Genomic DNA, 103,804 nt, shown 5'->3' with positions numbered 1-103,804 from the left:
CCGCCCAGGTTCTTGTAGTAGCCGAAGAACTGGGCGAGATGATCTGTCGTCCGCGCCACCTTCGCCAGCGCGAGCTTGGCGGCCTGGCGGGTGTCCGGGTCGCCCTTCGCATAGCAGGCGGCAAGAGCGAACAGAGCGGGCCGCTGCTTCGGAGCCCGCGGCGGGTGGGCGGTCGACATGTCGGTGAGCATGGCCACGACGCGCGGGCCGTCCTCAGCGATGGCCTGGAAGAGGACGCCAGCGTTGTCGGCGGTGAGCTTCTCCTCGCTCACGTAGTAGGTACCGCCCGTGGTGCCCAGGATGAGGAAGTCCTCCAGGCGGTTCCACAGGTCCTTGTCGAAGACGAAGCCGCCCGCGCTATTGCGGACCTGGTCGGTACGGCCGGGGATCGGCCGTGTCTGCGGAGTTTCGGTTGCGGAAATGCTGGCGAGAGGATCGCGGGCCATGAGGCACCTCCTGAGGGGATCGACCCGCCCCGACAGGGGCGGATGTGAGGGAGGGGAGGGCGGATGTGGGGTGCGGACCGGCCGTGGAAGCGTGCTGCCGTTACACCACGAGCGGCCTGGGCCGCTCGCCGGGACTCGAACCCGAACTACTCGCTCCAGAGGCGATAACCGATCATGCTTCGACCCGCCCTCCCCGAGGTTTCGTCAGCCCGGCCGGGCGCATGGATGTGGTGCTCCGAGCCGGGCGCCCAGCCGACCTGGGCCGGACAGCCTGAACGGGCTGTCGCAGGAGTCGAACCTGTATCTGCTTTCGATAACCGACTGGATTCGACCCATGCGCCCGGCCGGGCTGACGAACTGATCACATGGGGTGTGATGGGGGCACGGATGTGGGGATGCCCACCGGCCGTTTAGGCGCTCTGCCAACTGAGCTACCGGAGCCGGAGCTCCGAGCAGGACTTGAACCTGCGACCACCCGCATACAAGGCGATAACCGACAGGACTTCGACCCGTGCCCTCATCACACCCCACCGGCCACACGAAGCTGTAGAAGCGCGGATGTAGGAATGAACACCGGGGTGTCATCTTTGCAAGGTGATAACCGATGTTCGTTCGACCCGCGCCCCCGCAACCCCGTCTGAACCGACCGGGGAACTACAGTCACGACCGTACATTCTCGGATGCGCTTTCGCATCCGGGAATTCGGTGAGGGACATCACACCTTGGTGGTGGAGTCCCGTAGCGCGTACACCAGCGCTTCGAGCCGCTTCAGGAACATCTCGATGTCGGCGCGGCTGCTCGCGCTCACCCACACCAGGCGGATCAGCTGGAAGGCAGCGTGCCGGTCGTCGCCGGTCAGGCCGGTGATGCCAAGCTTGTGCCACAGGGCGGAGCGGCCGTAGATGCTGCGCTCGTACGCGGCGCGTTCGTCGTCGTCGGCGTCTTCGGCGGGCAGCGGCGGATGAAGACGCTGCTCGACCTCGGACGCGGTGATGCCGAGCCGGGCCGCGTGCGCGGCCAGACCGTCGGCGTAGCGGATGCGCAGGGCCTCGTGCAGCACGTGCCCCATCGCGGTCAGCGCCCGGGTGCGCCGCTGCATCTGGGCGCCGGTGCTGCGGTCGGCCAGGTCGGCGAGCTCCACGAGGGCGTCGCCGTACTGCCGGTGGTAGCCGAGCAGCGTCGGGAACACCTCGCCGGCGGCCAGGAGGGCGCAGGCCAGGGTGCGCGCCTGCGCGGCCATCCTCCGGCAGTGAGTCTCGTTCACATGTTCGACAATAGCGGGCAGCCGAAACCGCGCCAGGGGAACGTCAGAACGGCGAGCCGCTCACGGTGTTCCGAAGGTGGGCATCGAAGCGGTGGGATGAGGCGATGTAGCTGGCCAGTTCCTCGGGCGGAAGATCCTCGGCGTAGGTGTCGCCGACGATGTCGGGGTCGCCGGCGCCGCAGTTTTGGCAGTTGCGGATGTGGTGAGCCATGTCGGCGACCTCCTGGGCGGTGTAGGCCATCACCGCGCTCCCATTCCGTCGCGTTCGAGGGCGGCGATGATCGGGTTGAGGACGTCGTTGAGCTGGTCGATGACGATCTCCAGGGCGCGCATGGCGTGCAGTTCGATCTCGTCGTCGGGCCCGGCGGGCAGCGGCAGCTCGGCGGCGGTCAGGGCGAAGTGGGCGGTGGTGGAGGTCAGCAGGTAGGAGCGCTCGGCGATGTCGTCGCTGTCGGGCAGGTAGGAGTGGGCGCCGAACGCGCTGGCGCTGGTGGGCCAGCCGTACCAGCGTGACTCGCCGCGGAAGGCCGGGGCCCGCAACGCGTCTGGACGGCCGGTGACCAGCTCGACGCGGGCGATCAGGTGCTCGGAGAAGGGTGCCAGGCGGGTGGTGATGATGCGCCGGTGCTCCTGCGCGTAGGCGGGCGTCATGATCGGCGCGGTGGCGACCTCGAAGGCGACGGCGGCGAAGTCGGCTGCGTTGGCGTACTCGAAAGCCGCGGCGAACTTGTGGGCGTTCAGCCGTAGGTAGGCGCCGTAGCGGGAGATTCCGTCGGAGGCGCTGGTGCTGTCCTGGTCGTGGTTGAGGCGGTAGGCGACGTTGCTGGTCATGCGGAGCCCTTCGGCGACGGCGGGTTGGTGGGGTCGGGGTGGTTGGTGCGCAGCGCGGCCAGCAGCTCGCCGGCGCGGGCATGTTCGAGGGCCAGCGCGCTCCGTTACGCGTACCAGGAGCCCCGGCGGACAGTACACCCATCGATGACGATCGGCTGGCCGTTGATGACGCTGTAGTTCGTGAAGTCGATTTCGTCCCCGGCGTCCTTGAACATCCGGGCCAGAGCGTCCGGATCGGCGTCCGTGCCGTCGCTCACGATGTACGGCATGGCCATCACGTGTTGGACGCCGAACTCTGTAGTGATCTCGAAGAGGCAGGAGGGGGGCGCCCACGGCTTCCCGGCCCGGCGGGCGGCTTCGAGCGTTTGGTGGTCGTAGGCGTTGGCGGACGCCCGGGAGCCCAGCTTGTACACGATGCTGTTGACGAGAAACGCGGTGCGGTCCTCGCCCTGGCCGATCTTCTGGACCTCCTCGTCCCATTCGACATCGGCCCAGCGGAAATAGGCACGGAGGGCATCGTCGGCGTTTGCGCGGCGGTGGAAGTCGTCGTTGTCGAAGAGGCGGTTCGCCACGGGGCGCGGGTTTGGGTCGGGGGTGGTGTGTTCCATTGTGGCTCTCCGTTCTCAGGTGGGGTCGATCTCTCGTAGGACGGTGTCGCGCTGGGCGCGATCTTGGTGGTTGCGCCAGGAATGATGCACGTCGGAGATCAGGTTGGTGACCGCTTTGTCGCGGGTGGCGGCCCGGGTGCCGCCACCCTTGACGCCGGTACCGAGGTGCCAGGCCAGGCTGCCACCGCGGTGACGGGCATCCCAACCGGAGCGGCGGCCGCTGGCACTGAGGTGCGGCTCGACCGTGCCCAGCAGGTATCCGGCGACGATCACGAAGTGCGAGCCGTCGTCGCGGCCGGTCGCCACCACCTGGACGTCGGCGAGCTGGGCGGCGGTGAACCAGCGGCGGCGCCGTACCGGATCGGCGTCCTTCTTGTACGGCAGCGCCAGGTCCTGGTCCGAGGCATCCAGCTCGATGCCTGGCTCTACGTCCAGGGGTGTAGTGCTCACCTCGGCGACGGGTGCAGCGGCGGGCCGCTTGCCGGGACGGCGGACTGCTTCCGGGATGGCGTCGGGCCAGCGGGTGCGGGCGCTCTGCCGCTTGATGCCGATCGCCTGGCCTAGCTGCGTGTAGGTGACCTCTCCGGTCCGGGCGGCGGCCAATGCGGCGCCGTCGACGAGCTCGGTGGCGAGTTCGCGCACGAGGTCCGCGGCCCGCATGAGCGCAAGCTGGCCCGCGGCGTCGTCGCGCACAGAGGAGCCGCGGTGGCTCAGCTGTCCCGCCAGCTCCAGCGCTAGCGCCCGCACCCGCTCGGCCGTCGTCTGGCGGTTGAGGTCGTCCTGGGCTCGGCTCACGAGGTGACAGGCTAGCCTGTCAAGTCGACTTTCGACAGGTGCGGCTGTCATATGCTGCGCCTGATTACGACTTGGGCATCCCGGACCGCCGCCGCGACATCCACGGTGCAATGAGGGCATGAGGCCCTTTCGCCGCTCCCCCCGACCGCCGTCACGACCGCCCGAGTTGCGTCCTCCACGCTCGATGCTGTGGTGGGTCCTGCCCGGCGCGCTGCTCATCGGCGCCGCCGCCTGGGGCACCGCGCAATGGCTACTTCAAGGGCTTCCTCACCTGCCGATCCCTCAGCAGGTCTCCACCCGGATCGAGGCCCTGCGCACCGCGCTCGCGGCCGCGGCAGGGGTCGGTGCCGGTGTGACCCTGCTACTGGCGGTACGGCGGCAGCGTCACCAGGAGGTGGCAACCTGGCACGTCACCCATGACGCGGCGGAACGCCGCGTCACCGAGCTGTATGCGAAGGCGGTCGAGCAACTCGGAAACGCCCAGGCCCCGGTACGGCTCGGAGGCCTCTACGCACTGGAGCGCCTGGGCAAAGATAATCCCACCCTGCGCCAGACCATCGTGGACGTGATCTGCGCATATCTCAGGATGCCCTACCAGCTTCCGGACGAGGAGAAGTCCGAAACTGAGCCGGCCGTCCCACGGGCTGCGGTCGGCGGTGTCACCAAGCCCGCGCCCACGCCCACCCGCGACCCACACGAAGAACGTCAGGTCCGGCTGACCGCCCAGCGCATCCTGGCCGACCATCTGCGCTACCGGGCCCTGGACACACACCGCTGGTGGCAGCCACGCCCCGCCGACCCCAACCTTCGCTACTGGGCGGACATCCGCCTCGACCTCACTGGCGCTATCCTGGTCGACCTCGACCTCGGCAACTGCCGCATCAGCGACGCCCGGTTTGGCGGCACGACCTTCTCCGGCAACACCCGGTTCAACGACGTGACCTTCACCCGCGACGCCGGGTTCGACGGCGTGACCTTCACCCGCGACGCCGGGTTCAACGACGCGACCTTCACCCGCGACGCCGGGTTCGACGGCGTGACCTTCACCGGTGCCGTCCAGTTCGACGGCGCGACCTTCACCCGCGACGCCCGGTTCGACGGCGCGACCTTCTGCGGCGATGTCCGGTTCGACGACGCGATGGGGGTGGAGAACGTTGACCTAAGCGACGTGCGAGTAGCGCCGGTCGCCGCAAAGGTCAAACGGCGATGGCCGTCAGCCTGGCGGGAGGAGGATGGTGCGGATGGGTGGCAGACGTTGCGGCTCGCCACTCCCGAGGAACTAGCGCAGGCTGATGGTGAGGGGAACATGGCCGAGGGCGGCTAATGCAAAGCCGCTCCTCGCCTGCGGCAACGCTGCCGCAGCGGACCGAAGACACCACTATGGGTACGTGCAAGACGGCCTCCGGAAAGCTGCGCTACCCCTAGCGCCCGGAGGCCGTCGAATTACCCGAAACCAAGCCAACACGAGGCCCGAAGACCACCATGAAAAGCCGGTTGCGTCCATGATGGCATCCCGGCGCGGGTGGCGTCAGCGACCAGACCCCATCAGCAGATACAAGGTATAGGCGGCCAGCGTGGAGTCGTCGGTGATGCCGCCCGAGCGGATGAGGTCCTCGACCTGCGTACGGGGCAGCCAGCGGTGGGTGAGGTCCTGCTCCTCGACCTCCAGGTCCGGTATGCCCGGGGTGAGGTCTGTGGCGAGGAACACGTTGAAGCCCTGGCTGGACATGCCCTTGGCGCAGTTGAGCCGGCCGAGGTGGCGCATGGTGGCCGCGGTGAAGCCGGTCTCCTGCTGCAGCTCATCGTGGGCCAGCTGGAAGGGGTCGCCGTCGGCGCCGTTGGGGAAGGTGCCCTGGACGAACTCCAGGCTGCGGTCCCGGACGGGGTAGCGGTACTGCTCGACCATGTGGAAGCCGTCGTTTTCGGCGGCGATGACCAGCGCGAAGTCGGGCTTCTCGATGTAGGAGTAGATGCCGGTGGTGCCGTCGAGCCGCTGGATGTTGTCCTCGATGACCCGCATGTACGGGTTGTCGTAGACGACGCGGGTGCCGGTGCGGACGATGGGGTGCTCGGCGTTCGGGGTCAACAACGGTCACGCTCCGGGTCCATAGCGGTAGACGAGCGGGCTGCGGCGGGTCACGACGACGCGCCGCGTCACGTCAATGATCTTGTGATGGTGGGTGTAGGAGGTGCGCCACACGACGACGACCGGCTCGTCGACGTCGATCTGCAGCAGCTCCCGCTCGCGGTCGTCGGCGTGCGCCGCGACGAGCCGGTCCTCGCACAGGAGTAGCGGGAACTCGATTTCCTCCAGGCGGGAGTACATGCCGCCCGGCCCGGTGTCGACCTGCAGCAGGCGCGGCACCAGTTCCACCCACTCCCACGCGAGGTACGTGGTGGACAGCTGGATGGGCGGCTCGCCCGCGACGCCCTGGACGCGGGCCCGCTCCAGTACGCGGGTGCCGATCGGCACGGCGAGGCGCAGCGCCACGTCCTCGACGGCGTCGAGCTCGGTGATCGTGGTGTCGGTGAACGGTTCCTTGCCTTTGGCCAGGACAGAGACGGCGAACCCCCGCCACTGACCCACCTGGGTGCTGATGTCGGACGTCTCGCGGGACAGGCCGGCGCCACGGTCCAGGACGCGGCCGCCCTGGCCCTTGAAGAGCTCCACCAGGCCGTCGGCGGCCAGGAGCTTCATGGCGTTGCGGATGGTGGACAGGTCGCACTGGTGCAGGCGCGCGAGTTCGGCCATCGGAGGTAGCCAGGAGCTGGGGGCGTACTCGCCGCTGTCGATCTTCGCTCTGACGCTGTCGGCGATCGCCTGGGCCTTCATCGGCGCCCTAGGCATGCACGTTCTCCAATCCGACCCTCCCCGCCGCTGGGATGGAGTTTCCCAGGTTGGCCCTACCTTAGCCCCCCGCTGTGGGCGATTCAGTAGCGGCCGTAGGGCTATGTGTTTTGAAAAGCCTCTTGCCGTAGGTCTAACGTAGCCCTACGTTAGACCTACGAATGTCCGGAAGTGCTTGGTGTCGAACCTCTTGGCCGGATCTCCGGTTCGGTTCTTGACCTGCACAATCCCCCTCCCGGAAGGGCGAACCCTCCATGACGGCGACCGCCGAGCCTCCTGGCCTCCCCGAGCCGAGCTACTGGCCGGGCGAGGTGGCCGCGTTCTTCCGCGTCGACGCGCGCACGGTGCGCCGATGGGCCAACGACGGCAAGCTCCGCTGCATCTTCACCCCCGGCGGCCACCGCCGCTTCCCGGAGTCGGCGGTGCGCGCGTACCTGGGCGAGCAGTGGGTGCTGCCCGAGGAGCGGCAGTGAGCGCGCCTCCGCTGTACGGCAAGGCCGCCCGCGACGTCGCGGCCGGTCTGCGCGAGAAGTCGGCGGCCGAAGCTGAGCAGGTCCGCGCCAACGGCGCGCTCGAGCGCCGGGCACGCGCCCTCAGCTTGGAGGACGACCAGGCCCGTCGCGCGGAAGAGCGGAAAGCTGCTCGTCGCGCGGCCAAGCTGAAGCTGAAGGCCGACAGGCGGCAGGCCCGCGTCAAGGCGTCGGCCGCGCGCTGGATCAGGAGCCGGCGTGGCGTCGCCGCGGCGGCCGCGGGCGTTCGCGACGCGGTGCCGTACCTGTTGGGCGTGATCGCGATGGGCGCCCCGATCGTCATCGCGTGGCGCGGCCAGTCGGAGTACGGCGAGCACCAGCTCGGCCTCGGCGGGTGGTCGTGGGTGCTGCCCGTGGCGCTGGAGGGGGCGGCCTGGTACCAGGCGTTCCTGGCGCACCGGGCGATCACGCATGGGCTGCCGAGTCTGCGCTACCGGATGGCGACGTGGCTGCTGGCCGGGGCGGCGGCCGTGATGAACCTGTGGCACGGGGCGGAGTCCGGGTCGCTGTCGCGGGGTGTGGTGCTGGCGCTGTGCTCGCTGCTGGGCGTGCTCCAGTGGGAGCTGACCGCGATGCAGAACGCGCAGGTCGCGGGCGGCCGGTCGATAGCCGAGCTGCGCATCCAGCTGTGGCGGTGGATTCGCTACCCCCGCCTGCACTGGGCGGCGCACTCGACCCGGACGGCGCTTGGCCCGGCCTGCTCGACGGAGCAGGCGTGGCATCTGGCGTGGCGAGACCGGTACGGCGTGGGCCCCACCTCGACCCGGGCCGAGCGGACGGTCGCGGCGGCGGTCTTGGCCCGGCAGGTGGCCGAGGACCTGGAGCTCGCCGCCGACGGGGAGCTGCTGCTCGGCGCTGACGGCCGGCTGGTGCGGCCGAAGCGGCTCGCGCCGGAGTCGATCCGGATGGCCGAGCTGCAGGACCTGGTAGGCGAGAACGCGGTGGCCAGCATCACCGACTGGCTCGCTGACCGGTTCCCGGCGCAGGCGTACGCGACCCGCGGGGGTGTGGGGAGCGGCTCCTCTTCCCTGGTGCCGCTCCCCCGGCCCGCCGCTCCCCCGGCGGGCGGTCGTCAGGGGGCTGGGGTGGGCGCTGGCCGGGTGAACGGTGGCCAGGTCAACGGCCACCCCAAGCCCACCCTTACGGGCCGCCCCTCCCCCACCCCAGACGCCCACCCCAAGCCCACCCCAGCGACCCGCCCCTCCCCCACCCCGAAGACCCGCCCCAGGGCCCGCTCCGTCCGGCTGAAGGGTGGCCACCCCATCGTGCGTCGCCGCACCTTCGAGCAGGTCGAAGCCGACTTCTACGCGGCGATCCGTGCGGGTCGTCTTGACCCGTCCCACCTCACCGCCGACGGCATCAAGGCCGTCGTCGGCACCAAGCGCGAGATCGCCGTGCGGCTGCGTGACGAGTACCCGAACCCCGCCCACACCCACCCTTCGGGGGAGCCCTCATGAGAGACCACCTCAACCTCGTCCTCCGCCTCGACGACGACCCGACAACCATCCGGAGCCTGTGGGCCACCTACGACGACACCGCCCCCGACCGGATCACCCTCACCGAGATGCGCGAGGACGCCGGCGAGGTGGTCATCGCCGTCTGCCCGCGCGTGACGCTGTCGCGCATCCACCGAGGCTACGCCGAGCACGCCGGCTTGAAGCTGCAGGCGTCGGCATCACACCTGGGGCGGCTCCTGGTCGTCCTGCCCGACGACGACCGGCTGTGGTGGACCGACCAGGCCGCTCTGGGCGGCTTCGTGGACGGCACCTTCGATCGGGTGCCATCGGGCGGCGAGTCCGAGCATCTGCTGCGGCGCGCTCGTCAGGTGTTCTTCGGCGAGGAGCGGGTGTGAATGCCACGCTGCGTAGCCGCTGCGGGAGGGGGCGGCGCCGGGATGGAACCGCTGGTGGGAGCCGGATTGGGGGGCTACGCGCCGGTGCACGCACGTGCGCGCACGTGCACGCGAAGGACGGTAGCACACCGCCCCGACAGTCACCGTGTGTAGCCACTGGAGGAGAGAGGTTCATGCCGGACGCCCGGTCGAAGGCCCAGGCGCGCACGGCCCGCTGGGAGGCGCGGCTGAAGGCCGCTCCCACGCCGGAGGAGGAGTTCGCGACCGCGCACCGGTACCTGATGAACGTCCTGGCGAATGTGTCGTCTGCCCGGCAGCGGGCCAAGCTTCTGCGGCATTACGCGGACGAGTTCGCGACTGCTGCCCGTGACGTCACCAGGTCGGAGTACGGCGGGGAGGGGGGATGAGCGCCGTGCGTCAGTTCAAGTCGCCCTACCCCGACTCCGAGCCTGCGGCTGACGAGCTCGCGCAGGTCGTCAACCTGCCGGGCACCGCCGGTCCCGCGCCTGCGTCGGCCGGCGACGAGCCCGGTACGGACCTGGAGGTTACGCAGCCACGCACCCGGCTGCTGGCCAAGGCCACCAGCCGGGTGCGGTCGCTGGTGGTCGACGAGCGCGGCGAGTCGGTGCTCACCGACCGCCGGCCGTCGATCGCTGAGGTGTGGATGCAGTACCGCACGTGCGAGGCACACCGCGGGGAGGCGTGGCCCATCCGCGTGGGCTACGTGCTGTACGGGGTGCTGTTCGCGGTGCCGGTACACGTGCTGCTCGCCGCGGCCTCGGCGCTCACCCGGTACCCGATCTACCTGATCGTGTTCCTGCTCATCTGGCGGCTGCTGGTGGCCACCACGCCGATCGAGACCGCCGCGCAGTGGGCGCTCGGCCTGCTGTCGTTTCTCCTCACCTGAAAAGGGGTCGTCCCATGCTGGAAACGATCATCGGCGCTCTGGTCGCGGGCGTCCCGTTCCTCTGCCTTGGCGTCATCTTCCTCAAGCGACGCAAGGCCTCGCGGTTCACGTTCCTGCTGATGACGACCGCAGGCGTGGGCGCTGTCCCGTTGACGCTGTGGCTGGCCGAAGCGCTGGTGGACCTGATCCCGTCGCCTGACGCGAAGGGGTGGGTGGGGGTGTTCTTCCTGACGGCCTGCGTCTGCCTGGTGTTCGCGATCATCATCGACTGGAAGGACGGCCGCATCGACTACCCGCTGGTCGGGCTGCTGGCCGCATCGGTGATCGCGGGCGCGGTCGCGCACGGCGGCGCCGGGTGGGCGTACGTCACCAAGCACCACGAGAGCAGCGCGAAGCCCATCACCCAGGTGGTGGAGTAGCGGTGGGGCTGGAGATCGCGCTGCTGCTGGCGCTGCTCGCGGCGGGCGGCCTCTGCGGCGGGGTCGTGTGGTGGCGCCGTCCTGACCTGCGTGCCCCGGCCGGTGACGCGTTCAAGCAGGGCTGCCTGGCGGCGGGCCAACAGCTGAAGACGGAGTTCAACCGAGGCCGCGCCGACGTCGCGGGCGGGTGGGCACGCGTCCGCAAGAGCCTGGACCGCAGCGACAACCCGCTCGCGCCCGCGCTGATCGGGTTCGGCGACACCCTCGGCGTCGCCCTGATCGCAGGCGGCGCCCTGGCCTGGGGCACCGCCCGCACCGTCATCGCCGCCAAGCGGGCCCTCGGCGCGTTCATCGACGGCTGGAAGGCGGGCTGGGGCCGCCACCAGGACGATCCCGACGTCGAGGTCGAGCCCATGCCCCCTGCCGATGAGCCCGACGACGTCCACGAGGCCGTCGTCGTCGAGGACCTCCCAGAAGACGACCACGAAGACGATGACCCGCCGCTTCCGCAGGCCGGGCCCGATGACCCCGACCTGGCCGTCTACGACCAGGTCACGCCACCACCTGAAGGAGAAGTCATGTCCAACCAGCCAGCCCTGCGCGGCGAAGTCGCCGGCGGCCTGCAGCACCTGAAGCAGGCCTTTGACGGCGGCGCCGTCTCGGTTCAGGCGATGGTCTCCCGCATCGATGGGATCGGCGCGGAACTGGCCGCTCACCTCGCGGCCCAGGGCGACATCCTGCCGAAGGTTCGCCAGACGAGGGAGACCGCGAGCGTCCTGTCCAGGCAGTTGAAGGAGGTGGCTGCCTCCCTGCAGAAGCTGATCGGGGGCTGACGGCCCGGATCGTGGCCCGCTTCGGCGCGGAAGCGGGCCACGGCCCAGGGCGCCAGCCCCGCACTTCTCCTCTCTCGGCGATGGGAACCTCATGGACCACCTCGGCGTGCAGTTCGGTGAGCCCGCCCCGACTACCCGGCTTGACCCCGGCCCGGGGCGAGGCAAACCGCTTGATGAGTCCCCTCGGCATGCGCGTCGCAGCGACGGCGAACGCGACCCGAAGCCGGAGACGGTTGCGGCGGCTGAGCAGGCCAAACGCGTCGTCCGCAGGACGACGTGGCGCTACCGGCGCAACCTGGCCATGCTCACGCCGTTCGCGTTGATGCTTGGCCTGCACGCCGCGGCGAAGGGCCTCGACGGGTTCGAGGTCGAGGTGCGATGGCTGTTCGTGCACGAGGTGCTGCGCTGGCAGGGGCCGTCGTCGTGGTGGCTGAAGGTCGCCCTCATCGTGCTCGGCGTCGGCCTGGTCCTCGGCGTGCTCGCCATGCGTAGCGTCGCCATCCCCGGGATCGCGCTCACCGCCGCGGCGCTGTGGCTGCTGGCAGCCGGCACCCTCGGCGCGTCTGAGCTGCTGCTCCTTCTCATGTGGCTGGTCGGGACGCTGCTGTCGCTGCGATACCTGCGCGCACACTGGCGGCGGCCGCGGCCCGAGCCGTTCCCGATTGAACAGCCACCGGTCGAGCCCGAGCCGGACCCGGAGCCGGGCGAGGCCTCCGTTCAGCAGTGGTGGGCGGACGAGGTCGTGCCGCTGTACTCGGGGTTCGCGACGACCCGGCTCGGCCGGGCGGTCGACGTGCCGGGCGGATTCTCTGCGCCGATCATCGGTACGCCGGGGCGGACGCTGCCGTCGCACCTGTTCGGGACGACGCCACGCGAGGTGATCGCCTCGCTGAAGGGGATCGGCGTCGAGCAGGTCCAGATCGAGCCGACCCGGCCGGTTGACGCCTCCCGCGCGGTCCTCACCGTCGTGGAGAACGACGCCAGCCTGGCCCGCAGGCGCACCCTGGAGGACGACGGCGCCCGCATCGACCCGCGCACCGGGAGGGCGCGCGTCGGCTACTTCTTCGACTCGCGGCCCGCTCACGTGCAGTTCTGGACCAGGTCGGGCGGCATGCAGATGCATCTGACGTTCGGCCGGGTCGAGTCCGGCAAGACGAGGTTCGCCGAGACGAAGGTGGCGCTCGCGCTGCGCTGCGCCCAGCTCGTGACCGGCGTCCTCGACCCGCAGGAGGGGCAGTGCATGCCCGACCTCCTGAAGGCCGTCACCCTGCAGGCGACCGGAGTGCCGGGATGCGCCGCGCAGCTGCGTCGGCTCGCGTACGTGTTCCGGCGCCGCTCGGCCTACCTCGGACAGGCCATCTGGATGGACGAGCGCGGCCGCGAACGGCGCGGCAAGGCGCAGCTGGTGCCCGGCGAGCAGCTGATCGACCCCGTCACCGGCCGCACGTTCCATATGCCGGGTTTCTACGGCGTGCTGGACGAGTTGCCGCTGCTGCTCGGGGACGACACCTACGGCCGGGAGGCGGTCGAGCTCCTGACGACGTCGGCGATGACGATCCGCAAGGCCGGGGGTGGTCTCGACGGCATCAGCCAGAACGCCGGCTTGGACTACCTGCACGAGATGGGGCTGCGTTCCAACCTGGCCGGGCAGGTCGCCGGATTCCGCACGAAGGCATCCGATGATCATCACATGGTCGGGTTGGCCGCTGACCCGTCCACGCTCGAAGAGGCGTTCGTCTCCACCGGGGAGCCGACCAGCGGCCTGTGCTACTTGTCCGGCCCGGACGCCCGGCCGCGCGCGAAGGCCCGCACCCTCATCGTTGACGACCCGTTCGGGTGGGCGCAGAGGCGCGCCGCGGGCATGTGGGATGAGGTGACGCTCGGCTTCTTCGCCGACTACGACGAGCTCCTCGCTCGCGGACGCCAGCCGGGACTGACACTCGTGGCCGGCGACGCGCAGGCCTCGCCGGCCGGGGGTGACGTGCAGGCGGCCATCGAAGCTGTCCTCGGGGCTGCGCCCGGCTGGATGGAGCTCGACCAGGTGATCGCGGCAATCGGCGGCAGGATCGCGGCGTGCACGCTCGGCGACATCGACGCCGCGGTGGAGGCGCTGGTGGTCGAGGAGCGGGTGTGGCGGCGCGGCAGCGCGCTGATGGCGGTCTCGCGGGCGGGGGGTGCGTGATGGGCCGCCTCGCGGTTGTCGTCTGGTGCCCGGTCAAGAGCCGGGACGTGGAGGTGGAGCTGGCGCCGTACCGGCTGGCGTGCTGCCCAGAGTGCCGGGCGCCGCTGCAGTCGGAGCGCGAGTCGTGGCGTACTGCCGCACACCCCACGAAGGTCGTCCGCTCGCGGTAATCGCTGGCGGCTGCTCACGGGTGTCGGGCCGGTCGAACCTCCCGGCCCGACACCCCCTCCCCGAGAGGTTCGCGACCCGAGAAAGGGGATCTGGATGGAACCGAACCTGTGGGCCACGGTCGACGACCTGATCAAACAGGCAGCCAGTTGGGATGACTGCGGGCTGACCGCTAAGGCGCAGGCGTACCGTCAGAACGCGGCGGCTGCGGCGGCCGCCGCCCGGATGCAGTCGGCTCAGGGCCTGAGCGAGGAGATCGAGAAGCTGAAGGAGCGCGTCAGCGCCCTGGAGGGCCGCATCTGATGGGCGAGCGGATGGCAGCCTTGCGCGCTGTCTTGTCCAACGTCGGCGCTCTCATCACCGGGACCGAGGCGGTAGGCGAGGCGGTAGGCAAGACGGAGGCGGTGCGTCTGCTGTGGCGGGGCGCACACGCGGATGGGACGGTGCGGCTGTGCTCCCGGCGGGGGCCGCGGCGTAGCGCTGATGTGGGCGAGATCGAGTCGATCGTTGCCGCGGGCACGACGGTGATGGTGCGGGCGCATCGCCTGCACCACGACGTCGTCATCCAGCGCCCTGGCCAGGAGTGCGTCTTCTGGGTGCGTCGGGGGCCGCAGTGAAGGCCGGCGACACGCCGCGGCCGCGGTGGCTGAAGGTGTTCAGCCGTGACACGGACACCCGCGGCGTCCTCCACGACGCCGGCGAGGTGGGTGGGGACGTGCAGGCGACGCCGTCGTACAGCGTCCGGTACACGGCGCGGGAGCGGCCGGGGGCCGTGGTGACGGTCTACTTCTACGGCCAGCGGACGGGTGCCCGCACGTACGAGGTTGGATGGCAGGTCGAGAAGATCATCTGCCGGGATGTGCGGGATCCGGGGGGCACTGAGGAATGGTCCGCGGCCGAGTACGGGCCGTCTGCGGAGGAGGCCGCGCGTAGTCGCCCGTTCAGGCAGGCGGCCCATGCGGAGGTGGCTGCGCAGAGGCTGGCGCGGGAGCATCGCCCGGAGATGATCACCTGGAACGGGATTCGTCCGGAGAGCAGATGATCGGATGATTGGTTCTATCGGGTTCTGCGGTTTCATGGGTTGAGGACTGGCCGAATTTCCGCAGGACCCGATAGAGTTCCGGTCATCTCTGACGTGATGGATCATCTGGGACGGAGGGCATGGATCGTGACGCTGTCGTCCGTAGTGGACCCTTTGGCCAGTCCGGGGGTGGTGCGCATGCGCAGAGACGGGCACCTGTGATGATCGAAGTCGCTGAAAGTGCTCGCGCGACACGCCGCAAAGGTGCTGGAATCATGAATCACAGTTGCGCCAGGATAGGCGACCATGAGCGTAAGCAAGCCTGGGCCGGAGCGCACGATCCTGCGTCGGCGTCTCTCGCTGTCCTTCACGCGTCCCGAGGTCGAGGAAGCCATCCGGGAGCTCCACGCGGGCACCGGCATGTCACAGGCCCGTGTCGCCGAGGAGCTCATTGCGATGGCACTCGGTCTCGGCAGCTCGCTGTCTCCCGAGGAGTCTCAGCAGGAACTCCCCCTCGACGATGCCATGGACGATGCCATGGCAGCCGCCTAGCTGTACGGCTGGCGCGAAAGGAGAACAGCCCCCAGACATGAGAAGAGCCCCGCAGAGCGGGGCCCCTCGCGAACGTCGCGACAGACGACCAGATCGTTCAGCTCCCACTTGGCGGCCAACCTCGTGAGCTGAGCGGCAAAGTCGCCGGTCCGGCTTCCTGATTCATTCAATTGTTCGACCACGCCCGAGGAGGCGGCCCTTTGCTCTGAGCACGACCCCTAACTGCATAGCCACGCGCGTCTTTGGCGTTCACAGGCATCGGCTCCGGCCGGATGCCGGGGCTTTCTGCGCGCAAAATCCAACTCACGCTTGGAGCCGACAATAACACGGAGCCAGGCGGCCATCCCAGCATGCCCGGACTCCGAAATTCCGGCGTGTCGGTCAGCCGCGCCCAAAACACCCTCCGAACCCGCCCCCCGCGGGCCCGTCGAGGAGTCTCCCGTCCCGGACGGGCACCAGGTCGCGCCCTCCCTCGCGGTGTGGCTCGACCTCGGATTTCACCTGGTCGACGGCGAATGCCGCCGCGCCCACTGGACGGCCAACACCCGCCGCTTCCTGTGGCAGCTCGCCCTCAACCTCGGCGCCGACCGCGTCACCCTGCCCGGCTTCACCTGGGAGAAATTCGCGGCCGAGGTCGGCGTGTCGCTCCGCACCATCAGCGATCGCTTCACCTGGGCGCGCCGCGCCGGCCTGATCGGCGTCGTCACGCCGGGGTCGACGCCGGAGTCCCGCAACCGCACGAAGGAGGAGCGCGAGGCCGACACGCTGGGCCATCTCGCGGGCGAGTACGTGGCCATCGTCCCCGACGACCTCCTGGCGGCGCTGTACGAGGCCGACGCCCTCGACGCCGTCGCTGTCCGCGAGGCCGAGCTCGACGCCCAGGCCCTCGATGAGGAGCACCCGTGGCCCTGCGAGACGCTTTCCGAACGTCCCACGTTCTACCTGGTCAAAGCCCCTGTGGATGAAACTTGCGTTCCCGCCGTTGATCTTAAGGTTTTCACGGATCTTGGCCGTCACGCAGGCCCGCGCGAGGCCTCCGTCATCACGGAACCGACTCCGTCGTGGCCCTCCACGGTCTCCGCGACAACCAGGGCCGACGCGCTGCGGTTGTGTGAACGGCTCAAGACCGACAACGGGCTCTTCAAAGACCTGTCGGTGCGGGATCTGCGGTCCCTGACCCGCCACGAGGTGACCACCGGCGCGACGGTGCGCGACATCGAGCACGCCCTGAACGTCCGTCCCGGCGGCGACCGGTGGGGGTCGATCACCGACGGACTCGGCTCGCTGCCGAAGTCCGCCCGCATCCGGATCCTACGTTCCCGGTTCCGCGCCCGGCTCAACCTCTGGTGTGACGACGACGGCCAGCTGACGCAGCCGTGGCCCTCTCAGATCGCGGCGGCGGCCGCCGCGCGACGCCGCGCTGACCAGGCAGCATGGCGTGCGAGTCAGGAGGTCATGAGGCGGGCCGCCGCTGGCGGGCCGATCCCTCTGGAGCCGCAGATGAGCAGAGCAGAGGCGCTGGCGCCCTGTCCCCCGGAGGCGACGGTGCCGGTGACACCGAACGAGGCGTTCCGCCAGGCCGTCGAGGCTCAGCGCGCGCGAGTACGCGCCGAGCAAGCCGAACGACGCGCCTATCTGAGCCGCTACGGAGGAACGACATGAACGACGTCCCTCGATGGGCGCAGGACGCTGCCCAGCCGTTCCTTCGAGCGGGGTGGACCGTCGCGGACGTGCTACATGCCCTGAACACGAGGCCCGACGGCAGCCCATGGCTGAACAGCGCGTTCGCGCACGGCACCCACGACTGGGCCACGCACCGGCTGTCGGCCTGGGTAGACGGGCACGGACAACCGCGGGCTCCTCGTACAGCGGTGGTGACGCAGCAGTCAGCCCAGATGCGTCAGCAGCAGGCCAAGCGCGCGGCCGAGGTGGACGCGATGCGGGCGACGAGAAGCGGCAGACAGGCCCAGCATGCTCAACGGGCACGCCAGATGCTGGCCGCCGCGTCGCCGGCGGCCGCGCGGAGCATGCAGGCCCCGCAGCCACAGGAGGTCGAACGTAAGCCCGCCGACCGGTGGGAGCGGGAGCGCCGGGATCAGCAGGCTGCTGCTGCTATCGCGGACGGTGTGATCGCGGAGAAGGACTGGGAACCGCCGGTCGAGGATGAACCGGTGTCTCCGCAGACGGTGGCTCTGGCTCGGGCGAGGACTCGTGCGCGGCTGGAGCGTGAGCGCGCGCAATCTCGCGAATCTACTTTGTAAGGGTGCAGTGAGCGCACACCTACCGGAGTCCGGTCCCGCCGCAGGCGGTACTCGTCCCTCCCTATGACGGCATCACCGCAGGTCAGAGCTCTGATCGTCGTCGAACGGTTGGTTTTTGGACGGAGACAACAAGCATGTCCAGATGCCCTTTACGACGTAGATTCCGCGATTCTGCGGAACTGAGTTGGCGGTCGGCAGATACGTTGTTCGTATGGCTGATGAGCGCACGGGGGACGAGCCCTTAGAGCAGCTCCGCACGCATGATGAAGGGCCGCCGTGGGTGTTGACTGCGGCGATGCTATTGGCCGGCGTCGTGGTAGTTGCGTTCATCATCTTCGTCACGTTCAGGCTCTCCGACGTGTTCGGCGGATCTTCACCGTCTATGACGGCGCAGGCCAATCCAGCGGACTTCACCGCAATCGTCGTCTTCATCATCGGTGTGGTCGCGCTGGGCGTCTTCCTCGTGGTCGTCTTCGTCCTGGTCGAGCAGGTACGCGAGCGCCGCCGCGCAGAAAGGTCAGTTCGTCTCTTGCGCGCAGCAGAAGCCTCGCTCGCGCGTGAGGAAGCCCTGTCGCTCCGAACGCTCTGGGACGTCACCCACAAGCGGCTGGACTACTACCACGAGATCGCCACCTCGCAGGCCCGCCGCAGCTTCCGGAACGCTCAGTTCGCCATGGTCACCGGGTTCCTCCTACTGGCCGTGTTCGCCTACCTGGCGATAACGGCCACGACCACGTCGACCGCGATCGTTACTGGCGCCCTCGGCGCGACCGCCGCGGCGTTCGGCGCGTACGTGGGCCGGACGTTCGTCCGCTCTCAGGAGTCGACAGCGAGCCACTTGCGGGCGTATTTCAACCAGCCACTGGAGTTCTCGCGGTACCTAGCAACCGAGCGGTTCTATACGGCGGCACTGAAGGAGCTGCCCGACGAGCACCGGGCAGAGCTGGCGGGCCAGGTGCTCCGCGCGATGATGACGCCGCCGGCCGCGGAGGCGGCAGCGGCGGCGGACGACAAGGCTTCGTAGATCCGCTGTTCTGTTCGATTCCGTCGTGCTCTTCCGCGCGAAAGTGTCGCTCTGTGCTGGTCGCTGCGGGAGTTTCAGAGGGTGTCTGGGGTGATGGGGTCAGTGGTGCGGGTGGTCGCGTCAGGGACGCTCTGAGACGCGTACAAGCATCCTTCCAAGAGTCATTGCGAAAATGCATTGACCCATGTAAGGATCAGTCGCGTTACTCCCCGACCTACACGCGGACACCCCCGAATGGAGCGGCAATGATCGCCCGGCTCTACACCCGCAACACCGAATCAGCTCTCGGGATCGAGATCCAGCACCTAGACATAGCGACCCCTGGAACCCTCGACGCCTGGGGCGACGTCACCCAGGACGGAACGGTCGCGGCGATCGAGTTCACAGGCACCCGCGCTGACACAGACTTCTGCGCCGCTGGCGCACTGGAGCACTACGACGAGAACGACTTGTGGTGGGGCGACCTCTACCTCGGAGGATCTGACGGCACCCTGGAGGATTTCCTCGACAGCCACCACAAGCAGATGCTGGAGGAAGGCTGGGTGCTGCTGCCAGGCAGGTACGACTGCAATCAGGCGCAGGCTCGAATCCTCGCGAAGTCCCACGAGCTGTACCACGCTCAAAGCCTATAAATCACGGAAGCAAAACCGCAATCAAAAAATCTTCCCGGGGCGCAAGTCCATCGCGTCCCGGGACAGTCACCACGGAGCCACCGCCATGACTACCCGATACCTCGCCGTCGCCTACGACGACGGCGCGATCGCAATCGACCTCAACAACGCCGCCATCCCCGCCACCCACCACGTCGTCGCCGTCGCTGTCGCGGATGTCGCGGACGCAGAGCTGTTCCCCGAGCCGCGCCTGGTCGCCGTCATCGACACCGGCGTCCCCACCGACGAGCCCACTCCGCATCTCGCCGACATTCTCCAGGCGCACGGCTGGACCGTCGTCGTCAACGGTGACGCCGCCCCGGACGCCACTCAGCGCGAGGTCACTCCCGCCGACCCGGCCGCCGTACTCAGCCCCGTCACCTACCTCAACGGGAAGCCGGAGCCGTGCTATCTGACCGGCCGGTCCGCGCTCATGGACGGCCAGGGCTTCGCCGAAGCCCTGGACCGCGCCATCGTCAGCGCCTGCAGCATGATCGGCGACCCCAGCGTGTACAACGTCAGCGCGTACGACGTCCACGAGCAGGTCAGCATCGCCGCACAAACCGCCGCCCGCAACCGCGCCGAGGCCAGCGGCGTGACCGACCTCAACCAGCTGGCGGAGCCGCTGGCCCAGCACGTGCTCGCAGCCGCGTGCGACGCCATCGAGGACGCAGCCGACGACATCGCCCGGCGGACGTTCTGCCGCACCTGCGACGCCCACGCCACCGGCCGCAGCGACAACAAGCCCACCTGCTCCACCACCGGCCACTAGAAGGGCACCCCACCGATGTCCACCCAAACCCCAGCCGCCGCACCCACAACCGAGCAGCTCGGCGACGCCATGCTCGCCCTGCTGCGCGACCTCAACCGCGCCAACGACCAGCGCCTCGCCTGCGACCCCGGCCCGCACGGCCACGTCCGCCAGGCGCTCCTCACACTCATTCAGACCCTCCCGCTGTGGGGGCCGAACCTCGCGGCCGAAGCCGTCGCCCGCGCCCTCCAAGAAGGACTGAGCCTGCGCGAAGCGATGACGGCCGTACAGAACGACGTCACCCCCGGCCGCTGACGACGCCCACCCACTCCGCACCCGCTCACCCCAGCGGGCGCGGCCCCACCCGAAACCAAGCCCACGCCCAGGAGGCCAGCATGACCACCTACCAGCGGTACACCGCCGCACACACCGGCACCCGCTTCGTCATCACCGAGATCGAGCCCACCAACCGCGACCCGAAATCCTGGTGGATGGAGTCGCCGTACGCCCTCACGTACGAAGCCGCCCTCACCCAAGCCGCAACGCAAGACCAGCCGGTTCGCGTCCACCACCGCGACGGCATCACCGAACTGCTCGGCGACCTCTTCGAACCGGCCGCCTTCGAGCAGGCCGCCTACAGCGGCTACGTCGCCTACGGCCTGTCGATGTCGGACGGCTACTACGCCCCCATCTCGTTCGACGCCTGGGTTCACACCTTCCGGAGCGGCCCCGAGCTGACATTCAACAACTGCGACCCGTACGTGAAGGCGTCCCTGGCCACCTACCAACGCCACCTGGCAGCCCAGGCCGCCAAGTCCTGCGCCGCCTGACGGCATGGACGTCAACGACTTCGCCGACGAGCTCGAAAAGTTGCTGCCCGACGGCTGGACCACCGACGGCGACACCGTCACCTGCCCGCACGCCCACACGATCGAGCTTGACGGCAGCTGCCCGCAGGGGTGTATGTCGCCGCTGCTGCGGATGGGCCTCATCTGATTACGCCGTAATCACCGGTGCGGGCCCAGCCTCTGCGCCCGCACCCCTACCTCGAACGCCAGCCCGACCCGAAGAGGGGGCCTCACTCCCGTGACCATCGCACAGACGTCACTCACTCCCGGCGTCTACAAACTCGACGGCCGCCTGTACGCCGTCAAGCCCAGCCGCTACTACGCCGGCCGCCAGAACATCAAGCGCCTCGAAGTCCGCCGCGGCAAGCTCTACCGCCGCATGGTCACCTTCGATGTGATCGACCGGCTCCGGCAGGACATGCACATCACGCTGGAGGACGCTGTCGCGTTCGGCGAGCAACACCACTTTTGCTGTATGTGCGGCAGATCCCTCACCCGCGAAGACTCGATTGCCAAGGCGATCGGGCCTGTGTGTGAGAAGCGCATCAAGCAGGCAACGGCCACCAACCACAGCGTCCCCCTGACGGCAGCCGACCGTGATCACTAACCCGCGTCCAGGCGGCTTCGCCCGCTACACCACCAACACCGCGGGCGGCCACCGCGTCACCGCCGAAATCGTCGACGTCAGCCACCCCCACGCCTACCGCGGCGGCGAACGTCTCCTCACGCTCGTCCTGCTGGGCGACTGCCCGAACCGCAACTTCCGGCGCGGCCACGAGATCCACGTGTGGGAACGCGACGACGACGTCACCGGCGCGGCCACGCCAGCGCGGCGGCTGCACGTGGCCACGACCACCGTGTACGGCTGCATGCGCAACGGCAAGCTGTGGCGCTGGTACAGCGACGGCATCCCGTGGCTGCCCGAGAGCATCGACGACGCCATCGCCCACGTCGGCTCACCCCTCGGTGCCCGCCTGTTCACCCGCAAGGTCGAGGCGTACGAGTACCTGCAGCAGGCCGTCGACGCCGAGCCCAGCGACACCATCGGCCACGTCCTGGTGAAGACGTGGACACACATGCCGTCCTCCGACAGCCAGCTGAAGCGCAGCCGGTACACCCTGGCCCGCATCCTGCCCACCTGAACCCCTCCGCTCCGAAAGGTTGTCATGACAACAACTGTGGCTTGCCCGTCCTACCCAGACCTGTCCCATCTGCAAGGCGGCCACCTGGCCTGGGCCGTCATCACCTTCATGCGCACCCTCCCGGACCCCGGCTCCCTCAACCCCGGCGAGATCACCCACCACCAGTGCGACTGGCGCTGCTCCACGAGCATGTGCCTGGCCGGCTGGGTGTGCCAGCTGACCGGAGGCCACTGGGCCGGGCAGCCAGGCACCTCGGTCGGTGCGTTCGTGGTCGCCGTCGAGGACGACCCTGCCGACGCCGTCCGGCTGCTCAGCGATCTCGACCGTTCGGTGTCCTCGGCGCAGCCTGTGGTGCACGCCGCCGTCCGCGCCGCCCGCCTGCTTGGCCTGCCCACCGACGATGCGACCGAGCTTGACCTGTTCGCGGGCGACCTTGACCTCGACGGCGTCGCCGAAGTTGCCGAGGGCCTGTTCGGCCCCAACCCCTACGCGTAACCCCCTGCTGGGCCCGTCCCGACCCCGGGCGGGCCCAGCAGCCCCCCTTTCACCCGAAACCAAGACCAGAAAGAGGTGCGGCTTCATGCTGCGCATCCCCCTGAACAAGCCCGACACCGGCCGAGGCGCTGACCTGACCGACGAGGAGTGGGCCGCCTGGCGCGAGCGGACCATGCTCGGCGACGCCACCAGCATCGCCGCCGGGAAAGTGGCCGCGGCCGCGATCCGCGACAATCCGGCCCTGCTCGACGAGTTCCGCCTGTACGCCGCCCAGTTTCCGCACTACAACATCGCCAACAGCATGCGGCTGTGGGTGCAGGACCCGGACGCCACCCGCGTCCAGGGCGCCCGCTGGTGGAGCGGCGAAGGCCGCGAGGTGGTCGACGGCGCGCGCCCGCTGTACGTGATGGCGCTGCACGAGCGGCGCAAGCGCGCCAACAAGAACCCCGAGCAGGAACCTGCACCCGACAGCGGCGATGACCAGAAGGGGCGGAGCGCCTACGTGGGCAAACCCGTCTTCGACGTGTCCCAGACGGTGCCGAAGCCCGACGCTTCCTGCATCCTGTGCCGCTCCGACCCGGGCCAGCCATGCCATGCGAAGTGCCCGGTGTTCGCGCCGAACTCCGGGCAGATCCCGTCCCGGTTCGACGTCCTCGTCGAAGCCAACCTGCAACTGCGCAAAGTCGGCGGCCTCGACGCCGAAGCCATCCTGGCCGCACTCGGCCCCGACCCCTACCGCGACGGCGACCGCGTCGAAGGCAGCGACACCTTCAAAATCCGCATCCCCAAGCCGGGCGGCAAAGGCGCACGCCTGCTGACGGTCCACGTCTCCCAGGACCTCGACAGCGGCCGCACCCGCTACGCCATCGTGAAAATCGGCGTGTTCTGGCTCGGCCTCGACGCGCTCGAATACGACCGATCCACCCACGGCGGTCAACGCCAGCGCAACCAGCTGCGCGTCCAGTACGGCGACGCCGCCCCCGGCCACGAAACCCACCGGCATCAAGAAGGCAGCGCGCTACGACGCGGCGCCCCCGTCATCAACGGCATCTCCCTGGCAGGCGACGGCACCTACAACGCCGACACCATCACCGAGGACGGCCGCCACGGCCCGTGGGTCGGCAGGCTCGGCCGCTACTCCTCCATCAGCGTCCCCGCCAAGACCGAACAGACCGTGCGTGCCATCGTGTACTCCCTCACGCAGCACTGGCTCGCTCAACCCGCCGTCGAGCAGCTGAGGGCGGCCCACGACCGCTTCCACGCCCCCGGCCGCCAAGCCCGCCACGAACACCGCGCCGCCCAGCTGCGCGAACAGGTGGCCGAGCTCGCGGCCGAGCTGGCCGCGCAGGAGGACGCCGCCGCCCGGCAGGAATCCCTCACCGGCGACGATGAGCTGGGCGGGGCGCAGGCATGAACGAGACCCCGATCCCTCGCCAGCTGCGGCATCTGCCCCACTGGAACGGCCTCCTCATCCCGGCGATCACCATCCGGCACCGCGACAACACCCCGATCCTCGGCGAAGTCGACTTCGACAAGGTGGCCACGTTCCTGCGCGCCGGGCTGTGCCAGCTGTGCGGCGAACCCCTGGGCAAGCCCACCAACACCGCGGTGGCCATGGTGCGGCCCGCCGACATGATGCGCGGCTGGATCAACGAACCTGCCCAGCATCGCTGGTGCGCCGACTACAGCCGCCAGTCCTGCCCGATGCTCGCCGGCCGGCTCGACCGCTACCGGCAGACACCGCGCTCTGCCCGCCGCTGCGGCGACCCTTTGTGCCTGTGCGACGGCTGGACTGCCGACAACGTCGACGGCGTCATCCGGTCGGGGCAGGCAGCCGACCCCTGGTACGCAGTGTCGTTCCCGGCATCCTCCTACCGGCTCGCCTACACCGCCCGCGGCGAACTACGCGGCGTCCTCCTCAAGCACCTGAAGCAGCCGAAGATCGAGCTTGTCACCCGAGGCAACCCCGGCGCCGACGACCTGGCCCTCATCGTCGCCCTCGGCCTGCCCTGGTGATGACGTCGTAATCACCAGCTGCCCCTACCGGGTCCTGGCCCGCCTGCACGGGCCAGGACCCCGTTTCCTTCTGACCTCGACCTCGCCGGAGAAACGCTCGCCTTGACGACGCCACGCATCACCCCAGACCGGCTGCTCGACGACCTGGACGTCCTCTGTGCCACCCCACCCGGCGACGAACAGGGCGGCATCGTCGCCGAGCTGCTCGCCCTCCATGGCATCACCCGCGAGCAGCTACCCACCGGCCGCATCACCGACCTCCCGGCCACGACCAAGCGGCGCTTCACCCGGCCTGCGCTCCGGCTGCTGCGCCAGGTTCAACAGTTCACCGACTGGGGATACGCGCGCGCCGATATCGCCGGCCACGCCCGCCGCTTCCACTCCCTGCACTGGTGAGAGTTTTCCGGCAGCGGTTACGCTTCCAAGAACAAGCCCGCCGTCCTTGGGAGATGACCGTGACGCGTGACGAGCTGATCGCCGACATCGCCGCAGACCTGAACCAAGACCATGACGACGCCACGCGCACGCTCAGGATCGTCCTGCGGAGCATCCTGCGCGCCGTCGCCAACGGTCACCGCGTGTCGCTCGGCGAATGGGGAACCTTCCTCCACCGGCACGTGCCCGCCCACAACGTCAAGAGCCCGAACGGCACCACGTTCCGCATCGACGACCAGTGGAAAGCCGTCTTCCTGCCCGGCCCGGACCTTGCACGGGCCGTGCAAGCCAACGGCATGCTCCGGCACGCGAAAGCCAAGGAGGAGAAGCACAAGGCGGCCTCGTGATGGCGTGGCAACCCGCCACCATGTGGGTATGATCCGAGTATGACTCAGCATGATCCGGTAGCGGGCGGCGGCGACGAGACCGCTTCCCGCAAGCCGAAGGTGACCATCACCATAGATCCCGAAGTGAAGACGTTCGTCGAGCGCCAGGTCGACGGAGGCCAGGCCGACTCGGCCTCAGCTGTCTTCAACGAGGCGATGCAGGAGTACATGCACACCCGTCGCCGCCGCCGCCAGCTCTTCCACGCCCGCGCCGCCCAGGCCGACCAGGCCAAGGTCGCGCGCATGATCGCCCACGTGGAGAGCCAGCGCGACCAGTGATCCCCTTCAAGCCAACCCCCTACATCTTCGACACCGGCGTCCTGTCCGAGATCGCCCGCGGCAACGCCGAACTCATCGGCCTCGTCCAGGCCTTCGACGCCCAGGGACAGCCGATGATCGTGTCCGCGCTGGCCATCACCGGCGCCTCCCTGGACGCCCGCACCGACGAAGGCGACGACCTGCTGGCCAGCCTCGACCTGCTGCCACAGGTCACCGTCGCCCCGCTGAAGGGAGCCGATCAGGCGACCGCTCTCGCGGACATGATCTCCCGCACCGGCCTGACCCCATGGGACGCCCACGTCGCCGCCATCGCCGACGTATCGATCTGCCCCATCCTCACCCTTCAAGCCACCTACTGGCACGCCCCGTCCGACGCCCTGGACGAGCCCCTGCACGTCCGTGAAATCGCCGACCCCGAGGAGTACGAGTAGCCCCGTGGACGACGAAGAGCGCCGCCGCCGACAAGCCGAGTACGACGAGTGGTTCGTCCGCGCCATGGACCTGTACGCCAACGACACCCGGCCGACCAGCGTCCTGGCCGAGGAACTCGAAACCACCGTGGCCGCCCTTCACGCGCTGGCATCCAGATCCGCGGTACGGCGGGCGGAGGGCGTCGAACGGCGGCCGCCCAGGCCGCGCCGTCCCAAGAAGTGATTACGGCGTAATCACCCGGGGCGGCTTCCTGGACAGGGCTGCATATTGTCGGCCGGCTGATGTACCGTCACCTGTGGCGGTTGCGCCCGCCATCCCGAGCCTCGGAAGCCGCCCACGCGGCCGGGGCGTCGACGGTGAAGACCCCGCCCCCGGGCGGGCGGCCCTGCTGGGCCGGTCGCAGACTCCGCGCAGCAGATGATCCTTTCCGCTGGCGGTCCCCTTTTCCTGTCGGCGGGGCCAGACGTGGGCCGCGCCCTGCCGGGAGAAGAGACCCGATGCCGAAGGACAACCGCAAGCTGACCCGCGACACCCGCGCCCTGGCCGCCCAGGAAGGCGTGTCCTACCAGCAGGCCCGCGCCACCCTGCTGGCCCGCACCACCACCGCGGACCCCTCCGCGCCCACCCCCGCGCGGTCCGCCGCCGTGCTCACCATCGGCGACCTCGACGAGCTCGTGCGCCTGGTCCAGGCCGACAAGCAGGCCGCGGGCATCACCGTGACCGAGGACAACGCCCGCGAGCACGTCGCCTTCACCATCGCCATGCTCAAGCGCTACCTGACCAGCGAGCCGCTGCCACCCGCCCCGGCCACCGAAGACCAGCCCCGCATCTACGGGCCGCACTGCCCGCACGACGACGACTGCGCCACCGACGTCTGCCAGGACGGCTACGCCTGGCACGCCTGCCACACACCCGGTTGCCCGATCTGCGGCGCCCCGCCAGTGTCCACGCCCGAGCACTGGGCCGGCGACGTCGTCGCGCACGCCATCATGAGCCCGGCCGACGTCGCCCGCGCCGAAGCGCACCTGCGGGCCTTCCCGCAGCTGCGCCGCCCCCACGACCCGCCGACCATCTCCAACGAGCGCTACTACCAGGCCACCGGCGGCGAAGCCGGATACCCGTGCGGCGAATGTGGCGGCTGGGTCCCGGACGGCTACAGCTGCGACTGCTACGGAATCGACGGCGAGGACTGAGCGTGTACCCCGATCCGCTTGCGGCCGCCGCCCGCGGCCTGGCCGTCTTCGCCCTGCAGCCCGGCAGCAAACTCGTCTACGCGCCGGGCTGGCAGCAGGCCGCTATCACCGACCCCGACGTCCTGGCCAAGACGTGGCGGCCGGGCGACAACGTCGGCGTCGGCTGCTGGAAGAGCACCGTGCTCGGCATCGACCTCGATACCAAAGAACCCGGCGTCAACGGCATCGCCCGCTTCGCCGCCTGGTGCGAGCGGTACGGCCAGCCGTGGCCGGACACGCTGACCGTCCGCACCCCGTCGCAGGGCCTGCACCTGTATCTGAAAGTGCCGCCTGGCGTGCTCATCGGCTCCACCGCCGGCCGCCACCCGCGCTCACCGCTGGGGCCCGGCATCGACACCCGCGGCCCGGGTCGCGGCGGCCGCGGCGGCTACCTCGTCGGCCCCGGGAGCATCGTCGACGGCAGGCCGTACGTAATCGAGTACGACGCTCCGATGGCCGCTTGCCCCACCTGGCTGGCTAACCTCCTGGCCCTCCCCGCCACCCCGAACCCCCCTCACCGTAGGAGCACCGTGTGAAGATTCGCCTGGTCGGTACCCCGGAGGAGGCAGAGCAGGGCGCTGCGCTCATCGCTGCCGTGATGACCATCGTCGAGGACTCGGGCGACCGCGCCCGCCGTGGCGGCGGCTTGCAGGTCCAGCGCTACCTCGACGTCCGCCTCCCGCCCGCCCCCGAGTCTGCACCCGCGCGTCCGCGTCGCGCCCGCCCCAGCGGACCAGACGCTCCAGGGCCCGAGGTCGACCTCAGCCCGTGGGCCTGACCAAACGCCGCTCGCAACCTGCTGGTCTCGAAGTGGGCAAACCGCTCGCGGGGCCGGGCGGAAGCGGCTGAAATCACGGTATGCCACGCCATCAGATGGGCGGCCACGTCCCCGCGCGGGAGGTGGTCGCCGCGGCGACCAGCGCCAAGGCCCGACGCATCGCACGCGCCGACCCGCCGGCGAACCCGGAAGCCGGCGAACCGCCGAAGCGAGGCCCGCGCGTCAACCCGCCCACCCAGACCGAGTACGACGCCCTCCCGGTCGACAAGCGCATGGAACTGTTCCAGGCACGGCAGCAACGCCCCTGGCAGCACTTCACCGCGGTCGGCGTGTTCGTCGGCCTGCTCTTCACCGCTGGCGGTCTGATCTACACCGCCAGCACCTGGGAGACCGGGCAGGAGGCCCTGCGTTCCACCCAGCAGCAGCAGATCACTGACCGGTATGCGAAGGCCGTCGAACAGCTCGGCTCCACCAAGGTCGAGGTCCGTATCGGCGGCCTGTACGCCCTGGCACGCATCGCTAAGGACTCACCAGCCGATGCCACCACCATCGAGGACGTCGTCGTGGCGTTCATCCTCGAACACGACTACCAGCCGACCAGGGAAGCGCCCGAGCCGCCGAAGTCCGGCTGGCAGCCTGGCCCTGACGAAGCCCACGCAGTGCGCGTCCTCGGCATGGTCATCAACGATCCCTCGCATAGGCGATCACTTCGTTCGGCTCAGCTCGCCTGGGTGGACTGGCCTGGGGTCGATCTCACCGGCTGCCATCTGATGGGCGCGGACCTGCGCGCCGCGAACTTATCCGGCGCGACCCTGGTGGGCGCGGACCTGCGCTCTGCGCTTTTGACCCGCGCAACCCTGTACGACGCGAACCTGTACGACGCGAACCTGTACGACGCTTACCTGGGCGGCGCGACCCTGACCGAGGCGGACCTTAGGGGCGCGGATCTGCGCGGCACGGTCCTGGGCGCCGCGGATCTGGGCGACGCGGATCTGCGCGACGCGGACCTTAGTCGCGCGCATCTGCGCGGCGCGTATCTGCGCGACGCCGACCTTAGGGGCGCGGATCTGCGCGGCACGGAACTGGGCGACGCGGATCTGCGCGGCGCGGACCTGCGGAGGATACAGGGCAAGACAGAGCAGCAGATCAGGGCGGTGGCCAAGGTGGATGCCACCACCAAGTTCTGACGTCTCCGCTCCCCTCGACCTGCGGAGGGCGCGCAGCCACACGCTGCGCCGCCCTCCAGGCACTACGCACGAGGCAATCTCGTCTATCGCTCGCGGGGTGGAGTCCGTCGCGTAGCGGCCTGCTGATCGAGGTCGTCCCAGAGGGGCTCATTCCCGTCGGCACACGAGAGGCCGGCATGGGGGTCGCAGGGAGGTTCGGGGACGACCTCTATGCCGAGGACGTTCTCTATGCGCATGGGGCTAGATCCCTTCAGGTCCCGAATGGTCGCCGTTCCTGTTCAAGCAGCGCGGTCACTCCGCCGGAGCCTCGCGACGCTCAAGGAGCCCGGCGCCCTCCAGGTCCGTGCGCATCTCCTCCAGGACATCCTGCAGCGTCCGGTAGATGGCCAGCGCCTTGTCCGGCTGGTGCTGCACCACACGCCGGGCCACCCGCAGGTTGGCGATCGTGTTCGCGGCCGCTTCCAACCGGAGGGCCTCGTCGAGGCCGTCGTCATCGTGGGGCGGCTGCGGGTTCTTCCCGTTCGGCCGGGGCGCGGCGGGGTTTGCCTCCGCACGCGGCTCCGGCACCGGAGCCGGCGACGGCGCAGGCTCCGGTGCCGGAGCGGGAGCCGTACGGTCGGCCGCGAGCTGCTCGGCCTCGGGCAGCTTCGCGATCTCCCGCGCGACCGCCAGCTCCAGACCGCCGTCAACAAGGAGCTGCTGCAGCTCCGGCAGCAGCTTGGCGACCTCGCGCGCGTCCTCGATCTTCAGCTCGCCGTCGTCGACGGCCACCTGCAGGGCCGGAATGAGGCTGAGGAGCGAGATCCGCTGCGACACCCACCCCTGGCTCTTGCCCAGAGTGGTGGCCGCCTGACGCTGGGACATCTCGTCCTCGCGCATCATCTTGTCGAGTTCGCGCGCCTCCTCCATGACAGTGAGGTCGTCCCGCTGGAGGTTCTCGATCAGCGCGTTGCGGCGTGACTGCTCGGCGACGTCCTCCTTGACGTCGACCGGCACCTCCTCCAGCCCGGCCATCTCGGAGGCGTGCCGTCGGCGGTGCCCGATCAGGATCACGTATGGCTTGTCGCCGATACCGCCCTGCGTCTCTGGCTTGTCGTGGTGCGGCTTGGCCCGCAGCCAGATCTCGCGCGGGATGACCACAAGCCGCTGCAGAACCCCGACCTCTTCGATCGTTCGTGCCAGCTCACCCAGGCGGCGCAGCTTCTCACGCGGGTTGTCGGGGTTGTCGGCCAGGTCCGAGATCTTGACCTTGGTCGGCCACCGCGGCGCCTCGACCATTTCCACGCCGGCCGCCTGGTCCCCTGCCTTAACCGTTTCAGGGTTCGCCTTCAGCGTGCCCGCGCCCGTGCCCGCGCGACCGCGGGTCTTCTGAACTGCCATCTCATCCAACCTCGGCGGGCAGCTTGAGCCCGATCCGCTTCGCAAGTTCCTTGGAAACAGCCTTGAAGGCGTCGGCGACCTCCGGACCTCGGCCGCCCATGAGCCGGACCGGCACCGGCGGGGCGTTGTCGGCGGCGTCCTTGATGACGGCCCGCTCGTTGATGTACGGCAGGATGAGCGCGTCGCCGAACTCGTCCGGGATGCCTTCCTCGGCCTGGAAGGAGTGCGCGCCGACGCGCATGTCGAGCCGGTTGACGATGTACCCGGCCACGGCCAGGTTCGGGTTGTGCAGCAGACGCCGCTTCTCAGTGACGAAGCCGCCTAGCTTGAGCGCGCCGCTGATGCCGTCCAGCTCGGGGTCCATGACCGCCACGGCGTAGTCGGCGGCCGACAGCGCCATCTGCGTCAGGTGCCCAAGGTTGGGCGGGCAGTCGATGAGCACCAAGTCGAAGTCGTCATCGGCGCCGTCGAGAGCGTTGCCGAGCCGGAGCACCGAGCCGAGTTCGGCGGCCTCGAGGACGCGGTTCTCCACGTCGTCGCGGGACGGCAGCAACGTGATTCGGTCGGAGTACGGTTCCGGCCAGCCGATGTCAGCGAAGGCATCACCGGCGCACCCCTGCTGATCAGCCTTGATGGCTTCCGAGATGGTGGGGCGGGCAGGGTCTGGCTGGTGGGCGAGGCGACGTCCGGCATTCGTTTGCGGGTCCATCTCGGCCACCAGGACGTCGAGCCCTTGCTCGGCGTAGGCCGCGGCGAGGTTGACGGTAATGGCGGTCTTGCCGCTGCCGCCCTTGTTGTTGGCGATCGCGATCCGCTTGGATCGGCGGTGGCCGGGGGTGGACATGGTTCGGGTACCTCCTGCGAAGAGTCGCGGCCCGGCAGGCGGCTGGGACGCACTGGCCATCCTAGAGAGGGTGGCGGGGGATTCCACGGACATCGCTGTCGGGAAACACGAGAAGGCCGCCACTTCGTCGCCGTGACGGCCCTCTCGCGGACTCTTCGCAAAAGTCGTGGCCCAGCATAGCCGCCCGGTGCGGCAGATCCGCGTGATCGACACGGCGGTGATTACGCCGTAATCACCGCAGGCGCTGCGCGGTTACGGCCGCGGGATCTGGTGCCGCATGAAGAACACCTTGAGGACGTTGTCGACGAGGTCCTTGGGGCCCATCGGCAGGTTGAGGCAGGCGTAGGTGAGGCGAGCGTCGGTGAGCGGCAGCAGTCGCACGGTGATGCTGGGCTCCTCGGTTTCGTCCTTGCCCTCGCCCTTCCTGTATGTGCGAGGCTTCAGGGTGCGAGGGCGGGCCGGCCGTTTGCCGGGCGGGGCGAGCCGGAGGTCGTCCGGGATGCCGTTCTTGTCGAACCATTCGGTCAGGGCTTGTTCGAGGGCCCCTTGTGGGCCGATGCCGAGCTTCTGGCAGGCGAGGGTCAGGCGGTCGTTGACCTCGGGGGCCAGGCGGACGGTGAAGGGGTAGCGGGTCGTGACGCCCTTGAGACGGCGTGGTGGGATGGGCTTCTTGTCGCGTGGTGATGATGGCGCTTTCGCTGGCGGGGAGTCGGGGACGCCAGGTTCTTGGAAGAGGACGGCTTTGGCCGGGTCTTGTGCCGGTTTTTTGCTGGCAGACATCGGGTTGTGGGCCTCCGCCGTGGGTGCTGGTGGGACAACAGATGCCACGTTTCTCGGTTTTCCGCAACCTCACGAGAGCGATTTCGCGATTTCCTTACCGCTGTCGAGTACTCCTGACCCCCTCCCAAGCGTCCCAGGATCACCGCAGAGCAACCAGGAGCTCGAAGCGCTCTCCCTCCAGTACCGGTCCGCTCGCACACCGTAGAGCGCGCAAAGAAGAACCCGCGATGGTTGTTGCGAAATCACTACGACCTTTGAAAGACTGAAGTGTCTTCCCTCGCACCTCCCGAATCGCAGAGCATCATTGTCGGAAGCGAAAATGCTTCCAAAGCTAAACGTCAGGAGAACCGCTCATGCCTCACCCCACCCGCCGCCAGGTCACCGTCATCCTCGACCGCTCCGGCTCCATGTACCCCATCAAGGCCGACACCGAAGGCGGCCTGCGAGCATTCCTCGCCGAGCAGCACAACGCCCCCGGCGAGACCCTCGTCTCCCTCTACGAGTTCGACCACCACTACGGCCCCGTCTACGAGTACGTGGCCCTCGCCGACGTCGTGGACTACACCCTCCACCCCGGCGGCAACACGGCCCTCTTCGACGCCATCGGCAAGACCGTCACCGACATGCGCGCCCACTTCGACGCCATGCCTGACGGTGAGCAGCCCGCCGAGACCGTCGTCGTCATCCTCACCGACGGCGCCGAAAACGCCTCCCAGGAATGGCGCTCCCGCACCCAGATCCGCCACCTCATCGAGGAGCAGACCAAGCGCGGCTGGAAGTTCTTCTACCTTGGTGCCGCTCCCGACACGTTCACCGTCGCCGGAGGCCTCGGCTTCGACCGAGGCAACACCCTCCACTACGGCACCGACCGCACCGAGGAAACGCTCACGCGTACCAGCCGCACCATCACCCGCGGCGGCGGCTTCACCGACGAGGACCGCGACGCCACCCGTCACTAGCCGCCGCACATCCCCGGCCTCGTCTAACCCCGGCGCGGCCATCCCACACCAAGAACGGAAGCCCGTGACCACAGCCTCCGACAAGACCCTCGATCGCATCCGCAGGCTGCTTGCCCAGGCGGAAAGCACCACGCACGAGGGCGAGCGCGAAACCTTCATGGAGAAGGCCGCCTACTTCATGGCCAAGTACGGCATCGAGCGCGCCCAACTTGGACACCTGCATCCCGACAGCGACAAGCCCAACCGCCGCATCATCTCCGCCTACAACCCATGGGCGAACGAACAGATCCGTCTCATTTATCGAGTCGCCGAGGCGCTCCGCTGCCAATGCCTCGTCCTCGGCAGCGGCCGGAGCGGGCGGCCGTCCCAGGTCGAGGTGTTCGGCTTCAGCTCCGATATGGAGCGTGCCGAACTGCTCTACACGAGTCTGCTCCTGCAGATGTTCACGGGCCTGCACCGGCAGCCCATTCCCGCAGGGCACCGGCGTCCGCGCGCGTTCCGGCATGCATGGCTGGTTGGGTTCGCCGACGAGGCTGCCCGACGCATCGCAGAGGCTGAGCAGCGGGCCAGGCACGAAGCCGAACTGACGAGCACCAGCACGACGATCGCCCTGCTCGACCGCGACAAGATCGTCAGCCGCATGTTCAGCGACGCCTACCCGAAGTTCCGTGACATCAAGTCGCCGGTTGATGCCGCTGGCCTGTTGAGCGGCATCGAGGCCGGCGCCCGCGCCGACATCGGCGGCACTCGCCTTGGTACGGCTCCCCGGGCCGCGCTGCGCTAACCCCCTCTTGGCGGCTGCTCCGAACGGCGCAGCCGCCTGCTCCTTCCGAAGGATCCCATTCGATGCGATTCGACTTGACCACTGTCCACGGCGCAGTCCAGGCGATCGAGCACCTGGCCACGCACTACGGCAGCGCCGTCCCCCTCATCTCCGCCAATCATCCTGAAGGTGCTGGCCATACCCGGATCAACCTTCTCGCCCTCACCCGCGATGAAGACGGCGGCCTCATCCTCCACGTGCGCGGCGACTTCGCCGAGACCCTGCTGCAGGGGTGGGTGACCTGCTGCGCCGACCGTCCCGCACCTCCGGTCGGCGCAAGCGAACGGCTGAAATCCAAGAACGGCATGGCCGCCTGGACCGGCGCCAGCGTCCAACTGCACCTGCCCGGCACACTCCTGACCCCCAACGAGGCGGTCTCGCTCATCTGCGATCTACAGGACGCCGTCGAGGAGACCTACCGGAGCCCCGAGTGAACGCCGCCGAGATCCGCCACCCGCCCGGCACCGGAGCGACGACATGAACCGTAGCGCTGCACAACCAGAGCGCGAAGCGCTGTCCGCCATCGCCATCTCCCGCATGATCGAACATCTCGGCCGGGCCCTGGCCACCCTGGAGCAGGGGCACTGGCAGTCCTTCCGGAACCACCTCGCCCACATCCGCGAGCAGAGCGCGATCGCCGACATCGAGCTCAACGGCCATCAGCCCGCCGACCCTCACGCCTACCTCACCACCGCTCACAGCAAGCTCCGGCCGGAGTGGGCAGCCACCATCGTTCGGTATCTCAGCCCACCCGAGCAGCCATGATCGCGACTCGTCGGCGCGAGGTCTTCCACTGGGGCCCGTACGCCTGGGACGTCTCCGCGGCGAAGAACATCGTCGCCGACCGCGTGCCGATCGGCCGAGTGAAGCCGGCCGAGTGGGGCGGCTTCGGCGCGCTCGTTGCGATCGACCGCGAGCACGCCAAGACCGTGGATCTGACCGTTCCCCTCATCGCCGTCCCCGTCCCCGGCACACACGGCAGCCCGCTCATCCTCGACGGCTGGCACCGCCTCCTGCGCAGCTACCTCGACGGCGTCGACGAGCTCCTGACGCACGTGCTCACTGCCGCCGAAGAGGCGCAGATCCGCATCCACGGCCCCGGCAACTGGCCGTACGGCCGCTGACCACCCGGCGGCGGGGGTCGTGCATTCCCGCCGCGTCTACCTTCAGAAGGGAACGATCATGGCCAGTCCCTACGGCTGGATCATCACCGCCGACCATTGCGGCGGCAACTACAAGGGCCACATGTACGTGCGCGGCAGCGGAACCCGCGCCGAGCGCAACCATCTCCGGGCCGCGCTCCGCAGCGGACAGGGCAGTCACTTCACGCTCTACGACGGCGACGGCAACCTCGACTACGCGGGCCGCATCATCGTCCCGCCCGGCCAGGAGGGCGGCGAGCTGTGGTTCAAGCCGCTCGACTGGGCCAAGGCCGACACCGGCTCGGCGTCCATCCGCTACCTCAACACCAACACCGGCGTCTGGGAGCAGCTGTGACCCTCGCCGACCTCATCGCCAAGACCGGCCTCGACCACAGCGCGCCCATCAAGGAGGCGCTGCCGACGCTGACGTGGCACGTCACCAAGCCGCTGAAGGCCGAGGGTGTGAAGACGATCGGCGACCTCGCCGCCCGCACCTACGACCAGCTGCTCGACATCCCGCAGTTCGGCGCTGGCCGGCTGGCCACGCTCGTCGAGGCGCTCACCGACCTGACAGGAGACAAGCAGTGAGCCGCCGCCGGTGAGCACCAACATCAGCGCCTACATCACTCGCGAGGAGATCCAGCACGTCGTCGGCCTGCTCGGCCTCACGCGTGACGGCGACAACACCTCCGTGTCCATCGATTCGACCACGGTCAATGGCCAGCATGAGAACCCCGTGACCATCTACCGCGCCGCCAGCGAATGCGCGGAAAGGGCCGCAGAAGAGGACTTCGACCCCGGACCGTACCCCGAGTTGTTCGCCGTCGACGACGAGTTCGACCTCGACGCTAAGGACTCCCGGATCACGAAGGTCACGCCCATCGAGGAGCACGACCCCGACGCCGACCGGGAGACCGCCCGCCAGATCGTCGCCATGCTGACCGCCCAGTTCCACCTGAGCCCGCCCGGCACACCCGTTTCTGGAGCGTCATGACCAGCCTCGACGTCATCTACCACGGCTACCGCCGCGAGATCGGCGGCTCGTTCATCGCCGTCGAGGACGAGGCCGGGCAGCAACTCGGCGTCGTCACTCACCTGCCCCGGCACTCACCCACGGGCCTCAGCTGGGGCTACCTCGGGTCCGGAGCAGCTGACTGCGCCCGCTCGCTGCTGATGGCAGCCCTCGGCGATGCCGCCACTTGTACGGCCTGCGCAGGAACACGTCAGATCGTGCTCGCCTTCGACGAAGCCACCGAAGAGATCACCGAACAGCCGTACGACCCCGACCAGGCGCCCGCCGTCGACCCCGAGCTCATCATGAGCTGCGGCACCTGCGACGACGGCACCCGGGTGCACCCCATCCACTACCAGGCGTTCAAGGAGGAGTTCGTCGCCCGATGGGGTGAGGAATGGACGATGCCGCGCGAGGAGATCGTGGCCTGGTTCACCCAGCAGACGCCTTGTTGAGCGCCCGCATCACCACCACGGCCGACGCCGCCCGGCCGGCCGCCCGAATGAGAAAGGAAACACGGTGGAACTCGACTTGAACTGGCGGGCCGTCCTCGCCCGTGCAGCTGACATCCAGGAGGCCAACGGCCACTGCCAAGGCTTCTTCGTAGACCACCGTCAAGCGGAAGGCGGCGTCGACATCCGCAACTGCCGCGTATGCCCGATCGGCGCGATCGCTCTTGCCTGCGACATCCTTCCCGGCAACCTGTGGACGCAGCATCCCAACGGCGTCGCCGCGGAGACCGCCGCGGAGAAGTTCGCCGACTACCTCATCCGGCACGGCCTGTCCGACGGCCGAACTCTCCACGACCGGCTCATGAGCACGATCGCGGACCAGTGGGCCGACGTGGCTGGGCGCACACTGGAAGAGATCGTGGCCGCGCTACGAGCCGCCGCCGAGGAGGACGTATCGTAGCTGGTCAACAGCCGTCATTCTCGGAAGCATTTACGCATCCGAGAATGACGGCTCGGGCCTCGCCCACGGGAAGGACGCCGCTTGACCACATCGCTGTGCATCGGGCCCCGCTGCGGCGGGCAAGAAGGACCTCGCGAAGCCGACACCGGCCGGCTCATCTGTGCAGGCTGTACCAGCCGCCTGCGCCGCGACATCGGCATCACTCCCACGCTGCAGCGGTGGCTGGGCCACCACCTCGCCCCCGGCGCTGGCGCCGGGCCGAAGGTTTCCGGTTCGCGGGATGCGCCGGTGCCGGTCCGCATCGACGTGATCGACCACCAGGCCCGCATCGGCGATGTGCTGAAGTCGTGGGTGTGGTTGATCGCCGAGCACCGCGGCCTGACGTACCCGGCGGTCACGACCGTGGACGAGGTGGCTCCGTGGCTGGAGCGGCACGTGGACTGGGCCACCACCCGGCCGTGGATCGACGACATGTGCGCGGAGCTGGACGAGCTGCGGCGCGTCGCGCACCGGCTCGCGCCGTGGCGCGTGCACGTCGTGGAACTTGACGGTCCGTGCCCGTCCTGCGATCTGCGGGCGCTCATCCGCACGTCAGGCGAAACCTACATCGAATGCGATGTGCGCGTGGGCGGCTGCAGCGCGCTGTGGACCGACGACGAATACCTCGCCAAAGTCACCTCAATGGTCGAGGTTGAATCGCAATGAGCTTCGTTTACGATGTGGCCATGAACGCGCCCCGGCGCCCCATGGCGCCCAACCCCGGCCGGCTTGCACCAGCGGATCAGCGCCAAGCCGCCGAGACGTTCCTGGAACAGGAGACCGCCCTCTACCGGGAGGCAGAGGCGCGGTGGCATGCCGCGATCGTGAAGGTGACGGGGCCGCCGGTCGATGTTCCCAACGCGGAAGGCAAGTCACTGGTGCCGCGCCTGCGCATCCAGGAGATCACGGGCATGACTCCGCGTAAGGTCGCGGAGCTGGTCGCCGAAGCCAAGGAGAAGGCGTAAAGTCCGGCAAAGGTGGGTGAGTGTCACAACTACCTGCTGCGGCGGGCCCCAGCTTTCCCCGCGAAGGCTGGGGCCGTTCCGCGTGTGGGCCGCAGCTAGTCGCTGCCGCCGCGGATCATGTAGAGCAGCATCGAGTAGGCGGCCTTTCTCAGCTCACGCTCGACGTGCACGAGGTCCATGTTCGCCGCCTTGGCGGCCTTGATTTCCCTCTGCGTGAACGTGTGGTCGCGTCGCTGGCCGCGCGCAGCCTCCCGACCGCCATGGTCGTAGTTCAGTTCAGCGATCAGGAATCTGAGCACGGACTCATCCCATGGCGTATCGAGAGACCAACTGCGCCGGGTCCACTTCCTGCCATCTCGGAAGATGTGGGCAGTCCTTCCATCCGCCGCGCGCACCGCGGTGAAGCCCGCTGCGATGCTCGGCGCAGCCGACACAACCTTCGGCTTCCGCGGTCTTCTCGCCACAGGCGCGGCAGGTGCCGGCGTCTCCTGTTCGGGTTCGGCCGATGAGTCCTGCGGCTCCGGTGTGGGCGTGGCCACGGCTACCTCACCTCGTCCCGGCAGCCACGGGCAGTCCAGGCGTGGGGTTCACGAGCGGGGCCCGCGGCCGCCGTCACGCGGGTCGCTTCGTCCAGGTGGATGCAGTAGTTCAGGACGCCCGCCCGGGTGCTGGTCCAGTCGAGGGCGTGGCCCGGCCAGCAGCGGCGGCGGGCCCGCCACCACCGGTCAGGTCCACGCCAGATGACCCATCCGGGATGGACGCTCATGAGCAGGTCGCACATGGATTGCGCCTGCGCCGGGTCGTCGTAGAAGGTGCTCACCCAGTCGGAGGCAGAGGTCACCATGGCCGCCGCCGACCAGCCGCGACGAGGTTACGGCGGATGCGGGCGAAAGCGCATTCGGCCTGCAGGCCGACATACAGGGAGGAGGTGATCCGCTGAGGCAGGTCACTGGCGATCTCGATGGCGTCCAGGGGGCGCTTCCACTCGGCCGCCCAGACGGCCCGGATGCGCCGGACACGGATCCGGCAGGCCGGGCACGGGGTCCTGGGCCAGACGGCGACCCACTGGCGGGGGCCGTACAGCCGCACCAGGAACTGCGGGATCGGCTCATAGACGGGTGCTTTCACATGAGGGGCTGGCGCGCGGGAAGTCATGGGGTAGTGATCTTCCGGTCTCGGGTTTCGCTGTTTTCGTCAACCTTAGCGCTAAAGCGCTTAGACGCTAAAGTAGGACGGCGCTATAGCCCTGATGCGATTCCTGTGTGACTCTCGACCCGCACGCGGACCGGCCCCTGTTCCGTCAGCTCGCTGACGTGATCCGCAACGACATCAAGTCGGGCAGGCTGGCGCCGGGCGTGAAGCTGAGATCCCTGCACCAGCTGGCCGCCGAGCACGAGGTCGGCGTCGCCACTGTCGAGGAAGCGCTGGCCGTCCTGCGTGCCGAAGGTCTCATCCGCACCCAGAAGGGCCGCGGGAGCTTCGTTGTGGAGCCGGTCGACCAGGTCGAGGTGGAGATCAACGGCGAGGCGTGGGTGTCCGCGCGGATGCCGGACCCGGCCGAGGCCCGCGAGCTCGGCATCCCCGCGACGGGTGTGCCGGTGCTGATCGTCGAGGAGGGCGATGACGTGCGGCTGCTCGCCGCCGATGGGCACAAGGTGCACTTCCGCCCAGGTCAGAAATAGGGGAAAGGCCGTTTCGTCTGCGCAGCGAAACGACCTTCCGGCCGAGAGTGTGCCATAGCGGCAATTCCAGACGCGCAAACAGGCACGATGGTTTACCGCTTCGGCAGAATTTCTGTCACATCCACATCAAGATGTGCAGGGCACCCTTATGCCGACAAATCTGAGGCGGAACAATCTGGTGCCATGCCGACGCGTATTAGCCCACCTCTCCGATTGGAGATGCTCGGGCAGCGCCTGCGCGGCCTGCGAATCGAGCGGGGGCTGACGCTTGCCGAGGTCGCCCAGCTGGTGTCGTGGTCGACGGCGAAGGTCGGCACCCTGGAGACTGGCCGCAAACGCGTCATGGCCGGCGATGTCCACCGGCTCCTCGACGCGTTAGGCGTCGGCGCCGACGAACCCATCCGGACCGAGTGCCTGCAGCTGCTGGCCGCAGCCCACCAGCGATCCTGGTGGAAGGACTACGAACGCGTCCTGCCGGTGCCGTATGTGTCGCTGGAGACTGAGGCCCGCCTCATCCGCACCTGGCAGCCCCAGCTGATTCCCGGCCTCCTCCAGACCCGCGACTACGCGCGCGCCGTCATCGCCGCCGTACACCCGTGGGACGAGCCGTCCACGGTGGCCATGATCGCCCGCGCTCGCATCGCCCGCCAGTGGATTCTGGGGTGCGATGATCCGCCTGACCTCGAGGTCGTCGTCGGTGAACACGCGTTACGTGCCCGCCTCGGTGGCCCGCAGATGATGCGCGAGCAACTGCAGCGGCTCCTGACCGCAGGCCGCGAGCGGCACATCGCCGTCCAGGTGATGCCGGCCGAGGTGCACGAGCACGCCGGCCTGATGGGATCGTTCGTGCTGTTGACGGCTCCTGACCTCCCGACCCGCCTGTACTGCGAGGGAGGCCCTGCTGCGATCATGGAGGAGGGTCCGCACGTTGACCAGTGGGAGCGCCGTTTCGGGGTGCTGACGCAGCAGGCCCTCACGGTCACGGAGTCAGCGGACCTCATCGCACAGATCATGAAGGAGACAGCGTGCTAACACCCGACTGGGGCAAGAGCCCCCACTCGGAGTCCGGGGGATGCGTGGAGGTCAGGCTCGCCGGGGGAGTCGTCGAGCTGCGCGACAGCAAGGACCGCGGCGGGCCGGTGCTGCGCTTCACCGAGCGGGAGTGGACGGCGTTCGAGCTGGGCGCCAAAGACGGCGAGTTCGCGCTGCCGTAGCAGCACCAGGCCGTCTTAGCGAGGGTGATCCGGCTGCGTCGGAGCGCCCTCGCGAAGACCCTGCTGGTAGGCATCTTCGGGCGTCAGCCGGTGGCGGGCCAGCCGCAGGAGCGCGATGGTGCACGTGGGCAGCGAGATGCCGAACACAGCGAGGGCGAGCGCTCCCGGCGTGAGGAGCGCCGAGGTGAGCAGTGCGGCTGCAGCCGCTGCTCCGCTGATGATGGCCAGGGCCCCCGTCATGAGCGACATGCGTCTTTGCTCCTTTGTCCGTCACCCCGTGTGACGAGATAGGGGTCTGGCCTATCTCGCGCGGGGGCCACTATCGCATCGGAAGAATCTACCGTCTGCGCCCCACCCTGCGTCGGGACGGAATTGTTACCTATTTCATGTATTTCGTGGCCGGTTCCGGCCCCGCCGAAATCGGTCACGTGCAACATTTGACACATCCGCTCCACAGGGATCTACCCTTGCGAGGAAACATGAACGGCCCTTCGCTGGCACACGTCGGGGGCTGCTGGTGACGTTGTGCCGTTTCCCCTCATCTCTCGCGAACGGAACGATCCATGACTTTTGCGTCCCGCCTGCTGACCATTGCCGCAGGCTCGGTGCTCATCGCTTCCATGGCCGGTGCCGCCCACGCCCAGGAGCCAGACCCGTCTGCGGCCCCCACCTCGGTACAGACCGAGACGCCCGAGCCGAGCCCGTCCGGGGAGCCGGCCGCGAACAGCGCCACGGCGCCGCAGGAACAGCGCACCGAGACGACGACGGTCACCACGACGAAGAACGCCGACGGCACCTTCACGACCAAGACCGTCAAGCAGGTCACGTACACGACCACCACGACGGCCACGTCGTCGTCGGCGCCCGCTGCGCCGCAGGGCCACACCGGCGGCTGGTAATCGCCAGCCGTGTTCCAGCCCTTGTTCCTCTCCGAACCCTGGAGCCCCCCATGAACCATCCGCGCAGCACACAGCTGCTGGCCAACACCGCGGCGGCGTGCTGGCTCACGACGATCGTCGCCGGCATGCTCAGCGTCACCTTGCACGCCAGCCCCTGGCAGACGCTCGTGCAGATCAGCATGTGGTCGGCAGGCGTAGCCGTACCCGTGACGGTGCTCGCCTGGCGGCGGCACGTCGAGGGCCGCCAACTGGTGGCCGCGTATGCGCTCGGGGTCGAACACGCAGCCCGGTTTCGCAGAAAGGCCGCCGCTGTCCGGGACAACTGAGCACACCAGGGGGCTCAATGTTGGAGATTCTCGGGCTGGATCAGCTGGAGCAGGAGGTCTACCTCCTGCTCCTTGCTTCTGGGCCACAGCCCAGGCCCGACCTGCTGGACCAGTACGGTCAGCAGGCCCATGCAGCCTTGACGTCGTTGCGCAAGCGGGGCCTCGTCATGGGGGTGGACCCGGTGCGGGCGTGCAAACCGTCGCTGGGCCTGGCGCCCGCCATGCTGGAATGGCAGGCGGCGCTGGAGCGGCTCCGCGCTCTGCTGCCGGACATGGATCAGCTGTTTCTGCAGGCCAACCATGTGCCCGTCGAGCAGGGGAGTGTCGATGTGCTCGCGGACCCGGCGCAGATGCGAGAGGCGTTCCAGCGCATCCATGACACGGCGCGCACCGAGGTACTTGCCTTCCATACGGCGCCGTTCAAGCGGATGATCGGCAATGACGGCATACCCAACCTTCATCTGGCCTGTTGCCGCATCATCGTGGAGGAGGAGGTGCTCGACGACCCGGACGCGGTGGCGGGGCTGCAGCACTCCGAAGGCATCGGGTGCGAGATCCGCATGACCAAGCACCTCGACCACAAGATGGTGATCGGCGACCGGCAGCTCGGCATGGTGCCGCAGTATCCGGCCCGGCACCCCGATGAAGACGGATCTGCGTTGCTGATTCGTCCGGGCACGATCATGGATGTGCTCGTTGAGCAGTTCGAACGACGCTGGCAGGCGGCGATGCCGGTGGGGTCGGTAGCCCAAGGGGCCCGGCCCAGCGAGGCGCCGATGTCGGATGAGGACTTGAAAATCTTGTGGCTGCTCACGCGCGGAGCGTCGGATCGGCAGCTGCAGAGAGGCCTGATGCTCTCGGATCGGACGGTTCGCCGCCGGATCGAGGCGCTGATGGAGCGGTGCGGCGTGACCACGCGCTTCCAGCTCGGCGTGTATGCGGCGCAACACAAGCTGGTGCCTGCGCTGGACTCTCCATTGAGCCAGGCAAGCTAACTGGGGGAGACCCCTAGTTTTTGATCATCTTGAGGTGGCTGTCGTGCAGGCGTTGCCCGGACGCGAGATGTTCGCGCAACGCCGCCTTCATCGCGGCGCGCTGCTCGGGGGAGGCGTCGAGCTGGTCGATGTCGCTGTAGGCCTGGGCCAGTTCCCACAGTTCGTCCGGCATGGAGCTGCGGAATTCTTCGGCGATCTGGGCGCGGACCGCGTCCGTGACGCTGGGTGGGGCCTCGCGCTGCTGCTGGTCCAGACGCAGGGCGTCGCCGGCGTCTGGTCTGCCGATGGCGTCGAAGTCCTCGGGGGTGATGTTGCCGACAACGCGGGCCATGAGGGCCAGTTTGCCGGGTATTCGGCTGCCGTCGCGTTCGATGAGCCGCCAGGTGGATTCGGCGAACCGTTCACCGCTGAGATCTTCAGCGCGGCGGGCGGCTTCTTGAACGGTGAGTTTCTCGAGCCTTGCTATCCGGCGGGTGTGGATGAGTTCGGCTTCGGGCGGTCGCGTGGTGGCCACGACTGTCCTCCAGTGGCTGCGGCCTCGCGGTGGTGCGCGACCATGGGCGCCAGGCTAGCAGTTTCTGCGTTTTCCGCCCATACGATCTGCACAGATCACCCTTAAATAGCGGTTTCTGCGGAATTGTGTGCAGATCCACTGTTGGTAAATCGCAGAAACCGCTAGAGTTTGCTAGTGACCGCAGACGACAAGCACCATGATCATCAGGGAGTTGATGACCATGAGATGGGGGACTCCCCTCCGTCTCATGATCCCGACAACGTCGATCTCTTGACCGTTGCGGAATTCGCCCGCGCGAGCGGCTACTCCAGCAAAACGGTCATCGCACACATGAAAGATCGCCGCATCAGCTACTACCAGCTGCAGGGCAAAACCCGCCGCATCCCGCACTCCGAACTGGTGCGCTACCTCGAAACCGCCAAGGTCGCCGAGAAACCCGACGACGACCACCTGACCGTCGCCGAAGTCGGCGAAGCGCTCAACGTCAGCCACTACTACGTGTACGCCCTGATCCACACCAACGCGCTGGATAGCAGCAAAGGGGCCCGCAGCCACTTCATCCCGCGCGCTGAGGTGACCCGCCTGCTCGCAGAGTCCTACCACCCCGCGATCCGATAGCCCCTCGCCCGACACCGGAGCCCACATGTCCCATCTCGACCCCGTCAAACGCGTCCTCACCACCGACGGCGGCACCTGGACCATCACCGCCGTCCACGCCGCCGGCGTCATCGTCTGCTACCAGCGGCACCGCCTCAGCCTGCCGTCGTACATCGCGTACGCGGCCCGGCCGGACGGCTCCTGGCTCGCCCACCTGCCTGCACCCGCCCCAGCCGAAGCCGAGTCCGCACTCATTCTTGGAAGCGATTCCGCAATCAAAACTGTGTCGTGGCGGCCACTGCTCGACCTCCTCAACCTCATCACGCCTGACGCCCGCGCGGAGTGCACCGCCCCCCACGGCGACGCTGTAGCCGTAAGCGCGTCCCCCGCCGGGGGTGTCCGTTGACGACCACGACGGGCACCCCCGAAACCGGGCTGCTGCGCCGCCGCATCCTGCGCGCGGCCCACGACATGCCTCTCGACGAACTGATCGCCCTCCTGGAGGAAGGCGCACGCGCCCAGGGCAGCGGCGGCCTGATCGTCGTCGGCAAGGACGTGATGGACGCCGTCCGCGCCGCGATCACCGCCCGGACCGAAGGCCCCCTCCGGCACCTGACCGCCCACCTGGAGGAGCAGGTCCGCGCCCAGAACGGCAGCAACCTCATCCGTCTCGACCTCGACCTGCTCGAAGCCGTCCGTGAGCGGCTGCCCAAGCGGCCGGAGCAGATTTGATGGCCCGCCGCCCCACGTTCGGCCACCCGTCCGACGAGGAGATCCTCGCCTACACGGACGCGATCACCGCTGATGACCGCGCCCATCCGTACTCCACGTTCCCGCCGTACCGCGACGCGGCGAACCCGGCCGAGCAGCAGCTGACGCACGCCGACAACCTCGCCTACCGCCAAGAGCAGAGGAGCTGACCATGACCGCACCCGTCTACCAGGTCGGCGACCTGGTGAAGATCACCTACGTCGGTCGTGTCACCAAGACCGGCACGGACGAGCCGACCATGGTCCTGGTCGAAGTCGAGGGCAGCACCGGCGAGTTCTTCTCGCTCATGTTCAGCAGCAACCAGCCTGTTGACCAGCATCAGCTGGTGACGTCGGCGCTGTGGCCGCCGCTGCAGGGCGACGTGTGGACCGGCGGTGGTCTGCGCTGGTTCGCTCACGCCGCGGACGACGATGGCCTCGGCATCGCGCTCACGTCCGAGATTGGCCACCGCTACGAGGACGAGAAAGGACTCACGCAGGCCGACCATCTGTACGGCCCATTCCGGCTGGAAGTCCCGAGCGAGGCCCGCACCAGTCAGGAGGCTGGCCGTGGCTGAGCCCCTGTACCGCCTCGGTGACGTCGTCACAGTCACCCGCACCTGCCGCATCGTCTACATCGATCCCAAGGACCCGGCCCGCTTCGGAGCCGCAAGCACCGAGGGATGCGCCAACATGGCCAACGTCTACTTCCGCACCGACGACCCCAACACGGGGCATCAACTGGTCGCCTCCGTCGATTGGCCGCCCGTCCCAGGGGATGTGTGGCGCGACCACAATCGGAAACGCTGGCTGGCCGTCGACATCGACTGTCCCGACTGCGAAGCCAACGACCGACTTTGCACGGACGGCTACGTCGCGCTCAACGCGGAGTTCGGCGCACGATATCCAGGCAATCTCAAACTGGCCGAGGCCGAGCGCCGCTACGGCCCGTTCACGCTGGAGCTGCCGAGCCCCCGCCGCGACGCGGAACAGCCAAGGGGTCTCTTCAACGACGAGCCACCGTTTTGACCAGGGACGCGGGCACCGCCCGCTACCTCGGCCGGTACCGGCCCGACAGCCGCCGCGGCCGCCGCATCCGGCGCGGCCGGCTCGGAGGGTCGTCGATCGCCGCGGTGATCGGGAAGTCGCCGTGGGCGTCGCCGTACAGCGAGTGGTGCCTGCAGCAGGGGCTGCTTGTCCCGGAGTCGTCGACCCGGGCGCAGGAACGCGGCCACTACCTGGAGCCGAGCATCCGCGCCTGGTTCGCCGATCAGCACCCCGAGTTCAAGGTCACGGCGGGCGGCACGTTCGTGCACGCCGATCGCGGTTACCAGCTCGGCAGCCCGGACGCGCTCTGCTGGCGCGACGGTGTCCTCGTCGAAGGGGCGGAGTTCAAGTCCGACGCCGACTCCTACGCCTCCGGCTGGGGACACCCCGGCACTGATCAGGTGCCGCTCTACTACCGGGTGCAGGTCGTCTGGTACATGGACACCTTCGGCGTGAAGCGGTGGAGGTTCGCCGTCCTGGGGGAGCGGCTGGAGTTCCGCGAGTACGTCATCGACTACGACCCGGACGAGGCGGCGCTGCTGCGTGACGCGGCCGAGGATTTCCTCGCGAGCGTGTTCTGGGACGAGCGGCCGGAGCTTGACGACCACCCCGCCACCTACGCCACGGTGCGCAGACTGCACCCGCAGATTGACCGCAACGCCGTGGTCGAGCTGCCTAAGGACCTGGCGGACGAGCTTCACGCCGTCGTGCTCGACGTCGAAGCCGCCGATAGCCGACGACGCCTCGTGATGGCCAAGGTCGCCGACCGGATGGGGGCCGCCCGCCGGGCCGTACACGGTGGCCGCCCCTACGCGATCCGGCAGCTGTCCAGCGCTGGCCGCCCCTACGTGAAGCCGGACCCCGGCCTCGACAAGTTGCCACCCCCTGAGCCCACCGAGGAGGAAGCCGCGTGAGCGAGCGCCTACCCGCCCTTATCGAAGAGATGAACACCCGCATCGGCCGTCAAACCGACGAGTTCGAGGCCGTCCTGCCCCGAGGCGTGACCGTTGCCCAGCTGAAGCAGGACGCACTGAACTGCCTACGCGTCACGCCGAAGCTGGCCGAGTGCTTCATCCCGTCCGTCCTGGGCGGCCTGATGACGTGCGCCCAGCTGGGCCTGCGCCCCGGCGTCGCAGGACTGGGGCATGCGTGGCTGCTGCCGATGAAGAACTGGAAGGAGAGGCGCACCGACGCGCAGGTGATCATCGGCTACCGCGGCTACTCCGACCTGGCCTACCGGCACCCGAAGGTGGTCGCCGTCCAGTCGAACATTGTCCGCCGAGGCGACATGTTCGAGATGGACCTGGGCCAGGATCTGCTCGTCCACAGGATGCCGACGCTGGGCACGGACCGTGGCCCGGTCCTCGGCTTCTATGCCCTGGCCCAGATTCAGGGGGAGTACGGAACCCAGCGCATCCTGACCGAGCCGATGAGTCAGGCCGAGATGCAGGAGCACCGCGACAAGTACGCCATGGCCAAGAAGGACGGCGGCGTCGTGGGCCCTTGGCGGGACCATTTCAACGAGATGGGCCGCAAGACCATGATCCGCGTTCGGCTCGTGAAGTCGATACCGGTGGCGCTGGACCTGGCGACCGGCCTCGCGGTGGACGAGGGCGTCCGCACGGACTTCGACCCCAGCGCCGATCCAGCCCGCGTCACCGAGCGGATCGAGCCCGAGGAGACAGAGCCGACACAGCCCATCCGCGAGTCCGTGACCCTTCGCCGGCCGCCGACCGGCGGGCTCACCGGCGACCAGGACAGGCGCATCATCCAACTCGTTCGCGAACGCGGCCTGAACAAGGAACAGGCGCTGGCCCTGGTGAAGGAGACGATCGGCGAGGCCAAGTCCGCCCGGCAGCTCACCGAGGACGAGGCCAACCGCGTCATCGCCAGGTTGGAAGCTATTCCGCTTCCAACAATGGAAGGTGACGTCGTCCAGGACGGCCGCCCGGCGCCGGAGCGGGGGCCGATCGCGGACATGCCGAGGCAGGCCAGCGACCGCGCAGACGCCCTCAACGACGCAGCCCAGCAGGCCAACCGAGCGAGCCGCGGCCAGATGAACAAGCTTCACGCGCTGCTGGCCGAGCGCGGCATCACCGACGACAACGACGTGCGGACCGCCATCTCCGACGTCGTCGGCGTCGAGATCACAACCCGCACGAAGGTCACACCCGCGCAGGCGCATGAGGTCATCGACCACTACGAGCGCCTCAAGGAATCAACCGAGCAGCAGGAGACGCCGCGCGATGACGGCCAACTGGTGCGCGCCGACGTCGTCGCGGAGGTGCGCGCGGAGTGGCAGGCACGCGGCGGCACCATCCCCCAGCTGACCAAGAGATTCGAGAAGGCGATGAGCGTCTCCCACCTGGCGGCCACCGCCGCCGAACTGGCCGCGTTCCTGGAGCAGCTTCGCGCCGAAAAGCACCAGCCGTAACCCCCCCCCCGTGCTGGGCCCCGGCCCGGGGCCCAGCACCTTCCCCTCACCTCCTGAAAGGGAGCACCGCCATGGTCATGTCCATCAACGTGAACCAGGACCAGCCCACGCCCGAGCAGGTCTTCCACCACGTCACGCCCGAGGGCATCACCCTCGCCCTCGGCACCCACCGCATCAGCGTCAACCCCCGCGACCCGCAGGACCTCGGCGACGGCCTCCTCCTGATGCAGAAGCTCATCGCCGTCGCCGACGCGGTGCGCCGCGACATCATCAACGCCCTCGACGGCGTCCAGGCGGCCGTCGAGCAGCGCGCCCTCGCCGCCGCCCACGCCGGCGTCCCGGCCGCGGCCCCCAGCGCCTCGGCGGGGCTGCGACTGGCGGAGCCGCCGCTGGCCGGGTGCGGCTGCTCGGAGTTCGGGCCGTGCCCCAGCCACAATCCCGGTGGCGACGACACGCGCGACCTGACCGGCCTCATCCCCCCGATCCCCTCGCCGCAGGATCACCACCGGTGAAGCCGCACACCTACGCCAGTCACCACGGCGTCACCGTCACCGTGGCCTGGGACCACAGCGGCCGCACCTTCACCGCGCAGGCCAGCGACGGCGACCGCTCGCTGTGGCGGCACCCTGGCGGCCTGCCCACCATCGGCGTACTGCGCGCTGTCCTGCTCGGCCACCGCATCTGCCTGCCCGGCGCCGTGGCCGACCTGCTGCTGAACGACATCCGGCCCCACGCGGCTCTTCGCCGCTCTACCCCACCCGAAACCGAAAGGTAACGATCATGACCGCATCTGGTCCCAGCGACGTCGCCGCGGCTCTGGCCGCGTGCGCTCGCCTCATCGACCAGTGCACGACAGCCGAGGCGGAGCCAGCGGACGTAGCCGACCTGCTCGGCGCGCTCCACAACGTCTCCATCCGGATCGAGCCGCTGCTGACCGGGCTCAACAAGCTGCTTTTCGCGATCGAGGCCGAAGGGAATCTGGCCGACGGCCTGGGCCGTGACCTGGCCGCCACCCTGGCCGGCCTCGACCGGGAACTGACCAGCATCGGCGTCGACAGCCGCGCGCTCGCGCAGCGTCTCGGCACCGCTCATGCCCGCGTCTTCAGCTTTCGCATCAGGAGTGAGAAGTGAAGCTGTCTCTCCCCGTGCTGGTGGCGCTCTTCTGGGTGTCCCTGTTCCTCATCGCGGTCGTCGCGTGCGCACCAAGCAGCCCGCCGCACATGCCGTCCACGCCCGCCGCCGCGGTGGTGGTCGGCCGCGCGTACGAGCCCAGCGAGTACAAGACGAAGTCGGCATGCGTCACGCGCGGCACCGGCGCGAAGAAGAAGCGGGTGTGCGTGCCGGTGAAGACGTGGGAGGCGGAGGAGTGGACGCTCATCGTCCGCACCGGCGGCGTCGACCGGGAGATCGACGTCAGCCGCGACGTCTACGACGCCTGCCCTGACGGTGCTTCGCACCCGGAGTGCGCCGGAGGCACCCCATGAGCCTCTGGGACATCGTCGACGGCGTCCTGTGGGGCATCCTCGGCATGATCAGCTGCTTCCTCTACCTGACCGGCCGCTTCCGCCGGGTCGTGCAGGACGCCGGACGGCAGCTCATCCACGCCTTTAGCATCGCGGACGACGAGCGCGAACGGCACGAGGTGACCAAGCGGCGCGAGGCCAGCTACGCCGACGCCATGACGGCGATCGCCGCGATCGACGCCGGCGACGCAGGCGGTTTGGCCCAGGCCCAGCAGCTCGCCGCCCGCGCTCTGGAGGGCGGCGACTACCAGGGCCGCATGCGCGCCCTGCAGGCCGCCCTGGCTCTCGAAGTGGACGACAACGCCGGCCTCCGCGAGGCGCTGGCCGCCGTTCATCGGGTGCATTCCGGTGAGGCAGGCCAGTGACGTTTTTGCACGTCCCCACTCCGGTTGAGCAGCTGCTGCCGTGGCTGCTGACCGGGTGGGGTGTCTTCTCCGCCCAGGCCGGGTTCCTGCTCGGCTGGCTCCTGTGTGACTCCTACCGAAAGGACCACCATGACGTGGATCTTCGCCATCGTCGTCGGCTATCTGGCGTTCGTGGGCGCCCTCGTGCACGCGGCCGCAGTCATCGGCGCCGTCTACATCGTGCGCGGCCGGCCGCGGTCCTCGGCCGCTGTCGTGCCGGGCACTGATCGTCGTCTGCGTTCCGTGCAGTCGTGGCGGTAGCCGGACAGGAGCACACCATGGAACCGCTGATCACGATCACCGCGCTGGGTGTGCCCGGCCCGCAGGGCAGCAAGAACGGCCGCCCCATCTACAAAGGCAAGGGGAAGAACCGCGTCTTCACCGGCCGCGTCGTCCAGCAGGAGTCGTCGAAGAAGGTCGCCCCGTGGCGCAAGGCCGTCGAGGAGGCCGCGCGCGCGGCGGCCGGGCCCGACTGGGTCACGTTGAACGAGCCGCTCATCGCGGGCTTCAGCTTCTCGCTGCCGCGCGGCAAGACGGTCCGCCGCCCGTTCCACACCACGTATCCGGACCTGTCGAAGATCATTCGTTCGACGGAGGATGCGCTCACGACCGCCAACATCTGGAAGGACGACGCCTGCGTGGTCGCCTACCGCAACCCCCGGAAGCTGTACGCCGGAGACGACCATCCCGACGCTCTGCCGGAGCCCGGGTGCATCATCCGCATCTGGTCGGTCGCCACCTACAACGAGCTCTTCCGATGATCCGGCTGCTGGCGTTGCTCCTCGCCGAGGTGTTCGTCGCCGCCGTGTCCTGGTACGGCTTCCAGCATCACCCGACGCTCGGCGTCATCATCTTGGCGATCGGCACCGTCACCCTCATCTTGCCCGGCTACGTCGCGGTGATGGGTCTCGGCACTGCAGCCCGCCACAGGCCACACGATCAACCATAGGGAGAACGATCATGGAATACGACATCGAAGACGAAGACAAATCCCGGAAGCGAAAGCGCCTCCGAAAGCAGCCGAAGAGGGCGCGACGGGCCACGCATCCGGTGCACCCCGTCTATGACCACACCGGCTCCATCGTCACCCGCGTCGAAGGCTACGACATCACCCCCGGCGACTTGGCGGCGGCGCTGGCCTTGTACCACCACGGCTACGTGCCGGACAGCGATGGTTCCGCACCCCAGTGAGTTGTCCGTCTGCGGCCTGTGCCGCAGGCGGATTCTCTGGACGATCACCGCGAGAGGCCGTCGGCTACCGGTCGACCCGCGCCCGGACCCGGCCGGGAACATGGCGTGCCTGCCGGTCGGCAGCCCTCGCGTGTGGCGATCCCGCTCGCTTGACGGCGTCGACGCGCCACCGCTGAACCCGGGCGAGGACCGGTTCGTGCCGCATGTCCTCGGCACCACGTGCAAGCAGGGGCCGCCGAAACCGGCGCCGCTGCCGGACAACGTGATCGCGCTCGACTCCCGCCGCAAGACCCGAAGCCAACGAAGGAGCCTTTGATGACCTGGGAGAAGCCCCGATCCTGCAACGGCAACAGCGCCTGCGTGGAGGTGTGGCGGCCACCGGCCGGCTGCGCCGCCGGGTGCGCCGATGTCGAGCATGGCCACGGCCTGGTGCTCATCCGCGACAGCACCGTGCCCGACGGGCCGGTGCTCACCGTAACGCCCGGCGAGTTCGCCGCGTTCGCTGACGCAGTGAAGACAGGACAGTACGACGACCTGGTGACTGCCGATGTCCGGACGCGCTGACGGAAGCGATCACAGCCGTCGCACCTCCCGCAAACACGGTTGCTGCTGCCCGGCTTGTCTGAAGCTGCACAAGCAGTACGAGGTCCGCAAGGCGCAACTGAAGCAGGAAGGCCGTTGGCAGCCGTTCACCGATCCTGCGCCGGTTCGGGAGCACTTGGAGCGCCTGCGCCGCGAGACAGGATTCGGCCCACGGGCCATCGCCGACCTGACCGGTGTGGGCTACTTCACGATCGTGCGCGTCGCTGGCTGGCACAAACATCTGAGGGGGCCAAGCAAGATCCACACGTGGCGAGCTGAACGCATCCTGGCGTTCTGGCCGACCCACAACCAGATTCCGAAACGGATGCTCGTCTCGGCCACAGGCACCCATCGTCGTATCCAGGCGCTCATGGTCAAGGGCTGGTGCCTGGCCTGGCTGTCGAGAGAGATGGGGACCGACCGATCCGTCCTGTCGTGGACGTTGAAGCTGCCCCAGGTCGAGGCACGCACAGCTCAACGAGTTCGGGCGCTGTACGACCGGCTGTGGAATCAGGAACCGCCTCAGCAGACTAGGCAGGAGCGACGCGCAGTGAACATGACCCGGGCTCGGGCTCGGGCCGCCAAGTGGATGCCGCCGCTGGCGTGGGACGACGACAGCATCGACGACCCGGAAGCCGTCCCCGACCGGGGCGCGCGTGAGACTCGTGACCAGGCGCTCACCGAGGACTCCGACTGGCTCATGGCCGTCGAAGGCTTCGATCTGGTGCAGGCCGCTGAGCGACTCGGCGTGTCCCACGTCTACCTGGCCAAGGCCCGCTCCCGCTGGGCGCAAAAGCTCTCCGACGAGGTGACGGATGCCTGCTGACCAGTTCGACGCGCGCACCCGCTGGAAGCTGCGGCGGGCCGCAGAAGTGTGCCTGTACCGCGTCCATCTGCGCCGCCAGGCCGCGAAAGCGGAAGCGGATCAGCTGACCGCCAGGACCGGCCGCCGGCACCGGGCGTTCCGGTGCTCCGCCTGCTGGCTGTGGCACGCCAAGCCAGCTCGCACACCCGATCAGGAAGGCAACCAGACATGACAGATGATCGAGACCTCACGTTCCCCGACACCGGCGGCTGTACCGAGTGGTCGTGCCCGTACCACGGGGCGATCAACCGGGCCCGCGCCGCCGCCCAGGGCGGCCGACCCGAGGAGTCGGAGGCCGCGCATGAGTGAGCAGCCGTTCCTCACCGCAGGCCAGAAGCGGCACCTCGGCGCTCTCCTGGCCGACATCCTGAGGAACTATCCGATCAGCGAGGACCTGGCCACGCACGTCCTTGCGAACTTCGACGCCGCGGTAGACGCCTGGGCGGCACCGGATCTCCTCACCCTCGTCTACACGGGTTCCCGTGGGGCGCGCAGAGGACGCGTCGTGGAGGACTTGGCCGACCTGTACGAGCGGGAGAACGGCATCTTCCGGCTCCTGGTCGGCTACGGCCCGGACAAGCGGGAGCCGAGGGGCGGAGACCGGCACGCGTTCGAGTGGGCCGCCGTCGCCAGCGGCATCGCCGTCGAGTGCTTCCCGGCGCGGTGGGACATCCCGGAGCTGGAGAAGGCGGCCGGGCCGTACCGGAATGGATTCATGGTCGGTCTCGCGCTCGGCCGGGGCGGCCGGACTGGGATGCTTGCGCACCTGAAGGACGACTCGACGGGGTCCGCGGGCGCCGCGGCGTTCGCGCATTCGGCCGGCATGCCGGTGTGGCGGAGGCGCGGATGAGGAGCACCGGTGTGATCGCGCTCGGTGCGGTCGGCGCTGTCGCCGCGGTGGTGGCGTTGGCGACGCAGGAGCACGAGGTGGTGGCCGACTGCGTGCGCGCGGTTCAGCAGCCGGACGGCTCCTACGCCGTGGTGGATGACCAGTTTTGCGAAGGTGGTTCACACCACGGCTACGTGTACGTGTACGGCGGCAACAGCAGCGGCGGCTACGTGCGGGGGGCGACGTCGGTACGGCCTGCCGACACGACGATCGTGACCAGGTCCGGGAAAACGATCACCCGGTCGGGGTTCGGCGGCCGGGGGAGTGGTGGCTCGTGATGGCCGAGATCACGTTCAGCAGGTCGCGGCACTGGCCCGTGCAGGCGGGCGGCGACGTCGTCGTGGTGGTGGGCCGCCGCTGGATGCGGGCCGCGATCTACTTCGGGCAGCCGCCCGGCAGCCGCATCGGCGTGTGGGTGACCCGGGCCGACCGAGTGCGCGGCGTGAACGTCCGTGTCGGCAAGCGGTACATCCGCTGCCTGACCATCCTCCTGCACACTCAGAGGCTGCCGTGAGCCGGGCGTCCGACGTGGAGAAGATGGTTCGTGAGGAAGCCGTCCGGCTGAACTTGCGGGTCGAACGCAAGAGCGACGCCTGGGTGGTGACGAACCCGGAATCGGGCCTCTGTCACCGAGTCCGCTTGAAGCTGGCCTGGCAGGAGTTGCTCAATCAGCGTTCACGCATCCGCGCGCTGGCCACGCGGCCGCCGCTCGCGGCCGCGGTGGAGCAGAAGCCGGCGCCGGCGCCGGAAGCGTCGTCGTGGTCAGTGAGGGACCTGGTCAGGATGGCGCGGGCGATGGGTGTGCACGTGTACCTGGCGGGTGGCCTGCTGCAGGTGACGGGTCCGCTGGAGGACGCGGGCCCGATGGCGCGGATGTTGCATGCCCGTGAGGCCGAGGTGATCGCGTTCCTCACCCCACCCCCACCCGAATCCGAGACGAAGACCGAAACCGTGGCCGGGCCAGAGGTGGCTCCGGCGCTACAGCAAGGAGATGACGCGTCCATGCCGAAAGTCGGCGACGTTGCCCGCATCGAGGGCGGACCCCGTAAGGAGGACCTGGCCGCTGACGCGAATGCGCTGTGGTCGCTGCTGCGTGAGGAGGCGAAGAAGCAGGGCGACGAGCGCGGCACCAACGCCCGCGAGGAAGGCGTGTTGTGGACGGGGGCGTTGACGTCGATTGTGCGCCAGATCCGCGGCATGTGGGACGAGGTGTATGAGCGGGAGGTGATCGGCTACCTGACGCGGACGAACCACATCAAGTGCCAGAAGCGCGCCAGCCCGCCCATCTGGTGGATTCGGACTGCGTGGGATGACGGCGGCCTCGCCGTCGCCCGGAAGCCTGCCGCGGCGAAGGGTGTTCCGGCGCCCAACGCCGGTCGGGAGAAGGCTGCTGCGGCTCCGCCTGCTTCGGGTTTGCCGGAGGTGGGGCAGCTGATCGAGATGTTGCAGAAGGCGAACGACGCCGCGGTGCGCGTGACCGAGTTGGAGGCGCGTGTGGCCGGGCTGCAGCGAGAACTGGCCACCCTGGGGGAGGAGCATGACCAGCTCCTCGCCGCGAATGAGCGGCTCGACGTCCAGAACATGCACCAGCGAACCGAGATTCAGCGGCTGACGCACGAGCTGGCGAAGCTGAACAAGCTCAAGGAGGGCTTGGCGTTTCTGAAGGAGTCGCTGTGATTGTTGAAAGCGAAACCGCTGTCGAAAGGGATGCCGGGTGCCGATATTGGCGGGGTGCCGGGGACGGGTACTGCGGTCGCAGCCCGGCCCGTTTGTACATTCAGGGGCCACGCTGTGAGGAGCACACGCCGGCGGCGTTGGCCGGCCTTCCGGAGCCGGGTGAGGGGGCGTATTGCGCCCCGCTGCGCTGCTACTGCGGCTGGCATGAGGGGTATCAGCCGCTGCGGCCGGTCGGGGAGCCCGATGGAGGACTCGCCAAGGGCGGGTCATGACGGGCGCCGAGCTCGCGGCGGTGTGCACGGTGCGGCTCTGGGACAGCGTGACGGAGTGCGGCGCCGCCGCGGTGTTGTGCGCGAAGACCGGCTGCGTGCATGAGCACATCGAGACGTCGGTCTACTGCCAGGGTTGCGCCGCGGTCCTGGCTGCGGGGCACATCATCTGCTCGGCGTGTTTCGACGTGGGCCACGAGTGTGAGGTGTCGCTGCTGGCCGAGGTCACCGAGACCGGGGAGACGGTGGTCGTGCGTGGTTGGTGAGGCGTCGTACGGTGATCAGCAGGTTGCCCATCCCTCAGGGCGTCGCAGGTGTGTGAGGGGGTTGGGTGGCCGAAAGCCTGGTGGGCGAGGTCGCGGCGTGGCTGGAGTCACCGGCGGCGAATCCGTTGACGGGGGCCGAGCGGCTGGTGCTGATGCTGATCGCGGAGCGCTCGCACAAGGTGACGCGCCGCATGTTGTGGCATCGCGGAGACCGGCGCGACGACGGCAGCAAGATCACGTTGACGGAGACGTTGCAGGCGCGCGCCGGGCTGGGGGAGCGGGGCCTGTCCGACGTTCTGCAGCGGCTCGCGCGCCGCGGCCTCGAGGTCCGCGTCGCCGTGGGGGAGGACCGGCGTGGCCGACCGGTGTTCGCCCGAAGGGGGCATGCCGTCGACTACCGGGTGCCCGAGTTGCCCGCGTCGGTGAGGCTGCCACCCGGGAAAGGCCACGCTGCGACCGCACCCTAACGCTGTGGACAACCCTGTGGACAACACTGGAATGATCTTGACTTAGGTTACGGTCACAGCGTGGCCCGTAGGTCACGCTGTGACCGTAACCAAACAGCCAGTTAGGCCACGCTGTGACCGTAACCCCTATCCCTTAAAACCTTTCCCTTTACTGTGTCCAACTCCGGCTGACGTCCCGCACACCTACAACTGGAAGGACCCCCGCGAACCCGTCCGAACACGCACACGAGATGACAGCGAAACCGCAACCGAGAAAGGAGCCCCGGCCATGGCCGCCGACCCCGACATCGAAGCGCGATGGGCCGACATGCGCGCCGCCGTACGCGCCATCCTCGCCCCCCACATCCAGACCGCCCTCCTCGACAGAGACGTCACCGCCATCGCCGACTGGCTCAACCAGAACGGCTGGAAACCCCCGCTCACGCCGTACCACCCCCTCCTCGGCGCCGGCCGCGCCGCCCGCGACCACGCCGCCCACCAGAAGGACCCCGAGTGACCGAACACCCCGACGTTGTCGAGCTCCTCGCCGCCGCCGAAACCGGCCCCCGCCCCTGGCGCAACGGCATCCGCGAGCACCTCGCCGCATACCCCGACCACACCCACGGCCGCAGCTGCTGCACCTGCAGGGCCTACGCCCTCGGCTATCACCAGCTCGACTGGCCGCTGGACGAAGACCTGGACAAGCAGCGATGACCCACGAGCGCGAACCCGTCGGCCCCTTCCGCGGCGTCACCCCCACCTTCACCTTCGTTGACGAGATGCACGCCTTCACCGACCAGCAGTGGCGAGCCGCCGTCCACCTCCTCCAGCGCCTCCGCGTCAACGCCTGGCCCCGCGCCCGAGCCGTGAAGAGCCGCTACCACCAGCGCCGCCGATGAACCGCGACGACATCATCGCCTTCCTCCGCGCCCGCCTCGACGAAGAACTCGCCGCAGCCGACGACCAACACCTCCAGGCCCTCGCCGCCATCCACCGCACCCACCCCGACTACCGGCACACCTGGACACCCGCCGAGCCCGCACACGACAGCGCGTGCATCTGGGTGTCGCCGTGGGACAGCGAGGCCCCCTACTGCTACCAGCACGACACCCCACCTCGATGACCGATTTACACCCAAACATCCGAATATGGAGAACTCGACAGCGAAACCGCAACCGAGAAAGAACCACCAGACCCCCGTGGACGGTCCCCAGCGCAACGCTGAGACCAGAAACGGGGGTCTCCGGTATAGAGAGACCAACCCGACCGCAAACGCGTCCCAGCGACCACCACAGCGCTTCCAATTTCGAGCACCGAAGATCAACAAAGGGAAGAGAAGAGAGGCGAACGAAGGACGAGACGAGGGCGGGGGACTGACTATGCACGACGACCACCGGTAGTTGTTGAAGCAACTAATTCGCTGCTTCGATGCGATTTCGCACGAAGTAGCGCTCTGACCTGCGGAAATAGGCGTTATAAATCCGTGACTAACAAAGGTCGTAACGCTTTCGCGCTGAACCTCGATAACCGGACGTGACACTCATCAACCGGTCCAGCATCGCCCGGACAGCGCTGTCGCTCGGCGCATGTCTCGCGATCACCTGGGCAGTCATCACGCTCTCAGGCGTCGGCATCGCCGACGCGTCGGGACCTGTCGTCCCGACTCCCGCGACCACCACCGTCACGGAGACCGTTCGCGAGACGGTCACCACGACCCAGGTGGTTACCCAACCTCCCGTCACGGTTACCACCACGACGACCGGTACCCCCGGTCCGACCGTGACCGTCACCACCCCCGGTCCGACCGTGCACGTCACGACTCCCGGACCGACCACGACCGTCACGACCAGCACCCCCGGTCCTACGGTCTCCCTCACGGCCACGGTCACAGCCACGGCAACCCCGCAGGCTGCGCCGGTCGTCGCACCCATCACCGCGCCCACGGTCCCGATGCCGGACGAACCTCGCGCCGCATCGACCGTGAATCTTCCGGTGATCGCGTCACCGACCACGACCCCGACCGTTCCGCCCGTGGTCACGGCCTACCGGCCCGTGTCGGGTGACGGCACAACCGTGGGGCTCACGCTCCTCGGTGCTGCCCTGGTCGGTGGCGGAATCGCAGGCTGGCTCTGGTGGCGCAAGCGTCGTCAACAGGCCACCAAGCGCGCCCAGCGCGCGGAACGTCGCGCATCTCGGAAGCGGAACCGCATCCAAGATGACGCGCCGCAGAGCGCCCCGGACGACGCGACCACGACCGTCCTTGACGTGCAAGGCGGTCCCCACGTGGCAGGGCACCAAGCCCTGAACCACGAAGATCACTAACCCATCAACCGCCCGCCCCCAGGTGCCGGGGGCGGGCACCCCACCACCTGAAGCCGAAGGAAGATCATGGAAATCAAGCTCACGCCGACTGAGATTCTGGACAAGATCATCGCCACCGTAGAAGGCGACACCCGCCTAGCGAACAGCGGCGGCACGTGGGACCGCGAGGTTCGGCACGTCGGCATCCCCACCATCGCCACCTACGTCCTGTCGGGCGACTTCAAGCTCGGCAAGGGGCAGGCCACCTACACCAACGACCTGATCGAGCTGCCCGAAGACAGCGGCATCGAAGACGTCATGACCACGCGCGAGGGCAAGACCGTCGCGTTCCGGCACGTCATCGGCATGCACGCGCTCCACGCCGACGCTGACAGCCCGTTGGCCCAGTTGCCCGCGCTCAAGAGCGGCGACCTGGTCACCCTGCGGGCAGAGATGCGACGCACTGAGGAGATGGCCACCCTGCGGCTTCGTGTCGCAGCGCTGGAAGCCGAGAACGCGGACCTCCAGGCGTCGCTAGATGCCCTCACTGTCGCCGTGGGCGACGAGGACGACGGCAAGCCCGTGACCGTCACGCCGAAGCCTGCGCCGAAGACGGCCAGAGCCACGAAGTAGCACCACACGGGGGCGCGCATACCCAGCGCGCCCCCTCCCACCCGAACCAAGATCACGAAAGGAAAGTCATGATCATCAACGTGGGCGTCACCGTGGACGACATGATCAAGCTGGGCGCGAGCGCACACGCGGCCGTGCTGGTCAGTCTCGGGATCACCGTCACCACGGCGCTGCACACTGGCCCGTTCGGGTACGTCGTCATCGAGGACAACCCCGAGACGTGCGCAACCGTCGTCCGCCACCTCGCGGACGACGCGTCCATGCCGGGTGACCTCCGACGCACCCTCGTGCGCGTGCACGGGACCTTCCACGAGCTGACTGACCTGTCGCAGTCTCGCGCGAACATGCGCGCCGGACGCCTCAGCCCGTACGAGGTAGCGGCCCGCCGCGAGGCAGAAGCCCTGCTGACGTGCATGATGATCGCCGCCACCGATCCCATGGTCGCGGCGATCGTCTCGACGCACGCGGCGTTCTTCCTCCGCTAGCCCGAACCGCGCCCACCAGCATCCCCGCTGGTGGGCGCACTCTCACACGAAGGAGTAGCCATGACCCTGGTTCGGGACGAGATCCTCGCCGACGCCCAGTTGATCATGTCCAAGCTGGTCAAGGACTACCGTCTCCCGCAGGCCGTCATGGGACGGCTGGTCACGGAGCGCAGCCCTGAGCCGACCTGGTCGGGCATCGTCATGGACGCCAACGCGGAGGAGACGCTGATCTCGCACGCCGTGAACATGATCGATGAAGCCGGACGCATGCGCGTGCTGGTCATCGGCACCGCGTACCTGGCGCTGTCGCGCATGACCACGTGGGCTGACGCGACGCCTGCCGAACTGTCCGTGCTCGCTGACGTCATGTGGGCGCACGACCTGTAACGCCGCAGCACACGAGCCGCGCCGACCACTTCCCCGGTCGGCGCGGCTTTCTCATGCCCGCGAACACCCCCCACCCCCCGGCGGCCGGCCACCCGGGCGGCTGCACTTGGGGTTGGGTTTTGGTGGGGTCATGCTGGGGTTATGTGGTTGTCGGTGGTGGATGCGGCGGGTCGGGTGGGTGTGTCGGTGGGTTCGGTGCGGCGGTGGGTGGGGGAGGGGTGGTTTCCGGCGGGGACGACGCGGTTGGATGGGGCGGGTCGTCGGGTGGTGCGGGTGGATCGGTTGTTGGTGGTGGAGCGGGTGATGCGGGCGCGCCGGTGTGGTCGGGGGGCGCGCCCGCGGCTTGGTTAGAAGAGGGTGTTGATCAGCTGCAGGATGCTCCAGATGAGGAAGATCGCCAGGGTGATGAGTCCGGCGACCTGCATGGCGGTGAGGGTGATCTTGTCGAGGGTGTCGCGCAGCTTCTTGCGCTTGGGTTCCATGGATGGCATGGGTTCGATGGGTGGTGGCATGTGTTTCACATGTCGGAGGTGGGGCGCGACTATGTGACAAGGTTTCAGAGTTTTCGGTCGAAACGGTAGAGATTCCCTGCCTTGCTAACGTGCGGGGTGCGGTTGGTGATGGTTGCCAAAGTGCTAATCGCCGATGACGTCGGCCTGTGGTGTGTGGTGGTCAGGCGGTTCGGGCTTCTGCCGCTTGGGGAAGAGGTGGCGCCAGAGGGCGCGGAGGCCGGCGGCGGTGAGGAATGCGGTGGTGCCGATGGCGCCGAGAGCGCCGATGACCGCGATGGCGGTAAGGGTGAGTTGTTCGACGAGCTGGCGGGTGGCGGCCAGGTCCACTGCGTCTCCATGCCAGCAGCGGGTGTCCACCTCGGTCGTCGGTGTGCTCCCGTGGCGTGGAACGGGATTTCCACGCCAGAACACGATGTCCGTGGTGGTGCTGCTGTATGGGGCTCGTAGTGGTGCGCTGAGTCGGGAGCGATCTCAGCGGAGCGACGATCAAGCCAGTTTTCCATATTCGGGTGGCTGTCCGAGGGGAGTTTCCATGATCGTTTCTACACCCTCATAATTCTCGTTATGGGGGTGTAAGGTCGGGGGTGTCGCGGGAGAACCCCACCTCGCGAGGAACATGAGCACAGCTCACTACCCGAGACGAAGGCGAACCTCATGACCGACCTGCACCGCATCACCCACACCCACACCGACAACCCGATCCCCGGCGGACGCAGCTGGATCGCCCAGGGAGACCTCGGCGCCGTCCAGCTCTCCTTGCACCGCATGGACCCCGACCCCGGCCTGGACTCCTTTCCCGGCGGCTGGCAGCCGACGATCCTCGGCATCCACGCGCCTCACTCGCGCGACGACGCCGACCATCACGACCCGGCGTGCGCATACGTGACCGGCGGCTGCTACTTCAACGGCGACGGCGAACTCGCCTACGGCCTCCTGCAGGAGTGGGCCCGCGCCGGCTACGACGACGACGTCATCTGGCGCGCCATCGAGCTGATCTACTGCGAGGTGTTCCTCGACAGGCTGGGCGCGTGAGCGCCGGCCTCGTTCCCGCCAGCGTCGGAACCCTCGCCCTCCCGCCCGGCCTGACCGGCGAAGCCCGCGACCTCACTGTGGCCTGGCTGCTCAGCTACGACTCGGCCAACACCCGCGACGCCTACCGCCGCGACATCCAGCGCTGGTTCACCTTCTGCGCCGAACATGACCTCGACCCGCTGGCCGCGAGCCGCAAGCACGGCGACGTCTACAAACGCTGGCTCGAACTCCAAGCCGGTGCCCCGATCCCCGCCAAGACGATGTCCCGCCGCCTGTCCGCGGTGTCGTCGTGGTACGACTACCTCGCCGACGAGGACGCCGTCGACGGCAACGCGTTCGCGCGGGTGCGTCGCCCGCGGGTGAACCGCCGCCACTCCGAAACGGTCGCCCTCACCCGGGTCGAGGCGAAGACGGTGAAGGCCTCCGCCGACGCCGACGAAGGACGCCAGCGGCTGCGCACCGCGGCGATCATCCGGCTCCTCCTGGAGACCGGCGTCCGCGTCACCGAGCTGACTGCCGCCGACGTCGGCGACCTCGGTACGGAGCGCGGCTACCGCACCCTGCGGATCGTCACCAAGGGCGCCAAGCCGCAGACCCGGCCGATCCCCGCGGCGGCCGCGCACGCCCTCGACGTCTACCTGGCCGACCGCGCCGAGAACGCGGGCGTCCGCGTCGACCAGCTCGACGGGCCGCTGCTGGCCACCTCGACCGGCGGACGCCTCAACCGCAAGGACGTCTACGACCTTGTCGCCCGCGTCGGCCGCGCCGCCGGCCTACCCGGCCTGCACCCGCACCAGCTGAGGCACACGTTCGCGTCGATCGCCGAGGAGATGGGCGCCAGCGTGAAGCAGATCCAGGCCGCGCTCGGCCACGCGAACTCCTCCACCACGGACATCTACCTGGAGACCCGCAACCGGCTGGAAGATGACCCGTCCACGCTCGTGGCCGCCGCGATCGAGTAGTACCCCTGCACAGGGTTCGCGCCCGAAACGGGGGACGAACCCGGCCCGCACGAGGCAAGCTGAACACGCCCCTGATACCCGAAGCCGAGAAAGACGAGGAGCCATGACCGAACAGCAGCACGACTACGCCCACACCACGGTGGTGCCGTGGAACACCATCACCGACATGAAAGGCCGCCCAGCGTGGACGGCAGGCCAGCTGCGTGCCGCGATCGCCCACCTGGACGACGACGCGCCCATCCTCGTGACCGTCGCCACCGACAAGGACGACGTCGCCGACGAGCAGATCATCACCGAGGCCGGACCCGGGTATGTCGACTGGGGCGACGGGTACGGCCTGGAGACGAGTTCGCTGTTCACGCTCAACTGCCACTGGCCGTCCGAAACCCAGCTGCTGGTGCGCCCGGACAGGCCACGGCGACGGTCATGAACGACCGCGCCGAACTGGAGCGCCGCGCCGCGAGCGACCCGGTGCTGCGCAAGCTCCTCGACGACGTCGGCCTGGGCGACAAGCCGCTGACGTACGCCGCTGCGGTGCTGTGGCTCCTCGATCATCCCGGCGCCCTCATCGAGGTCGGCGACGGCGTGTGGCGGGTCCGCCGCGAGGAGCGGCCGGTCGGCGGCCGCGTGGTCGGCCGAGGTCCGGAAGGGATGCGGTTCCGGGCGCTGGCCAGCACCAGCGACCGCCTGGACGCCGCGCTTGCGCCGCACATCGCGGTCGCGGACACGCTGGAGGAGGCCGCCGCCTACCTGCTGGACGAGAAGCTGAACCCGCGGATCGACGTCGTGGAGGACACGCCACTGCATGCGCCGCGGCGGGCCCCGGTGGAGCCGTGGAACCAGTACGAGGTCGCAGTCCTGGGCCAGACGCCCGCTGGCCGGGACTGGTCGATGGTGTGCTGGGCGCCGAACCGGGCGGACGCCGAGACGATCGCGGCCCTGTACCTTCAGCGTCGCGATGTCGTGTTCGAGGCAGCACAGGTGTGGCATCGCGGTGTCGTCCTCACACACCTGGTCCGCGACGTGACCAAGGAGCCGGAGGAGGATGGGGATGGACGCTGACCAGCAGGTCGGCCGGGCTCGTCAGCATGCGGCAGTAGAGCTGAGGCATGCACTACGGTCGGTGATCGCGCACGCGACGAGGTTGAAGAAGCGACTGGATGCCGCCGCCCCGGCACCGCTGACCCAGGATGAGCGGCAGCTGGTAGGGGAGCTGTTGTCCACGGCGAACGACGTGGGCCTGTGGGCAGGATCGTTGACAGCCCTTGACGACCTGTCGGTAGCCGAGGGGGCCAGCGCGGGCAAGGACGATGGGAAGAGATAGCGGGGAGGCACGTGGTCGTGGCTTTCTCGGAAGCCTTTTGGCTGTCGGGTCTTGCCGTGCTTGACAACCGTGTGTACCCTCATGATCAATCTGGAATTCGTGTCGGTACACACGGTTTCCCCCGTATTGGGTGGTTTGTGTGGCGCGCTGTACGCGACGCTGACGACCGATCTCGTCCCCCCCGATACCTCGGTAACCCCCAGGAATGATCTTGTCTCAGATTTCATGATCAACAACTAGGGCCCTGGACGCTCCCCGGTCCAGGGCCTTTCCCATGCCCACGGAGCGCCCTCGTGACCCTGTCCATCGGCCGCATCGTCCACGACACCCTCAGCGACGACGACGCCAACGCCATCAACCGCCGCCGCGACGACTACGACGCCTACCAGCGCGGACGCGCCCCCATCCTGCCCGGTCAGCCCGGCGCCACCGGCCACCAGGCCCACGTCGGCGAACGCGTCCTCGCCGGCGACGTCTACCCGGCCACGGTGGTGCGCGTCCACCCCGCCCCCACGGTGGTCAGCCTGCAAGTGCACCTCGACGGCAACGACATCTTCTGGGCCCGCGCCCGCAGCGAAGGCACCACGCCCGGCACTTGGCACTGGCCGCCTCGCATCTAGCCACATCCGAGAGTCCGACCTCCACCCCCTCTGGAGACCTCCATGCGCTGGTACACCAGCAACGAGCTCCGCATCGGTCTACACAAGAAGGGCAAGTTCGTCCACCGCCGCTTCTGGCTGCACGACGTGCCCCGACTCATGCTGTGGTGCCGCCTGCGTGGCCACCGGCCCGTGGTCGACGGACACGGCCCCATCGCAAAGGGCTTGCACGCGGCCCGATGGGTCGTCTGCGACCGGTGCGGTGTACGGCCGGACCCGCAGGGCAACCTCGACCCCGAGCAGTGGGATATCGGCCAGCCGTACGACGGACCGTGGACCCCGTTGACCCGCGACCTCGCGGCCAGCGCCTGGACGGAACTGCTCGGCCTCACCCAGCGTCCCGTTCACCGTGACGACGCACGCAAGCCGGGCCGCTGGCCGGACAAGCCGACCGGAACGCTCGGTGCCGAGCTGGTGCTCGGCAAGACGTTCGGCGTCTTCTCCGCTGAGGTCACCATCGGCTGCGCCGGGGACGAGCATCCGATCTCCTGCCACCTGCGGCTGTGGCCGTTCGGCGCCCTCTACCTGCACACCGAAGCGTTCGGCGCGTGGCTGCAGCGCCGCCTGATCCCGGACGGCTACTACTCGCGGGTGATCAACATATCCGTGGACGAGTGGACGATCCGCTGGCAGTGGTGGGCGCGCGAAGACGAGTGGGCGCGCGAAGACCCATGGTGGATGCACGGCCGCATCAGCCTCGACCTGGTCGAGAAGCTGTTCGGCCCGAAGCGGTACAGCTACGAGACCGTCAACGGGCCAACGCTCGGCCTCGTGCACATGCCCGACGGCGACTCCCACCAGGTCCAGCTCGTCCTCCAGCGCCGACGGTACGGCCGGCCGCGCCGTAAGCGAGCCGCATGGTCGTGGGTGGTGAAGTGGACAGCGAACTCGCCCGGCATCGAGACCCGCCCCGGCAAGAGCGGCATCCTCAGCTCGGCCGTGGAGGTGCCCGCGGACACCGTGCAGACCGGCGCGTGGGCGACGCTGGCGTGCGGCCTCATCGCCCACAAGCTCACCGCCGACCGCATCCGCAACGGCTACCGGCCCGCAACCACCGGACAAGCGGAATGACCGTGCCGATCATCTGCCTGTGGTGCGGTGCTGAGGGCTCCAACTGGGACCAATGCCGTGCTGCCGGATGGGATTACCACATCGAAGTTCTCTGCGAAGTCTGTCCGGCGTGTATTGCGGCGAATCGCACGAAGCAGTGGGTCGCCAACGGGAAGCCGACTTCCGCGTCCACGCCGAACTCCTCCGGCACATCACCCTCACCTGGAAGGCAGACCCATGACCCCGATCACCGCGCAGAAGGCACTCGAAGAGGCCACAGCAGCGCTCGGCGAGGCCGCCAAGACAGCCCACATGCCCGACGTCGCCAACGCCTGGATGTCGATCGCTGACCGGTGGATCACGATCGCCTCCATGTTCTCCATGGGCACTATGTGACTCGACGCATCGAGCACATGCCGCTCGCCGACATCCCGCGAGCCCTGCGGAACCCGAAGGACCACGACCTGCCCAGCATCCGCGCCAGCATCGAGACGTTCGGCTGCGTCATCGCCGGCGAACTCGACGAGCGCACCGGCCGTCTCGTCGTCGGCCACGGCCGCCTCGAGGTCCTGGCGCTCATGCAGGCAGAGGGGGTGTCGCCGCCCGAGGGTGTACAGGTGACCGACGACGGCGCGTGGTTGGCGCCGATCGTGCGCGGCTGGACGTCCCGCTCCGACGCCGACGCGGAGGCCTACCTCATCGCGAACAACCGCACGCCCGAGAAGGGCGGCTGGCAGAACGCGCTGCTGGCCGAGGTGCTCGCCGACGTGCGCCAGGCCGACGCCGAACTGCTGGCCGCGACCGGCTACAACGCTGACGAGCTGGCCGACCTGGAGGAGTCAATCGCCCGCGACCTCGCCTCCGGCTCCGGCTCTGAGGAGCTGCCGGAGCCCGGCGACGCCGACGCCGAGGTTACCCCGGCGGTGTGGGGCATCATCGTCACCTGCGACAACGAGACCGAGCAGACCCGGCTCCTGGAGCGCCTGGCCGACGAGGGCTGGCAGGTGCGCGCCCTCATGTGACCTTCTCCCGGACACGTTGCTTGCGCAGCAGCTCACCAGGCTCGTCGCAGCCATCAGCCGGGCACTCGGTGGGCCACTCCCAGCCGAGCGGCCCCGTGTGGTGCCAACGCCGACAGCGCACGTACAGCTCGAATGGGGCAAACGGGTTCACATCACTCCTTCGGAAAGGGGGTGGCATGCGGGCTGAGATCACATTGTCGTCCCCCGTCAAGAAGAGCGCGCGTGTCCTCCAGCTGCAAGGCATGTTCGACGTACCCGTCGAGGACAAGCTGGCCACTACGTGGCAGGCCGAGTTGCCGGTCGAAGATCGGGAGTGGAACGTTGGCCTGCTCGTCGGCCCGTCCGGGGCGGGTAAGACGACGATCGCCCGCACGTTGTGGCCCGACGCGGTCGTGGCCGCGCAGCAGTGGAGCCACGACCGCGCCCTCGTGGACGACTTCCCCAAGGGGATGCCGATCAAGGACGTCGTCGGCCTGCTCGGCGCTGTAGGCCTGAACTCGCCGCCGGCGTGGCTGCGGCCGTACCAGACGTTGTCGAACGGGGAAGCGTTCCGGGCGATGCTCGCGCGGGCGCTGGCCGAGCGTGAGGACCTGGTCGTCATCGACGAGTTCACGTCCGTGGTGGACCGGCAGGTCGCCAAGGTCGCCTCGTACGCGGTGCAGAAGGCGGTACGGCGCGGCCGCCGCCAGATGGTCGCCGTCACCTGCCACAACGACGTCCTCGATTGGCTGCAGCCGGACTGGGTGTACAACGTGGCGTCGGCAGAGTTCTCGTGGAGGTCGGTTCAACCCCGGCCCTCGCTCCGGCTCGAAATCCGGGAAGCGGACCGCTCCCTCTGGGCGGCTTTTAGCCGTCATCACTATTTGACGGCAGACCTTCATCGGTCGGCGCAATGTTTCGCCGGATACGTGGATGGTGAATTAGCGGCGTTCACCAGCTACCGACATTTTCAGCACCCGCACACACGGAATCTGAAGATGGCGCACCGGACCGTGGTCCTTCCCGACTATCAGGGGCTGGGGCTGGGCGGGCGAATGACGGAATGGATGGGGCAGTACCTGTACGAGCAGGGATACCGCCTTCGGGCTGTGTCCTCGCATCCAGCGCTCATCGCTCACCGCAGTCGATCCCCTCGCTGGCGGATGCAGCGGCGCGACACCAAGCTGGGCACCTCCTCGCGGCACACGTGGATGCATCACACATCCCTCGATCCGCGCCGTCTGGGGGTGACGTCGTTTGAGTACGTCGCCGCCCCTGCTACAAGCCGCGCAGCAGATCCGTGAGACGATCTGCCGGGCTCGATGGCCGCTGCAGCAGCTCCATCGCTGGCGCTTCAGCAGCGCGGACCCGGCTGAGACGCATCCCAACGGGACTCAGGTCGGCGGCGGTAAAGGCGCGCCCCCAGTCGGCCGGAGCGTCCCGCAACCCCTGAAAGCCCGTCACCTCAAGGAGGCGTCGCGCGGGCGTCGGGTTGGTCTGCACCCAGTGGAACATGCCCTCCTCAGCCCATACCGAGGGGCTGGAGCGGATGATCTCGCCGACGTCAACGGAGCCGAGGATGACGCCGTGGTGCATCGGCCCGGCCAATGTGATGCCGAGGTTCTCCATGAGGTCGAGCCCTTCATGGTCAACACGCTGTCCCGCGTGGATGAGCAACCGGCCCTGGTAGCGGGGAGCCCATGACCGGTTCTCCACGTCCTTGAATGCCAGCGACCCGGAGTTATCCACATATCCATAAACGCTGAGTGACGCCCACGGTTGTCTCACGGTGATCATCTTTGGAATGCGCATTTCCGCAGAATAGCGCACCTTTCTTGATATTGGAATAAGTCATTCTGACGCTGATTCGGGGTTCCCCTCATGGCGACATATAAGAAGGCGGAAAAGCTCATCCCTATTCATGAGCGGCGGACAAAGGCCGTCACCATGCGCCAAGCGGGAATGTCGTACCGTGTTATCGCCGAAGAACTCGGCTACGACAGCTCCGGTTCTGCCGCCAACGACGTCAAGCGCGCCCTACAGGTCGCGGCGAAGGCCGACCAGCTCGCCAGCGAGGAACTGCTGCAGCTGGAGATCGAACGCCTCGACCGGCTCCTTCTCGCCGTCTGGCCGAAGGCGGTGAAGAGCGACCTGAAAGCCGTCGAACGCGCCGAGTCCATCATCAAGCAGCGCTGCAGCCTGCTCGGCATCGACCTGCTCAACCGCGCCGGCGCCGAAAGCTCCGACGTCATCTCCCTGCTCGGCGTGCTGTTCGAGCAGATCCAAGCCGCGAACGGCAAGAGCGCGCTGCCCGCCCCCACGGCCGGCCACGCAGACGTCGAGGTCGAGGCGGTCGAGGTGATGCCATGAGCTTGGCGGCGGCCGCGCTGGTCACGATGTCGGACAAACAGCTGCGCTCCATCGGCGAAGCCGTCGCCCGCATCAACATCTGGACAGGGGCGGTGCGCTCCGGAAAGACCATCGCGAGCCTGCTGCGGTGGCTGATGTACGTGGCGACCGCACCGCGCGGGGGCTCGCTCGTCATCGTGGGCAAGACGATCGACACCATCTCGCGGAACGTGTTCGAGCCGCTCATGGACCCGTCGTTGACCGGGCCGGTGGCAAAGAAGATCTGGTACACCCGCGGCGCCCCGACCGCGAACATCCTGGGCCGCCGCGTGGAGATCATCTCCGCGAACGACGTCCGAGCTGAGTCTCGGTTGCGCGGCATGACGTGCGCGGGCGCTTACGTGGATGAGGCGACGCTCATCCCGGAGACGTTCTGGGATCAGCTCCTGGCCAGGTGCAGCGTCCCCGGCAGCAAGATCTTCGCCACGACCAACCCCGACGCCCCCAACCACTGGGTCCGCAAAAGGTTCCTGCTGCGCGCTGGCGAACTCGACCTCGCCTGGTGGCACTTCACCCTCGACGACAACCCGTCGTTGGACCCGCTGTACGTGGCCAACCTCAAATCTGAGTACACCGGGTTGTGGTACCGCCGCTACGTGCTCGGCGAGTGGTGCATGGCCGAAGGCGCGATCTTCGACATGTTCGACCCCGACCGGCACGTCGTCGACCGGCTGCCGCTCATGGAACGCTGGGTGTCCGTCGGCATCGACTACGGCACCGTCAACCCGTTCGCCGCCGTCCTGGTCGGCGTCTCCACCCCCGACCACGAAGGGCAGCGCCGCGTCTACCTCGCCGGCGAATGGCGGTGGGACTCCAAGAAGGAACGCCGCCAACTCACCGACAGCGAGTACGCCGACCGGCTCCTGCACTGGCTCGACACCTTCCCCGACAGCTACGGACCCGGTACGTCCGGCGTCTCGGCCGAGTGGCTCGTCGTTGACCCGTCCGCAGCAAGCTTCATCACCCAGCTGCACCGGACCGGCTTCTACCCGACCATGGGCGACAACGCGGTCATGGACGGCATCCGCACCGTCTCCAACCTCCTCGCCGCCGACCACTTGCGCGTGCACCGCTCTTGCACCGGCTGGCTGAGCGAGGTCGGCAGCTACTCGTGGGACGACAAGAAGGCCGAGAAAGGCGACGACGTGCCCGTCAAGCTTGACGACCACTCCCTCGACGCCTCCCGATACGCCCTGCACACCACGCAGGCCGCCTGGGCGCCGCTCCTGGAACCGGTGCCCTCCTACTAGACCCCGCCTTCCTCCTGCCTATCCAAGGTCGCACCAACCTTCACAGGAGGAGGGCGGGCACCAAGCCGGGCTCCGCCGCCGCACCCCGTACGGCCCGCGTCGAGCCCGCCCCGGGGTGCGGGGCCAGGACCTGCTGTTGAGGGGCAGCACAGTCCCCGCCCCGCACCCCGCAGCACCAGCCCCGAGGGGAAGGCGGTGGTGCCGTGGCCGGAGCAGCCAACACCTTCGACGGCGGCACCCCCGGCACCTCCATCACGCCGGCGAACTCCGGCGGAGCCAGCGGCACACCGTTCTCGGCCGCCAACACCTCCTACGCGGCCACCCCCGGCATGCAGGGCGCCGCCTGCGCGATCGTGCCCGCCCTCAACGCCGGATGGGTCGAACACCCGCTGTCTGGCACCGGAACCCGCTGGGTGCGCGCCTACAACCGGCCCAGCGACTACTCCTTCGGCCTCGTCGACCTGCACCTGGCCAATGGCAACTACATCCGCGTTGACGTCAACGACGGCTTCATCGCTCTCACCTCCTCCAACGGCAGCGCCGAGACGTGGGTTGCCTCGCAGGCGTTCACGCCCGAGGGCTGGATGCGGGTGGAGCTGCAGGCGTCGGCGTCCGCCTCCAGCACGGCCACTGCCCGCATCTACACCGACCCGGACAGCGAGACGCCCGCCATCCAGCTGACCGGAGTCGTGGCCAGCGGCGGTACCTGGCGGGCTGCTCGTTACGGCGGCAGCAACGACGCGAACGCCGCCTGGTACTTCGACTCCGTCGCCTGGTCCGACACCGGCTGGATCGGCCCCCTGCACGACCTGCGCCCGCAGCCTGTGATCAGGAGCGGAGCAGCGCACCGCGCCGCCTCCTGGTGAGCGGCCTCGTCACCGTTTCCCGCTACCAAGGAGGAGGCCGCGTGGCCAACTTCGCGTTCAACATCTCGCTCGGCCGTATCGCCGAGCTCTACCACCGCGTCAAGATCGGAGACCCCGCAGGCAGCAGCCTCCTCGTGGTGGCGCTCGCCGAGACCGGCCTCGAATCCGACGCCGTCCTGAAGGACAAGGACACCCTGGCCGACGTGCTGGCCGGGGCCACGAACGAGGCCGGCAACGCGGGCTACGCCCGCAAGGTGCTGGCCGCGGTCGACCTGCACGCGGTCGCGGCCGACGACGCCGCCGACCGGATGCGGCTCGACATCCCCGACCAGACGTTCACCGCCGTGCAGACGGCCGGAGGCCCCTGGGCGAAGATCGTCATCGCCTACCGGCCCGCCGCGGCGTCGCCGGACTCGGCGATCATCCCGCTCACCTGCCACGACTTCACGATGACCCCGGACGGCAACAACATCGCCGTCCAGATCGACCCGCTCGGCTTCTTCGAGGCGGCCTGACCATGTCGAAGACCGGCTACACCGTCGCGACCATCAACTCCACCACCCACGTCACCACGCCGGTCGCGCTCGCCGCGAATGTGGCCAAGAGCGTCCTGGGGTTCCGCGCGCCCGCCGAGTTCGGGCTGGAGATCAAGAAGATCCGCATCGGCCTGTACGGCGTGTCCGCCTCAGCCGTACCGGGTGACATCGAGCTGTGCCAGGCCACGTTCGCGGCGAACGCGCCCGGCACCGCCTCCACCGCGGTGACGCCGCAGCAGGTGTACGGCAGGCCGATCCCGCCCGGCTTCACCGCCGCCCACACCTGGACGGCCGAGCCGACCGTGCTGTCGATCATCGACCCGTACCCGATCACGCCGAACGGCGGCCTGCTTGTCTACGACCTGCCGCTCGGCGACTCCCCGGACTGCGCCCCGTCGACCGGGTTCGTGCTGCGCGCCAAGTTCCCGGCCGCCGTCAGCGTGTCGGCCTGCATGTGGGTCGAACGCATCTGACCTCGGGGGGAGGGGGTCGTGGCCGACATCAGCTTCGCCGCGTCGCCGCCGCTGGTCTTCTCCGACACCTCTGGCGTCGTCACCACGGCGGCGTTCAACGTGCCGGCCGGGGCGACGCTCGTCGCGCTGTGCGGCAGCGAGATCCGCGACGTCACCTACACCGTGACCACGAACGCGGTCGGCGCCGGCCTGGTGTGGAGGAAGCAGCTGCAGAACACCGACGGCAACTCCGGTGCCGCGATCGTCACCACGCGGGCACCGGCCGCCCTGACCGGGCTCACGGTCACGCTGGCCACCGGCACCGACGACGCCGCCTTGAAGGTGCTCGTCGCCCGCGACGTCCACCCCATCCACCCGGTCGGCAAGCGTTTCCAAGGGTTCGGCACCGTCGCCGACTACACGCCGGTCTGCTACACCGCGACGAAACCCGGCACGTGGGCCGCCGGCGTCGGCGTCGACTACTCCGGGGCGGGCGCCTGCTCCTCCAGCGACGTCGGCGAAGCGTATGACGCCGGATCCTCCATGGACGGCATCGCTGTCCGGAAGTCGGCGGCCGCGACCGGGCGGGACGCCGTCATGTCGATGAACTTCGCGACCACCGCGCCCAACCCGCAATGGTCGGTCGCCGTCGTCGAGCTCATGCCGGACGATGGCAGCACCGCGCGTCACGAGGTCAACACCTTCGACGGCGGCACCAACGGCGCGACGGTCTCCACCGCGAACTCCGGCGGCACCGGCAACGCCTTCGGCAACGTCGTCGGGCAGCCCCGCTACACCAACGCGGAACGGCTCGGCGGCACCGGCCTGTCGGTGGTGAACCCGCTCCCCGGCACGGACACGCACCTGGACTGGACGAACATCTCGCTGCCCGGCCCGCTGTACGGCGTCCGCATGTACGTGCACCGTGTCGGCGTCCCGAGCGGGTTCGTTGGCCTGTTCGCCCTCCTCGGCTCCACCGGCGTCGTCTCCAAGGCGTACCTGATGGACGACGGACGCCTTCACATCTACGCCGACGCCGCCGCAACCCTGGTGGCATCCACCGGCGTGCCGCTGCCCAGCAACGCGTGGGCGCGCGTCGAGCTCCGCTACACCATCGACGCCGGAGCCGGCGCGGTGGAGGCGTGGACGTACCTGGACCCGCACTCCGCCGACCACGACGACTACGTGATCGCCACCGGGCTCACCTGGCCAGGCGGACCCCCGGCCACCGTCGAGTTCCACCTGGAGGGCGACGCCACCTCCTCCTACTACCTGGACGACCTCGCGCTCGGCCCGGACAAGGTCGGCCCGTCCGTCCTGCCGACCCGCACCGGGACGCGAACCGCCCGGGGCGCTCTGCCGGCCGCGCACCGCGCGGGCAGTTGGTAACGACCACGGGAGGGGGCGGCGTTGGCTCGCGCTGGACGAGGATTCCCGAACCGGGCGCTGATCGTCCGCCCGGCCGCCGCTGAACCGCCCAAGGTCGGCCCCGCCGCCGAGACGTCAACGGCGCTGCCCCTGACGGCCGCTCACGCCGCCGCGCTCACCGCGGCAGCGGAGACCGGTACCGCGCTGCCCATGACCCCGGTCATCACCCGGCCGCTGGCCGCCGCGACCGACACCGGGACCGTGCTGCCCATGGCCGCCGCGCGGACGCAACCGGCCGACCGAGCGCAGTCCACGCAGACGGCCCTGCCGATGACCGCGGTGAAGACCGCCGTGCTCGGCGTCGCCGTCGAAACCTCGACGGCATTCCCGATCACCTCGACAGCGCAGGTGAACCGCCTGGTCGAGCACGACCAGGCGCTGCCGGTGACCGCCGTCAAGATCGGCCAGCTCGGCCGCGCTTCCGCAGCAGGTCTGGCCGCGCCGCTCACCTACGCCCGTACGGCGCCCACAGCAGCGGCTACCGAGAGCGGGACCGCGCTGGCGTTCACCGCGACGAAGACCGGCGTCCTGCACCGCGCCGTTGAGACCGGCACGGCCCGCGCCATGCTGCGTCGCCGTCCGCCACTGCAGGTTGGCCTGCCACAGCGCAGGTGGGCCGTCCGCTTCGCAGGGAGGAGAGGTTCCGTGGACCCAGTGAACTCGCTCAGCCGGGAGCACCTGGAGTTCGCCGTCGACTACGCCAACGGCAGCGAACCCGTCGAGGCCGCCTTCACTGTTCCGGGCGTGAAGCCGATCGAGTCGGACTGGCGGCCTGCCACGTGGGGCGAGCCGACGAAGAAGGGCATGAAGGCCCTCGTGCTCGTCGGCCCCGGCAGCAGTTCCCCGCTGCCGGACGGCACCTACCAGGCGTGGATCCGCGTCTCGCGCGGCGACGAGGTGCCCGTGCTGCCGTCCGGGCTCGTGCCTATCACCTGACCTACGTGCTCCGAGCCCCGGATCTGTCCGGCAGTTCTCGGAAGCGGTTCCGCTGCCCTGTTGAGGAGGTCTGAATGCCGCTGCCTGATCGAGACCAGGAGTGGCCGCCTCCGTCGCAGCGCGCGGAGACGAAGCTGTACAAGACGTGGGGCGCCTGGTACAGCGGCGACCCCGACCGGCTGTCGGAGGTGTACGGCGGCGGCCACGTCCCCAGCGTGGGCCTCGACCTCAAGGGCTACGACCGGCCCCTGACCTTCGGCGGCGGCTTCATCAACCGGGTGGCCCGCTTCTTCTGGTCGACGCCGATCCCGGCCGGCCAGTCCCGCTCCACGAAGTTGCACGTCCCGGTCGCCTCCGACGTGGCCGCCACCTCCGGCGACCTGCTGTTCTCCGAGCCGCCGACGCTGCGGGTCAGCGGCTCCACCGGTCAGGCCCGCCTGGAGCAGGTCCTTGCCGAGTCCGGCGCGTATGGCGTGTGGCTGGAAGCGGCCGAGCTCGCGGCCGCCTACGGAGGCGTCTACGTGCGGGTCGGCTGGAACACCGACCTGTACGACCACCCCATCGTGGACGCGCTCCCGCCCGACTGCGCCGTCCCCGAGTTCAGCATCGGCCAGCTGCGCGCCGTCACGTTCTGGCGGGTGGTGCGCGCCGACGACAAGATCGTGTGGCGTCACCTTGAACGGCACGAACCCGGCCGCGTCTACCACGGCCTGTTCGAGGGCGACGACGACCGGCTCGGCATCCAGATCCCGCTGACCGAGCACCCGGACACCGCGGTGTTCGCCGAGATGGTCGACGCCGACGGCGGCTTCGACAGCGGCTACAAGGGCTTGCTCGTCTTCTACGTCCCGAACATGCGCCCGCACCGAACCCTGCGCGGCACCTCGTTGGGCCGCTCCGACTACGCCGGCGTCGAGTCGCTGATGGACGCCCTCGACGAAACCTGGACTAGCTGGATGCGGGACCTGCGGCTGGGCAAGGCGCGCATCATCATCCCCGAGGTGTTCCTCCAGAACACCGGCCGCGGCCGCGGCTCGATGTGGGATCCGGACCGGGAGATCTACTCGGCGCTGGGGATGCTGCCGCCGCCGAATGGCTCCTCCAACCAGATGATCACCCTGTCGCAGTTCGCGATCCGGGTGGAGGAGCACCAGCAGACCGCCAAGTCGTTGCTGGCGCAAATTCTTCGAGGTGCGGGCTACTCGGTGCAAAGCTTCGGCGAAGCCGGTGAAGGGGCGGCAGCGACGGCGACGGAGATCCATTCCCGCGAGCGCAAAAGCTTCGTGACGCGGGGCCGCAAGATCGGCTACTGGACACCCTGTCTCGCCTGGCTGGCCGAATGCCTGCTCGCGGTCGACAACGCCATCTACGGCACCAAGGTCGTGTCGGAGAGGGCGACGGTGGAGTGGCCGGACGGTGTCCAGCCCGACCCCGAAGCGCTCTCACGCACCCTCGACATGGTCAACCGGGCGCAGGCAGCGAGCGCGGACACGCGCGTGCGCTGGCTGCACCCCGACTGGGATGACACCCAGATCCGGGCCGAGGTCGAGCGCATCAAGGACGAGCACGGCCTCAACGTGCAGTCGCCGGACGAGCTCGTCGACAAGTACGTCCCCGACGACCTCGACGCGTGATGGCGGTCGCGACGCCGCAGGACGCGGCCGACGTCCTCGACGCCGTCGCCCAGGCCCGGCTCCTGTCGGCCATGTACGCCGACGCCGAGCAGGCGCTCCTCGACATGATCGCCGACCGCGTCTCCCGTCAGCTGGACGAGCCGGAATGGGCGATTGTCCGCGCCGCCGAACTCGCTCAGCTGCGTAAGGACACCGAACGCATCCTCGCCCGCCTGGAGAAGGCGATGGAGCGCGCGGTGCAGCGTGGCGTCACCGCAGCGTGGCGGCGCGGCGTCACCCGGGCGCTGGCCGAGCTCCGCCAGGTCGGCGCCAAGAAGGCGATCAATCCTGGGCAGGGCGTTGCCGAGCTGGCCGCGCAAACGGTCCGCGGCATCGACTCCGTTCACGACAGCGCGCTGCGCCTCGTCGAGGACCTCTACCGCAAGGTGATCGCTGAAATGTCTGCGCGCGTGCTCGCCGGTGCCGAGGACCCGCGCAAGGCGGCGGCCCGCGCCATGGACATCTTCGCCGCGCACGGCGTCACCGGGTTCACCGACGAACGCGGCCGCGCTTGGTCGCTGTCGTCGTACGTGGAGATGGCGATGCGGACGGCGCAGGCCCGCGCCGCCACCGACGGCCACCTCGCATCCCTGCGGGCCAACGGCATGGACCTCGTCATCGTCTCCCGCTCGGCGGCCGGAACGTGCCCGGTGTGCGCCCCCTGGGAAGGCACGATCCTCACCCAGGACGGCCAGCCCGGCGCCCGCACCGAAGCCAATCCCGTGACGCGGGAGCCCGTCGAGGTGAACGTGGCCGCGACGATCGCGCAGGCGCGGGCGGCCGGACTCCAGCATCCGCGGTGCACGCACTCGCTGTCGGCGTACCTGCCCGGCCTCACCCAGCCGCCCCGGGCGGCCGGAACGAAAGCCGAGCGGGAGGCCGCGTACAAGGCGCGTCAGCAGGAGCGACAGCTGCAACGTCAGGCCCGCTCGTGGGAGCGACGCCGGTCCGCAGCGAAAGCGCTCGGTGACGAAGCCACCCGGAAGAAGGCGGCGGCGAAGGCCTCCGAGTACCGGGCCCGGCTCAAGGAGCACCGGGCCTCCGCACCCGGACCAAGGCCGGTCGCCTACGCCGACCGTCCCGCCCGATAGGGCACCCCACAAGTTTCCCCCAGGAGTCTCGCGCAGCCCGTTGGCCGGGCGGCGAGCACCAACACGGGGGTGGTTAGTCCGAGCCGGATCTGCCCGTTGGCCGGGCGCGGCCGGAGCCGCTTCACGTCGGATGCAGCCCGTTGGCCGGGCGGCCGACCCCGTCCCATCAGGAGTTGTCCCATGTCGGAGACCGCGCCGGAAGCTGCCGCCGGGCAGGTGCAGACCGAATCCGCAGAGGCTGCCACCACGCCCGCCCCGCCCGCGCCTGCCGCGCAGGAGGAGGCGGCCAAGCAGGAGCAGGCGAACCTGGACGCCCGCAAGATCGACCAGCTGCCGAAGTGGGCGCAGGAGGAGCTGCAGCGGGCCCGCCAGCAGGTGATCAAGCTGCGTAACGGCGAGAGCCGCGACCTGCTGTCGCCTGACCAGGTGGCCGCCAAGCAGGAGGAGGCCGCCGCAGCCGCCCGCGAGGAGGCTGCGAAAGACGTCGCCCGTCAGATCGGCATCGCGCTCGGCCTCGTCGAGGACGAATCCGCGAAGCCCGTCGACCCGCAGATCCTCGTCCAGCAGCTCACCGAGAAGGCGGCCGAGGCCGACAAGCGGGCCGCCGACAACGCCGACCGGCTGCGCCGCACCCTCGTGGAACTGGCCGTGCACCGCTCGTCCGGCAAGGTCGGCGCCGACCCCGACGCGCTGCTCGACTCGCGCTCGTTCGTGCTGAACATCCACGGCCTCGACCCCGACACGGATGGCTTCGCCGCCCGCCTGGACGAGGTGATCAAGCTCGCGGTGGAGGACAACCCCAAGTTCAAGGCGTCCGGCCTGTCCGGGCCGCCGACCAAGTCCGGAGGCGAGTTCAGCGCGGGGCCCGGCCCCGGCTCGGACGCCGAGGACAAGTCCGTCGACGACTTCCGCCGTGAACGGCGCAAGAAGTCGTCCTCCTAACCACCTCTGAAGGAGACGGCCCCCTATGGCCAACACCTTTCTCACGCCATCCGTGATCGCACGGGCCGCCCTGGCAACCCTGTACGAGACCTGCGTCATGGCCCAGCTGGTCCACAGGGACCTCGACGAGGACTTCGCCGGCAAGGTGGGCGACACCGTCAACGTGCGCAAGCCTGCCACGTTCGACGCCTACGAGTACGACCGGTCGCAGGGCATCCAGATCCAGAACGCGACCGAGACCGCGATCCCTGTCAAGCTCAACCACTTCGCCGACGTCAGCTTCGCGGTCACCGCCGAAGAAATGACGTTGAGAATTGAAGATTTCGCGACGCAGCTGCTCAACCCGGCGATGGAAGCGATCTCGCAGAAGATCGACCGGGACCTGCTGGTCCTGCGGGACGACATCACGCAGGAGGTCGGCAACGGCGGCCCGCCGAACCTGCACGCGTGGAACACCCCGAAGACCTGCATCGACGCCGACCGCGTGCTGAACGAGCGCAACGTCGCCCCGTCCGCGCGCAGCGTCGTCATCGGCCCGCAGACGAAGGCCAACTGGCTGTCCGACCCGCTGTTTCACCAGCTCGACGTCCGCGGCGACACTGATGGCCTGCGCGAGGCCTCGCTGGGTCGGCGCGTGTTCGGGTTCGACGCGTTCTCCACGCAGAACGTGAAGGTGCCGCCGCAGACCACCGGCAACTCCACCAGCGAGGTCGGCGTCGCCTTCCATAGGACGGCGTTTTGCCTGGTCACGAGGCCGCTGGTGTTGCCGCAGGGCGCAGCGAACGCGGTCGTCGCCAACTACAAGGGCTTCAGCCTGCGCGTGGTCATGGACTACGACATCGACCTGAAGCAGGACGTCGTCAGCATCGACACGTTGTACGGCACCAAGACGCTGGACCCCAACCGGGCGGTCCTCGTCAAGGACGTGGACGTTCCCTAACGCCTTTCTCGGAAGCGTTTTCGCTTCCGAGAAGGGTTCACCCATCGGATAAGGAGAAACCCTTCATGGCGTACAAGCCACGTCTTACCGAGAAGTCCATCACGCTCAAGGGCGCCGACATCGCCGCAGGCACCTTCGTGCTGTGGCGCGCGTCCGTGCCGTGCCGCGTCGTCGCCGTGCGCGCCTACCGCGTCGGCGGCACGGCCGCAGCGGTCAACGCCACCAAGAACGGCGCGTCGATGCTCGCCTCGGACCTGTCCGTGAGCACCGCGGCCACCTGGATGGCCGCAGCGCTCGGCCCGACCGGCAACCGGCGGCTGCAGGCGGGTGACACGCTCGCCGCGACCGTCGTGTCCGCGGCGGGCACCCCGACGGACCTCATCATCCAGATCGACATCGAGAAGGACGCCAACTTCTGATGGGGCCGCGCACTCCCACCGATCACATGGGCGCGATGACGGCCAGGGAGAACATCAACAAGGCCGGCGCCCTCGCCGACGCCGACGCCATCTCCGTCGCGGTGGCGTCCACGTACCAGTACCGCAACGTCAACACGGGCCAGACCGCCGAGTACTCGACCAGGTCGACGCGTCTGGACCGGCTGGAGAACTGGCTGCTGATCGGCGCCCCGTCCGAGCCGGACCCGGCCGACGACGGAGCACCCGTCCAGCCGGACCCGGCAGCTCAGGTGATCCGGCCCGCCGAGCACGAGAACAAGCGCGAATGGGTCGCCTACGCCATCTGGCGCGGCATGCCCGAACGCGACGCACGCGCCCTGTCCAAGCAGGCGCTCATCACCGAGTTCGGCACCGAGGAGGACGACGATGGCTAGAACCGACCTCACCACCGTCGCCGAGGCGTCGATGTCCGGCGTGGACCTCACCGCAGGGTTCACTCCGGCGATCGCCGACGGGCACGCCGTCGCCGACAACGGCCGCATGCTGCTGGTCGCGAAGAACACCGACGCGTCCGCCAAGAATCTGCTGTTCGACATCCCCATTCTGATCGAGGGCCAGACGGTTACCGACAGGTCGGTGACGATCCCGGCCACCACCGGCCTGATGATGATCGGCCCGTTCAAGCCGATCTACCGGCAGGCGAACGGCAAGTTCCACATCGACTACTCGGCCGTCACCGGCGTGTCGGTGAAGCTGATCAGCCTTCCGGCAGGCTGACGTGGCGCTCCTCGTGTACGCCACCGCGGCCGACTACACCGCCTACACGAAGAAGCCCGCCCCGGCCGACATTGACGGCGACCTGGAGCGCGCGAGCGAGCGGATCGACGAGCTGCTCCAGGGCGCGGTCTACGCCACCGACAGCTCGGAGATGCCGGTCGACGCCGACCTTCGGGCGGCGATCGCGCGGGCGACGTGCGCGCAGGCGGCTTGGGCGCGCGAGGTCGGCGACCCGTACGGCGTCGCCAGCGCGTTCAAGAAGACCGACATCGGGTCGGTACGGCTGGAACGAGCCTCCGGGTCGGACGCGAGCGGCCCGCCCCGGCACGCGCAGGACGCCAAAGCGATCCTGCGGCGCGCAGGACTGCTGCCCGGAGTGGTGATCGACGCGACCGCCTGGAGGTGACCCGTGACCGTGCTCCCCGCATGGCTGCTGCGCCACCAGGCGGTCATCGAGCCCTACCTCGGAGACAGCGCCTACGGACCCATCTACGGACCGGCCGTCACCGTCGTCTGCCTGGCCGACGACGAACGCCGCATGGTCCGCGACGCCGAGGGGTCGGAGGTCGTCTCCGAACTGACTCTGTACCTGCTGCCCGGCACCGTGTGCCCGGCCGGATCCCGCGTCAGCGTCAACGGCCGCACCACCACCGTCATCGGCTCCTACATCCGCGATGGCGGCGGCCTCCCAACTCCGGACCACGTAGAGGCGGTGTGCCAATGAGCGGAGCCCGGTGGGACCAGCGCATCAGCCCGAACACCATCACCGACAACGTCCACGACGCCGCCGTCAACGGGCTGCGGCTGGCCTCCGAACACATCCTCACTGAGTCCCGCGCCATCACCCCGGTGGACACCGCCCGCCTGCAGCAGTCCGGCGCCGCAACCGTGGACGAGACCAGCCTGCGCGCCGCCGTCTCCTACGACACCCCGTACGCCGCCATCGTGCACGAGGACCTCCAGGCCCGGCACCTGCCGCCCGGACAGGCGAAGTTTCTCGAGGACGCCGCCGCCGAGGCGGCCGAGACCGTGGAGGCGCTCATCGCGGCCGCGATCGCGCAGGCGCTCGAATGAGCGCCCGGTCCTGGACGCGTGACCTGCTGTCCGGCCTGGCCGAGCTGCACGCCCAGCACGGGGTCGGCGTGTGGAACCCGGACGGCGTCTACGCCGGCGACCAGGTGGCGCTCACGATCGGCGGCCTGCCGCCCAGCCCGGACAACGCGATCTGTTTCGCCGTGTACGGGGCCGGAACGTGGACCGACAGCGTCACCGACGCTGACGCGATGGTGCAGGTCCAGGCCCGCATGCGCGGTGGCCAGGACCCGCGCGTCGTCGACGACCTGGCCGATGGCGTCTACGACGTCCTGCAGGGCCTGTCCAACTGTCAGCTCGCCACCGGCGTGTTCGTGCTGCTGGCGCAACGCCGCATCGTGGCCCCGCTCGACCGTGACGCCTCCGGCCGCTGGGAACGCGCCGACAGCTACGACCTGATGGTCGCCCGGCCCAGCCTCCATCGCCCCTAACTCCCTGACTTCCCCATCTTGGCAGCTAAACCGCTGCCGAGAACTTCCCGCATGCCCGAGGAGGCACCCCGTGAGCCAGCGCAGTCTGCTCGCCAAGGACTGGGTCTTCGAGGTCGACGCCACGCCCAGCGCGGCTGCGACCTGGACCCGAGTCCGCGGCCTGACCACGTTCGAGCCCGAGATCAAGAGCAAGACCGAGGACGACTCCGACTTCGACGGAGACGGCTGGGCATCCGAGGCGACCACCCAGCGCGCGTGGACCCTCAAGATCAAGGGCAACCGCAAGCGTGAGAACCAGCCCGGCCCGTTCATCCCCGACGCCGGACAGGAGCTCCTGCGCAAGGCCGGACTCATCGTCGGCATGGAAGCCAACCTCCACGTGCGGTGGTACCGCAAGGACGGCGCCCCCGACGCCTACGAAGGGTGGGGCACCGTCGACTACAAGGGCGGCGGCGGCAAGACCACCGACTTGGAGCCGTTCGACGCCGAAGTGATCGGCCAGGGCAAGCCGGTCGAGATCACGAACCCGACGGCGTAGCCCGTGGCCGAGTTCAAGGATCTTGACGACTTCTTCGACAGCACGCTGGCGTTGCCGATCGGCGGCAAGCGCTACGTCGTCCCGGCGCCGGACGCCGAAACCGGCGTGCTGTGCGAGCGGCTGATGGCGGCAGGTGTGGTCGCGGCCAACGGCGGCCAGGTGGACGCGGCCATGCTGGACGACGGCCAGGAGCTCGACATGTACCAGCGGGTTCTCGGCCCCGTCTACGGCCAGCTTCGCGCCAACGGCGTCGACTGGTTGAAGATCAAGCTGGCCGGGGTGACCGCGTTCTTGTGGATCACCATGGGCGTCGACACGGCCATGCGCTACTGGGAGTCGGGTGGCCAGGCGGGGGAAGCGGCAGCCCCGGACCCCGGGGCGGCGGCAACTACGACGAAGCGACCGGCCTCTGGGAGTGGTACGAGCCGGCCCCGGGCCACGAAGGCGGCGGCGAAGCGGTCGGCTGGGAAGAAGTCCTAGCCCGCTGGCAGCTCGTCGAATGCGACCTGCACCAGGTGTACGGCATCGACCTGGAATCGCCGCGCTCGCTGGAGGGCCGCTCCTGGCGGTGGCTTCGTACCCGCATCCTCGGCCTGCTCGACGCTGACACGCGCCTGGCCCGCGCCCTCTCCCCTCCTCCACCGGACTGACCAGCTGAAGGGGGCCGGGGTGGGCATCAACGTGGGCGAGCTATACGCGACGCTCGACTTCCGCGACCAGATGTCCGGCCCGTTCGGGCGGGCCGTCGCCGGAATCCGGGTGCACGCCACCGGCATCCACGCGGCCATGATCGGCGCGGGGATGGCCGCGACCCGGATGGCGGCCACGGTCGTCTCGGCCGGGGCACGCGCCGGAATGGCGCTCGCGGCCGCCGGGGCGAAGAGCGGCGCACTGCTGGCGGGCGTCGGCGCGGCCGGTGTCGCGGCCGGAGGCATGATCGCGGCGGCGGCCGCGGCGGCTGTCGTCGGCATCGGCATCATCGGCATCAAGGCCGCCGCGACCGCGCCTGCGGTGAAGGCCGCGTTCGCGGACTTGTCGTCGTCGGTGAAGGCCGACCTGGCGAACGCCGCGTCGGTTTTCCAGGGGCCACTGATCGCGGCGGCCGGCTCGTTGAAGAGCATCTTCTCCTCGCAGCTGGCTCCGGCGCTGCAAGGCATGTTCACGCAGATGGTGCCCCTGTTTGCGCAGTTCACGACAGGGTTGAGTGCGTTTCTGCAGCCGATTCTGCCTGCGGTGTCGGGGCTCGTCGGGGCGGTGACGCCGCTGCTGGGCGCGCTCGCTGGCAGCCTCGGCCAGTTCGGTGGGCAGCTGGCCGGATTTCTCGCGCCGGTGTCGGCCGCGCTGGGTGCCAACAGCGGGCTGCTGGCCACGCTGGTGACCGGGATCGGTGGCGTTCTTCAAGCGCTCGGGCCGCTGCTCGGGGTGCTGGTCCAGGTGGCGGGATCGCTGGCCGGGCCGCTGTTCGCCGGGCTCACGCTGATCGCCCAGACGCTGGCGGCTCAGCTGGGTCCGGCGTTGCTGCGGATCTCGCCGGTGCTCGGCCAGCTGATCATGAGCTTCGCGCGGATTGTCGCTGCGATCATTCCGCTTCTGCCGCCGATTCTGCAGCTCGCGGGCACGCTGGCGTCGGCCTTTCTGCCGGTGCTGGTGCAGGTCGCGCAGACGATCACGACGGCGCTGCAGCCGGTGCTGTCGCAGCTCACGCCGGTGGTCGGGCAGATCGCTGGCGCGTTCGGGCAGTTGATCGTCGCGCTGCTTCCGCTGCTGCCGCCGATCGCCCAACTGGTCGGCACGCTGGCCAGCGCGCTTCTTCCGGCGCTTGCTCCGCTGCTGCCGATCGTCGGGCAGATCGCGGCCGCGCTGGGCGGCGCACTCGTCCAAGCCGTGTCCATCGTTTTGGGTGCTTTGACGCCCATTCTTCCGGTTTTTGGGCAGCTGGGGCAGGCATTGCTGCCGCCGATCCTGCAACTGATCAAGGCCTTGTCGCCCATCCTGACGCTCCTGGCGACGATCTTCGCCAAGGTCGTGGGCGCGGTGACGCCGTTTCTGCCGCCCCTGGTTCAGCTCAGCACGGCCATCCTGCCGCTGGTCATCAGCGTCGTCACCGCCCTGGCCAAGCTCCTGACGGGCGACTTCAAGGGCGCGTTCGACACGATCAAGTCGGGTGTCGTCGCCTTCGGCAACACGATCACCGGCGCGTTCAAGAAGCTCTGGTCCCTCGGCACGGACCTGGTCAACGGCATCAAGAACGGCTTCGTCAACGCGTGGAACTCCTTCACTTCCACCGTCGGGGGCCTGTTCACCGGCTTCATCAAGTGGATCAAGGACCTGCTCGGCATCCGGTCCCCGTCCACGCTCATGGCCGCCCTCGGCGTCGACACCGTCCGCGGCTGGGTGCAGGGCCTGCTGTCGCAGGAAGGGTCCGTGAAGTCGGTTGCCGAGCGGCTCACCGGCACGCTGCGCCACTCCATGCATTCGGCGATGAGCGGCTACAGCCCCGCCCAGCAGGCCGCGCAGATGCTCGCCGGAACCGCTGGAGGGCTCGCGGGGTCGATGGGTGGTGCCACGTTCGGCGCCAAGGTCGCCGTCCCGCAGGCGAGCGCACCGCGGACGGGCCCGCAGACGGTGATCCACCAGACGAACTACTACCCGGTCGCCGAGTCCACGAGCACCGCGACGAACAAGGGCCTGCAGTTCGCATCCGTTCTCGGCCTGGTCTAGCTCGCCAGGGCGTCGACACGCCGGTTCAACCCTCGGAGGGGAGGGCCGGTGGCGATCAACGTCGGAGAGCTGTTCATCTCCATCGACCTGCGGGACCGGCAGTTCATCCGCGCGCTCACGCAGGCGACCACGTCGTCGCGTCTGGCCGCGATCGGCTTCGACCGGGACGCCCGCTCGATCGGAGCCAGCGCCCGCGCGACGGCCGGACAGCTGCTTCAGTTCGGCGTCGGCATCGTCGCGGCCGCCGCCCGGGTGGCGGTCCTCGGCGCTGCGGCGGCCGGCGTAGGGAACGCGCTGCTGTCGCTCGGGGCGGCGCTCGCACCCGCGCTGGGCGCGGTCGCGGCCATGCCGGGCCTGCTGGCGCTCGCCGCTGTCGGGGCGGGCACGCTCGCGGTCGCCCTGTACGGCGTCAGCGACGCGTTCTCCGCGGCCCTCGGTGACGACGCCGCCAAGTTCGAGGAAGCGGTCGCCCGGCTGTCCCCGGCCGCGCAGGCGGTGGCGCGGGAACTGCGCGTCCTGAAGCCGCTCCTGGACGGCATTCGGGTGACCGTGCAGGAGGCGCTGTTCGCACCCCTGGCCGGGCAGCTCAGCATGCTGGCCGCGGTGCTGGCCGGGCCGGTCACCTCCGGCATGGCCGGGGTCGCGGACGCGATCGGTCGTTCCGTCTCCCGGGTGGCCGCGTTCGGCCGCTCCCAGGTCGCCGTCTCCACCCTCGCGGTCGTCTTCGGGTCGCTGCGCGCGGCCATCGACGCCGCGGCGGTGGCGATCGATCCGCTGCTGGCCGGGCTGGCCCGCATCGCTGCGGTCGGCGCGCAGTTCAGCGCCGGACTCGTCCCGCAGATCGCCGCGGCGGCGGCGCGGTTCGGTGACTTCCTCACCGCGGCCGCCGAGTCGGGGCGCGCGCTCGCCTGGATGCAGGGCGCCGTCACCGTGCTGCGCCAGCTCGCGACGGCTGCCGTCGACCTGTGGGGGATCGCGTCTGGGGTGTTCGCTGCGATGCGCGCGGCTGGCGGCGACGCGCTCGGCGTCCTCGGCCTGATCCTGGACCGGATCAACGCGTGGGTGAACTCGGCAGGCGGCCAGCGGACGCTCACCGCGATGTTCGTCGCGATGGGGGACGCGGCGTCCGCGCTCGCGCCCGTCCTGGTGGCTGTCGCGGAGGGCGTCGGGGTGCTGGCCCCGCTCATCGGCGCGCTGGCCGTCCAGGTCGGGCCGATCTTGACGACCGCTGTGCAAGGCCTGGTGCCCGCGCTGGCTGCGCTCTACCCGGGAATCTCCGCCATCTTCGAGGGGGTACGGCGCGCGGTCGAGGTGGCCGCGCCCGCGCTGCATCTGCTCGGCGGAGCCGTGTCGGCGATCTTCGTTGCGGCGGCCCCGCTGCTGCCGGTGCTCGGCCAGGTTGCCGCGCTGATCGCAGGCGCGATCGCTGCCGGGGTGCAGGCGGCGCTGCCGTCGCTGCAGCTGCTGGTCGTCTCCTTCGGTCAGGCGCTGCTCGCGCTGCAGCCGGTGATCCCGCTGCTGGCCAGCCTCGGTGTGACCGTGGTCAACCAGTTGGTTCCTGCGCTGGCTCCGCTGCTTCCGCAGCTGGCGCTGCTGATCGCGCACCTGGTCACTGGGCTGGTCCCGATCTTGGGGCCGGTGATCGTGCTCGTCGGTCAGGTGGCCGGGCAGATCGGCCAGGCCCTCCTGGTTGGGCTGCGGGACGCGGCCCCGCACCTGCTGTCCATGGTCAAGAGCTTCGCCGACCTGCTCCCGGTAATCCTGCCCGTTCTGCCGCCGCTGGTTCAGCTGACGACGTCGCTGCTGCCGCCGCTGATCCAGCTCCTTGACGGCGCGGCCCGCCTCCTGCGCGGCGATCTCCCCGGCGCCATCGCGGTTGCGGCCCGCGGCATCGGCGAGTTCCTGCTCATCGTCGGCCAGCTCGGCGTCCAGCTGCTGCAAGGGCTGTGGAACGGGATCGCGTCAGCGGCCGGCTGGTTCCGCGACACCCTCTACACCTTCTTCTCCTCGATCATGCCGGACTGGGTGAGGCAGGCGCTCGGCATCCGCTCCCCGTCCACGCTGTTCGCCGCGATCGGCGCCAACACGATGCTGGGCATGCGCGACGGCATGCTTGGCCAGACCCGCGCCGTACTGACGGCGGCCCGGTCGATCGCCGGACAGCTCGGCCGTGCGTTCACGCCCGAGCTGTCGGCGAACCTGGCCACCACCGGCCGAACGGTCACCGGCGGCGGGAGCCGTACCGGGGGAGCGGTGACCGTGCACGTCACCGCGATCAACCCGGTCGCCGAGCCCACCTCCGACACCGTCAACCGCGGGCTGGCCTATGCCGGGATGCTGGGTGTCCTGTAACCGTCGGCCACGGGCACGTCTTAGCAGGTGAACGTGCCGTGGTAGGCATCGATCTTGCGCCACTTGTGGCTCTGCCACCGGCCCGGACCGGTGTAGAAGCAGACGCTGTTCGGCCCTTCCTTGTCGACGTACCACGCGACGCCGTAGGAGCAGTTGTTGGTGACCTTGACCGTCTGGGACGTGATGCCCGTCGTGTGCTTGACCTTCGCGCAGCTCGGCAAGTACCCCATCGAGGTGCTTGCCGCGGCAGGCAGACCCGCCAGGCCGATCCCGGCCGCGACGGTGACAGCAGCAGCGGCTACCTTCCACGTCGTACGCATGTGCGACCTCCTGTGTGTTGCTCCTGAGCCCTCCGTTGAGCCCTCTTGGCTTCCGAAAGCGGGGGCTTGAAGTGGTCAAACGCTAACGAGCAGCGGCTTGTCCCGTCGTCTGCCTGCTGGTTGAAGTGGCGTGTAAACACCGGCGGTACGCGACCGCCAGCCTCGGTCGCGTGGCGCGGTATCCAGGCCCGTCCATCGGCGGTACTCGGAACCCGAAGTACTCCCGAGGAAGCTCATCGGACCGAGAGGGGAGGGGACGATGCCGACGTACACGCTCGACGGAGTACCGCTTGACCACCCAGCAGGCTGCTGGCGAGCCAAGGTCGGCACCAAGCGACGGCCGCTCCCGGGCGTCCGCGCCGTCTCGCTCAAGGTGCCCGGCCGCTCCGGCGAGATCCCCGTGCACGGCCTCGACCTGGAGGCCACCACGCTCCCCATCGTCGTCGGCGCGTACGGCATCCGCCCGGACGGCTCCAACGGCGGCGTCGAACAGCTGGAGACCAACCTGGAAGCGCTCGCCGCCGTGTTCGGCGTCCGCCACCGGCTCATGACGCTCACCTACACGACCGGGTCGATCGTCCGCGTCGCCGACGTCACCGTGGAGACCACCTCCGAGATCGAGCTCGACCCCGGCCCGGCCAGGGCGCGCTTCACCGCCGTGGTGAAGATCCCTGGCGTCTTCTGGCGCGACCCGATCCCGTCCACGTGGGAGGGATCAGCGAACGGCGCGAGCCAGCCCGTCACCACCTTCGCCGGAGCGACCGGCCCCATCACCGACGCGCTCCTGCGCATCACCGGCCCGGCCGTGAACCCCACCGTGGTCGACGTGGCCACCGGCGCCACCATCCGCCGCCCGTCCGGCCTCCTCGCCGGCGAGCGGCTCCTCATCGACTGCGCGGCCATGCGCGCGTCGAAGGCGACCATCGACACGTGGGACCTGACGCCCGGCCCGGACGTGGTCGACGTGACCGGCGACATCCAGGCGACCGGCCCCGGGTCGGCTTTCCGGTGGCTGCACCTGACCCCGACGATCGGCGTCGGCGACCCGTTCTCCCGCGTGGTGCTGGTCACCAGCTCGGCGACGTCGACCACCGCGGCGTCGAAGCTGGAGATCCGCGGACGCCGTGCCTACCTGTGACCTGCGGCGATGCAGTCGAGCCGGATGCAACAACTAGCGGTAGTTAGTACTTCCACGTCTTACTAGCCGTAGCAAGTTCTCCAGGGATATCACAACGCTAGTCAAAATCTAGATTTCCACTACTGATATCAAGCTTCCGCGAATTGCTAGCCGCAGTTACTACTTTCCGGTTTGACTACCGCTAGATATTTATCTCTGCCACTAGCTTTGCGGATATCGTTCGAGATGTTAATTTCGCAAAGCAGGCGAAGTTGCTAAGCTGGAGACGAGACAGCGAGAACCCCCGCCCTGCCTGCAAGCGTGAACGGGGGGTCTCGGATGTTGAGGTTGTGGTCCTCACCTGGCCTTATGTGGTCAGGTGAACGGCCAATGCCGGATGATCCACTCGGTGAAGATCACCAGGATCTTGACGGCCAGGAGCCGCTGCTCCCCCCGCCCGTTGTTCGGGTCTAACGCGCGCATGCGCGATCGCCGCCTTTCGCTAGATGGTGAGACAAAGAATACTCGCATCGCGTTCGTCGCGTGAGAGGGAAACCCGCCCGAGGGCTCCATGCGTTCAACGTCTGTTTAAAGACATTGGCTGGTCACTGCCTCTCTCTGACACATTTTCGATGCTGGTTTGTGTCACGGAAAAATCTTGAACTTGCTCTCCGGATTGCCCGCCCAGACCGTCAGACAGGCCCATGTGCCTGTTCCGCCTCACCCGCTGACGGCGGGATCCGCGCCGACTCTCCCACCGATGAAGGGAATCAACGATCAACGCCGACCTCGCCCTGTCCGACGCGGCCGAGGTGCCCCCGCACCGGCATTTCGAGCACACTGGGCCCGGCCAGTACGGGATCACCCAGAGCATCCCCACCTACCTCATCAACGACGAGGTGATCACCCCACCCGGAGACGTGCACCTGGCCTATGCGATGCCGCTGTACATCCCGCCTGGCCGATCCTGTATCGGCGTCTCGATCGCCCTGCGGGGGACGCCTACCACCACGGGCACCTTCACCGCGGCGGTCTACCAGTCGGCCAGTGGCTCGATGCTGCCGATCGGCATCACCAACCCCTCGGATGCGATGCCGATCGCGGGCTGGCACAACGCGCACTTCCCGGCGCCGATCGCCGCCTCGGACGAGCTGCGCAAGGTGATGGTGTATGTCTCGGTCGCTGGCGTGTCCGACAGCCACGTGAAGCTGTACAACCCAGGCCCTCAGGTCGGGCCCTTCATCTTCAACCCCGCCAGCTACATCAGCATGTCGGTCGGCGAACCGCCCGCGGTGCTTCGCCTCGGCTCGCCTGGGTTGTGGCAGTCGTACAGCAAGTACCCGATCATCGCCCTGGGCTGACTGCCTGACCCCTCTCGCGCGGTGGAGTTGGAGGTGAAGTGGACCTCCGTCTCGTTGCGTACGCCCCGAACGGGGTGAGGCTGGGTGTTCTGCCGAACCCGCTCAAGGCGGAGATCGGGCAGCCGCTCGATGACGTGCCCGCGCTGAAGCTGTCCTACAGCGGCCGCTCGACCGGCGCGGCCCAGCTGGCGCAGCCGTGCGAGATCGCGATCGAGTGGAGCAGCGACGGACTCGTCTGGACGGAGCCGCCGGACGGCCGGTTCCTGCGGATCAAGCGCCGTGCCGACGGCGTTGACCGCGCCGCGGTGTCGGCGTACGAGATGCCGGGCTGGATCTGGCAGCTGTCCAAGGTCGTCCTGTACCCGGGCCCGGCGCCGCTCGTGGACGGCAAGCGAGCGTTCCTGTCGGCGACGCCGGGCGCGATCATGCAGACGTTCCTCCAGGAGGCCCAAGCGCGGGGAGTCGCGCCGGGCATCACGTGGGACTTCACGCCGACGCACGACTCCGCAGGGCAGGCGTGGGCCAAGATCCTCACGATCTACTACGAGCTCGGCATCGACGCTCTCAAGGTGCTCATCAACCTCGCCGAGCAGGCCGTGCTCGACTTCCGCACGACCGGCCGGACGGTCCAGCTGTTCAACGCCGACACCCAGCTCGGGCGCGACCTCGCGACGGGCCCAGCTCCGGTGGACCTTCGGTACGGCCGCGACGTGGTGGAGGCCCCTGAGACCGGGACGCTGGAGGACCGGGCGTCCAGGGTCCTCGTTCGGGGTGAGGGCGGGTTCCAGATCACCGTCTCCACCAGCAATCACGGTCCGTGGGGGCCCTGGGAGACGTACGTGGGTCAGGGGGGTGTCTCTGACTCCGGGACCGCTCAACTCCTCGCAGCGTCCGTCCTAGCGCGCGGTGATCGGGAACGTGTCCAACGCACCCGAGGGATCTTGGTCACTGCGGACAGCAGGTGGTTCCCGTGGAGGGACTACCGGCCCGGAGACCGCATCTTCGCCCCCGGCGAGGCCGGGGCCATGGAGTCCCTGAGGATCAGGCAGATGACGGTCACGCTCGACGAGCACCGCGTCGTCGGCGGCAACCTCGTCCTCAACGACCGCCTCCTCGAACGCGACCTGCGGCTGGCCCGCCGTACCGCGGGCATCGTCGGAGGCAGCACCGCTGACGGAGGGTCCGGAGCGAGGCCAGCACCGGAGGCCCCGGCACCGCGCACGCCAGCGGCTCCGGCCGGGCTGATCGTGGACCCGGTCGCCTACATCGACGAGGCCGGGTTCCCGCGCGGTCAGGTGACGGCATCGTGGGGCGCGGTGACGGCGGACGTGAACGGCGTCGCGCTCACCGTGGGCGGCTACGAGCTGTTCATGCGCGTCAACGAGGTCGGGCAGCCGTGGTTCCTCGTCGCGCTCACGCAGGCCGGGGACGTCAACGCGACGTTCTCCCCGCTGGTGATCGGCGAGCAGTACCAGTTCAAGGTGCGCGCCATCAACCTCGGCGCACGCGGCCCGTTCTCCTCCTCGGTGGCGGTGACGGTGCCGGACGACACCACGGCGCCGCCCACGCCGACCGCGCCCGCGCTGGCCACCCGGCTCGGGGTCGTGCACGTCACCTGGGACGGCCTCGGCGTGGGAGCCTCCCCGATGCCGTCCGACCTCGACCGGGTCCTCGTGTGGATGCAGGACCCGCTCGCGCCCGGCTGGCAGGAGATCGGCTACCTGCTGGCGGCAGGCTCCATCGTTGTCCCCGGCCTGCCGTACGGCGTCGACCGCGACTTCTCCTTCACCGCCGTCGACCGCAGCGGCAACGCCTCACCGCGCTCCGCGTCCGCCACCATCGCGACGGTGCCGCTCGTCGCCGGAGACGCGGCGAACAACTCCATCACCACCGGCGCGCTCGTCGCGAACGCCGTCACCGCGGCGAAGATCTCCGCCGGAGCCGTCCAAGCCAGCCACATCTCGGCGAACGCGATCACGGCCGACAAGCTGGAGGCGATCCTCACGCTGGTGTCCCGCCTCGTCGCAGGGACGCCGACGGGCGCCCGCGTCGAACTCAGTACGGCCGGGCTGGAGGCGTACAACGGGTCCGGCGTGCAGACGGTGCTGGTGTCGTCCGCGTCCGGCGCGGTCTCCATCGTCGGCCAGCTCGCCACCGGGCTCACCGGCCGCCGCATCATCATCAACCCGGCTGGCGCGGCCGACCCCGAGATCCGGTTCATGCCGGGCTCCGGCACGAACCACGCCCGCATCTGGACCGACAGCAACGCCGCCATCCGCCTCTACTCCGGCACCAGCCCGGACGGCACCCGCCGCTCGGAGGTGATCCAGAAGGGCGACGAGTGGCGCATGCACATGGTGCAGACCTCCGACGGCCTCGCCGGCGGCGGCTACATGTTCGCGCAGCCGGACCGGCTGGAGGTCGGCTACAACGACATCGCCGGACGCCTGAACCGGTGGCTGTTCAACAACGGCGGCGGCTCGGCGACCGGCTACACCTCCTTCCGCGGCACCTTCACCTACGAGGCGCAGGCCGGGCTGGTCATGTTCATGCGGTCGCTGCCCGAGATCGGCCAGTCGGCCGCGTCGACGTACTTCGTGAACTTCAACGTCACGTTGCAGTCCACGCCCCGCGTCGTCATCACGCCGGACAACCCGATCCCGGAGCGGCTGAGCTTCAACATCCGTAACCCGGTCTCGACCGGGTTCACGCTCCGCTCTAACGAGTCCGGCATCGGCAGCCCGCCCAACTTCAGCGTCGCGCTGCACGTGTGGGCCTGGAGACAACACGGAGTGGCATGAGCGTTCGCAGTTGGCGCATCGACCGGGTGGAGGAAGGGCCGACGACGTGGCTCGTCCACTACGAGCCCGAGAGCGGGGGCGCGACACCGTTCGCGGCCAGCATCCCGAAGGAGGCGTTCGAGCACCGGATGGCTGAACACGGCCTGCAGACGCTCGACGAGGCGATCGACGCGCTGCTGTACGCGCCCCTGCTGTCGTGGATGGCGGCCGCCGGTGACGCGGACGGCCAGGTCCTGCTCGAAGGCGAAGCCGGGCAGGCGCGCGAGCGGCTGCTCGGGCAGATCGCCGCGTGCAAGGAACGCTACGGCGAACTCGTCACCACCGCGGCGGCGGCGCGCGGCCGGCGTGCCGTTGATCCGCTGGCCGCCATCCGGAAGAGCACCCGGATCGACCCGGTGCGGGTCGCGGCCCTGCGGATGGAGATCGACCGCTTCCTCGTGGCACAGGACGAACGGACCTTTCGACCGTAGTGACGCGGCAGCTGGGTTGTGGTCACAGCAGCAGGGTGACCACGCCCAGGAGGAAGGCGGCGATCCATACACGTATGGCCCAGACCACATAGATGTACTTGCGGTCCGCGATCCGCGCCAGCATCCATAGCTCGGTCGATAGCGCTCGGTCCAGTTGCTTTGCATCGGCGTACACGGTCATGACGGTCTGGTGGAATGCCTCCGCCGACGCGTGCGCCGCGATGGTGCCGTAGTGAATCGCGGAGTTCGCCCCGAGGCGGCGGGCCCTCGGCGAAACGGTCACCACGGCTAGGAGCGCGCTGAAGGCCGCTACAACAAGAGCCGCCGAGGTGGACACCACGGCGATGGCAGAAGGTCTGGGATTTCCGCCGAGGCGCCCAGCGTAGAAAGCGATCATGACGCCGTTGACCGCGACGATGGCTCCCGCCTTGGCGTCGGCGAACCGGATCCACTCGGCGATCTGCTGAATGTTGCGGTACAGGTCCTCTAACACTGAACGCTCGTCGTTCATCGTCGCCCATTCGGCTCTGGGGAAGGCGCTGCTCACCGTTAGACGCGCGCCCCTCCCGTAAGGCTCCAGCGCATTCGGCGCAGCACTGTCTGAGTATCAAGACAACCCTGGGGGCGAGCTGTGCAAGTGATCATTCCGGGGGAGCCGTTGCGGTACGGCCTGCGCCTGGTCGCCTACCAACCCAACGGTGCCCGGCTCGGCGTGCTAGGCCAGCACCTCGGGTTCGAGGCCGGCCTGCCGTTGAACGACGTGTCGTCGCTGCGGCTGACCTACAGCAGGCTCGGTCAGGGCGCGACCTGGTTGGAGTCGCCGTGCGAGGTCGCGGTGGAGTACTCGACCGGCGACGCGTGGGTTGAGCCCGCGAACGCGCGCTTCCTGCGGATCAAACGGTCGGGGGAGAACACCGACCGGTCCGCCGCCCGCGCCTACCAGATGCCCGGCTACGCGTGGATGCTCACCAAGCTGATCTTGTACGCGGGCACGGGCGGCCTGGTCGACGGCAAGCGGCAGTTCGCAGCCGCGACCCCGGGCGCGATCCTGGCCGCGTTCATCGGGGAAGGGCAGGAGCGCGGGGCGCTGCCCGGCCTAATGGTGGACTTCACGCCGACGCACGACAGCGACGGGCAAGCGTGGAACAAGACGCTGACGATCGGGCTCGACGTCGGCGCCAACCTGCAGGCCGTCCTCATCAACCTCGCCGAGCAGGGCGTCCTCGACTGGCAGATGTCCGGCCGCACCCTGCAGGCGTTCAACGAGGGCACCGCGCTGGCCCGCCAGTTCGCGGCCGGGCCTGCGCCGGTGGATCTGCGGCTTGGGCGTGACGTCGACCAGGCCCCGGACGAGGCGACGCTGGAGGACGCCTCCTCCGTCATCTTGATCGCGGGTGAGGACAACCTGCGCGTCGAGGTGACCAACCCGGCCGCGACCGCCCCGTGGGGCCGGTGGGAGACATTCCAGTCGATGGGCGGCGTCGCCGATCACGGGACTGCGACGCTCCTCGGCCAGCATGCGCTGGAGCGCGTCGCCCGCGAACGCGTCCAGCTCACCCGCCAGTTCGTATTCGGGGCGGCCCGCTGGCTGCCGCTGGCCGACTATCGGACCGGCGACCACGTGCTCGCCCCCGGCGACAACGCCGCCATGCAGGACCTGCGCATCCGCCAGATCACGCTGTCGTGCGCCGCAGACGGGGTCCTCGGCGGCAACCTCGTGCTCAACGACCGCTTCCTGGAGCGGACCATCCGCCTGGCCCGCGCCCAGAACGGCATCCTGAACGGCGGCATCAGCTCGGGCGGGTCCGGCAGCAACCCCGGCTCGGACGGCACCGGCCGCGTCCCGGCCGCCGCGGACGGCCTCGTCGTCGAACCCGACGTCTACCTGGACGAGCACGGATGGCCGCGCGGGCAGATCACCGCCACGTGGGCGCCCGTGACCACGGACGTGGCCGGGCAGCCGCTCGGCGTCGACGGCTACGAGCTGATCGCGCAGACACCGCCCGGGACCGGGCAGCCGCTCGTGATCGTCACCTCCGACTCCACCGACCGGAACGTCACCTACAGCCCGCTCATCACCGGGGCCACGTATCGGCTGTGGGTGCGAGCCACGAACGAAGGCGTCAAGGGTGTTGCCTCGCCTGCGGTGACGGTGACGATCCCGAACGACACCGTGCCGCCACCCGTACCCTCGACGCCGGTCGTGGCGTCCCGGCTCGGCGTCATCCACGTCGCCTGGGACGGCAACGGCAGCGCGGGCGAGCCGATGCCGGCCGACTTTGACCGCGTCCACGTCTACATGCGCGACCCGCTCAACGGCGGCGACCCGGGCGCCCGCGTCGGCTACCTGACCGGCGCCGGCGTCGAGGTGATCCCGGGCCAGCCGTACAACGCCGACCGCGAAGTGTGGCTCACGGCCGCCGACCGGCTCGGCAACGAGTCCGCCGGTTCCGTCCGCGTCACCGTGGCCACGAAGCCGCTCGTGGACACCGACGTCATCGGCGCGATCATCGACGGCGCGACCCACATCATCGACGGCACCATCCCCGGCGACGCGAAAATCACCGCCGACACGATCACCGGCCGCCTGATCCGGGCGCTCGCGATCGAGGCCGGGCACATCATGGCCAACGCCATCACTGCAGACAAGATCATCGCAGGGGCTATCCAGGCGGCGCACGTCAGCGCGAACGCCATCACGGCCGACAAGATCGCCGCGAACGCGATCACCGCCGCGCACATCTCGGCCAATGCGATCAACGGCAAGACGATCACCGGGTCAATCGTCCGCTCGGCGGCGACCGGGCAGCGGTTCGTCCTCGACTCCAGCACGTTGGACCTGCGGTTCTACCCGGCCGGGAACGCCAACTACACCCGGTTCTACGCCGAAGACGGCTGGTACCCGGGCGAGACGACAACGTTCATCACCTCCGGCACCAACCAGTCCGGGTCAGCACGGGCCGAACTCCAGGTCGCGGCTGGCCTGGTACGGCTCGGCATCCGGCAGCCGTCGTCGTCGACGCGCAAGGGCGGCGGCCTCGACGTCGCCGAGGGGTACGGCCAGTTCGGCTACAACGACGGCTTCTCCTCCTCGCAGTCCTACATCCATTGCAACTCCAGCGGCCGCTGGTACCTGCGGGGTCGCGTCTGGGACACCAACAGCGCCGACCCGTACGACACCGTGCACGCGGGGTCCGGGACGGTGGCGTCCGGGTTCGTCGGGGTCACGATCCACTACGGCGCGACCATGGCCTCCAACATGGGGCCGGTCAGCGTGGTCCGCGACGGCGCGTCGAACCCGAACTTCTACTGGGCGCTCGACATGTCCAGCCAGTCGAGCTTCTCGATCGGCTGGTCGCAGGGCGGCGGCGTGCTGTCCGGCAAGGCGTTCTACTGGTGGTCACACCGCCACTGACCCCTTCCCCTTTCGAGAGGAGACCGCCGGTGGCGGAGACCTGGACCCTGTGGGACGCCGAACTCGGCTACAGCCACACGAGCCTGCTGCAAGCCGGCGGCGCGCACGCCGAGCAGCATCCCGCGCCGGACGGCGCCGAACCCATCTGGGGCGTCGCCGCGGTGCGCGCGGACGGCGGCGCCCACATGCTGATCATTCCGCACTCCACGTGGGAGTGGCGGGCCGCCGAGTACGGCATCGACCCCGAGGACCTCGACACGTTGCTCGACGTCGTCCTGCACGAGCCGTGGATCCCGGACCCGGACGACGCTCTCGCCCGGCTGAACCCGGCTGCGGCCGCGCAGCTGGAGGCGACGCACGGCCTGCCGACGTGCTGGACGCCCGGCGTCCCGGACAGCGATCGGCTGGCCGCGCACCGGGCCCGCATCGCTGCCGTCAAGGAGCACCGCGTGCAGATGCTGCCCGAGAACCAGGCGTTCCGGCAGGGGGTGCTCGACTACGTCGGCTTGGACGTGACCGCGCCCGCGGACCCGCTGGAGCCGATCAGGACGATGGTCCGGCTCGACCCCGCCCGCGTTGAGGCGCGCCGTCTGGCCGTCGACTACTACCGCAGCAACCAGGCCGCCCCTGTCACCCCGGCGTACGCGATGAAGCCGCCGGCGACGTGGACGGGCCGCAAGCCGTGGGGGGTGGCTGGTGGATGAGAACCTCGCCCTGGCCCTGGCGGAGCTGCGTGGCCTGGTGGAGGTCGGGTTCGAGCGCACGAACGGGTCCACCACGCTGATCCTGCAGCGGCTTGATCAGGTGGACAACCGGCATGCCGAGCTTGCCCGCCAGGTCGAACTGGACCGCGCCGAGCGGGAGGCGCTGGAGAGGCGGATTGGCGAGCTGGAGCGCGAGGCCGTCACCCGGACTCAGCTCGCCGACCGCACCAAACTGATCATCACCGTCGTCGGCCTCATGGTGACGATCGCCGCCGCGGCGATGACGTTCGTCCAGCTAACCCGAGGCTGACCCCTTCTGCCGGTCGTGAGCGGACTGCGCCCTGGGCGCCAACCCGCTCTTCGCCGTCTTGCTGCCTGGGTTGCCCGCGGCGGTCCGCTGGACGCGCGCCAGAGCGGCGGCGTCCCACTTGGCCGGGGTGCGGGCGGCTCGGTTGCTGTTCTTGCCCATGAGCACCTCCACGTCCGGTTCTCGTGGTCAGTATCTCTCTGCCCGTCACCGACCGAAAGGTGGCGTCTCCTGCTGGTGATGCCCGTGGACGACGGGGTGCTGGTTGTGCCCGCCGTCCTCCCGTTGCACGTCCCCGCCGCCGCGTACGGCATGACCGTCGCTGAATGGCTCCAGCTCACCCCTCCTGAGGAGGCTCCTTGATCACTCGCCGTTTCATGCTGATGCGGCACACCGATGTCTCCGGCGTGTCCGGGACCGGCGTCGTCGCCGACGGCGTCCAGTGGCCGGACGGGACCGTCGTGATCCGCTGGCGCGGAGACCGGCCGTCGACCGTGCAGTGGAACAGCATCGACGACGCGATCGCCGTCCATGGCCACGACGGCAAGACCGGCTTCGTGTACCTCGACCACCCCGACGACGAACAGGAGGTGACCCGTTGATCCGGATGGTCAGCCGCAAGGGCTGGGGCGCGAAGCGGCCCACCGCGAAGTACACCCGCATCGCCCGCACCCGCGGCGTCAAGGTGCACTACACCGGCGGGCACGTGCCCGCCGACATCGCCGAGGCGAGAAACCACCGCAAGTGCATCGAGCTCGTGCTGCGCTTCCAGCAGATGCACATGTCCGGTGGCCGCGGCGAGAGGTACATCGACCTGGGCTACAACATGGTCGCCTGCCCGCACCGGAGGGTGTTCGTCGGCCGCGGGCCGGGCGTGGTCCCGGCCGCGAACGGCCCTGGCCTCAACTCTCAGCATTACGCGGTGCTTGCGCTCATCGGCGACTCTGGCTTCACCGAGCCGAACGACGACCTGCTGCGCGCGATCTGCGACGCCATCGACTACCTCCGCAAGGAAGGCGGTGCCGGCCGAGAGGTGAGGGGGCATCGGGACGGGTACGCGACTTCGTGCCCGGGGGCGGCGTTGTACCGGTGGGTGAAGGCGGGCGCGAAGCGACCCAAGGACAGCGAGCCCGCGCCGGAGATCGTGTGGAAGGACGGCGTCCCGCGCTGGCCCGGCCGCGTGCTCAAGCTGGCGGAGCCGTACGTGGAGGGCGAGGACGTCCGGGTGTGGCAGGCCAAGCTGGCCAAGCGCGGATGGAAGATCGACGTTGACGGCGTCTACGGGCCGAAGTCGCGATCGGTGTGCCGCAGCTGGCAGCACGCCGTCGGCCTGCCAGCCTCGGGCGAGGTGGACGCTGCCACGTGGGATTCGACGTGGACGTGGACCAAACCCGGCGTGTGACCCGGCTGCAGCTGGTCCCCGTGACGTTCGCGCTGGCCGCCGCGTTCGTTGACGAGCATCATCGGCGTCTGCGTCCGCCGCCCGGACACAAGTTCTCGATCGGTGCCGCGGTGGCCGACGACCTCGTGGGCGTGGTGATTGTCGGCCGACCTGTCGCCCGTCTGCTGGACACCGGCCGGGTGTTGGAGGTGACGCGGCTGGCGACGGATGGCACCGCGAACGTGTGCTCGCTGCTTCTCGGGGCTGCGTGGAGAGCAGCGCGAGCGCTCGGCTACCAGAGGCTGATCACGTATACGCGGGCTGATGAGGACGGCGCGTCGTTGCGGGCGGCCGGGTGGTCGCTGTCGGCGGTACGGCCACCGCGCGGCTCATGGTCATGCCCGGCGCGGCCTCGCGCCGGAAGCGACGTCGAGTCCGTGGCGCGTGTTCTGTGGGATGCGCCTGGCGTCCGTGTTCCCGGGCTCCTCGACGAGACGAACTGATCTTCAGCCTGCCCGGCCGGGCGGGCTTCCCCATGCCTTAGGAGGCTCATCATGCACGGAGATCCGATCCAGTACGGCAAGCCGCCCGTTGAGCGGAAGGTCACTGCCGCGACCGCAGGCTCGTACCTGGGGCTGCTCGCCGGCCTCACCGTTCTGCAGGCCATCAACGCAGACCTGGACCTGATCGCGTTCCTGCCGGACTGGCTGGAGACGCTGGCTGTCCCGCTGGTGCCGGGTCTGATCACGTACGTGTCCGGCTATAAGGCGAAGCACACCCGCCGTCCTGATCTGCCTCTGGATCGTCGATAGTCCGGCGGCATCCTCGGCTGGACCTCTGCGCAGCAGTAGCGACGGCACATCTTACTAAGTAGAGGTGGCCAGAGAGGTATAGACCAATCGGTCGCGTCCCTCTGGCTGATGTCACAGCCACTCCGATCACAGGTTCCGTTCGCCTCAAATCAGAGAGTGGTGACGCATTATCCGTCACTACAATGTGTAGTTTCCACGTCACAATTAGCGATGCTGGAGCCGGCAGAGGAACGTATTGATCCGGCATCCCCGCTGACTCATCTCATGCCGAGTTGGCATGGACTCAACTGGGTAGCGCGCACCTGATCGCTCCGGGTGATTACGCCGTAATCACCCGCGCCGCACCTCTGCACCTCGAAGGGCTCCACCCAGCACTCGGCTGGGTGGAGCCCTTTTTTCATTTTGCGCAAATCGGGCAATGAACCTTTGGCGAGGACTTCGTGCCAATCCGGTGACATCTCGCGCAGTCTCTAGAATTCCGCGCGAGAGTTGGGGATTATGTCAGTCGCGGAATGTCGCTATAATCGTGATGAAGTAGGACAAAAGGTGCCACATGAGTGCCGACACCTCTGTTCTGGTAGTCAAAAGAACACGGCGCGTATACCTTCGCTAGGTGAAGGGCTTGGACCTGAGTCGACAGACTTGGCGTCCAAGCAAAAGAGGGGCCCCCGCCCCGGTCCGTGCACGGACCGGATTCCGGCGGGAAACCCCTCTTTGCTAGCTGGTCGCCCTGTGGTCGCATCGGCTGTCACCGGTGCGGCCCAGGGCGGTCACCCTCTGAACTTGTCGATCAGGTCGAGAATCAATCTGCCGACTGAAGCGCCACCTCCAGCGGCGGGAAGCCACTTCCTGACCCAGTTGTCCGAGTTCTCCTCGGATTTGTCCGCCTTCTCCACAGACTCTTCCGGCTTCTCCTCGGGCTTGCCCGACTTCTCTCTGGACTCCTCCGGCTTTACCTCTGGCTGAGGTGCGGGATTGTCCGGTTTGTTGCCGGGCTTGTCCAGCTTCTTCTTGCCGGACTTCTTTTTCTTGCACATGCATCTTCCCCTGGTCTGGTTACCGCAGCCCCCACGTCGACCACACGTGAAGGGGCTAGACACGCCACTACGGCAAGCCCGTATACGCGGTTACCGGAAAGCGCTTGCAACCAGCAGAAGGGGCAGAAGGAGAAAGAGGCACGGAGACCGATTCGGGTAGATCGCACCAGAACGCGCAAAAGCCAGCCCGATGGCCCAGCAGGCCAAGTCTGGCTGGCGGAGAGCGCGGCCGGTTGAGCGCCGCCGAACAGGTGCACGTAGGAAAAGATACTGGCAATCCGCGTGTAACGAGTAGCCGCAGACGCGAGAAAACTTTCGAGAAGCAATAACCGCAGGTCGAAGCCTTATGGAAGGAATTGGTCTGCACCAGCCGAAGAAGGCTTGTCTTGATATCGAGCTAGTTTCTTGGGCCTTTCCTGAGGTTTGTACCCCTTTATGGAACTAGCTGACGTCTCGCAGGCCAGGCTCAAGAACAGCCGACGGCTCCACATCCGCTCTCAGCCCTCGCCAGCTTGGGTGCCGAAGCCGATGATCTGCAGTCCATTCCCCGTACCGCACTTCGCCAACGAGCACCGGCTCGACCCAGCGCGCGGTGCGCGCGAACTCGCGCGGCACCGGACTGGTGAACGGCGATGCCTCTTGCTCCAGCGGCGCCAGGCGCTCACGGAGGCTGCGAAGCGTGGTCGCGGTGAAGCCGGTGCCGACGTGCCCCACGTAGACGAGGCGACCCTGGCGGTCATGAGCGCCGAGCAGAAGTGAGCCGATCGCGCCGGAACGGCGGCCGGCGCCGGGCTGCCATCCGCCGATGATGACCTCGGCGGCGTGCCAGTTCTTGACCTTGGTCCAGTCGGCCGAGCGGCGGCCGGGTCGGTACGGCGACGCGAGCCGCTTGCAGACCACGCCTTCGAGCCCGAGCTGCTCGGAGGACTCCAGCGCCGCCTGGGCGCCGCCTCGAAACCAGGTGGGCACCTGCCACCTGTAGCCCGGCCGCACGGTGGCCTCCAGGAGCTCCCGGCGCTCTACGTACGGCATGGCGGTCGCGCTGGCCGTGTTCACGTGCAGAAGATCGAAGATGAGGTACGTGACGGGCACCGTGCCGACCAGCTCAGTGATCCTCGCCCGGTTACGCTGATGCATCCGGGCCTGCAGTTGGCCGAAGCTGGGCCGCCCTGCATCGTCGAACGCCACGAGCTCGCCGTCGAGCACCACGGCGTGGCCGCCCACCGCTCCCGCCATGAGCTGGATCTCGGGGTAGGCGATGGTGATGTCCTTGAGGTTGCGCGACATCAGCCTCACGGCGCCGTCCTCGACGTAGGCGAGTGCGCGGACGCCGTCCCATTTCATCTCGACGCCCCACGCGTCGTCCTGCGATGGCGGCGGTGGTGATCCGGGTGCGGCCAGCATGGGCGCGTAGTGCGGCAGCGCCATGCATCGGCTCGTACCCGGGCTTCGTGATCGGCAAGGCCAAGAGGCGGTTTACAGATGGTCATACTGCCTGTCTGTCCCCCGCCCGGATCATCGGGGTGCGGTGCTGCTCGACAAGGCGTGCTCGTTACTCCGGCGTTCAGGATCGGCCGCGTGTTGATCGTGTCATCTCCAACGACAAGTGCCCCGCCTCCTGAACCAGGAGGCGGGGCACATTCGCGTGCCGGGCTATCCGCGGCGGATGAACCCGTTCACGACCTGCGGCAGCGACGCGTCCACGCCGGCCAGGTTCAGCACCCCCGCATCGCTGGGCTCGCCCAGCGTGTAGCCGCTCGGCGTCATGGTCGCGAGCACCACGCGGGCGGCCGGGTTCATCGCGCTCCGGTAGGCGTCGAGCGCCTGCGAAGCGTGGGCTCTGCCTGCCCACGTCTCCATGTCGCTGAAGAGGACAAAGCCGTCCACCGCCATCCGCTCATGCCGCGCCCAGTCGAACGGCAGCGACAGGTCGGTTCCGCCTCCCGAGGGCCGCCAGGAGGCGATCTCACGCAAGTTGGTCCGCGGCGTCACCTTTGAGGCATGCACGCTGGTGTCGACGTCGATGACGTGGACGTTGCCCTTCTCGATCCGGGAGAGCATGACGGCCATGGCGCAGCCAACCTCGTACGGGGAGCCGATCGAGGAGCCGCCGACGACCACGCCTCCGCCCCACCGACTACTCATCGACCCGGAGGAGTCCACGGCGACGAGGAGCCGCTTGCCGGTGGGCTCGACGGTGCCGAAGGCGAGCTCGTACGACTCCTCCAGCGCATCGAGGATCGCCGGTACCGGCTTCCAGGTCTGGACGTCGGCGCGCGGGTCCGGCTGGGCCCGGCCAGAGGC

Annotated in this window: 158 protein-coding genes and 1 pseudogene; 134 read left to right on the top strand and 25 right to left on the bottom strand. The window is 68.9% G+C overall.

Annotated features, from left to right (window positions below; all coding sequences use genetic code 11):
* The 6 genes from ACIBKY_RS51600 to ACIBKY_RS51575 form a co-directional block, all read right to left on the bottom strand.
* The coding region (locus tag ACIBKY_RS51600; RefSeq protein WP_397109449.1) for a TROVE domain-containing protein at positions 1 to 446 on the bottom strand (446 nt) is incomplete at its 3' end.
* Positions 447 to 1,161: 715 nt separating this feature from the next.
* Positions 1,162 to 1,710, bottom strand: a complete 549-nt coding sequence (locus ACIBKY_RS51595; RefSeq protein ID WP_397109447.1) for a hypothetical protein — start codon at positions 1,708 to 1,710, stop codon at positions 1,162 to 1,164.
* 43 nt (positions 1,711 to 1,753) lie between these two features.
* On the bottom strand, positions 1,754 to 1,951 hold the full coding sequence (locus tag ACIBKY_RS51590) for a hypothetical protein (RefSeq protein ID WP_397109445.1): 198 nt from the start codon (positions 1,949 to 1,951) through the stop codon (positions 1,754 to 1,756).
* Positions 1,951 to 2,541, bottom strand: coding sequence for a hypothetical protein (locus tag ACIBKY_RS51585; RefSeq protein WP_397109443.1), 591 nt, complete (start codon positions 2,539 to 2,541; stop codon positions 1,951 to 1,953). The genes ACIBKY_RS51590 and ACIBKY_RS51585 overlap by 1 nt, the downstream gene beginning before the upstream one ends.
* Before the next feature lie 104 nt (positions 2,542 to 2,645).
* Positions 2,646 to 3,149, bottom strand: coding sequence for a hypothetical protein (locus ACIBKY_RS51580; RefSeq protein WP_397109441.1), 504 nt, complete (start codon positions 3,147 to 3,149; stop codon positions 2,646 to 2,648).
* A gap of 15 nt (positions 3,150 to 3,164) precedes the next feature.
* Positions 3,165 to 3,944 carry a hypothetical protein gene (locus ACIBKY_RS51575; protein ID WP_397109439.1) on the bottom strand — a complete coding sequence of 260 codons (780 nt, stop codon included), beginning with the start codon at positions 3,942 to 3,944 and terminating at the stop codon, positions 3,165 to 3,167.
* Between the two features lie 184 nt (positions 3,945 to 4,128).
* Here ACIBKY_RS51575 and ACIBKY_RS51570 point away from each other — a divergent pair, with 184 nt between their 5' ends.
* Positions 4,129 to 5,268, top strand: a complete 1,140-nt coding sequence (locus tag ACIBKY_RS51570; protein ID WP_397109437.1) for a pentapeptide repeat-containing protein — start codon at positions 4,129 to 4,131, stop codon at positions 5,266 to 5,268.
* A gap of 204 nt (positions 5,269 to 5,472) precedes the next feature.
* Here ACIBKY_RS51570 and ACIBKY_RS51565 read toward each other — a convergent pair whose 3' ends face one another.
* Both ACIBKY_RS51565 and ACIBKY_RS51560 read right to left on the bottom strand, forming a co-directional pair.
* Entirely contained in the window at positions 5,473 to 6,033 is a 561-nt protein-coding gene (locus ACIBKY_RS51565) for an ADP-ribose pyrophosphatase (protein ID WP_397109435.1), read from the bottom strand.
* Positions 6,034 to 6,036: 3 nt separating this feature from the next.
* Positions 6,037 to 6,792, bottom strand: a complete 756-nt coding sequence (locus tag ACIBKY_RS51560) for a GntR family transcriptional regulator (RefSeq protein WP_397109433.1) — start codon at positions 6,790 to 6,792, stop codon at positions 6,037 to 6,039.
* A gap of 254 nt (positions 6,793 to 7,046) precedes the next feature.
* Between ACIBKY_RS51560 and ACIBKY_RS51555 the strand changes: the two genes are divergently transcribed.
* From ACIBKY_RS51555 to ACIBKY_RS51385, 35 genes are all read left to right on the top strand, one after another.
* Entirely contained in the window at positions 7,047 to 7,265 is a 219-nt protein-coding gene (locus tag ACIBKY_RS51555) for a helix-turn-helix domain-containing protein (protein WP_397109431.1), read from the top strand.
* Positions 7,262 to 8,779 (top strand): DUF2637 domain-containing protein, encoded by a 1,518-nt coding sequence (locus ACIBKY_RS51550; RefSeq protein WP_397109429.1) that lies wholly within the window; start codon positions 7,262 to 7,264, stop codon positions 8,777 to 8,779. Before ACIBKY_RS51555 ends, ACIBKY_RS51550 begins: the two co-directional genes overlap by 4 nt.
* Positions 8,776 to 9,174, top strand: coding sequence for a hypothetical protein (locus ACIBKY_RS51545; protein WP_397109427.1), 399 nt, complete (start codon positions 8,776 to 8,778; stop codon positions 9,172 to 9,174). Before ACIBKY_RS51550 ends, ACIBKY_RS51545 begins: the two co-directional genes overlap by 4 nt.
* Positions 9,175 to 9,347: 173 nt before the next feature.
* Entirely contained in the window at positions 9,348 to 9,581 is a 234-nt protein-coding gene (locus tag ACIBKY_RS51540) for a hypothetical protein (RefSeq protein ID WP_397109425.1), read from the top strand.
* A complete protein-coding gene (locus tag ACIBKY_RS51535) occupies positions 9,578 to 10,081 on the top strand; it encodes a hypothetical protein (RefSeq protein ID WP_397109423.1) in 504 nt (167 codons plus the stop codon). Before ACIBKY_RS51540 ends, ACIBKY_RS51535 begins: the two co-directional genes overlap by 4 nt.
* Before the next feature lie 14 nt (positions 10,082 to 10,095).
* On the top strand, positions 10,096 to 10,500 hold the full coding sequence (locus ACIBKY_RS51530) for a hypothetical protein (RefSeq protein WP_397109421.1): 405 nt from the start codon (positions 10,096 to 10,098) through the stop codon (positions 10,498 to 10,500).
* A gap of 2 nt (positions 10,501 to 10,502) precedes the next feature.
* The gene (locus tag ACIBKY_RS51525; protein WP_397109419.1) at positions 10,503 to 11,333 is read left to right on the top strand and encodes a hypothetical protein; all 831 of its coding nucleotides are present in this window, start codon (positions 10,503 to 10,505) and stop codon (positions 11,331 to 11,333) included.
* A 91-nt stretch (positions 11,334 to 11,424) separates the two neighbouring features.
* Positions 11,425 to 13,515, top strand: a complete 2,091-nt coding sequence (locus ACIBKY_RS51520; protein WP_397109417.1) for a hypothetical protein — start codon at positions 11,425 to 11,427, stop codon at positions 13,513 to 13,515.
* Positions 13,515 to 13,685 carry a hypothetical protein gene (locus tag ACIBKY_RS51515; protein WP_397109415.1) on the top strand — a complete coding sequence of 57 codons (171 nt, stop codon included), beginning with the start codon at positions 13,515 to 13,517 and terminating at the stop codon, positions 13,683 to 13,685. Before ACIBKY_RS51520 ends, ACIBKY_RS51515 begins: the two co-directional genes overlap by 1 nt.
* Positions 13,686 to 13,779: 94 nt before the next feature.
* Complete coding sequence (locus ACIBKY_RS51510; RefSeq protein WP_397109413.1) at positions 13,780 to 13,986, top strand: hypothetical protein; 207 nt, start codon at positions 13,780 to 13,782, stop codon at positions 13,984 to 13,986.
* Positions 13,986 to 14,300 carry a hypothetical protein gene (locus ACIBKY_RS51505; RefSeq protein WP_397109411.1) on the top strand — a complete coding sequence of 105 codons (315 nt, stop codon included), beginning with the start codon at positions 13,986 to 13,988 and terminating at the stop codon, positions 14,298 to 14,300. The genes ACIBKY_RS51510 and ACIBKY_RS51505 overlap by 1 nt, the downstream gene beginning before the upstream one ends.
* On the top strand, positions 14,297 to 14,725 hold the full coding sequence (locus ACIBKY_RS51500; protein WP_397109409.1) for a hypothetical protein: 429 nt from the start codon (positions 14,297 to 14,299) through the stop codon (positions 14,723 to 14,725). The genes ACIBKY_RS51505 and ACIBKY_RS51500 overlap by 4 nt, the downstream gene beginning before the upstream one ends.
* A gap of 285 nt (positions 14,726 to 15,010) precedes the next feature.
* Positions 15,011 to 15,256 (top strand): hypothetical protein, encoded by a 246-nt coding sequence (locus ACIBKY_RS51495; protein WP_397109407.1) that lies wholly within the window; start codon positions 15,011 to 15,013, stop codon positions 15,254 to 15,256.
* A 477-nt stretch (positions 15,257 to 15,733) separates the two neighbouring features.
* Positions 15,734 to 16,918 carry a hypothetical protein gene (locus ACIBKY_RS51490; protein ID WP_397109405.1) on the top strand — a complete coding sequence of 395 codons (1,185 nt, stop codon included), beginning with the start codon at positions 15,734 to 15,736 and terminating at the stop codon, positions 16,916 to 16,918.
* Positions 16,915 to 17,517, top strand: coding sequence for a hypothetical protein (locus tag ACIBKY_RS51485; RefSeq protein ID WP_397109404.1), 603 nt, complete (start codon positions 16,915 to 16,917; stop codon positions 17,515 to 17,517). The genes ACIBKY_RS51490 and ACIBKY_RS51485 overlap by 4 nt, the downstream gene beginning before the upstream one ends.
* Before the next feature lie 211 nt (positions 17,518 to 17,728).
* Positions 17,729 to 18,541 carry a hypothetical protein gene (locus ACIBKY_RS51480; protein ID WP_397109402.1) on the top strand — a complete coding sequence of 271 codons (813 nt, stop codon included), beginning with the start codon at positions 17,729 to 17,731 and terminating at the stop codon, positions 18,539 to 18,541.
* 245 nt (positions 18,542 to 18,786) lie between these two features.
* Complete coding sequence (locus ACIBKY_RS51475; protein ID WP_397109400.1) at positions 18,787 to 19,173, top strand: hypothetical protein; 387 nt, start codon at positions 18,787 to 18,789, stop codon at positions 19,171 to 19,173.
* Between the two features lie 85 nt (positions 19,174 to 19,258).
* Positions 19,259 to 19,963 (top strand): hypothetical protein, encoded by a 705-nt coding sequence (locus tag ACIBKY_RS51470; protein WP_397109398.1) that lies wholly within the window; start codon positions 19,259 to 19,261, stop codon positions 19,961 to 19,963.
* 15 nt (positions 19,964 to 19,978) lie between these two features.
* Positions 19,979 to 20,257 carry a hypothetical protein gene (locus ACIBKY_RS51465; protein ID WP_397109396.1) on the top strand — a complete coding sequence of 93 codons (279 nt, stop codon included), beginning with the start codon at positions 19,979 to 19,981 and terminating at the stop codon, positions 20,255 to 20,257.
* An 80-nt stretch (positions 20,258 to 20,337) separates the two neighbouring features.
* A complete protein-coding gene (locus ACIBKY_RS51460; protein ID WP_397109394.1) occupies positions 20,338 to 20,772 on the top strand; it encodes a hypothetical protein in 435 nt (144 codons plus the stop codon).
* 4 nt (positions 20,773 to 20,776) lie between these two features.
* Positions 20,777 to 20,938, top strand: coding sequence for a hypothetical protein (locus ACIBKY_RS51455; protein WP_397109392.1), 162 nt, complete (start codon positions 20,777 to 20,779; stop codon positions 20,936 to 20,938).
* Positions 20,939 to 21,028: 90 nt separating this feature from the next.
* On the top strand, positions 21,029 to 21,397 hold the full coding sequence (locus ACIBKY_RS51450; protein WP_397109390.1) for a DUF6011 domain-containing protein: 369 nt from the start codon (positions 21,029 to 21,031) through the stop codon (positions 21,395 to 21,397).
* Positions 21,387 to 21,932, top strand: coding sequence for a hypothetical protein (locus ACIBKY_RS51445; protein WP_397109388.1), 546 nt, complete (start codon positions 21,387 to 21,389; stop codon positions 21,930 to 21,932). The genes ACIBKY_RS51450 and ACIBKY_RS51445 overlap by 11 nt, the downstream gene beginning before the upstream one ends.
* A 24-nt stretch (positions 21,933 to 21,956) precedes the next feature.
* Entirely contained in the window at positions 21,957 to 22,427 is a 471-nt protein-coding gene (locus ACIBKY_RS51440) for a hypothetical protein (RefSeq protein WP_397109386.1), read from the top strand.
* Between the two features lie 85 nt (positions 22,428 to 22,512).
* Positions 22,513 to 23,841, top strand: a complete 1,329-nt coding sequence (locus ACIBKY_RS51435; RefSeq protein WP_397109384.1) for a hypothetical protein — start codon at positions 22,513 to 22,515, stop codon at positions 23,839 to 23,841.
* Positions 23,838 to 24,443 (top strand): hypothetical protein, encoded by a 606-nt coding sequence (locus tag ACIBKY_RS51430; RefSeq protein ID WP_397109382.1) that lies wholly within the window; start codon positions 23,838 to 23,840, stop codon positions 24,441 to 24,443. The genes ACIBKY_RS51435 and ACIBKY_RS51430 overlap by 4 nt, the downstream gene beginning before the upstream one ends.
* A 102-nt stretch (positions 24,444 to 24,545) precedes the next feature.
* On the top strand, positions 24,546 to 24,839 hold the full coding sequence (locus ACIBKY_RS51425) for a hypothetical protein (protein WP_397109380.1): 294 nt from the start codon (positions 24,546 to 24,548) through the stop codon (positions 24,837 to 24,839).
* Positions 24,840 to 24,892: 53 nt separating this feature from the next.
* The gene (locus tag ACIBKY_RS51420; RefSeq protein WP_397109378.1) at positions 24,893 to 25,225 is read left to right on the top strand and encodes an HU family DNA-binding protein; all 333 of its coding nucleotides are present in this window, start codon (positions 24,893 to 24,895) and stop codon (positions 25,223 to 25,225) included.
* A gap of 39 nt (positions 25,226 to 25,264) precedes the next feature.
* Positions 25,265 to 25,543 (top strand): hypothetical protein, encoded by a 279-nt coding sequence (locus tag ACIBKY_RS51415; protein WP_397109376.1) that lies wholly within the window; start codon positions 25,265 to 25,267, stop codon positions 25,541 to 25,543.
* Positions 25,540 to 25,974: a hypothetical protein gene (locus ACIBKY_RS51410; RefSeq protein ID WP_397109374.1), complete on the top strand. Its 435-nt coding sequence runs from the start codon at positions 25,540 to 25,542 to the stop codon at positions 25,972 to 25,974. The genes ACIBKY_RS51415 and ACIBKY_RS51410 overlap by 4 nt, the downstream gene beginning before the upstream one ends.
* Before the next feature lie 4 nt (positions 25,975 to 25,978).
* Positions 25,979 to 26,197 (top strand): hypothetical protein, encoded by a 219-nt coding sequence (locus ACIBKY_RS51405; RefSeq protein WP_397109373.1) that lies wholly within the window; start codon positions 25,979 to 25,981, stop codon positions 26,195 to 26,197.
* Positions 26,198 to 26,472: 275 nt separating this feature from the next.
* A complete protein-coding gene (locus tag ACIBKY_RS51400; RefSeq protein WP_397109371.1) occupies positions 26,473 to 27,168 on the top strand; it encodes a hypothetical protein in 696 nt (231 codons plus the stop codon).
* Between the two features lie 2 nt (positions 27,169 to 27,170).
* Positions 27,171 to 27,743 carry a bifunctional DNA primase/polymerase gene (locus tag ACIBKY_RS51395; RefSeq protein ID WP_397109370.1) on the top strand — a complete coding sequence of 191 codons (573 nt, stop codon included), beginning with the start codon at positions 27,171 to 27,173 and terminating at the stop codon, positions 27,741 to 27,743.
* On the top strand, positions 27,740 to 27,985 hold the full coding sequence (locus ACIBKY_RS51390) for a hypothetical protein (protein ID WP_397109368.1): 246 nt from the start codon (positions 27,740 to 27,742) through the stop codon (positions 27,983 to 27,985). Before ACIBKY_RS51395 ends, ACIBKY_RS51390 begins: the two co-directional genes overlap by 4 nt.
* A gap of 80 nt (positions 27,986 to 28,065) precedes the next feature.
* Positions 28,066 to 29,172, top strand: coding sequence for a pentapeptide repeat-containing protein (locus ACIBKY_RS51385; RefSeq protein ID WP_397109366.1), 1,107 nt, complete (start codon positions 28,066 to 28,068; stop codon positions 29,170 to 29,172).
* 291 nt (positions 29,173 to 29,463) lie between these two features.
* Here ACIBKY_RS51385 and ACIBKY_RS51380 read toward each other — a convergent pair whose 3' ends face one another.
* From ACIBKY_RS51380 to ACIBKY_RS51370, 3 genes are all read right to left on the bottom strand, one after another.
* Positions 29,464 to 30,552 (bottom strand): ParB/RepB/Spo0J family partition protein, encoded by a 1,089-nt coding sequence (locus tag ACIBKY_RS51380; protein WP_397109365.1) that lies wholly within the window; start codon positions 30,550 to 30,552, stop codon positions 29,464 to 29,466.
* A 1-nt stretch (position 30,553) separates the two neighbouring features.
* Positions 30,554 to 31,396: a ParA family protein gene (locus ACIBKY_RS51375; RefSeq protein WP_397109363.1), complete on the bottom strand. Its 843-nt coding sequence runs from the start codon at positions 31,394 to 31,396 to the stop codon at positions 30,554 to 30,556.
* A 252-nt stretch (positions 31,397 to 31,648) separates the two neighbouring features.
* Positions 31,649 to 32,176 carry a hypothetical protein gene (locus ACIBKY_RS51370; protein ID WP_397109361.1) on the bottom strand — a complete coding sequence of 176 codons (528 nt, stop codon included), beginning with the start codon at positions 32,174 to 32,176 and terminating at the stop codon, positions 31,649 to 31,651.
* Positions 32,177 to 32,529: 353 nt separating this feature from the next.
* On the opposite strand from ACIBKY_RS51370, the gene ACIBKY_RS51365 reads away from it, so the two are divergent.
* From ACIBKY_RS51365 to ACIBKY_RS51310, 12 genes are all read left to right on the top strand, one after another.
* Entirely contained in the window at positions 32,530 to 33,135 is a 606-nt protein-coding gene (locus tag ACIBKY_RS51365) for a hypothetical protein (RefSeq protein ID WP_397109359.1), read from the top strand.
* A gap of 64 nt (positions 33,136 to 33,199) precedes the next feature.
* Positions 33,200 to 33,919: a DUF2786 domain-containing protein gene (locus tag ACIBKY_RS51360; protein WP_397109358.1), complete on the top strand. Its 720-nt coding sequence runs from the start codon at positions 33,200 to 33,202 to the stop codon at positions 33,917 to 33,919.
* 62 nt (positions 33,920 to 33,981) lie between these two features.
* Complete coding sequence (locus ACIBKY_RS51355; RefSeq protein ID WP_397109356.1) at positions 33,982 to 34,392, top strand: hypothetical protein; 411 nt, start codon at positions 33,982 to 33,984, stop codon at positions 34,390 to 34,392.
* Positions 34,393 to 34,435: 43 nt separating this feature from the next.
* Entirely contained in the window at positions 34,436 to 34,723 is a 288-nt protein-coding gene (locus tag ACIBKY_RS51350) for a hypothetical protein (RefSeq protein WP_397109354.1), read from the top strand.
* Positions 34,720 to 35,082, top strand: a complete 363-nt coding sequence (locus tag ACIBKY_RS51345; protein WP_397109353.1) for a hypothetical protein — start codon at positions 34,720 to 34,722, stop codon at positions 35,080 to 35,082. The genes ACIBKY_RS51350 and ACIBKY_RS51345 overlap by 4 nt, the downstream gene beginning before the upstream one ends.
* Positions 35,083 to 35,140: 58 nt before the next feature.
* Positions 35,141 to 35,455 carry a hypothetical protein gene (locus tag ACIBKY_RS51340; protein WP_397109351.1) on the top strand — a complete coding sequence of 105 codons (315 nt, stop codon included), beginning with the start codon at positions 35,141 to 35,143 and terminating at the stop codon, positions 35,453 to 35,455.
* Positions 35,452 to 35,688, top strand: coding sequence for a DNA-directed RNA polymerase subunit alpha C-terminal domain-containing protein (locus ACIBKY_RS51335; protein WP_397109349.1), 237 nt, complete (start codon positions 35,452 to 35,454; stop codon positions 35,686 to 35,688). Before ACIBKY_RS51340 ends, ACIBKY_RS51335 begins: the two co-directional genes overlap by 4 nt.
* A gap of 10 nt (positions 35,689 to 35,698) precedes the next feature.
* On the top strand, positions 35,699 to 36,094 hold the full coding sequence (locus ACIBKY_RS51330) for a hypothetical protein (protein WP_397109347.1): 396 nt from the start codon (positions 35,699 to 35,701) through the stop codon (positions 36,092 to 36,094).
* Complete coding sequence (locus ACIBKY_RS51325; RefSeq protein WP_397109345.1) at positions 36,091 to 36,567, top strand: DUF6166 domain-containing protein; 477 nt, start codon at positions 36,091 to 36,093, stop codon at positions 36,565 to 36,567. Before ACIBKY_RS51330 ends, ACIBKY_RS51325 begins: the two co-directional genes overlap by 4 nt.
* Positions 36,568 to 36,631: 64 nt before the next feature.
* Positions 36,632 to 37,024 carry a hypothetical protein gene (locus ACIBKY_RS51320; protein WP_397109343.1) on the top strand — a complete coding sequence of 131 codons (393 nt, stop codon included), beginning with the start codon at positions 36,632 to 36,634 and terminating at the stop codon, positions 37,022 to 37,024.
* A gap of 81 nt (positions 37,025 to 37,105) precedes the next feature.
* Positions 37,106 to 37,729, top strand: coding sequence for a hypothetical protein (locus ACIBKY_RS51315; RefSeq protein WP_397109341.1), 624 nt, complete (start codon positions 37,106 to 37,108; stop codon positions 37,727 to 37,729).
* A gap of 20 nt (positions 37,730 to 37,749) precedes the next feature.
* A complete protein-coding gene (locus ACIBKY_RS51310) occupies positions 37,750 to 38,028 on the top strand; it encodes a hypothetical protein (RefSeq protein ID WP_397109339.1) in 279 nt (92 codons plus the stop codon).
* A 95-nt stretch (positions 38,029 to 38,123) separates the two neighbouring features.
* Here ACIBKY_RS51310 and ACIBKY_RS51305 read toward each other — a convergent pair whose 3' ends face one another.
* The 3 genes from ACIBKY_RS51305 to ACIBKY_RS51295 form a co-directional block, all read right to left on the bottom strand.
* Positions 38,124 to 38,327: a hypothetical protein gene (locus tag ACIBKY_RS51305; RefSeq protein WP_397109337.1), complete on the bottom strand. Its 204-nt coding sequence runs from the start codon at positions 38,325 to 38,327 to the stop codon at positions 38,124 to 38,126.
* Between the two features lie 242 nt (positions 38,328 to 38,569).
* A complete protein-coding gene (locus ACIBKY_RS51300) occupies positions 38,570 to 38,872 on the bottom strand; it encodes a hypothetical protein (RefSeq protein WP_397109335.1) in 303 nt (100 codons plus the stop codon).
* Positions 38,866 to 39,156, bottom strand: a complete 291-nt coding sequence (locus ACIBKY_RS51295) for a hypothetical protein (RefSeq protein ID WP_397109333.1) — start codon at positions 39,154 to 39,156, stop codon at positions 38,866 to 38,868. The genes ACIBKY_RS51300 and ACIBKY_RS51295 overlap by 7 nt, the downstream gene beginning before the upstream one ends.
* A 134-nt stretch (positions 39,157 to 39,290) precedes the next feature.
* On the opposite strand from ACIBKY_RS51295, the gene ACIBKY_RS51290 reads away from it, so the two are divergent.
* From ACIBKY_RS51290 to ACIBKY_RS51280, 3 genes are all read left to right on the top strand, one after another.
* Entirely contained in the window at positions 39,291 to 39,710 is a 420-nt protein-coding gene (locus tag ACIBKY_RS51290; RefSeq protein ID WP_397109331.1) for a GntR family transcriptional regulator, read from the top strand.
* A gap of 183 nt (positions 39,711 to 39,893) precedes the next feature.
* Positions 39,894 to 40,742 (top strand): helix-turn-helix domain-containing protein, encoded by an 849-nt coding sequence (locus ACIBKY_RS51285; RefSeq protein WP_397109330.1) that lies wholly within the window; start codon positions 39,894 to 39,896, stop codon positions 40,740 to 40,742.
* Positions 40,736 to 40,924 (top strand): DUF397 domain-containing protein, encoded by a 189-nt coding sequence (locus ACIBKY_RS51280; RefSeq protein ID WP_397109328.1) that lies wholly within the window; start codon positions 40,736 to 40,738, stop codon positions 40,922 to 40,924. Before ACIBKY_RS51285 ends, ACIBKY_RS51280 begins: the two co-directional genes overlap by 7 nt.
* 15 nt (positions 40,925 to 40,939) lie before the next feature.
* Here the strand turns inward: ACIBKY_RS51280 and ACIBKY_RS51275 are convergent, their stop codons facing one another.
* Positions 40,940 to 41,173 carry a hypothetical protein gene (locus ACIBKY_RS51275; RefSeq protein ID WP_397109326.1) on the bottom strand — a complete coding sequence of 78 codons (234 nt, stop codon included), beginning with the start codon at positions 41,171 to 41,173 and terminating at the stop codon, positions 40,940 to 40,942.
* Positions 41,174 to 41,487: 314 nt separating this feature from the next.
* Between ACIBKY_RS51275 and ACIBKY_RS51270 the strand changes: the two genes are divergently transcribed.
* Genes ACIBKY_RS51270 through ACIBKY_RS51260 form a run of 3 tightly spaced genes read left to right on the top strand, consistent with a single transcriptional unit; the run spans position 41,488 to position 43,144 of the window.
* Positions 41,488 to 41,823 carry a hypothetical protein gene (locus ACIBKY_RS51270; RefSeq protein WP_397109325.1) on the top strand — a complete coding sequence of 112 codons (336 nt, stop codon included), beginning with the start codon at positions 41,488 to 41,490 and terminating at the stop codon, positions 41,821 to 41,823.
* Positions 41,824 to 41,873: 50 nt separating this feature from the next.
* Positions 41,874 to 42,149: a hypothetical protein gene (locus ACIBKY_RS51265; protein ID WP_397109323.1), complete on the top strand. Its 276-nt coding sequence runs from the start codon at positions 41,874 to 41,876 to the stop codon at positions 42,147 to 42,149.
* A gap of 17 nt (positions 42,150 to 42,166) precedes the next feature.
* Positions 42,167 to 43,144, top strand: coding sequence for a hypothetical protein (locus ACIBKY_RS51260; RefSeq protein WP_397109321.1), 978 nt, complete (start codon positions 42,167 to 42,169; stop codon positions 43,142 to 43,144).
* A gap of 13 nt (positions 43,145 to 43,157) precedes the next feature.
* On the opposite strand, the gene ACIBKY_RS51255 is transcribed toward ACIBKY_RS51260, so the two are convergent.
* Positions 43,158 to 43,658, bottom strand: coding sequence for a hypothetical protein (locus ACIBKY_RS51255; RefSeq protein ID WP_397109320.1), 501 nt, complete (start codon positions 43,656 to 43,658; stop codon positions 43,158 to 43,160).
* A gap of 174 nt (positions 43,659 to 43,832) precedes the next feature.
* Here ACIBKY_RS51255 and ACIBKY_RS51250 point away from each other — a divergent pair, with 174 nt between their 5' ends.
* The 35 genes from ACIBKY_RS51250 (at position 43,833) to ACIBKY_RS51080 (ending at position 60,403) form a co-directional block, all read left to right on the top strand.
* Positions 43,833 to 44,276: a helix-turn-helix domain-containing protein gene (locus tag ACIBKY_RS51250; RefSeq protein ID WP_397109318.1), complete on the top strand. Its 444-nt coding sequence runs from the start codon at positions 43,833 to 43,835 to the stop codon at positions 44,274 to 44,276.
* Positions 44,277 to 44,301: 25 nt separating this feature from the next.
* Complete coding sequence (locus tag ACIBKY_RS51245; RefSeq protein WP_397109316.1) at positions 44,302 to 44,661, top strand: hypothetical protein; 360 nt, start codon at positions 44,302 to 44,304, stop codon at positions 44,659 to 44,661.
* The gene (locus ACIBKY_RS51240; protein WP_397109314.1) at positions 44,658 to 44,987 is read left to right on the top strand and encodes a hypothetical protein; all 330 of its coding nucleotides are present in this window, start codon (positions 44,658 to 44,660) and stop codon (positions 44,985 to 44,987) included. Before ACIBKY_RS51245 ends, ACIBKY_RS51240 begins: the two co-directional genes overlap by 4 nt.
* A complete protein-coding gene (locus tag ACIBKY_RS51235; protein ID WP_397109312.1) occupies positions 44,987 to 45,175 on the top strand; it encodes a hypothetical protein in 189 nt (62 codons plus the stop codon). The genes ACIBKY_RS51240 and ACIBKY_RS51235 overlap by 1 nt, the downstream gene beginning before the upstream one ends.
* A gap of 2 nt (positions 45,176 to 45,177) precedes the next feature.
* Complete coding sequence (locus tag ACIBKY_RS51230; protein WP_397109311.1) at positions 45,178 to 45,582, top strand: hypothetical protein; 405 nt, start codon at positions 45,178 to 45,180, stop codon at positions 45,580 to 45,582.
* Positions 45,575 to 46,033 carry a hypothetical protein gene (locus ACIBKY_RS51225; RefSeq protein ID WP_397109309.1) on the top strand — a complete coding sequence of 153 codons (459 nt, stop codon included), beginning with the start codon at positions 45,575 to 45,577 and terminating at the stop codon, positions 46,031 to 46,033. The genes ACIBKY_RS51230 and ACIBKY_RS51225 overlap by 8 nt, the downstream gene beginning before the upstream one ends.
* Complete coding sequence (locus ACIBKY_RS51220) at positions 46,030 to 46,965, top strand: YqaJ viral recombinase family protein (protein ID WP_397109307.1); 936 nt, start codon at positions 46,030 to 46,032, stop codon at positions 46,963 to 46,965. Before ACIBKY_RS51225 ends, ACIBKY_RS51220 begins: the two co-directional genes overlap by 4 nt.
* The gene (locus ACIBKY_RS51215) at positions 46,962 to 48,485 is read left to right on the top strand and encodes a recombinase RecT (protein ID WP_397109305.1); all 1,524 of its coding nucleotides are present in this window, start codon (positions 46,962 to 46,964) and stop codon (positions 48,483 to 48,485) included. The genes ACIBKY_RS51220 and ACIBKY_RS51215 overlap by 4 nt, the downstream gene beginning before the upstream one ends.
* A 77-nt stretch (positions 48,486 to 48,562) precedes the next feature.
* On the top strand, positions 48,563 to 48,997 hold the full coding sequence (locus tag ACIBKY_RS51210) for a hypothetical protein (protein WP_397109303.1): 435 nt from the start codon (positions 48,563 to 48,565) through the stop codon (positions 48,995 to 48,997).
* Complete coding sequence (locus ACIBKY_RS51205) at positions 48,994 to 49,260, top strand: hypothetical protein (RefSeq protein ID WP_397109302.1); 267 nt, start codon at positions 48,994 to 48,996, stop codon at positions 49,258 to 49,260. Before ACIBKY_RS51210 ends, ACIBKY_RS51205 begins: the two co-directional genes overlap by 4 nt.
* Before the next feature lie 5 nt (positions 49,261 to 49,265).
* On the top strand, positions 49,266 to 49,616 hold the full coding sequence (locus ACIBKY_RS51200; protein ID WP_397109300.1) for a hypothetical protein: 351 nt from the start codon (positions 49,266 to 49,268) through the stop codon (positions 49,614 to 49,616).
* Positions 49,613 to 49,969: a hypothetical protein gene (locus ACIBKY_RS51195; RefSeq protein ID WP_397109298.1), complete on the top strand. Its 357-nt coding sequence runs from the start codon at positions 49,613 to 49,615 to the stop codon at positions 49,967 to 49,969. The genes ACIBKY_RS51200 and ACIBKY_RS51195 overlap by 4 nt, the downstream gene beginning before the upstream one ends.
* Complete coding sequence (locus tag ACIBKY_RS51190) at positions 49,966 to 50,373, top strand: hypothetical protein (protein WP_397109296.1); 408 nt, start codon at positions 49,966 to 49,968, stop codon at positions 50,371 to 50,373. Before ACIBKY_RS51195 ends, ACIBKY_RS51190 begins: the two co-directional genes overlap by 4 nt.
* Positions 50,374 to 50,502: 129 nt before the next feature.
* Positions 50,503 to 50,673 (top strand): hypothetical protein, encoded by a 171-nt coding sequence (locus tag ACIBKY_RS51185; RefSeq protein WP_397109294.1) that lies wholly within the window; start codon positions 50,503 to 50,505, stop codon positions 50,671 to 50,673.
* A 17-nt stretch (positions 50,674 to 50,690) separates the two neighbouring features.
* Complete coding sequence (locus tag ACIBKY_RS51180; RefSeq protein WP_397109293.1) at positions 50,691 to 51,173, top strand: RusA family crossover junction endodeoxyribonuclease; 483 nt, start codon at positions 50,691 to 50,693, stop codon at positions 51,171 to 51,173.
* On the top strand, positions 51,170 to 51,361 hold the full coding sequence (locus tag ACIBKY_RS51175) for a hypothetical protein (RefSeq protein ID WP_397109291.1): 192 nt from the start codon (positions 51,170 to 51,172) through the stop codon (positions 51,359 to 51,361). The genes ACIBKY_RS51180 and ACIBKY_RS51175 overlap by 4 nt, the downstream gene beginning before the upstream one ends.
* An 11-nt stretch (positions 51,362 to 51,372) precedes the next feature.
* Positions 51,373 to 51,603 carry a hypothetical protein gene (locus ACIBKY_RS51170; RefSeq protein WP_397109289.1) on the top strand — a complete coding sequence of 77 codons (231 nt, stop codon included), beginning with the start codon at positions 51,373 to 51,375 and terminating at the stop codon, positions 51,601 to 51,603.
* A gap of 315 nt (positions 51,604 to 51,918) precedes the next feature.
* Positions 51,919 to 52,167, top strand: coding sequence for a DUF397 domain-containing protein (locus ACIBKY_RS51165; protein ID WP_397109287.1), 249 nt, complete (start codon positions 51,919 to 51,921; stop codon positions 52,165 to 52,167).
* A complete protein-coding gene (locus ACIBKY_RS51160) occupies positions 52,151 to 53,011 on the top strand; it encodes a hypothetical protein (protein WP_397109285.1) in 861 nt (286 codons plus the stop codon). The genes ACIBKY_RS51165 and ACIBKY_RS51160 overlap by 17 nt, the downstream gene beginning before the upstream one ends.
* Complete coding sequence (locus tag ACIBKY_RS51155) at positions 53,001 to 53,222, top strand: hypothetical protein (RefSeq protein WP_397109284.1); 222 nt, start codon at positions 53,001 to 53,003, stop codon at positions 53,220 to 53,222. Before ACIBKY_RS51160 ends, ACIBKY_RS51155 begins: the two co-directional genes overlap by 11 nt.
* Positions 53,219 to 53,359, top strand: a complete 141-nt coding sequence (locus ACIBKY_RS51150; protein ID WP_397109282.1) for a hypothetical protein — start codon at positions 53,219 to 53,221, stop codon at positions 53,357 to 53,359. The genes ACIBKY_RS51155 and ACIBKY_RS51150 overlap by 4 nt, the downstream gene beginning before the upstream one ends.
* The gene (locus ACIBKY_RS51145) at positions 53,352 to 53,900 is read left to right on the top strand and encodes a hypothetical protein (protein WP_397109280.1); all 549 of its coding nucleotides are present in this window, start codon (positions 53,352 to 53,354) and stop codon (positions 53,898 to 53,900) included. The genes ACIBKY_RS51150 and ACIBKY_RS51145 overlap by 8 nt, the downstream gene beginning before the upstream one ends.
* Positions 53,897 to 54,217, top strand: coding sequence for a hypothetical protein (locus ACIBKY_RS51140; RefSeq protein ID WP_397109278.1), 321 nt, complete (start codon positions 53,897 to 53,899; stop codon positions 54,215 to 54,217). Before ACIBKY_RS51145 ends, ACIBKY_RS51140 begins: the two co-directional genes overlap by 4 nt.
* Positions 54,217 to 54,453 carry a hypothetical protein gene (locus ACIBKY_RS51135; RefSeq protein WP_397109276.1) on the top strand — a complete coding sequence of 79 codons (237 nt, stop codon included), beginning with the start codon at positions 54,217 to 54,219 and terminating at the stop codon, positions 54,451 to 54,453. Before ACIBKY_RS51140 ends, ACIBKY_RS51135 begins: the two co-directional genes overlap by 1 nt.
* Before the next feature lie 14 nt (positions 54,454 to 54,467).
* On the top strand, positions 54,468 to 55,616 hold the full coding sequence (locus ACIBKY_RS51130) for a hypothetical protein (RefSeq protein ID WP_397109274.1): 1,149 nt from the start codon (positions 54,468 to 54,470) through the stop codon (positions 55,614 to 55,616).
* Positions 55,617 to 55,884: 268 nt separating this feature from the next.
* Positions 55,885 to 56,151 carry a hypothetical protein gene (locus tag ACIBKY_RS51125; protein ID WP_397109272.1) on the top strand — a complete coding sequence of 89 codons (267 nt, stop codon included), beginning with the start codon at positions 55,885 to 55,887 and terminating at the stop codon, positions 56,149 to 56,151.
* Positions 56,152 to 56,216: 65 nt separating this feature from the next.
* A complete protein-coding gene (locus tag ACIBKY_RS51120) occupies positions 56,217 to 56,618 on the top strand; it encodes a hypothetical protein (protein WP_397109270.1) in 402 nt (133 codons plus the stop codon).
* A 268-nt stretch (positions 56,619 to 56,886) separates the two neighbouring features.
* Positions 56,887 to 57,114 carry a hypothetical protein gene (locus tag ACIBKY_RS51115; protein WP_397109269.1) on the top strand — a complete coding sequence of 76 codons (228 nt, stop codon included), beginning with the start codon at positions 56,887 to 56,889 and terminating at the stop codon, positions 57,112 to 57,114.
* Positions 57,111 to 57,311, top strand: coding sequence for a hypothetical protein (locus tag ACIBKY_RS51110; protein ID WP_397109267.1), 201 nt, complete (start codon positions 57,111 to 57,113; stop codon positions 57,309 to 57,311). The genes ACIBKY_RS51115 and ACIBKY_RS51110 overlap by 4 nt, the downstream gene beginning before the upstream one ends.
* Positions 57,308 to 57,496 carry a hypothetical protein gene (locus tag ACIBKY_RS51105; RefSeq protein WP_397109265.1) on the top strand — a complete coding sequence of 63 codons (189 nt, stop codon included), beginning with the start codon at positions 57,308 to 57,310 and terminating at the stop codon, positions 57,494 to 57,496. Before ACIBKY_RS51110 ends, ACIBKY_RS51105 begins: the two co-directional genes overlap by 4 nt.
* Entirely contained in the window at positions 57,493 to 57,720 is a 228-nt protein-coding gene (locus ACIBKY_RS51100; protein WP_397109263.1) for a hypothetical protein, read from the top strand. Before ACIBKY_RS51105 ends, ACIBKY_RS51100 begins: the two co-directional genes overlap by 4 nt.
* Before the next feature lie 410 nt (positions 57,721 to 58,130).
* Positions 58,131 to 58,919, top strand: a complete 789-nt coding sequence (locus ACIBKY_RS51095; protein WP_397109261.1) for an LPXTG cell wall anchor domain-containing protein — start codon at positions 58,131 to 58,133, stop codon at positions 58,917 to 58,919.
* Positions 58,920 to 58,985: 66 nt separating this feature from the next.
* On the top strand, positions 58,986 to 59,531 hold the full coding sequence (locus ACIBKY_RS51090; RefSeq protein ID WP_397109259.1) for a hypothetical protein: 546 nt from the start codon (positions 58,986 to 58,988) through the stop codon (positions 59,529 to 59,531).
* Positions 59,532 to 59,599: 68 nt separating this feature from the next.
* Positions 59,600 to 60,016: a hypothetical protein gene (locus ACIBKY_RS51085; protein ID WP_397109257.1), complete on the top strand. Its 417-nt coding sequence runs from the start codon at positions 59,600 to 59,602 to the stop codon at positions 60,014 to 60,016.
* 60 nt (positions 60,017 to 60,076) lie between these two features.
* A complete protein-coding gene (locus ACIBKY_RS51080) occupies positions 60,077 to 60,403 on the top strand; it encodes a hypothetical protein (RefSeq protein ID WP_397109255.1) in 327 nt (108 codons plus the stop codon).
* A 347-nt stretch (positions 60,404 to 60,750) separates the two neighbouring features.
* On the opposite strand, the gene ACIBKY_RS51075 is transcribed toward ACIBKY_RS51080, so the two are convergent.
* Positions 60,751 to 60,885 carry a hypothetical protein gene (locus tag ACIBKY_RS51075; protein WP_397109253.1) on the bottom strand — a complete coding sequence of 45 codons (135 nt, stop codon included), beginning with the start codon at positions 60,883 to 60,885 and terminating at the stop codon, positions 60,751 to 60,753.
* A gap of 153 nt (positions 60,886 to 61,038) precedes the next feature.
* Positions 61,039 to 61,242 carry a hypothetical protein gene (locus ACIBKY_RS51070; protein ID WP_397109251.1) on the bottom strand — a complete coding sequence of 68 codons (204 nt, stop codon included), beginning with the start codon at positions 61,240 to 61,242 and terminating at the stop codon, positions 61,039 to 61,041.
* A gap of 327 nt (positions 61,243 to 61,569) precedes the next feature.
* Between ACIBKY_RS51070 and ACIBKY_RS51065 the strand changes: the two genes are divergently transcribed.
* The 10 genes from ACIBKY_RS51065 (at position 61,570) to ACIBKY_RS51020 (ending at position 68,247) form a co-directional block, all read left to right on the top strand.
* A complete protein-coding gene (locus ACIBKY_RS51065) occupies positions 61,570 to 61,947 on the top strand; it encodes a hypothetical protein (RefSeq protein WP_397109249.1) in 378 nt (125 codons plus the stop codon).
* Positions 61,944 to 62,909, top strand: a complete 966-nt coding sequence (locus tag ACIBKY_RS51060; protein ID WP_397109247.1) for a tyrosine-type recombinase/integrase — start codon at positions 61,944 to 61,946, stop codon at positions 62,907 to 62,909. Before ACIBKY_RS51065 ends, ACIBKY_RS51060 begins: the two co-directional genes overlap by 4 nt.
* Before the next feature lie 103 nt (positions 62,910 to 63,012).
* Positions 63,013 to 63,339, top strand: coding sequence for a DUF6225 family protein (locus tag ACIBKY_RS51055; protein WP_397109245.1), 327 nt, complete (start codon positions 63,013 to 63,015; stop codon positions 63,337 to 63,339).
* Positions 63,336 to 63,971: a hypothetical protein gene (locus ACIBKY_RS51050; protein ID WP_397109243.1), complete on the top strand. Its 636-nt coding sequence runs from the start codon at positions 63,336 to 63,338 to the stop codon at positions 63,969 to 63,971. Before ACIBKY_RS51055 ends, ACIBKY_RS51050 begins: the two co-directional genes overlap by 4 nt.
* On the top strand, positions 63,961 to 64,233 hold the full coding sequence (locus tag ACIBKY_RS51045; protein ID WP_397109241.1) for a hypothetical protein: 273 nt from the start codon (positions 63,961 to 63,963) through the stop codon (positions 64,231 to 64,233). The genes ACIBKY_RS51050 and ACIBKY_RS51045 overlap by 11 nt, the downstream gene beginning before the upstream one ends.
* A 293-nt stretch (positions 64,234 to 64,526) precedes the next feature.
* A complete protein-coding gene (locus ACIBKY_RS51040) occupies positions 64,527 to 64,853 on the top strand; it encodes a hypothetical protein (RefSeq protein WP_397109239.1) in 327 nt (108 codons plus the stop codon).
* Positions 64,854 to 64,895: 42 nt separating this feature from the next.
* Entirely contained in the window at positions 64,896 to 65,963 is a 1,068-nt protein-coding gene (locus ACIBKY_RS51035; protein ID WP_397109237.1) for a hypothetical protein, read from the top strand.
* A gap of 216 nt (positions 65,964 to 66,179) precedes the next feature.
* Positions 66,180 to 66,338 carry a hypothetical protein gene (locus ACIBKY_RS51030; RefSeq protein ID WP_397109235.1) on the top strand — a complete coding sequence of 53 codons (159 nt, stop codon included), beginning with the start codon at positions 66,180 to 66,182 and terminating at the stop codon, positions 66,336 to 66,338.
* A complete protein-coding gene (locus ACIBKY_RS51025; protein WP_397109233.1) occupies positions 66,335 to 66,964 on the top strand; it encodes a hypothetical protein in 630 nt (209 codons plus the stop codon). The genes ACIBKY_RS51030 and ACIBKY_RS51025 overlap by 4 nt, the downstream gene beginning before the upstream one ends.
* 176 nt (positions 66,965 to 67,140) lie before the next feature.
* On the top strand, positions 67,141 to 68,247 hold the full coding sequence (locus ACIBKY_RS51020) for a GNAT family N-acetyltransferase (protein WP_397109231.1): 1,107 nt from the start codon (positions 67,141 to 67,143) through the stop codon (positions 68,245 to 68,247).
* On the opposite strand, the gene ACIBKY_RS51015 is transcribed toward ACIBKY_RS51020, so the two are convergent.
* A complete protein-coding gene (locus ACIBKY_RS51015; RefSeq protein WP_397109229.1) occupies positions 68,222 to 68,755 on the bottom strand; it encodes a hypothetical protein in 534 nt (177 codons plus the stop codon). The two genes, ACIBKY_RS51020 and ACIBKY_RS51015, sit on opposite strands and share 26 nt — an antisense overlap.
* Before the next feature lie 150 nt (positions 68,756 to 68,905).
* Here ACIBKY_RS51015 and ACIBKY_RS51010 point away from each other — a divergent pair, with 150 nt between their 5' ends.
* The 23 genes from ACIBKY_RS51010 to ACIBKY_RS50900 all read left to right on the top strand — a co-directional run bounded on the left by ACIBKY_RS51010 (position 68,906) and on the right by ACIBKY_RS50900 (position 87,775).
* Positions 68,906 to 69,313 carry a hypothetical protein gene (locus ACIBKY_RS51010; protein WP_397109227.1) on the top strand — a complete coding sequence of 136 codons (408 nt, stop codon included), beginning with the start codon at positions 68,906 to 68,908 and terminating at the stop codon, positions 69,311 to 69,313.
* Complete coding sequence (locus ACIBKY_RS51005) at positions 69,310 to 70,602, top strand: PBSX family phage terminase large subunit (protein WP_397109225.1); 1,293 nt, start codon at positions 69,310 to 69,312, stop codon at positions 70,600 to 70,602. Before ACIBKY_RS51010 ends, ACIBKY_RS51005 begins: the two co-directional genes overlap by 4 nt.
* 203 nt (positions 70,603 to 70,805) lie before the next feature.
* The gene (locus ACIBKY_RS51000; protein WP_397109223.1) at positions 70,806 to 71,468 is read left to right on the top strand and encodes a hypothetical protein; all 663 of its coding nucleotides are present in this window, start codon (positions 70,806 to 70,808) and stop codon (positions 71,466 to 71,468) included.
* A gap of 41 nt (positions 71,469 to 71,509) precedes the next feature.
* Positions 71,510 to 71,983, top strand: coding sequence for a hypothetical protein (locus ACIBKY_RS50995; RefSeq protein WP_397109221.1), 474 nt, complete (start codon positions 71,510 to 71,512; stop codon positions 71,981 to 71,983).
* Between the two features lie 2 nt (positions 71,984 to 71,985).
* Positions 71,986 to 72,477, top strand: a complete 492-nt coding sequence (locus ACIBKY_RS50990) for a hypothetical protein (protein ID WP_397109219.1) — start codon at positions 71,986 to 71,988, stop codon at positions 72,475 to 72,477.
* Between the two features lie 18 nt (positions 72,478 to 72,495).
* Entirely contained in the window at positions 72,496 to 73,845 is a 1,350-nt protein-coding gene (locus ACIBKY_RS50985) for a hypothetical protein (protein WP_397109217.1), read from the top strand.
* A gap of 21 nt (positions 73,846 to 73,866) precedes the next feature.
* Positions 73,867 to 74,820 (top strand): hypothetical protein, encoded by a 954-nt coding sequence (locus tag ACIBKY_RS50980; protein WP_397109215.1) that lies wholly within the window; start codon positions 73,867 to 73,869, stop codon positions 74,818 to 74,820.
* 74 nt (positions 74,821 to 74,894) lie between these two features.
* Positions 74,895 to 76,454, top strand: coding sequence for a phage portal protein (locus ACIBKY_RS50975; protein ID WP_397109213.1), 1,560 nt, complete (start codon positions 74,895 to 74,897; stop codon positions 76,452 to 76,454).
* On the top strand, positions 76,454 to 77,584 hold the full coding sequence (locus tag ACIBKY_RS50970) for a phage minor capsid protein (protein ID WP_397109453.1): 1,131 nt from the start codon (positions 76,454 to 76,456) through the stop codon (positions 77,582 to 77,584). Before ACIBKY_RS50975 ends, ACIBKY_RS50970 begins: the two co-directional genes overlap by 1 nt.
* Positions 77,585 to 77,764: 180 nt before the next feature.
* Positions 77,765 to 78,526: a hypothetical protein gene (locus tag ACIBKY_RS50965; protein ID WP_397109211.1), complete on the top strand. Its 762-nt coding sequence runs from the start codon at positions 77,765 to 77,767 to the stop codon at positions 78,524 to 78,526.
* A 25-nt stretch (positions 78,527 to 78,551) separates the two neighbouring features.
* Positions 78,552 to 79,466, top strand: a complete 915-nt coding sequence (locus ACIBKY_RS50960) for a P22 phage major capsid protein family protein (RefSeq protein ID WP_397109209.1) — start codon at positions 78,552 to 78,554, stop codon at positions 79,464 to 79,466.
* A 65-nt stretch (positions 79,467 to 79,531) separates the two neighbouring features.
* On the top strand, positions 79,532 to 79,885 hold the full coding sequence (locus ACIBKY_RS50955; RefSeq protein WP_397109207.1) for a hypothetical protein: 354 nt from the start codon (positions 79,532 to 79,534) through the stop codon (positions 79,883 to 79,885).
* The gene (locus ACIBKY_RS50950) at positions 79,885 to 80,298 is read left to right on the top strand and encodes a hypothetical protein (RefSeq protein WP_397109205.1); all 414 of its coding nucleotides are present in this window, start codon (positions 79,885 to 79,887) and stop codon (positions 80,296 to 80,298) included. Before ACIBKY_RS50955 ends, ACIBKY_RS50950 begins: the two co-directional genes overlap by 1 nt.
* The gene (locus ACIBKY_RS50945; protein ID WP_397109203.1) at positions 80,291 to 80,641 is read left to right on the top strand and encodes a hypothetical protein; all 351 of its coding nucleotides are present in this window, start codon (positions 80,291 to 80,293) and stop codon (positions 80,639 to 80,641) included. Before ACIBKY_RS50950 ends, ACIBKY_RS50945 begins: the two co-directional genes overlap by 8 nt.
* A 1-nt stretch (position 80,642) precedes the next feature.
* The gene (locus ACIBKY_RS50940; RefSeq protein WP_397109201.1) at positions 80,643 to 81,047 is read left to right on the top strand and encodes a hypothetical protein; all 405 of its coding nucleotides are present in this window, start codon (positions 80,643 to 80,645) and stop codon (positions 81,045 to 81,047) included.
* Between the two features lie 3 nt (positions 81,048 to 81,050).
* Positions 81,051 to 81,365: a hypothetical protein gene (locus ACIBKY_RS50935; RefSeq protein WP_397109199.1), complete on the top strand. Its 315-nt coding sequence runs from the start codon at positions 81,051 to 81,053 to the stop codon at positions 81,363 to 81,365.
* The gene (locus tag ACIBKY_RS50930; RefSeq protein ID WP_397109197.1) at positions 81,362 to 81,715 is read left to right on the top strand and encodes a hypothetical protein; all 354 of its coding nucleotides are present in this window, start codon (positions 81,362 to 81,364) and stop codon (positions 81,713 to 81,715) included. The genes ACIBKY_RS50935 and ACIBKY_RS50930 overlap by 4 nt, the downstream gene beginning before the upstream one ends.
* Positions 81,712 to 82,164, top strand: a complete 453-nt coding sequence (locus ACIBKY_RS50925) for a minor capsid protein (protein ID WP_397109195.1) — start codon at positions 81,712 to 81,714, stop codon at positions 82,162 to 82,164. The genes ACIBKY_RS50930 and ACIBKY_RS50925 overlap by 4 nt, the downstream gene beginning before the upstream one ends.
* A gap of 70 nt (positions 82,165 to 82,234) precedes the next feature.
* Positions 82,235 to 82,702, top strand: a complete 468-nt coding sequence (locus ACIBKY_RS50920) for a phage tail tube protein (protein ID WP_397109193.1) — start codon at positions 82,235 to 82,237, stop codon at positions 82,700 to 82,702.
* A 3-nt stretch (positions 82,703 to 82,705) separates the two neighbouring features.
* Positions 82,706 to 83,182, top strand: coding sequence for a hypothetical protein (locus ACIBKY_RS50915; protein WP_397109191.1), 477 nt, complete (start codon positions 82,706 to 82,708; stop codon positions 83,180 to 83,182).
* Positions 83,183 to 83,217: 35 nt separating this feature from the next.
* Entirely contained in the window at positions 83,218 to 83,352 is a 135-nt protein-coding gene (locus ACIBKY_RS50910) for a hypothetical protein (protein WP_397109189.1), read from the top strand.
* Between the two features lie 19 nt (positions 83,353 to 83,371).
* Positions 83,372 to 85,423: a hypothetical protein gene (locus tag ACIBKY_RS50905; protein ID WP_397109187.1), complete on the top strand. Its 2,052-nt coding sequence runs from the start codon at positions 83,372 to 83,374 to the stop codon at positions 85,421 to 85,423.
* Positions 85,424 to 85,471: 48 nt separating this feature from the next.
* Entirely contained in the window at positions 85,472 to 87,775 is a 2,304-nt protein-coding gene (locus tag ACIBKY_RS50900; RefSeq protein ID WP_397109185.1) for a hypothetical protein, read from the top strand.
* A gap of 20 nt (positions 87,776 to 87,795) precedes the next feature.
* Here ACIBKY_RS50900 and ACIBKY_RS50895 read toward each other — a convergent pair whose 3' ends face one another.
* Positions 87,796 to 88,095 carry a hypothetical protein gene (locus ACIBKY_RS50895; RefSeq protein WP_397109183.1) on the bottom strand — a complete coding sequence of 100 codons (300 nt, stop codon included), beginning with the start codon at positions 88,093 to 88,095 and terminating at the stop codon, positions 87,796 to 87,798.
* Positions 88,096 to 88,354: 259 nt separating this feature from the next.
* Here ACIBKY_RS50895 and ACIBKY_RS50890 point away from each other — a divergent pair, with 259 nt between their 5' ends.
* The 4 genes from ACIBKY_RS50890 to ACIBKY_RS50875 all read left to right on the top strand — a co-directional run bounded on the left by ACIBKY_RS50890 (position 88,355) and on the right by ACIBKY_RS50875 (position 93,844).
* The gene (locus ACIBKY_RS50890; RefSeq protein WP_397109181.1) at positions 88,355 to 89,233 is read left to right on the top strand and encodes a hypothetical protein; all 879 of its coding nucleotides are present in this window, start codon (positions 88,355 to 88,357) and stop codon (positions 89,231 to 89,233) included.
* An 878-nt stretch (positions 89,234 to 90,111) separates the two neighbouring features.
* The gene (locus tag ACIBKY_RS50885) at positions 90,112 to 90,573 is read left to right on the top strand and encodes a hypothetical protein (protein ID WP_397109180.1); all 462 of its coding nucleotides are present in this window, start codon (positions 90,112 to 90,114) and stop codon (positions 90,571 to 90,573) included.
* A gap of 38 nt (positions 90,574 to 90,611) precedes the next feature.
* The gene (locus tag ACIBKY_RS50880; RefSeq protein WP_397109178.1) at positions 90,612 to 93,374 is read left to right on the top strand and encodes a hypothetical protein; all 2,763 of its coding nucleotides are present in this window, start codon (positions 90,612 to 90,614) and stop codon (positions 93,372 to 93,374) included.
* Positions 93,371 to 93,844, top strand: a complete 474-nt coding sequence (locus ACIBKY_RS50875; RefSeq protein WP_397109176.1) for a hypothetical protein — start codon at positions 93,371 to 93,373, stop codon at positions 93,842 to 93,844. Before ACIBKY_RS50880 ends, ACIBKY_RS50875 begins: the two co-directional genes overlap by 4 nt.
* Positions 93,845 to 93,866: 22 nt before the next feature.
* Here ACIBKY_RS50875 and ACIBKY_RS50870 read toward each other — a convergent pair whose 3' ends face one another.
* The gene (locus ACIBKY_RS50870; RefSeq protein WP_397109174.1) at positions 93,867 to 94,355 is read right to left on the bottom strand and encodes a Pycsar system effector family protein; all 489 of its coding nucleotides are present in this window, start codon (positions 94,353 to 94,355) and stop codon (positions 93,867 to 93,869) included.
* 120 nt (positions 94,356 to 94,475) lie between these two features.
* Here ACIBKY_RS50870 and ACIBKY_RS50865 point away from each other — a divergent pair, with 120 nt between their 5' ends.
* From ACIBKY_RS50865 to ACIBKY_RS50855, 3 genes are read left to right on the top strand one after another with little or no spacing between them, the layout of a single operon-like run.
* Positions 94,476 to 97,259, top strand: a complete 2,784-nt coding sequence (locus ACIBKY_RS50865; protein WP_397109172.1) for a hypothetical protein — start codon at positions 94,476 to 94,478, stop codon at positions 97,257 to 97,259.
* A 29-nt stretch (positions 97,260 to 97,288) separates the two neighbouring features.
* Positions 97,289 to 97,963 carry a hypothetical protein gene (locus ACIBKY_RS50860; RefSeq protein WP_397109170.1) on the top strand — a complete coding sequence of 225 codons (675 nt, stop codon included), beginning with the start codon at positions 97,289 to 97,291 and terminating at the stop codon, positions 97,961 to 97,963.
* Positions 97,956 to 98,273, top strand: a complete 318-nt coding sequence (locus ACIBKY_RS50855) for a hypothetical protein (protein ID WP_397109168.1) — start codon at positions 97,956 to 97,958, stop codon at positions 98,271 to 98,273. The genes ACIBKY_RS50860 and ACIBKY_RS50855 overlap by 8 nt, the downstream gene beginning before the upstream one ends.
* Here the strand turns inward: ACIBKY_RS50855 and ACIBKY_RS50850 are convergent.
* Entirely contained in the window at positions 98,259 to 98,432 is a 174-nt protein-coding gene (locus tag ACIBKY_RS50850) for a hypothetical protein (protein ID WP_397109166.1), read from the bottom strand. The genes ACIBKY_RS50855 and ACIBKY_RS50850 overlap by 15 nt on opposite strands.
* Before the next feature lie 78 nt (positions 98,433 to 98,510).
* Here ACIBKY_RS50850 and ACIBKY_RS50845 point away from each other — a divergent pair, with 78 nt between their 5' ends.
* The 5 genes from ACIBKY_RS50845 to ACIBKY_RS50825 are packed head-to-tail and all read left to right on the top strand — an operon-like array spanning position 98,511 to position 100,463.
* The gene (locus ACIBKY_RS50845; RefSeq protein ID WP_397109165.1) at positions 98,511 to 98,633 is read left to right on the top strand and encodes a hypothetical protein; all 123 of its coding nucleotides are present in this window, start codon (positions 98,511 to 98,513) and stop codon (positions 98,631 to 98,633) included.
* A complete protein-coding gene (locus ACIBKY_RS50840) occupies positions 98,630 to 98,872 on the top strand; it encodes a hypothetical protein (protein ID WP_397109163.1) in 243 nt (80 codons plus the stop codon). The genes ACIBKY_RS50845 and ACIBKY_RS50840 overlap by 4 nt, the downstream gene beginning before the upstream one ends.
* A 5-nt stretch (positions 98,873 to 98,877) precedes the next feature.
* Positions 98,878 to 99,672, top strand: coding sequence for an N-acetylmuramoyl-L-alanine amidase (locus tag ACIBKY_RS50835; protein WP_397109451.1), 795 nt, complete (start codon positions 98,878 to 98,880; stop codon positions 99,670 to 99,672).
* A complete protein-coding gene (locus tag ACIBKY_RS50830) occupies positions 99,633 to 100,154 on the top strand; it encodes an XF1762 family protein (protein ID WP_397109161.1) in 522 nt (173 codons plus the stop codon). The genes ACIBKY_RS50835 and ACIBKY_RS50830 overlap by 40 nt, the downstream gene beginning before the upstream one ends.
* 51 nt (positions 100,155 to 100,205) lie before the next feature.
* The gene (locus ACIBKY_RS50825; protein WP_397109159.1) at positions 100,206 to 100,463 is read left to right on the top strand and encodes a hypothetical protein; all 258 of its coding nucleotides are present in this window, start codon (positions 100,206 to 100,208) and stop codon (positions 100,461 to 100,463) included.
* 770 nt (positions 100,464 to 101,233) lie between these two features.
* Here the strand turns inward: ACIBKY_RS50825 and ACIBKY_RS50820 are convergent.
* The 3 genes and pseudogenes from ACIBKY_RS50820 to ACIBKY_RS50810 all read right to left on the bottom strand — a co-directional run.
* The gene (locus ACIBKY_RS50820) at positions 101,234 to 101,500 is read right to left on the bottom strand and encodes a hypothetical protein (RefSeq protein WP_397109157.1); all 267 of its coding nucleotides are present in this window, start codon (positions 101,498 to 101,500) and stop codon (positions 101,234 to 101,236) included.
* Between the two features lie 441 nt (positions 101,501 to 101,941).
* Positions 101,942 to 102,928, bottom strand: a complete 987-nt coding sequence (ligD, locus tag ACIBKY_RS50815) for a non-homologous end-joining DNA ligase (protein ID WP_397109155.1) — start codon at positions 102,926 to 102,928, stop codon at positions 101,942 to 101,944.
* Positions 102,929 to 103,153: 225 nt separating this feature from the next.
* Positions 103,154 to 103,804 (bottom strand): annotated as a pseudogene (locus ACIBKY_RS50810) (hypothetical protein); the annotation flags it as partial.

Source organism: Nonomuraea sp. NPDC050394 (genome assembly GCF_044459065.1).
In the GTDB taxonomy this organism is placed as follows: domain Bacteria; phylum Actinomycetota; class Actinomycetes; order Streptosporangiales; family Streptosporangiaceae; genus Nonomuraea.
This window is presented reverse-complemented; position numbering and strand designations above follow the sequence as displayed.

Coding starts and splice junctions, on each gene's coding strand:
- ACIBKY_RS51380 (WP_397109365.1), bottom strand. CDS start 30,552: ATGGCAGTTCAGAAGACCCGCGGTCGCGCGGGCACGGGCGCGGGCACG.
- ACIBKY_RS51155 (WP_397109284.1), top strand. CDS start 53,001: ATGCCTGCTGACCAGTTCGACGCGCGCACCCGCTGGAAGCTGCGGCGG.
- ACIBKY_RS51375 (WP_397109363.1), bottom strand. CDS start 31,396: ATGTCCACCCCCGGCCACCGCCGATCCAAGCGGATCGCGATCGCCAAC.
- ACIBKY_RS51310 (WP_397109339.1), top strand. CDS start 37,750: ATGAACGCGCCCCGGCGCCCCATGGCGCCCAACCCCGGCCGGCTTGCA.
- ACIBKY_RS51325 (WP_397109345.1), top strand. CDS start 36,091: ATGACCAGCCTCGACGTCATCTACCACGGCTACCGCCGCGAGATCGGC.
- ACIBKY_RS51160 (WP_397109285.1), top strand. CDS start 52,151: ATGTCCGGACGCGCTGACGGAAGCGATCACAGCCGTCGCACCTCCCGC.
- ACIBKY_RS51535 (WP_397109423.1), top strand. CDS start 9,578: ATGAGCGCCGTGCGTCAGTTCAAGTCGCCCTACCCCGACTCCGAGCCT.
- ACIBKY_RS51090 (WP_397109259.1), top strand. CDS start 58,986: ATGGAAATCAAGCTCACGCCGACTGAGATTCTGGACAAGATCATCGCC.
- ACIBKY_RS51340 (WP_397109351.1), top strand. CDS start 35,141: ATGGCCAGTCCCTACGGCTGGATCATCACCGCCGACCATTGCGGCGGC.
- ACIBKY_RS51010 (WP_397109227.1), top strand. CDS start 68,906: ATGTCGTACCGTGTTATCGCCGAAGAACTCGGCTACGACAGCTCCGGT.
- ACIBKY_RS51420 (WP_397109378.1), top strand. CDS start 24,893: ATGACCGTGACGCGTGACGAGCTGATCGCCGACATCGCCGCAGACCTG.
- ACIBKY_RS51235 (WP_397109312.1), top strand. CDS start 44,987: ATGGCCCGCCGCCCCACGTTCGGCCACCCGTCCGACGAGGAGATCCTC.
- ACIBKY_RS51055 (WP_397109245.1), top strand. CDS start 63,013: ATGACCGAACAGCAGCACGACTACGCCCACACCACGGTGGTGCCGTGG.
- ACIBKY_RS50925 (WP_397109195.1), top strand. CDS start 81,712: ATGAGCGCCCGGTCCTGGACGCGTGACCTGCTGTCCGGCCTGGCCGAG.
- ACIBKY_RS51140 (WP_397109278.1), top strand. CDS start 53,897: ATGAGGAGCACCGGTGTGATCGCGCTCGGTGCGGTCGGCGCTGTCGCC.
- ACIBKY_RS51540 (WP_397109425.1), top strand. CDS start 9,348: ATGCCGGACGCCCGGTCGAAGGCCCAGGCGCGCACGGCCCGCTGGGAG.
- ACIBKY_RS51185 (WP_397109294.1), top strand. CDS start 50,503: ATGACGTGGATCTTCGCCATCGTCGTCGGCTATCTGGCGTTCGTGGGC.
- ACIBKY_RS51260 (WP_397109321.1), top strand. CDS start 42,167: ATGTTGGAGATTCTCGGGCTGGATCAGCTGGAGCAGGAGGTCTACCTC.
- ACIBKY_RS51245 (WP_397109316.1), top strand. CDS start 44,302: ATGTCCCATCTCGACCCCGTCAAACGCGTCCTCACCACCGACGGCGGC.
- ACIBKY_RS50825 (WP_397109159.1), top strand. CDS start 100,206: ATGCACGGAGATCCGATCCAGTACGGCAAGCCGCCCGTTGAGCGGAAG.
- ACIBKY_RS51580 (WP_397109441.1), bottom strand. CDS start 3,149: ATGGAACACACCACCCCCGACCCAAACCCGCGCCCCGTGGCGAACCGC.
- ACIBKY_RS50870 (WP_397109174.1), bottom strand. CDS start 94,355: ATGAACGACGAGCGTTCAGTGTTAGAGGACCTGTACCGCAACATTCAG.
- ACIBKY_RS50835 (WP_397109451.1), top strand. CDS start 98,878: ATGGTCAGCCGCAAGGGCTGGGGCGCGAAGCGGCCCACCGCGAAGTAC.
- ACIBKY_RS51285 (WP_397109330.1), top strand. CDS start 39,894: ATGCCGACGCGTATTAGCCCACCTCTCCGATTGGAGATGCTCGGGCAG.
- ACIBKY_RS51495 (WP_397109407.1), top strand. CDS start 15,011: ATGAGCGTAAGCAAGCCTGGGCCGGAGCGCACGATCCTGCGTCGGCGT.
- ACIBKY_RS51505 (WP_397109411.1), top strand. CDS start 13,986: ATGGGCGAGCGGATGGCAGCCTTGCGCGCTGTCTTGTCCAACGTCGGC.
- ACIBKY_RS50975 (WP_397109213.1), top strand. CDS start 74,895: ATGCCGCTGCCTGATCGAGACCAGGAGTGGCCGCCTCCGTCGCAGCGC.
- ACIBKY_RS51480 (WP_397109402.1), top strand. CDS start 17,729: ATGGCTGATGAGCGCACGGGGGACGAGCCCTTAGAGCAGCTCCGCACG.
- ACIBKY_RS51300 (WP_397109335.1), bottom strand. CDS start 38,872: ATGGTGACCTCTGCCTCCGACTGGGTGAGCACCTTCTACGACGACCCG.
- ACIBKY_RS51475 (WP_397109400.1), top strand. CDS start 18,787: ATGATCGCCCGGCTCTACACCCGCAACACCGAATCAGCTCTCGGGATC.
- ACIBKY_RS51400 (WP_397109371.1), top strand. CDS start 26,473: ATGCCGAAGGACAACCGCAAGCTGACCCGCGACACCCGCGCCCTGGCC.
- ACIBKY_RS51050 (WP_397109243.1), top strand. CDS start 63,336: ATGAACGACCGCGCCGAACTGGAGCGCCGCGCCGCGAGCGACCCGGTG.
- ACIBKY_RS51455 (WP_397109392.1), top strand. CDS start 20,777: ATGGACGTCAACGACTTCGCCGACGAGCTCGAAAAGTTGCTGCCCGAC.
- ACIBKY_RS51145 (WP_397109280.1), top strand. CDS start 53,352: ATGAGTGAGCAGCCGTTCCTCACCGCAGGCCAGAAGCGGCACCTCGGC.
- ACIBKY_RS51045 (WP_397109241.1), top strand. CDS start 63,961: ATGGACGCTGACCAGCAGGTCGGCCGGGCTCGTCAGCATGCGGCAGTA.
- ACIBKY_RS51075 (WP_397109253.1), bottom strand. CDS start 60,885: ATGGAACCCAAGCGCAAGAAGCTGCGCGACACCCTCGACAAGATCACC.
- ACIBKY_RS50990 (WP_397109219.1), top strand. CDS start 71,986: ATGTCGAAGACCGGCTACACCGTCGCGACCATCAACTCCACCACCCAC.
- ACIBKY_RS51435 (WP_397109384.1), top strand. CDS start 22,513: ATGCTGCGCATCCCCCTGAACAAGCCCGACACCGGCCGAGGCGCTGAC.
- ACIBKY_RS50950 (WP_397109205.1), top strand. CDS start 79,885: ATGGGGCCGCGCACTCCCACCGATCACATGGGCGCGATGACGGCCAGG.
- ACIBKY_RS51035 (WP_397109237.1), top strand. CDS start 64,896: ATGCGCTGGTACACCAGCAACGAGCTCCGCATCGGTCTACACAAGAAG.
- ACIBKY_RS51190 (WP_397109296.1), top strand. CDS start 49,966: ATGAGCCTCTGGGACATCGTCGACGGCGTCCTGTGGGGCATCCTCGGC.
- ACIBKY_RS51545 (WP_397109427.1), top strand. CDS start 8,776: ATGAGAGACCACCTCAACCTCGTCCTCCGCCTCGACGACGACCCGACA.
- ACIBKY_RS50875 (WP_397109176.1), top strand. CDS start 93,371: ATGAGCGTTCGCAGTTGGCGCATCGACCGGGTGGAGGAAGGGCCGACG.
- ACIBKY_RS51115 (WP_397109269.1), top strand. CDS start 56,887: ATGGCCGCCGACCCCGACATCGAAGCGCGATGGGCCGACATGCGCGCC.
- ACIBKY_RS50850 (WP_397109166.1), bottom strand. CDS start 98,432: ATGGGCAAGAACAGCAACCGAGCCGCCCGCACCCCGGCCAAGTGGGAC.
- ACIBKY_RS51470 (WP_397109398.1), top strand. CDS start 19,259: ATGACTACCCGATACCTCGCCGTCGCCTACGACGACGGCGCGATCGCA.
- ACIBKY_RS50960 (WP_397109209.1), top strand. CDS start 78,552: ATGGCCAACACCTTTCTCACGCCATCCGTGATCGCACGGGCCGCCCTG.
- ACIBKY_RS51585 (WP_397109443.1), bottom strand. CDS start 2,541: ATGACCAGCAACGTCGCCTACCGCCTCAACCACGACCAGGACAGCACC.
- ACIBKY_RS51175 (WP_397109291.1), top strand. CDS start 51,170: ATGATCCGGCTGCTGGCGTTGCTCCTCGCCGAGGTGTTCGTCGCCGCC.
- ACIBKY_RS50945 (WP_397109203.1), top strand. CDS start 80,291: ATGGCTAGAACCGACCTCACCACCGTCGCCGAGGCGTCGATGTCCGGC.
- ACIBKY_RS51020 (WP_397109231.1), top strand. CDS start 67,141: ATGCGGGCTGAGATCACATTGTCGTCCCCCGTCAAGAAGAGCGCGCGT.
- ACIBKY_RS50955 (WP_397109207.1), top strand. CDS start 79,532: ATGGCGTACAAGCCACGTCTTACCGAGAAGTCCATCACGCTCAAGGGC.
- ACIBKY_RS51125 (WP_397109272.1), top strand. CDS start 55,885: ATGACGGGCGCCGAGCTCGCGGCGGTGTGCACGGTGCGGCTCTGGGAC.
- ACIBKY_RS50970 (WP_397109453.1), top strand. CDS start 76,454: ATGGCGGTCGCGACGCCGCAGGACGCGGCCGACGTCCTCGACGCCGTC.
- ACIBKY_RS50820 (WP_397109157.1), bottom strand. CDS start 101,500: ATGTGCAAGAAAAAGAAGTCCGGCAAGAAGAAGCTGGACAAGCCCGGC.
- ACIBKY_RS51005 (WP_397109225.1), top strand. CDS start 69,310: ATGAGCTTGGCGGCGGCCGCGCTGGTCACGATGTCGGACAAACAGCTG.
- ACIBKY_RS51555 (WP_397109431.1), top strand. CDS start 7,047: ATGACGGCGACCGCCGAGCCTCCTGGCCTCCCCGAGCCGAGCTACTGG.
- ACIBKY_RS51350 (WP_397109354.1), top strand. CDS start 34,436: ATGAACCGTAGCGCTGCACAACCAGAGCGCGAAGCGCTGTCCGCCATC.
- ACIBKY_RS51105 (WP_397109265.1), top strand. CDS start 57,308: ATGACCCACGAGCGCGAACCCGTCGGCCCCTTCCGCGGCGTCACCCCC.
- ACIBKY_RS50890 (WP_397109181.1), top strand. CDS start 88,355: ATGCCGACGTACACGCTCGACGGAGTACCGCTTGACCACCCAGCAGGC.
- ACIBKY_RS51460 (WP_397109394.1), top strand. CDS start 20,338: ATGACCACCTACCAGCGGTACACCGCCGCACACACCGGCACCCGCTTC.
- ACIBKY_RS51510 (WP_397109413.1), top strand. CDS start 13,780: ATGGAACCGAACCTGTGGGCCACGGTCGACGACCTGATCAAACAGGCA.
- ACIBKY_RS51365 (WP_397109359.1), top strand. CDS start 32,530: ATGCCTCACCCCACCCGCCGCCAGGTCACCGTCATCCTCGACCGCTCC.
- ACIBKY_RS51100 (WP_397109263.1), top strand. CDS start 57,493: ATGAACCGCGACGACATCATCGCCTTCCTCCGCGCCCGCCTCGACGAA.
- ACIBKY_RS51150 (WP_397109282.1), top strand. CDS start 53,219: ATGACAGATGATCGAGACCTCACGTTCCCCGACACCGGCGGCTGTACC.
- ACIBKY_RS51370 (WP_397109361.1), bottom strand. CDS start 32,176: ATGTCTGCCAGCAAAAAACCGGCACAAGACCCGGCCAAAGCCGTCCTC.
- ACIBKY_RS51515 (WP_397109415.1), top strand. CDS start 13,515: ATGGGCCGCCTCGCGGTTGTCGTCTGGTGCCCGGTCAAGAGCCGGGAC.
- ACIBKY_RS50895 (WP_397109183.1), bottom strand. CDS start 88,095: ATGCGTACGACGTGGAAGGTAGCCGCTGCTGCTGTCACCGTCGCGGCC.
- ACIBKY_RS51465 (WP_397109396.1), top strand. CDS start 19,979: ATGTCCACCCAAACCCCAGCCGCCGCACCCACAACCGAGCAGCTCGGC.
- ACIBKY_RS51210 (WP_397109303.1), top strand. CDS start 48,563: ATGTCCATCAACGTGAACCAGGACCAGCCCACGCCCGAGCAGGTCTTC.
- ACIBKY_RS51355 (WP_397109356.1), top strand. CDS start 33,982: ATGCGATTCGACTTGACCACTGTCCACGGCGCAGTCCAGGCGATCGAG.
- ACIBKY_RS51165 (WP_397109287.1), top strand. CDS start 51,919: ATGACCTGGGAGAAGCCCCGATCCTGCAACGGCAACAGCGCCTGCGTG.
- ACIBKY_RS51080 (WP_397109255.1), top strand. CDS start 60,077: ATGACCCTGGTTCGGGACGAGATCCTCGCCGACGCCCAGTTGATCATG.
- ACIBKY_RS51135 (WP_397109276.1), top strand. CDS start 54,217: ATGGCCGAGATCACGTTCAGCAGGTCGCGGCACTGGCCCGTGCAGGCG.
- ACIBKY_RS51085 (WP_397109257.1), top strand. CDS start 59,600: ATGATCATCAACGTGGGCGTCACCGTGGACGACATGATCAAGCTGGGC.
- ACIBKY_RS51200 (WP_397109300.1), top strand. CDS start 49,266: ATGACCGCATCTGGTCCCAGCGACGTCGCCGCGGCTCTGGCCGCGTGC.
- ligD (WP_397109155.1), bottom strand. CDS start 102,928: ATGGCGCTGCCGCACTACGCGCCCATGCTGGCCGCACCCGGATCACCA.
- ACIBKY_RS51180 (WP_397109293.1), top strand. CDS start 50,691: ATGGAACCGCTGATCACGATCACCGCGCTGGGTGTGCCCGGCCCGCAG.
- ACIBKY_RS51345 (WP_397109353.1), top strand. CDS start 34,720: ATGATCGCGACTCGTCGGCGCGAGGTCTTCCACTGGGGCCCGTACGCC.
- ACIBKY_RS51520 (WP_397109417.1), top strand. CDS start 11,425: ATGGACCACCTCGGCGTGCAGTTCGGTGAGCCCGCCCCGACTACCCGG.
- ACIBKY_RS51265 (WP_397109323.1), top strand. CDS start 41,874: ATGAACCATCCGCGCAGCACACAGCTGCTGGCCAACACCGCGGCGGCG.
- ACIBKY_RS51065 (WP_397109249.1), top strand. CDS start 61,570: ATGACCGACCTGCACCGCATCACCCACACCCACACCGACAACCCGATC.
- ACIBKY_RS51170 (WP_397109289.1), top strand. CDS start 51,373: ATGGAATACGACATCGAAGACGAAGACAAATCCCGGAAGCGAAAGCGC.
- ACIBKY_RS51230 (WP_397109311.1), top strand. CDS start 45,178: ATGACCGCACCCGTCTACCAGGTCGGCGACCTGGTGAAGATCACCTAC.
- ACIBKY_RS51590 (WP_397109445.1), bottom strand. CDS start 1,951: ATGGCCTACACCGCCCAGGAGGTCGCCGACATGGCTCACCACATCCGC.
- ACIBKY_RS51570 (WP_397109437.1), top strand. CDS start 4,129: ATGCTGTGGTGGGTCCTGCCCGGCGCGCTGCTCATCGGCGCCGCCGCC.
- ACIBKY_RS51430 (WP_397109382.1), top strand. CDS start 23,838: ATGAACGAGACCCCGATCCCTCGCCAGCTGCGGCATCTGCCCCACTGG.
- ACIBKY_RS51485 (WP_397109404.1), top strand. CDS start 16,915: ATGAACGACGTCCCTCGATGGGCGCAGGACGCTGCCCAGCCGTTCCTT.
- ACIBKY_RS50930 (WP_397109197.1), top strand. CDS start 81,362: ATGAGCGGAGCCCGGTGGGACCAGCGCATCAGCCCGAACACCATCACC.
- ACIBKY_RS51275 (WP_397109326.1), bottom strand. CDS start 41,173: ATGTCGCTCATGACGGGGGCCCTGGCCATCATCAGCGGAGCAGCGGCT.
- ACIBKY_RS51270 (WP_397109325.1), top strand. CDS start 41,488: ATGACTTTTGCGTCCCGCCTGCTGACCATTGCCGCAGGCTCGGTGCTC.
- ACIBKY_RS51385 (WP_397109366.1), top strand. CDS start 28,066: ATGCCACGCCATCAGATGGGCGGCCACGTCCCCGCGCGGGAGGTGGTC.
- ACIBKY_RS51015 (WP_397109229.1), bottom strand. CDS start 68,755: ATGCGCATTCCAAAGATGATCACCGTGAGACAACCGTGGGCGTCACTC.
- ACIBKY_RS50965 (WP_397109211.1), top strand. CDS start 77,765: ATGTCGGAGACCGCGCCGGAAGCTGCCGCCGGGCAGGTGCAGACCGAA.
- ACIBKY_RS51560 (WP_397109433.1), bottom strand. CDS start 6,792: ATGCCTAGGGCGCCGATGAAGGCCCAGGCGATCGCCGACAGCGTCAGA.
- ACIBKY_RS50845 (WP_397109165.1), top strand. CDS start 98,511: ATGCCCGTGGACGACGGGGTGCTGGTTGTGCCCGCCGTCCTCCCGTTG.
- ACIBKY_RS51530 (WP_397109421.1), top strand. CDS start 10,096: ATGCTGGAAACGATCATCGGCGCTCTGGTCGCGGGCGTCCCGTTCCTC.
- ACIBKY_RS51415 (WP_397109376.1), top strand. CDS start 25,265: ATGACTCAGCATGATCCGGTAGCGGGCGGCGGCGACGAGACCGCTTCC.
- ACIBKY_RS51440 (WP_397109386.1), top strand. CDS start 21,957: ATGACAACAACTGTGGCTTGCCCGTCCTACCCAGACCTGTCCCATCTG.
- ACIBKY_RS51030 (WP_397109235.1), top strand. CDS start 66,180: ATGACCCCGATCACCGCGCAGAAGGCACTCGAAGAGGCCACAGCAGCG.